Below are 115,343 nucleotides of genomic sequence, written 5' to 3' on the forward strand. Positions count from 1 at the left end.
ATATTACCGTGTAATCGAGTATTGGTTTCATTCCACTATTATAGAAGAAAAGCGTAAAAAAATCGAGTGTATTGTAAAAATATGTTTGCGGGAGGGAATTAATACTTAAATAAGTATCAGCATTGAATGGTGTATCCTGAATATTTTACAAGAAGTTCTGTTTTGTCTGCTACTTGAAGTGTGGTGCAAATTTCTCCAACATTTTTTTTGATTGTTGCAAGTCCGCAACCAAGATTTACTGCTATTGTTGAATATTTGGCTCCTGACATAACGGCATTTAAAATTCTGATTTTACGGACAGAAAAATTATATCTGGATAAGTCCAGAACTTTTTTTGAATCAATGCTTTTGTTTTTATGAATTGAATAAATCAAAAATAGTACCAGAGATACAAAATATAAAAGCAGAAAATCATTCAGGTAGGCATTGAGTTTTATAATATAAGTTCCTTTTGAAAAAGGTATAAGAATAAATGGTATAAGAATAAGTACAATCGATAACAAAAAGAAAGCTTTTCTATTTTCTTTGAAAACAGGGAATCGTTTGTAAAGGAATAGTATTGTTGTGTAAAAGAAAGCTGAACCCAAAAGGTGATTGCCCATATGAATAACACAGGCTCCCCAAATTATATAAATTATTGAATAATTAATTAATCCTCTTTTGATTGTAAAACTGAACATCAGCAGAACAAGTGTGATAAAAGTAACTGACATTCCAAATATAGTTTTAGGGTTAATAGAAAAATTGACTTCTCTGCTGAATGTAATAAAACAAATAAAAATGCAGATAAAAATGGTAAAAGTATTTATAAACGGCCAAAACTCTTTTTCATTAAAATAAACTCTCATCTCTTATGTTTCCCCCAAAATAAGGTTTGAACACTTTATAATAATCTTAACACAATATTTTAAGGATGTAAAGTTTTTTGGAAGACATACGATTTTTTTTTCTGTGAAATATACCTTGATCACCCCTTTTTTAGCCAAAGGTATACGTTCTGGAATTGAATAGTTGTGGTAGAATGGAAATTAAGTTTGGAATAATTGCTAAAAAATCTGTTGATTGTCACCGGATTTTTAGCAGAAGTTTGTGTTGCAAACTGTTCTGGTACAATGTATTTTCAGTTTATCTTAAAATACAGAATCTTTTTGACTGTTTGAACAGTCTTCTAATATCTCAGGAGAGTATGTATGAAGAAGAGTTTATTGTTGTGTACAACTTTAGTTCCTTTAATTTTGTATCTGTTTGCGTCTTGTGATAATTCAAAAAATATTACAGAAGCTGATAGTGTTTTTGAAGAAAATCCCACAACTATTGCATGGAGCCAGGATAAATCTTCAGATAAAATTACAAGTTATCAAACGGATGTTCAGGTTTATAGGATGAACAGCCGTGAAGATACCGGATTAAAATTATCAGATAAATATAAGATGTCTGTAAAAATGATAGATAATGTTCAATATACACGTATCGATATGGTTGCTGATTCTGATGGGGTTTATAGGTCTGTGCTTTCTGATGGAGAAGATTTAATAATATGTAATACGCAAACCAATGATGAGCTTCTGCGTATAAATGTTAGCGACAAAAACAATTCATCATTAAGAATGTTCGGTGGAGATAATCTGGGTTTTGGTAAAATTGATATTGAAAATGTTAAAAGTGAAGCCTATCGCTTGTCTCTGGATTTATCTGAAAATACAGAATCTTCATTACTGACACTTTCTCTTCCGCAGTCAATGCTGGTTCTTGGATATGGAGAAAAATCTATAAAATCAACTATTTCATATGATGTTTCAGAAGAAGTTGTAAAAGAAGTAGAAACTGTAACTGTTATGGATGATGAAACCGTCGTTACAAGTACACTTTGCCCGGTTTATGAAGATTATGAAGGTACGCCTGTAAAGATTGGAACCATATTTACAATTAACACTCAGATGGCAGAAAATGTTGGAGAGATGCCGGATAAGAGTATGGTATATGAATCAATGGATGATATTCCTGAAATTTCTGATGAAGAATTTGAAGCTATGCAGGAAGCCGGAAATATTTATGAAGACAGTTCAATTACTTTTGGTGATCCTGCAAATTTAAGCAATATTGAAACTGTTGTTGAACTGTATACTAATATTGAAATAAATCAGACAGAAGACAGTGTTTTTAAATTATTATTTGATGGGGAGTAGAACATGAAAAAGAAAATAATTGCAGCAATGATGCTTTGTGTAACCGTAATTGCGATATCTGCACAAAAGACAGTGGATGAGGAATATGTTAAGATTGGAAATCTGAATGACAAAGGCTACCGTTTTATGTCTGGCTTTGGCTTTGCGGATACAGAAGTTGATGCACATTCAGATACTTTGGAAGAACGTGTGGATGCCGAAATTGACAGAGTACTAAGCGGTAAGGCCGGAAGTACATCATCAGACTATGCAGTAGTCGGGCACAGCCAGGGCGGCCTTAGAGCAATAGCTTACGCAACCAGATTAAAGCAGCAGCATCCAGAAGAATACAAAAAGCTAAAGGCTGTAATTACAGTATCAGGAATAGACAAAGGTCTGAAAGCGCTTGACGGTTGTTCCGAAGTCAACAGATTTACTCCGTTCAAGGCCAAACTTGAAAATACAATAGTTATTCTGCTAAATGAAACAAAAGGGGTATTGGGAGCAAGCCTTACTATTGATGCATTCGCCGCTATCATTGGAATTACCTTGACACCATATGCATTATCCTGGTTTGGTGTAAATTCGTCCGATGTAGATGATACGCTCACGACTGTTCTCCCGTATTTTAATTCATATATTACGGCCGGTCTGGATAATGCTCCTTATTCAGTGCTGCCGGAAATTTATGACATGATGCCAAGAAGTTCGTTTATAGAAAACAACGTGTCAAAAACAAAAAGTATTGTATATAAAAGGAAGACAGGAGAAAATAAATATCTTACATGGACATACAAGAAGGTTTTTGGAATAAAAATATATTACCTGACTATAGAAACAAAACCCGTTTATACGACTTATACAGCATATTTTGATATGCCCAAATTTGATCCTGATCTTCCAATGGGATATATCGTAGGTACAGACAGCAATACATTGGGAATGCTGGGCAGCGATATGGAAAGTAATGTAAGAAACGGTATAGGCTATGCCGTAAAGGGGTTGGATATAGCCAATGGAATCAATCTTGCAAAATATTACATTACTTTTGGAATACTGGGGTATCATAAAACATTTGCAACATACTGCAGTACAGCAAGTGACTGGTTAAGCAATATAGACGGTAAATTGAACAAACTGAAAGGCTCTGATGAAAATGACGGACTTGTTGCAAAGGAAAGTCAGTTTTATCCAAAAACTTTTTATAACCCTGCAACAAAACAGACATCCGTTGTACACCTTAATGTGCTCAGTGAAAAACCTGAAGGATATACTGCGCTGCCGTATAATCATGCTGATATTAATCCGGGGTCAAATCTTGTTACTCAATCCGAGATAGATAATATGTTGTTAAGAGCGCGGGGATGGAGATACAATAATGAAACACAATAAATTATGCAGTGAGATTATTTTTGTAATTATCTGTTTCATTTTGGTATCCTGCACAGGTTGTATATTTGATGAAAAAAAAAAGAAGTCGTCTGAAGAACCTGTATACGAACCTGATGTAGTCTGGAAACTGGAAACAAATGCTTACGATACTTACCAGCCCACCCAGAACGGACAGTTTTTATATCTTATTGAATGCAACTATACTTCTGTAAACGAAGGTCTGGAACAGGAGTATAAGTTTTCAATGACAAAAGTAGATCTTCTGGATGGTCATATAGTATGGACCAGTCCTGAAATATTTCGTGTTAACAAGTCTCCTGTGGTTGTAATAAATGACAGACTGTATGTGCAGACTTCCGGAGGGTATTTGTATGTCATTGGAGATGACGACGGTAAAATAGATGCAGTTGTTTCTTTTACGAGAATTTATATGGACAGGGGGCCTACAATGATTTCATGCGGCGGAAATCTTTTCTGGTCAAACATAAACGGCGAAGGTGTAATAAATGAAGGCCTTTTGAAGTTTGATGTTTCAAAAATTGATTTTACACTGGGACCGGAACAGGTACAGCATATTGAACCCAGGCTTGTCTGGACAGATGATGTAGCCGATGTAGGAATCCTGATGCGGCCTGTAGCAAAGGATGGGATTGTATATTTCCAGACATACGACTTCTGGCAGGAAAAACACGGGAGCATAATAAAAACCGTTGCAATAGATGCAGACAGCGAAGTTGTAAAATGGCAGACTCCTACAACTACAATGAACGGGGACGGTCATATGCAGATATTTGATGACAGACTGTATTTTTTTGAAAATGTAATAAGCTGCTATGATTTGGAAACGGGAAAGTGTCTTAAAGAAAAATGCCGTGATACAGAAAAATTGGATACAGAAGTTTACATTGGAGCAGATTCCCCTGCTTATTATTCAGACGGAAAGTTTTATTATACAAACAATACCAGCTGGGCAACTTCATCAATAGCAGGAATCCCCCAGAATATGGTAAAAAACATAATCTGTATTGATGCAAAAACTTTTGCCTATGTCTGGGGAGATTTACCCAAAGGATGCGGTTCGCTTAATTCAAAACCAGTGGTTGCAAACGGCAAGACTTTTGTTGCAACATGGGGACGGGGCTTAAGGGTTTATAATTCAGAAACAGGAGAACTTATAGGAGCCGCTGAAAATATAAATACACATCCTTTTGCTGACCCACCACAATACAATGGATGTATTTACTATTTTGATGCTGACCATAAAAATTTAAAAAAAACTTTAATGGCAATAAAACCTTGAGGAAAAAAATGAAAATATTTAAATCTGTACCTATTCTTTTCTTGTCTATTCTGTTTTTTGCAGGATGTGAGTCTTCTATAGAAAATCAGAATTTGCGGGCAAGTGCAGTATCTGTAAACGGTGATGATATAGTATTCAGGGTTTATCCTGAAAATAGTTCCGGAGATATAATGACTGGCTCTCTGGTTACTGTAACAAACAGTGAGAACGAAGTTCTTTTATTGGAATTTGACAATGACAGCCAGTGTTATATTTCATCATTCGATGGACTTGAAAGTGATATCTATAATATAAAAGTTATTTCTGCAGCATACAAGGAAGCAGCCTGTATACAAATTCCTCATTTAAGACTTACAAAAGCTCCAACTATAGTGTCATTTTCTGATTCGATGGGTAATTCAGTTCTTTCCGGGAAAAGTATAAATTCCCAGTCTGCTGTATCCTGTGCGTGGAACTCCCTTGGAAACGGGATAGTATATCAGGTAAATATTAAAACTGTATTAAGTAGGATTTGGACAGGTTCAACAAGTGCTTGTAATATTGAAATACCTAAAGGAACACTAACTGCTGGCAAAACTTACTATCTGTATTTAACTGCTCAGAAAATTTGTGGCGACCCTTACTTTTCTTTGCCATATTATTCTTTCAGTTCAATAACAAGTTCGGCGGTGACTTTTTATGTTGAAGAATGAATCAAAATTTACTTTAACTGTAATATTAATTGCGTCTTTTTTTGAATTAAGTTCTTGTATTCAAAATGAAAATGATAAATGTATAAACTTTGAAATCAAGAGTCCCAAATCAGATTGGACTTATTACTCTACAGAACCAATAATTTTTGCGTCATCTTTAGATAATGATTCTTTAGAATGGGAATCTTCTTTAGATGGAAAGTTGGGCTCAGGACCTCAGATATCTGTTTGTTTATCCAGTGGCGAGCATTTAATTACACTTAGTTTACCGGAACAAGAAATTTCAAAATGCGTAAAAGTAATTGTAATTCAAGGACAGAATGAAAATGTTTTCTATGTTACTTATGTGCCATGTAAAAAGACTATCAAAAAAGAAGCTTGTACAACCGGAATAATTAATACAGGTGAAAAAATCACAGAATTTAATTTTTCTTTTTTGACTGATTCAGTAAATAAATTTTTATCCTGCGAAAGTGAATTTCTTATAGATCCATCAATATGGTGTGATAATATCAATTATGCAAAATTGAAGCCGTATAATGAAATTTCACTGAATCGTTCAATAATAGAACCAATATTGGGCAATAGAAAATTATTTTATATTGCAGATACAACAGGTTCTTCATCGAACGCTTCTTCTATAAATGCAGTTCTTTATTATTCATCTGATAATATCTGTGCATGGGTACCGGAAGATTTAACAGAGGACGAATATTCGTATATTGATATTTGTCTGGAGAATCTTGAAACTATTGCTCTTCCCAGAACAAAAACTTTATGGGGAAGTTGTGCTGATATAAATGGAGATAAAAAAATTGCCATACTTTTTTCTCATACAATAAATGAAGAAGGTATTGCATTGGGGTTTTTTAATTCTGCTGATTTCTTTACAAGAAATGTGGATAAGTCTTCTTCCCATTATAATCCTTTTAGTAATGAGTGTGATATAATTTATGCAGCGATTCCTGAAAGTTTAGACGAGGGTACTTTTTCGGCAAGTGCGATAACTGCAACTTTGATTCATGAAATTACGCATGCGATAAATTTTACAAATAAAACATACAATAAACTGTTGCTTGGAAAATCAGAACTTGTTGAGGAAATTTTTTTGAATGAAGGATTAAGTCATTTAAGCGAAAGTCTTTGCGGTTATGGAGTATCAGGTGGAAATAATAGATTTGTAAACTATTACTTAAATAATATGGCGTATTTCTCCTTTGCCGGGAATGACTATCTTGGCAGAACTGATTCCGCAGGATGCAGGGGAGCAACATGTTTATTTTTATACTGGCTGTTTTTGAAGGCAGGTGGTATGTCATATGATGAAAGTAATCCACTATATTTTATAGATAAAGGAGGAATCTCTTTTTTACAGTCAGTGGTTGCATCTGAAAGTACAGGATGGAATTCCATAGGTGAATATTTTAAAAAAGATACAGACTTTCTCTTTAAGGAATTTTGTGTTGAATTGTTCAATAAAGGAACGGTTGGTGTTTTTAGTGAAAATCTTATGGATCCTGTAACAGGAGAATTTGTTTTTCCGTGTAATGAACCTGAATTGTATTCAAGTACAAAAGAATATTCCATTTTAAGTAAGTCGGCAATTTTTTTTACGGATATTCCTTCTTCTGATATAACGATGAATGCCAATAAATTTACACCATTTTATTTTTTGTATAAGTAAAATATTTTTTAGGTAATTGCAGTATATAAGATTTATTTTGTAAATAAAGTAAGTTTATTTAACTTGAGATGATAGTGTAGAAAATAAAAAAGGTTCGTACATATGCGTGAACGCAATGCAAGTTGTTTGCGAGGAAGAAGGGGCGATTTGTTCAATAACAGAAGAAAGTTTGGTATTGCTACAAAAGTATTCTTCTATTACTGATAAGTATTGAGTTTTATGGATTAATTTTTGGTTAATGGGGTGAAGTAGATGTGTATTTAAGGATGAGTCTTTCTTCATGCTGAAACCTTTTTGACAAAAACAAAAACTGTGGAAAGTTCCTGTAAATAATTGTATAATTGGTATTCTAATCATTTTGATTCTGGATATCGTAGTTTTTGCAAAAACCGGTGATTCAAATGCAAGTTCTTAAAAAAATTCTTCTTATATGTATTGGTTCAATAGTTTCGGCATATGGAATAGATCTGGCAATTCACGCAGGATTTGGCGGTGCAACACTGGCTGTTTTGTGGGAGGGAATCGCCAAAATATTCAATATAAGTTTTGGACAGGCTTCGCTTGCCGTTGCAGGAATAATGATATTGGTTTGTCTTTTTTATGACCGAAAACAAATTAATATCGGAACACTTATATACCAAATTCTTTACGGTGTCTTTGTTGATATTTTTGCTGACTGCCTGTTTTATTCAGAGAACGTATTCATCAATTTTGTAATTATGATTCTGGGAATTTTGATTTTTGCTGCCGGCACTGCGCTGTATTCTTTTGCAGATTTTGGGCGCGGCTCTTATGAAGCATTAACCTTTGCTCTTGTTAAAAAACATGGCTGGAATGTAAAATGGGTAAGAACCGCTCTTGATGCAGGCGTTGTTGTTATTGGTGCTCTGCTTGGAGGAAAGGTTGGCATCTGCACTATTTGTACAATTCTTCTGTCGGGATTTTGCATTCAGTCAATGCTGCAGTTGCTGAAAAAAATAACCCAGAGTGAATAGAAGATTCCGGTTTTGCAGATTCCTTCTATAATTACTATATAAAGAAAAAAAGTGGAGGAGAAAAATGTTTGATTCAATTCACCACATAGCCATTATTGGAAGTGATTACAAAAAATCATATCATTTTTATATTGAACTTCTTGGATTTAATGTCGTAAGGGAAAATTATCGTAAGGAACGGGATGATTACAAAATAGACTTGCAGTGTGGCGACCAGGAAATTGAATTGTTCATTATAAAGAATGCACCAAAAAGATTAAGCCGTCCTGAAGCGTGCGGCCTGCGTCATCTTGCATTCAGAGTTACAAGCGTGGATGAAACAGTTAAAGAACTGAATGCAAAAGGAATTGAAACTGAACCTGTACGATTTGATACATTTACAAATAAAAAAATGACATTCTTTTTTGACCCCGACGGACTTCCGCTTGAGATACATGAATAAAATAAATTTCAAATTAGCAAAAATAGTCGAGAAAAATTCTTTTGAAGAATGTATGATTGAAACATAGTTTTATTTTCTCCTTGGTATGCAGAAAAAAAATGACATTTCAGTTATCGGCTGTAAGTGGGTAATAAAAATCCAAAGATTCAACTCAAGCCCCAGTGGCGAGCGTGATTATATTGAACTGCTTTCGGTAAAGTAATATAATAATCGTATGGCAGAATTAAAACTTTTTCCAATTGGGTTGCAGGATTTTTCTCAGATTAGGCGTAACGGTTATTATTACGTAGACAAGACAGACATTGTTTATAAAATGACACATACAGACCGCGTTTATTTTTTGAGCCGTCCGCGCCGCTTTGGAAAGTCGCTTTTAATTTCAACTTTACGCGATTATTTTTTAGGAAAGAAAGAACTTTTTGAAGGACTTGCAATCGAAAAGCTTGAAAAAGAATGGAAGCAGTATCCTGTTTTTCATTTAAGTTTTGCAGGAACAAAGTTTACAGATTTACAAACTTTTCAAATTTATATGAATTATAAACTTGGTGAATTTGAAGAAAAATATAAGATTACAAATAAAAACGGTTATGAATGGGGAAGCCGTTTTTCAGAACTTCTTAAAGCAGCTTACGAACAAACAGGCACAGAACCTGTAATTCTTGTTGATGAATACGATGCACCGCTTTTAGACACAATGGACAACTCTGAACTTCAGCTTGTTTTAAAACAGGAAGTGCGCAAGCTATTTAGTCCGTTAAAAGATATGGGCGGAATTCTGCGCTTTGTGTTTTTGACAGGAATAAGCAAATTCAGCCAGTTAAGTATCTTCAGTGAATTGAATAATTTAAAAGTTATTACAATGAAAGATGATTATGCAGCTGTTTGCGGAATTACAAAAGAAGAACTTTTTTCTCAAATGCAGCCGGAAATTAAGGCACTGGCAGATAAAAACAATATGACTTACGAAGAGGCTTGTGCTGCTCTTACAAAAAAATATGACGGTTATCATTTTACAGAAAATTCACCTGATATTTATAATCCATTCAGTTTACTCAATGCTCTTTCTGACAGTAAACTTATAAATTATTGGTTTGCAACAGGAACACCGACAATACTTACTCGGTTGATAAAAAAGTATAACATGGACCCTGAAAGTTTTGACAAAGGATTTCCTGCAACACTTGAAATGTTTGATTCCCCAACAGAAACTGCAACTGACCCGATACCTCTTCTTTATCAGAGTGGTTACCTTACAATAAAAAAGGCAGAAAAAGGAAGCCGTTTTATTTTAGGTTTCCCGAATGATGAAGTTCGCGATGGCTTTTGTAAATCACTCCTTCCATATTATGCAACAGAACTTGTAAGCAAAAACGACACTTTTCTGATGAGATTTTCTGACGCATTGGAAGAAGCCCGCCTTGAAGATGCCTTAAAAGAAATGAAAGCATTTTTGTCTTCGATTCCGTATAATGCCGAAAAGCAGAACGAAAATCACTACAAAACTTTGTTCTATTTAATAGCTCGCTTGTGCACTCCTTATGTTGTAAAAACAGAAGAGACAAGTGCTGCCGGCCGCAGTGATATGGTTGTAGAAACAGAAAGCACTGTTTATGTTTTTGAATTCAAACTTGACGGAACAGTAGAAGAAGCACTCGCACAGATTGATTCAAAAGGATATCTGATTCCGTATTCAGTTACAAAAGACAAAAACGGCAACGACAAAAAGCTTGTTAAAATCGGCGTAAGTTTTGACAGTGAAAAGCGCACACTTGGCGAATGGAAAATTGTAGAGTAAAAGAAATTTTACAATCAATAAAAGACCAGAATTAAATATTCAAATTGATAAAAAAAATTGAAACTTAATGGAGGAAAAAGTGGCATTCGATTTTAAGAAAGAATTCAAAGAATTTTATTTACCCAAGAACAAACCAGAAATCGTAAATGTGCCTGAAATGAATTATATTGCTGTCCGCGGAAAAGGAAATCCAAACGAAGAAGGCGGCGCGTATCAAAAAGCAATTGGTGTTTTGTATGCAGTTGCGTATACTTTGAAAATGAGTTACAAAACAGAATATAAAATAGACGGTTTTTTTGAATATGTTGTTCCGCCGCTTGAAGGCTTTTGGTGGCAGGATAATGTTGAAGGCGTAGATTATTCAGATAAAAATTCTTTTTACTGGATTTCTGTTATCCGTTTGCCTGATTTTGTAACAAAAAAAGATTTTGATTGGGCTGTAGAAACTGCAACAAAAAAGAAAAAGATAGATTGTTCATCTGCTGAATTCTTAACTGTCAATGAAGGATTGTGTGTTCAGATAATGCATACTGGCCCTTTTGATGATGAACCGGCAACAGTTGTACTTATGGATTCTTTTATAAAAGAAAACGGATATGAAAAAGATTTTTCCAAAACACGACTTCATCACGAAATTTATATGTCTGACGCAAGAAAAGTTGTTCCTGAAAAATGGAAAACCGTAATCAGACATCCGATTAAGAAAGTGTAATTTTTTTGAGGAAAGTTGTTCCTGAAAATAATTTAAATTATGACCTTGTAGAAGGGTGACTGATATAGCGTTTTGTACATATGCTATATTACTCAGTGTTATTCGACTCGGAACGAACCGAATAAAAATGAAATTTATAGGACGAGAAGAATATCTAGTAGAAAAACAGATAAGCACAGACGAACTTTCTTTTTCATTGATTTATGGTAGGAGAAGAGTCGGTAAAAGTGAACTTATAAAACAGATACTTAGAAATACCGACATAAAGAGTATTTATTTTGAATGTAAGCAAGTATCAGAAGAAAGTAATGTTACAGGACTTGCAAACATTGTTTCGGAGGTTCTTGATTTACCAAAGCTTGGATATACAGATATAGAATCGATTTTGGATTATATCTTCAAACTTGCCGAAAAAGAAAAACTTATTCTTGTATTGGATGAATATCAATACTTAAGAGAGTCTGTAAAGGGAATTGACTGCATTGTGCAGTCAATCGTTGATAAATATAGAGAAAGCTCAAAACTGAAATTTATAATATTAGGATCCTATGTTGAGATAATGAAATCATTGCTGGAACATTCTAATCCGCTTTATGGCAGGGTTGATTTGGCTATAAATCTTAAACAGATGGATTACTATGAAGAGTTATAATCAAAAGTTGTGGATTGCCTGAGAAGGCATAGAAAAAGAGGTCTGTCTAAGGTATAGTTTTCTTTGGAAAAAAAAATAAACACCGAAGGAGACCTCTTATGAAAAGAATACTGGAAATTGAAGAAAATTCCAATAGTCCAACGATTGATTTGCTTGAAAAAGCAATCCGCGCAAGAGCACGTGAAGTAATTGAAAGTCTTTACGAGGATGAAGTTCAGCGTTTTCTTAATAAAACTTCTTCTATCGTAGACAAAACCGGAAACAAACTTGTAGTAAGAAACGGCTTTCACAAAGAACGGACAATTCTTACTACAAACGGTTACGTTACAGTCAGGCTTCCCAGAGTTGATGACCGTGCACTTGAAGAAAAGGATCGCTTTGTAAGCAAAGTCCTTCCTCCGTTTGCAAGAAAAACTCCGACAGTAGAAGCAATACTTTCCGCTGCCTACCTTGCAGGAATTTCTTCAAACAAGTTTTCAGCCATGCTCCATGATGTTCTTGGTAAAGAAGCAAAGGGCCTGAGTCCGTCAGTCATAACAAAGCTTACTGTAAAATGGCAGGCTGAATATGACGAATGGCGCAAACGAGATCTTTCCGGAAAGGAATACGTTTATGTTTGGGCAGACGGAATTTACGTAAAGTCCCGGCTTGACGGTGAAAAGACCTGCCTTCTGGTAATAATTGGCGTAACTGTTGAAGGCAAAAAAGAACTTGTGGCTGTACAGGCCGGAATTCGCGAGTCAACGGAAAGTTGGCGTGGAGTTTTGCTTGATTTGAAATTCCGCGGACTGACAAAAGCACCAAAATTGGCAGTCTGCGACGGAGCGCTTGGGTTTCAAAATGCAGTTGATGAAATCTGGGGCCAGCTAAAAATTCAGAGATGCTGGTTCCACAAGTCCATGAACATTCTGGACAAATTGCCTGACTGTGTGCAGACTCAGGCCACAAAAATGATTCGGGATATGTGGCAGGCAGACAAACGTGCAAACGCCTTGAAAGCCTACGACTTATTTATAGAAACTTTCGGAAAAAAATATCCGAAGGCAACGGAATGTCTTGAAAAAGACAAGGAGGATTTGTTCCGCTTTTATGATTATCCGGCGGAACATTGGGCTCACATTAGAACGTCGAATCCGATTGAATCGACATTTGCAACAGTCAGGTTGCGCCACAAGTCAACAAAAGGAAACGGCTCTTCCGCTGCTTCTGTTGCAATGGCTTTCAAGCTTTGTCTTCAGGCAGAGAAAAACTGGCGACGGCTCAGGGGATTTAAACAACTTGAACTTGTCGCCAAAAATATAATTTTTGTGGACGGTGAACAAATGAAGGCTGCCTGATGAAAAGACACTTTTTTTCAATCCACAACAATTGACAATAACTCACTATGAATCGGCCATGTTTTATCCGGGCTTTTCAGCAGAGGATAAGGTGCGCATATATTCTGTATTTGGAGGAATTCCATACTATAATAGGCTGATTGATGATAAGAAGAGCGTAAAAGATAATATTATAGATCTTATTGCTTCGTCAGGAGCTCGTTTGGAAAATGAGGTGTCTGGATACTTGAATGCGGAAATTTCTAAGATAATAAATGCCAACGAGGTATTTGAAGCACTTGCCAGGGGTTACTCAAGATACAGTGATATTTTATCTCAATCGCATGTATCAAGCGGACCTACTCTTATTGATGTTTTGGATAAGCTCATAAAAATGGAAGTTGTAGAAAAGACAACGCCTATTAACGATTCTAATAATAAGAAAAAGGTCGGATATTATGTATCCGATAATCTTTCATTGTTCTATTACAGATATGTTTTTAAATATTTGTCGCAACTTAAGATTATGGATCCTGAAGTGTTTTATGTAAAATATATAGAAAAAGACTTTGACGAAAAATATGTTCCACATCAGTTTGAGGAGATATGTAAGCAATATCTGATAAGACAAAATAGAGCAGGAAGAATTGAACCAGTAATTGAAAAAATAGGTAAATACTATTATGACAATCCGAAGGAACATACAAATGGAGAGTTTGATATTGTTACTGAGGATGAGAAAGGTTATGTATTCTATGAGGTGAAATTTAGAAAATTACCTGTATCAAAGTCGATGATTGAAGAAGAAATTGCGCAGGTAGATAAGTCCGGCTTGGAATGTTATAAATATGTATTTTTCTCAAAATCAGGCTTTGAAAATGTTGATATTGAGAAACTTGAGAAAATAGAAATCAATGCATTATATGAGTAAAGCAATAAGCATAAAAATTGAATTCATATACGGATATTAATTACGATTTTTACTTAAGAGATAAGTCTATGGAAAACAGAGATGTTTTTATGAGATTGGACGGTTTTGAATTGCTCGTAAACGATATGCCAAAAATGATCCGTTTTTACAGAGATGTGCTTGGTTTTGAAATTAAAGAAAGTGAACAGACTTCAAATGTTTATCTTGTAAAATACGGAACATTGTTTTTGCTTTACGGAAGAAAAGATTTTGAAAAAAGTGAAAGGAGAAAAAACGAAAATGGAATACATTCAAATAACAAAAGAAAATATCGATAAAGAACACATCTGCTGTGCAATGTCAGGAAAGCAATGTTTATGCAAAAAAGAATGGCTAAAAAAACGTTTTGATGAAGGACTTGTTTTTTATCGGAGCAAAGAACGCGGTAAATGTTTTATAGAATATATTCCGGCAGAATTTGCGTGGGTTCCAGTTGAAGCAGTTGATTATTTTTATATAAATTGCCTTTGGGTTTCGGGCTCGATGAAAGGTCACGGATATTCAAATGATTTACTGAATGAATGTATAAAAGATGCAAAGTCTAAAGGAAAGAAAGGTTTGTGCATTTTATCTTCTGACGGCAGAAAAAAGGAATTTTTATCTGACCCGAAATGGCTGTTGCACAAAGGATTTAAAGTTGCAGATAGTTGTGATTGCGGAATAAATTTAATGTACTTGCCATTCAACGAAAATGAAAAAGTTCCAACATTTAAAGAATGTGCAAAAAAACTTCAGACCGGCGAAAAAGGAATTGTAATTTATTATACAGACCAGTGTCCGTTTACATATTATTGGATTCCACGTATTGAAGAAGTCGCAAAAGAAAATGGAATACAGTTAAAAACAATTCATATCACTGACATGAAAACCGCCCAAAATGTGCCCGCACCGGTTACAACATACGCTTTGTTCAAAGACGGAAAATTTATTACGCAAGCGATTCAAAGTGACAAGAAATTTTTGAAGCTGGCAAAATGATTCTTTACTCTTTTCTCAAAACTGATTTATAATTTTAACATGGCTTCAACAAAAGAATATTTGAATTTTATTTTAGACCAGTTTTCTGACCTGGAAGAAATTTCATACCGTGCAATGATGGGAGAATTTATTATTTATTATCGCTCAAAAATTGTCGTCGGAATTTATGATGACAGATTTCTTGTAAAACCTGTAAAATCTGCAATCGATTATATGCCGCAAGCAACTTATGAATTGCCGTACAATGGTGCAAAAGAAATGCTTTTGGTAGAAGAAGTTGAAAACAAAGAATTTTTGACAGGCTTATTAAAAGCCATGTATGATGAATTGCCGATTCAAAAATCAAGGACACAAAAATGAAATTTACAAACTTTTACGGTCTTGCATTTATGCTTGTAATTATGATTCAGTCAATCAATATTTTTCCTTTTGCCTGGGGAATATCAAAAATTATTTTTCCTACTTCCGGAACACGAATTACTCCTGAAAGCAGATTTTTTATACTTTCTACATAAGATGTAATGTTGGCTTGAACTTCTGATCTTTCAAAACATAAATCGGTATTCACCATTTCGCAGTCAACAATCTTAAGATTTTTACAGTAACAAAATGGCTGTGTTCCGCTGATTTTACAATTAATCAGAGTCAAACTATCAGAATACCATGCAAGATATTCGCCGTTTACAGTGCTGTTTCTAACTGTTACATTTTTGCAATGCCAGAATGCATCTTTTGTATCAAATAAGCAATTGTCAAATTCAGCATTAATAATATATTGAAAAGAATATTTTCCCTTAAGAAGAACTTGGAAAACAGCTTTTAATCCGCGGCACAAAAGGTTCAAGAAAAATTACTTTAACCGAAGAAGGAACAGTTGGACAAAGGTTTGATTGACTTTGGTCTTGTTTTTGGAAATGTTGATTTTGAAAAATACAATTCAATAAAAATTCCTGTAAAAGATACATGGGGCGTTTTGATGAGAAAAGATTCTGTGCTTGCCAAAAAAAAATCAGTAACTCCAAAAGATTTATGTGATAAACCGTTGATTATTTCTCATCAGAAAAATCAGGGCGGAGAATTAAGAGCTTGGCTTAAACGGAATTTGGACGAACTTAATATTGCTGCAACTTACAATTTATTGTTTAATGCTTCTCTTTTTGTTGATGAAGGGCTCGGGTATGCAATCGGGCTTGATAAAATAATCAATACAGGCGAGGGTAGCAATTTGTGTTTTAGACCTCTTGAGCCGCCTGTTGAAGCTGAACTTTCTGTCATCTGGAAAAAGTATCAGGTTTTTTCAAAAGCCGCAGAACAGTTTTTAGAAAAGATTAAGGAAAGTTGATAAAGTGTAAAAAGTCAAATAAAAATGTACATTTTATTCTTTTACGCAAAATTTGGAGTAAATGCAAAGTACTAGAAAAAAATCGAAAATATGCTATACTCAATAATAGGGAGACAAATATAGAAATGCCAGAATATGATTTATTCAGAAAAAACTTTTCAAACGAAAAACTTCTAAACTCTCTTAAAGATAGTTTTATCTCTAAAATTTCTGGTGAATATTCAGATCTATCTCCTAATCTCCTTATAAATGATTATGAACACGAAAAAAAAATAGTAACTTCAATCGAAGAAGAACTTTCTACATGCGACGCTTTTGATTTTTCAGTTGCGTTTATAAATCACTCTGGAATTGCATGTATTAAACAAAAACTTGATTATCTATCTGAACATAACATACCAGGTCGTATTCTAACTACGAACTATCTTAATTTTACACAACCTTCTGCACTAAAAGAAATTCTTTCGCTTTTTCCAAATATTGAACTAAAAGTATATGATACTGAAAAAATGAAAAAAGGATTTCATCCTAAAGGTTATATTTTTAAACAATCAAATTATTATTCAATAATAATTGGTAGTGCAAATCTTACTGCATCTGCTTTGAATGCAAACCAAGAATGGAGCATAAAATTTATTTCTGCTCTTGATGGACAAATTGTTTTTTCTGTTCGCGAAGAATTTGAACGCATCTGGAATCAGGCAGAAAAAGTTGATGAACAGTGGATTTCTAATTACGAAAAAAAGTATAAAGAAAATCAAATAAAACTTACACAAATTACAAAAGAAAAAAAATACAGAAAAAGAAAAAACTTTTGATATTGTTCCAAATAAAATGCAACAAGAAGCAATGGCCTCCCTTGCCAGTTTGCGTGATGACGGTAAAAACAAAGCTCTTTTAATTGCCTCAACCGGAACTGGAAAAACATATCTTTCTATTTTTGATGTAAAACAAATGCAACCCAAACGAGTTTTGTACGTTGCCCATCGTGATATGATTTTACATAAGTCTGAAGAATCTTTTAAAAACCTTTTACCCGAAATTAAAACAGGTTTTCTTGGTGGTGGTATAAAAGATTTTGATGCTGATTTTATATTTGCTTCCGTTGCAACTTTACGACAAGATGATATTTTGCAAAAATTTACTAAGAACCATTTTGACTATATCATTATTGACGAAGTTCACCACGCAGGAGCTGATTCTTATCAAAAAATAATTGATTACTTTACGCCTAAATTTTTACTTGGTCTTACTGCAACTCCAGAACGTACAGATGGTTTTGATATTTATTCACTATTTGAAAATACTATAGCTTATGAAATTCGCTTACAAAAGGCACTTGAAGAAGATTTGCTTTGTCCATTCCATTATTACGGACTATCAGATTTAACTGTTAACGGTCAATTAGTTGATGACAAAACTGAATTCAAAAATCTTGTAAGTACTGAAAGAATTCATCATATAGAAAAAGCTTTAAAAACTTACAGATCTTATGAATATGCAGTTAAAGGATTAATTTTTTGCAGTCGTATTGAAGAAGCTTACGAACTGTCAAAACAACTTAATCAAGACGGTTTCTATACTAAAGCATTATGCGGAACTGATGATGATAAAACGCGGGAACGTGTTATTGAAGAACTTGAATCAGACACAAATCCTTTACAATATATAATCAGTGTAGATATTTTTAATGAAGGTGTTGATATTCCATGTGTAAATCAAATTGTAATGCTTCGCCCTACACAGTCTTCAATTATTTTTGTTCAACAACTCGGACGAGGCCTTCGTAAAACAATCGAAAAAAAATATGTATCTGTAATTGATTTTATAGGAAACTACGAAAATAACTTTTTTATTCCTATTGCTTTATTTAGTGATAATTCATATGACAAAGATTCTATTCGCCGCCATATGACAAGTGGAACTGCCAGTCTACCAGGAACTTCATCAATTCAAATAAACGAAATTGCAAAACAGAGAATTTATGAATCTATTTCAAATGCAAAATTCAACCGTGGAAAATTTTTACAAGGTGAATATAAAAAACTAAAAATGAGACTTGCACATTTTCCATCAATGGTAGACTTCGTGGATAATGGTTTTATTGATCCTCTTTTATTTATAGACTATGCAGGTTCTTATTATGAGTTCAAAACAAAATTCGAAAAGAATATTCCAGAACTTGCACCTTGCTACAGAACTTCACTCCAATTTATTTCTCTTGAATTTGCTCATGGCTTTAGACTCCATGAACTTTTAATTTTAAAAACGCTTCTTGATAAAGACTCTGTTAGTATTGACGAATTTAAAATTCAGATTGAAAAATTTGGATTTTCTTTTGATAACGACGATATTGACGGAATGATTCATACTTTATCTCCTGACTATTACGGTCGAGTTATAATCAAAAGTTGTGGATTGCCTGAGAAGGCATAGAAAAAGAGGTCTGTCTAAGGTATAGTTTTCTTTGGAAAAAAAAATAAACACCGAAGGAGACCTCTTATGAAAAGAATACTGGAAATTGAAGAAAATTCCAATAGTCCAACGATTGATTTGCTTGAAAAAGCAATCCGCGCAAGAGCACGTGAAGTAATTGAAAGTCTTTACGAGGATGAAGTTCAGCGTTTTCTTAATAAAACTTCTTCTATCGTAGACAAAACCGGAAACAAACTTGTAGTAAGAAACGGCTTTCACAAAGAACGGACAATTCTTACTACAAACGGTTACGTTACAGTCAGGCTTCCCAGAGTTGATGACCGTGCACTTGAAGAAAAGGATCGCTTTGTAAGCAAAGTCCTTCCTCCGTTTGCAAGAAAAACTCCGACAGTAGAAGCAATACTTTCCGCTGCCTACCTTGCAGGAATTTCTTCAAACAAGTTTTCAGCCATGCTCCATGATGTTCTTGGTAAAGAAGCAAAGGGCCTGAGTCCGTCAGTCATAACAAAGCTTACTGTAAAATGGCAGGCTGAATATGACGAATGGCGCAAACGAGATCTTTCCGGAAAGGAATACGTTTATGTTTGGGCAGACGGAATTTACGTAAAGTCCCGGCTTGACGGTGAAAAGACCTGCCTTCTGGTAATAATTGGCGTAACTGTTGAAGGCAAAAAAGAACTTGTGGCTGTACAGGCCGGAATTCGCGAGTCAACGGAAAGTTGGCGTGGAGTTTTGCTTGATTTGAAATTCCGCGGACTGACAAAAGCACCAAAATTGGCAGTCTGCGACGGAGCGCTTGGGTTTCAAAATGCAGTTGATGAAATCTGGGGCCAGCTAAAAATTCAGAGATGCTGGTTCCACAAGTCCATGAACATTCTGGACAAATTGCCTGACTGTGTACAGACTCAGGCCACAAAAATGATTCGGGATATGTGGCAGGCAGACAAACGTGCAAACGCCTTGAAAGCCTACGACTTATTTATAGAAACTTTCGGAAAAAAATATCCGAAGGCAACGGAATGTCTTGAAAAAGACAAGGAGGATTTGTTCCGCTTTTATGATTATCCGGCGGAACATTGGGCTCACATTAGAACGTCGAATCCGATTGAATCGACATTTGCAACAGTCAGGTTGCGCCACAAGTCAACAAAAGGAAACGGCTCTTCCGCTGCTTCTGTTGCAATGGCTTTCAAGCTTTGTCTTCAGGCAGAGAAAAACTGGCGACGGCTCAGGGGATTTAAACAACTTGAACTTGTCGCCAAAAATATAATTTTTGTGGACGGTGAACAAATGAAGGCTGCCTGATGAAAAGACACTTTTTTTCAATCCACAACAATTGACAATAACTCATTACGGTCAAATAGACAGAAAAAAATACGGAGAACTCACTTATATTGAATATTCACAGGATAAAAAAGCTATTATAAAAACCCATAAGTTTTCTGAACTTTTAAAAAATTGTATTTATAAATCAGAATTATCTGATTGCCTAACTTATGGAATTAAAAGAGCGCAAATAAAAGAATCCGAAAAAGTTGAAAATCATAATCTTGTTTTATACAGAAAATATTCTCGTAAAGATGTTTGTAAAATATTAAACTGGGATAAAGATTATTCTTCCACTATTTATGGATACAAAACAATGGAAAAAACCAACACATTATCTTGCCCCATTTTTGTTACTTATGAAAAACACCTTGAAGAAACAGATTCAACAAATTATAAAGATTACTTTATTGATAACACCCATTTTAATTGGAATAGTCGAAGTCGTCGGACAAGCAAAAGCAAAGAAGTTGCAGCTATTATCGATCAGAAAACAAACAAAATCGAAATTCCTCTTTTTATAAAAAAATCTGATGCAGAAGGTTCGGATTTTTATTATATGGGTAATTGTATACTTAATAACTATAAGAACACTAAGATGAATGACGGTGATGAAATAGTTCCGGTAGTAAATATTATTTTTAAAATGAATACACCTGTTCCAAAAAACTTATATAATTATTTGGTGGCATAACATGAAACAAATACACGTAGTAGCAGCGGTAATTTACCGAACAAATAGTAATGGCAAAAAAGAAGTTTTTGCCACAGCGCGAGGATATGGTGACTATAAAGGCTGGTGGGAATTTCCATGCGGAAAAATCGAACATGATGAATCAGGCCTTGAAATTGAAACAGAAGAAGAAGCTTTAATCCGCGAAATCTATGAGGAATTGGATTCAACAATTAAAATTCAAGAAAAAATACAAACAGTAGAATGGGATTATCCTCAATTTCACTTAATAATGGAATGTTTTGCCTGCACTCTTGTAAAAGGAAAACTGACTTTACTTGAAGCAGAAGATGCAAAATGGCTGAACGCTGATACTTTGCACAATGTAAAATGGCTACCTGCAGACGAATTAATTTTAGATAAAGTAAAAAATAATCTTTAGATAACTAAAATAGAATAGGAAAGTGTAAAAAGTTGCAAAAATCTATTCTAAAGAGGTTTTATAGGTTTATTAAAAGCCATGTATGATGAATTACCGGTTCAAATGGTTCAGGTAAAATCAAGGTTTTTCTTGAACGGCTAAAATAGCGCCTTTCAAGAAAACTACAGTTGCTTCACAACTGTCTTATTAACGTGTACGCTCACGCGCACTAATTGAACTCAATCGCAAGTTGAAACTTGCTCATTCGTTCAATTTTAAGGAACAATTATATAATTCAGACTGCCTCTTGTTTGAGACAGTCTGAAAACTTTTTTACATTTTCTTACACTTTATTCTACTCTACAATTTCTACTGCAATCCGGCTTATTCCGTGGACTGGAGCTTTAAGTTCGGTTGAACCACTTAAGGATGTCTGCACTGCAATGAAATATTTTTTTCCGATTTCGAGTGTACGCGGAAGATAAAACTCAAGGGTGCTGGCTGTGTTTTTAGTAATAAAACTTTTGTCCACGTTTACCCAGGTTGTACGGAAAGAATGTTGTTGCCCCGCTTCGTGAGATTCAGGAAGTAAAAAATGCTATCAAGGCTTATGAACTTTATTCAAAGCTCAACCCTTATTCAGTTGAAGATTTGCTCAAAGCCCACGGAGTTTTAATGGCGGCCTTGACTGATGATGCAGGGCATTTCAGACATGGCGGAGTCGGTGTCTTTAGTAAACAGGGTTGTGTCCACATGGCTCCTCCGGCAGAACGTGTTCCGACTTTGATAGCAGATTTGTTTGAATGGCTTAAGAATGCGCCTGACCATCTTTTGATTAAAAGCTGTGTTTTCCATTACGAGTTTGAATTCATTCATCCCTTTAGTGACGGTAACGGCAGAACAGGCAGGCTCTGGCAGTCTTTGATATTGGGAAAACTGAACCCTTGTTTTGAGCATCTTCCGGTAGAAAATATGGTTTACGAAAATCAGGAAGAATACTACGAGGCAATCAACAAGAGTACAGAAAATGCAGATTGCGGTGTATTCATTGATTTTATGCTTCAGGAAATCCTTTTTGCCCTTAAAAAGCACAGAGGCGACCCAATAAATCATCAAAATGACCCGATAAATGACCTTTTAAATGACCCTATAAATCTTTTGGTTGACCTTATAAAAAAGTCACCGGAAAAGACCTATTCAGAATACGCGATGCAGCTTGGAAAATCAGAAGCTACTGTAAAACGTCTGATTGGAGAACTGAAAAAACAGGGAAAGATTGAACGAATGGGCGCAAAGAAGAACGGTTGGTGGAAGGTAAATGAATAAGGAAGTCCACTATTTTCCCGGGGAAATCTGTTTACAATTTCTTAGAGTCATTTGGATTAAAAACTCCTACGCGGCTTTTGCCAAATCTTCAAATTGCTGCTTAGTATTTTACATAAATTACATTTTTCTAGGGGAAAGTTTTAAAAACAGTCTTTTTTATGATAGCGCTTTTCCGATTGCATAAAGCGGAATATTTTTCATCCATGATTCTTCCCGGTAGTCTGCTGTTGAAGTTCTGATTGCTACTGTTGGTTTAAATTTTTCGCAGTAGTTTTTAAAACTTTTTGCACGGAGATTTTCCTGTGCTTTGACTTCAATTGGAACTGGACCATTTTCGCTGTCAAGAAGAAAATCCAGCTCAAATGTAGAATCGTCGTTTGAATAATAAAAAACTGAATTATTTGAATTTGCTTTTATTTCCTGAAGCACATAGTTTTCTGTAAGAGCACCTTTAAACTCTACAAAGGCTTTGTCGCCGTCAATAATAGTTTGAGAATTTAAATTGCACATTGCAGAAACTAATCCAACATCAAGCAAAAACAATTTGAACGCTTCAATTTCTTCATACGCTTTAAGTGGAACACCAGGTTTTGATACTCTGTTTACTTTGTGAACCAAACCTGCATTACAAAGCCATTGAATGGCAAGTTCAAAATCTTTCATTCGGGAACCTTTTTTTATTTGACCAAAAAAATATTTTTTATTTTCTTTGGAAAGTTGAGCCGGAATAGAATTCCATACCTGTTCAATTCTTGTTTGAAACTCTTCTTTGGAATGTTTCCCAAAATCCATTCGATACTGGTCCAATATAGTATTCTGAAGTTTGCGAACCTGAATATAATCTTTAGTTTCAAAAAACAATGAAACAACTTCAGGCATTCCTCCAACGTAAAAATAATTCTTTAACCAGTGTAGGTATTTGTCTTTAAAATCCACCATATAATTAAACTGTTTTTTTTCAAGAATAGAAGCCAGTGTTTCTTCTCCGGCAGCCAAAAGAAATTCTTCAAAAGAAAGCGGATACAGATTTAGCTCATCAACTTTTCCAACTGGAAACGAAATATTCTGATGAATACTCACTCCTAAAAGAGAACCTGCAGCTATAACATAATATTCAGGAGCATCTTCACAAAAATATTTTAATGATTCAATAGCTTTTGGACATTCCTGAATTTCATCAAGAATAATAAGTGTATCGCCTGGAGTAACAGAAATTTTTGTTTCTGCATTTATATTCAGAAGGATTCGTTCAATATCGTAGTCAGTTTCAAAAACATTTTTCATCCGGTTGTTGTTAAAGAAAGTTACATATGCTGTTTTTTTTAAACTCTTTTTTTCCAAATTCTTTCATAAGCCAAGTTTTACCAACCTGGCGAGCTCCCATAAGCATTAAAGGTTTTCTGTGAGTTTTGTTTTTCCATTCAATCAGATCTGAAATCAGTTTTCTTTGCATACAAATAGATTACATTTTTCTTGAGTTTATTTTGTATTTTTTAACATTTTTCTTAAGTTGAGCAAGCCATATTGCACCAATCAATAAAACATTGGTAATTACTCTTACTTTTTTCCAAATTTATTTTACAATATGGGTATGACATCAATTAAAGAATTTATTAACTTTTACGGCCTTGCATTTATGCTTGTAATAATGATTCCAAATATTATTTTTGCAGTAAAAAATAAAGACGGTTTTGAAAATCTCTGGAAAAATAAATTTGTAGAATTATTTGAACAAATTGGAAGATTCTGCTGTTTTGCTTTTATGGTTGTAATAATTCCGGGAATGGGATTTTGTTTTTACTCAAAACCAGAATTTATTTTGTATTTGATAATTGATACAGTTTTATTAACTGCGTACGTTTTAATCTGGATTCTTTATTTTAAAACGAACAGTGTTTTCAAATCCCTTGCGCTTTCAATAATTCCGTCGGTAATATTTTTGGCAAGCGGAATTTTAACACGCTACATTCCTCTTATTTCGTCTGCCGTAATTTTTGCACCGTGCCATATTCTAATCAGTTATAAAAATGCAGAGAAATTCTTAACATAAGCCGATTTTTCAGCAGTCCCATAAAAAATTCTTTAAATTAACATGATTATCATCTTTAAACCCGACGCCTTCATTTTCAAGAAGAAAACGCTGTTCTTTCCAGCCGGGAACGAGGCGTCCTGAGTGATTTACAACACGGTGACAGGGATAGTTCCCGTAAAATTCAGACATGGAAAGAACTTTTCCCACTAACCGCGAATTTTTATCTCTGCCGATTAGACGAGCAATCTGTCCATAAGTTGCAACTTTTCCTTCAGGGATTTCTTCTACAACAGATAGAATTTCGTAAATCAAGTCTTCGTTAAGAATATGTTTTTTCATGGCGTTGTACTGTGTTTAGGAATATAAAAACTATTTTTGAATGCGCCTTCCAATTTCAGAAGCGATATTTTTTTGTCAATTCCGCCGGCATAACCTGTTAAACTGCCGTTTGTTCCGACTACACGATGGCACGGAATTATAAGCGAAATGGAATTATGTCCGACAGCTCCTCCGACTGCCTGGGACGACATTTTTTTAAGTCCGCGCTCTTTTGCAATTATGTCTGCAATTTGTCCGTAAGTCATTGTTTTTCCATACGGAATTGTGCGAAGAATTTTCCAAACATCTTTTTGGAATTCTGTTCCAATTATATGAAGCGGCGGAATAAAATCAGGTTCTTTTCTGGAAAAATAAATATCAAGCCAGCGTTTTGTTTCCTTTAAAACAGAAATTTCTTTTTCTTCATGATTTGAATCAAGTTTCCATGCAAAATATTTTTGATCTTCAAACCAAAGTCCTGTGATTCCGATTTCATCAGCGGCAAGAAGAATTTTTCCCAAAGGCGATTGATATGTTGTTGTGTACTGCATATTTTATTCCTTAAAAAATTGTTTGAATCGGCCGGGTGCATTCGCTTTTTCTGAATTTCGCGAAGAATTGCAAGGTTTCCAAAACTAAATATTTTTGGTCGTTCTGTTCCATATTGGCTGGTGTGCTTTTTTAGAAATCTACTGACCGAGAATATTATATATAATAGAAGAAAAAAAGATTTTTGTTAATCGGACGGTCTACATATCCTTTTTCCGCTTTTACATCGGCCATAATTTTTGTACCGTACCATATTTTAATCAGTTATAAAAATGCAAAATAAATTAATCAGAAAGCTGCAACATACTCGGAGAAAAATGGAACTGCAGGGAATTAGAAATATTGTTGAATAAGTAAATTTCCCTTAAGGTTAATGGGCCTTGAGGGAAAATTTTCCGTTCAAATTTTTCTTAAATTCCCAGCGCTTTTGCAACATTTTCAAGGGTGCGTGTATCGTGAATGTTCAGCTTTTGGTAAATTGATGTGCGCTGATTGTCTACGGTTGCCTTTGCCAAGATTAGCCGCTGCTTCTTTTGTATTCATTCCGCGTGTAAATAAAGAAAAAACTTCCTGCTCTTTGCGGCTCAAAGTTGAATACAATTCAAAAATATTTTCGTTACACGCCTGCTGGATTTTTAACGGCTCTGAATGCATTGACAGAACAAGTGTTTTAATTTCAGGTTGAATTTTTCGGATTTTATTCAAGATTTCAAGTCCGCTTTCATTTACAGCATCCAGATCTAAAAGAAGCATTTATACCTCCGATATTTTTTTTAGTAAAAGAAGCATTCCATATATTAGAATCTGGAAAATAAGCAGTTATAATATGTGCAAAACCATCATTATAACTTGCAACAACATGAAGAAAATTTTCGTTCTTCACATCGAAGAGTCATATGCTTTGTAATTAATAAATGGTGATTTTTACAAGCATAACGTAAATCTTCTATATTGAATGTTTTTAAATCTTTTAAAAATCCATATTGTCCTACAATAAAAAGTTTTGAAGATTAGTTCAAACTTAATTCATTTATTTATATTTATTTTACGCCCACATCATTTCGCCGTCTTGAAGTGCGACACCATAAAAAAAAGGGAAAATTACCCTAAAAAAAGCTAAGTCAGTTACTCAAAAATCAAAAAAAATTAAAAATGAGTAGCAGAAACGTAGATGTATTACTCAAATTTAAAAATATTGACATTTTGAGTAATAGAAATTCCACTTATTTTATGGAACTTTTACAAAGAAATGACTATTTACAGAAACTTAAAGACACAATTGGAACACCAGATATAAAAGTAATTACTGGAATACGGCGCGCAGGAAAATCAAAGCTGCTCGTACTTTTTGAAGACTATCTTCGCACACAAAATAACACAAACATAATTCATATTGATTTTAACCTTACAGATTTTGAAAACCTTGCAGAATACCATGCTCTGGAACTTTACATTAAAGAACGCAAATCTGACAACAAACAAAATTTTGTTCTTATTGATGAGATTCAAATGTGCAGTGGTTTTGAAAAAGCCGTGAACAGTCTGCATGCAAGCGATTTGTATCAAATTTACATTACAGGAAGTAACGCTTTTTTACTTTCCAGCGACTTGGCAACATTGTTTACCGGACGCACTTTTGAAATACATGTGTTTCCGTTTTCTCTTTCTGAATATATGCAGTTTTTTAAAATGAAAGATTCATATTCAGAATTGGATAGTTATATAAAAGAGGGTGGAATGCCCGGTTCATATTTGTATAAAAGCATAGAAGACAAATACCGTTATATTTCAAAAGATGTTTTTAATGCCCTTGTAGTACGGTATATTTTAGGTAAACGGAAAATTAAAAACACCGTACTTTTAGACAGACTTGTAGATTTTTTGATGGATAATATTTCAAATATCACATCTATAAGAAATATAGCATCGTGCCTTGAAACCACAAAAATGACTGCAAATTCAAAAACAATCGGATCATATATCGATTACTTGTGTGCATCTTTTGCTTTTTATAAAATCCGCCGTTACGACATACGTGGAAAACGCTATCTTTCATCAGAAGACAAATATTACTTGGCAGACCATTCTTTTAAGTATGCACGACTCGGAACAAAAAACATGGATTGGGGGCGGATGCTTGAAAATATTGTAGCAATTGAACTTATGCGGCGCGGTTATGAACTTTATGTTGGTAAACTTTATCAAAAAGAAATTGATTTTGTTGCAATAAAGCAGAATGAAAAATTGTATATTCAGGTAAGCGACTACATTGGTGATGGACAGACTTTTGAACGCGAAATAAATCCGTTGCTTGCAATCAAAGATGCATATCCAAAAATTCTTCTGTCACGCACACGCCAAAGTGAATACTTATATGAAGGAATTCGGGTGATTGATATTTCAACATGGCTGACCTCAATAAATAATTCCCAAGAGCAATTATGACGACTAATAAAACAAACACTTTTGGCACTTTAAAAAAATATTTTTTTACTCCTCTTGTAATTCTTTTGTCCATCGCACTGAATTTTACCGGTTCAAAAACTGCAAGCCATTTTGCGTTTCCGTTGTATATGGATTCTGTTGCGACAATCGGTTGTGCAGATTTATGCAGAGTTTGGCCTTCGCTGATTGTTGCAGTTGTATCAATTTTTTTTGCTGAGTCACTTTTCTACAACTGCACTTCCGTTTATGCTGTGTCATATTACAACATCAGTTTTTGCAAGCCTTATTTTTGACTGGACAAGAAAAAACAATGAAGGTTGTCTTATAATTGAATCATTTTTGTGGGCCGAACTTGTAACTGCATTTTCCAATTCTGCACTCGGCGATACTTTTTCCTTGATTTTATTTTACGGGAACACTTCAATTCCGCAGGTTGATAACGCTGTTCAGGGAATTTTTGTTGCGAAAGAAAGTATTTCTTTTGCAACTTACTGGGGCGGAACTGTTACAAATCTTATTGATAAAATTGTCGGTGCATTTTTGGGTTTTGCAATTTATTTTCTATTAAATAGAAGAAAGTTGCGTTTTGCAGATTTTAGCTTAAATAAAAAAATCATCAACAATGTATTCAATATAAAATAAGTATTTTTACAAGCGTTGCAAAACATGTTCAAATACAATTCAAGTTTTTACTGACAGGTTTGTAATTGTAAATTTATTTTCGGATCTATTACAAATTGAACATTGTATTTAAAATCTGAATTCCGGATTTTGTTTTAAAAACTTTTTCTTTTATAGATAGAATTGTATCTTTTGACATATTATCTTCAAATGCGTTTACTAAAAAATCTGCTTCAACAAGAATTTGATAATCAAGTCCGTCAACAGCATTGTATGTATGATGATGTGCAATTAAAAAACAAACTCTGTCTACAATTGCTTGGGACAGACTGAAGTTTAATAAAATTTTTTTTGCTTCTCCCGGACCAAGTTCTTCCTGATATTTTCCGCTGCAACTTGAATATTTTTTTTCTGCTTCGTGAATTCCAATATCGTGAAGAATCGAAGCAATATCCAAAACAAAAAGTTCTTTCACAGATAATTTTTCCTGCAACCCGATTGTGTGAGCAAAACTGTATACTTTTATAAAATGTTGAATACGTTTTGCATCTCCTGCATCGTACTGAATCATTTGTAATAATATCTGTTGGATTATGTCGTTCATTTTACTTCCTTTTGTTAAAATTATTTTACAGCAAGAGGTTAAAAAAATCTATCATTTAACATGGGATATATACCAATAACTGCTTCCCCTCTGTATTGTAAAAAAGCAACGTTTTGATATAATAAAGTTATGAAAAAGAAATTTAATTTTGTTCCTTTTATTTTACTTGGAATACTGATTTTAAATTTAGTTTTACATTTTATTTTTAAAACTCGCTACAACAGCTTTCGGACAACATTCAATTATATTGTTTATTTTGCTTCAACATTTGTTTCATTTGAATTATTGATTTTTCATCTATGCCCGCCTTTTTGCGCTCTGCTTCTTTTTTTAATAACGCGAAACAGAAATTACAAAAAATCAAAATATTTTTGGGGAACAAAATCTGAACAACGCTTTTACAATTTTATAAAAGTAAAACACTGGAAAAACCATGCTTTAACTTATGACGACAGAATTTTTAGAGGCAAGAATTTTTCAAAAGAAAATTTAATTCTTTCAATGACTCAATCTGAATTAGTTCATGAAATGATTTTTTTATTCAGTTTTCTTCCAATAACCATGTCTAATTCATTTGGTCATTTTGGGCTTTTACTAATTTTATGTTCAATATTCGCACTTTCAAACTTGCCATTTATTTTTATTCAGCGTTACAACAGACCCCGCGTTTTAAAAATGAAAAAAAGCAGAGAATCAATCTGCGCGAGTGCTTCTTCTACAGTTCCGTCGAGCTTGAATTCAAAAACATAAACAGCGCTTTCTGTTTCTACAACCATATCACTTTGGCCCGTCAGCTGAACATTCTTCTGTTTTTTTTGTAAGAGCTGCACAAGCCTCTTCGTAAGTCATATTGTTGTTGTCTGCAAGTGCCTTAATTTCCGGCTGCATTTGAGAAAAAAGTTCTTCTTTTGTAATTTCGCAGACAGCCGCGTACTCATCTTTCATTGTAATAACTTTTAAATTATTCAATTCGCTGAAAATACTTAACTGACTGAACTTGCTGATTCCTGTCAAAAATACAAAACGCAAAATCAAAAAATAATCTTGCCACACAACAATCAAAGCTTTATAATTATTTTACTTATGGGAGGGTAAGATAAAAGCGGCACAAATAGTGCAACTTTTATCTACTCAACGTTTGCGGTACAAACTTTTTATGGAAGAAAAATATGCGAAAACTTTATCTTGATAATATCCGGTGGGCAACTGTTCTTGTTGTCATTGTTTATCATGTATTTTATTTATTCAATGCGTGCGGAGTTTTTGGCGGTGTCGGTTCTTTTGCACCGGTTCAGTATCAGGATGCATTTTTGTATTTTGTTTATCCGTGGTTTATGGTTCTGCTTTTTTTGATTGCAGGAATGTGCGCGCGTTATTCACTTGAAAAGTATTCTGCAAAAGATTTTATCAAAATGAGAACACGTACACTTCTTGTTCCGTCTACAATCGGGCTTTTTGTTTTTTATTGGCTTGTCGGATTTTTGAATATAAAAGCCGGCGGTGGTTTTGAACAGATGAAATCCCTTCCAAAAATTGCACTGTATTTTATTTCTGTTGCAAGCGGAATAGGTCCTTTGTGGTTTGCGCAAATGTTGTGGCTTTTTTCAATAATTCTTCCGGTAATTAAAAAGCTTGATAAAAATGACCTCTTTTATAACTTCTGCAAAAAATCAAATTATGCTGTGATTATTCTTTTGGTTTTGATTTTATGGGGAACAAGTCAGATTCTGAATGCGCCTGTAATTACAGTTTACAGATTCGGAATTTATTTTGCGTCATATTTAATCGGTTATTTTGTTCTTTCGCATGATGAAGTTCAGGATAAAATTCAAAAGATGCATATTCCGTTTTTGGTCCTTGCTGTTGCAACCGGTTGTGTTTATGTCTGGTTTTATTTTGGACAGAATTATACGGACAATTCAGTTTTAAAAAGTTTGTTTACAAATGCTTACTGCTGGGCAATGTGTCTAGCAATTCTTGGATGTGCAAAAACTTGGTTTGACAAACAGGGAAAATTTGCGCAGTATATGACAAAAGCAAATTTTGGTTTTTACGCGCTTCATATTTTTTGCGAAACAGGAATTGCATATTTACTAAAAACTTATTCAGCTTTGCCGCCGGTTGCAATTTACATTTTTACTTTGTTTTCAGGACTTTTTGGAACAGCACTTTTGTATGAAGTTTTAAAAAGAATTCCGTTTGTGCGTTATACTGTTCTTGGAATTAAAATCAAAAAAGACAGAGAATAAGGAACTTAAAGAAATAAATTCTTCTACAAACATAGTTTTTGTTTTGGGGTATTCTGAATATGCAGTCAATGCTTTTTCTTTGAATGCCAGCGGATATATTTTAAAACCTGCCCGGAAAATTGATGTTGAAAATTCACTTGAGAATCTGCGCATACCGGTTAAGTATGATGAAGGAAAACTGCGCGTCCAGTGTTTTGGAAACTTTGATGTATTTGTAGGGAATGAAAAGGTTACCTTCAAGCGGGCGTTGCGTGCAAATTTTAATTTAAATGAATTAAGAGCTTTTTTTCTTTAAAAATGAATTAAGGGAATTTCTGCTGATTCCGAATAATTTTGCAATTTTGTTTGTTGAAAGCCCCATTTCGTAAAGTGTATTTATTCTTTTTTCAAGACCGTCCAGAGAATGAAAATTGTTTTTTCTTCCTTTAGGGCGGCCAAGTTTGATTCCTTCTGCTTTTTTACGCGCCAAAGCTTCACGAGTGCGCTGACTGATTAAATTTCTTTCAATTTCTGCACTTAAACTGAATGCAAAAGCGAGCACTTTGGACTGAATATCATCGCCAAGCCGGTAATTGTCTTTTATAGTCCAGATACGAGCTTCTTTTTCCATAATCAGATTCAAAATCGACATAATCATAAAAAGACTTCTTCCAAGACGAGAAAGTTCTGAACAAATAATCAGATCACCTTTTTTGATATGCAAAAGCAAACTTCCAAGTTCTCGTTTTTCAGGATTCAAAGTTCCGCTTATGGTTTCTTCTATCCACGAGTCAATTTTGATGTTGTTTTTGTTGCAGAATTCATTAATCTCAAAACGCTGGTTTTCGACAGTCTGCTTGTCTGTGCTGACACGAATGTATCCATAAGTCATAAAAATGAAGATAAGAAATTCATTTTGTAAAGTCAAATTTATTCTATTCTACAACGGTCGTAAGTTCGTTATAAAGCTCTTCGGATACTTCATTTTGTAAAGCAAAAATCATTTTGATTGGTTTGTTTCCTTCTGCAGTTTTGGGAAGTGTAAAAACTTTTCCAAGATAAATGAACGGCTGCGTAATTCCTTCGACCTGTTCAAACTTGCGTACAAAAAGATGAACGTATTTCAGGACAACTCAAATAGAGTTGTCCTGAAAACTTCAGTTGTTGCGCAACTGTCTTTATTTACGTGTGCGCTTTCGCGCACTAATTGAACTCAATCGCAAGTTGAAACTTGCTCAATCGTTCAATTTTAAGGAACCGATTATAACAGTCCATTTTTCTTTTTTGTTTTCAGTCCTCTGCCGGAACAAATATCCTTTTGCATGAAAGCCGTCCTCGTCTGTTGGTGGAACAAAAATTTTAAGTTCAATATTTTTGAATGAAGAAAGTTTTTCGAGCACTTTTGGCTGAGTAAAATTCTGGTAACTCGTTGTAAGAATCTGCCCGTGAACGCCTTTGTTACAAAGTTCCTGCAAAGTTTCAAGCAAAACCTGAACACCACCATAAGAAATAAAAGCAACACTCATTTTGAATTCACTGCAGCACAAAAGATTTTCCTGCAAAGAATTGTAAAAATTGTGCGTAACTGAATTTGTAATGAATTAAGTGTCTTCCATGGGCGGCTTATGGTTCCTGTATAAATTTATTTATTTGAATAATTATTTTTTCTAGAAGTAAATTGTATTTTTGAGCAATAGGGGTGTTAGAAAATACATTATTGATATTTTGAATTTTAGAATAAAATTTTTCAAATGTTTTGTTAATTATTCTTCTATTGATTCCACATTTTTCAAAAGTATCTATAAAATGAGATTTTGAAATTTTATCAATCTCGTAATGCCCACCGATTTTCATAGAAAGGTTTCTTGATAAATTTTCGTAAACTACAGTAGAAACAATATCGTACGCCGGTGCAAGTTTTATTCCATTATTCCATAAAAGTGAATAATTTTTTCCATGTGCATCACAGTTTCCTATTAAAAAATTAAAAATGAAATATTCAATTGTTTTTTGTACATCAACAACAGGCTGGCTTGATTTATTTTTTATCAAATTTATTATTTGTGCTATTCCAGGTCCGCCATCATTCTGATATTTGTTTGTACTCATTATTCCAAGAGCCTGACAAAAATCTTCCTGATGAATTCTTTTTATTTTAATTGATTCGTTTTTATTAATAATTTGTCTGTCATATCTTTCGATACAAAATACATCAAAAGAATCTGTATCGTTTTTTAAATTCAGTATATTGCATTTTGGAACATCTCTTAAAAATTCTTTTGCGATGGACATTGAAAAATATTCATTAATTCCAATATCAGTGTAGTCTTTTCTTGAAGGCTTTATTATATGAGTTGAAGGTGCTCCGTTTTTGGGAATATACCAACTTCCGTTGAAATTTGCCAAAGCAATCTTTTGTTGCGCCCCGGCAAGAGACAGTCTGTATTCTTTGTCAGAAAATAAAATAGGAGTTTTTGTGCAGTTCAAAATTTTATCAGCTATTTCTTTGTTTGAAATTAATTGATAATTTTCATCATTAAATTCATATTCGCTTTTAGGAATAATATATTTTTCTTCTGAATTGAATAGAGAAACTGTTCCTGCACATTCTCCTCCCAAAGCTTCTAATAATTTTAATGTACTTGTTTCACTTATATGAAGTTCATTTGCGATTTGCTGTTTTATCTCACCTTCGGGAAGCAGACCAAAAAAATACGGAATGCATTCTTTTTGTGTAAACGTTTTTTTTTCTATTGGCAAGGAAATGCTGAGCGGAATATTATTTTGTTCTTCACAGTATTCTTTTGTATATTCAAATACAACGCCATTATTACTTGTTGAATATAATTCCCCGCATTTTTTGTCGAATAAATAAACATCCAACTTCATTTTCGATTCTCCGCAAACAAGTCAATTCCCATCATTTTTGCAACGTAAAGAGCTTTGTCAAATTGAATTGTTTCTTTGCCATTTTCAAGCTCACTAAAAAATCTTTTTCCAACATTACAAATTTCAGCGGCATCTGCTTGGGTAATATTAAGTTCATGCCGTCTTTGTTTGATAAGGTTTCCAAGTTCAAGAACAGAATTAATTTTCATACATATATTTTAATATTCCCGTTCGGTAAAATCAATGTCAAAACAGATAAAAAAGAAAAATTTTATCCCGTTCGGGAATATTAGATGTTAAACCATGTTGCGTTGTTCTAAATAACGTTCTTTGAAATTGAACGATTGAGCAAGTTTCAACTTGCGATTGAGTTCAATTGGTGCGCTAAAGCGCACATGTAAATAAAGGCAATTGTGTAGCAACTGAAGTTTTCAGGACAACTCTATTTGACTTGTTCTAAATAACGTTCGTTTTTTGGGACAACGAATTAGACAACATTCCCTCATAAAAATGTAATTTTTCTTGAAAAGGTTAAAAAAACACCATTAAAAATTCTTGAAAATGATTAAAATATAGCGTTAAAAATGCTAAAAAAGTTGCAAATTTAGATTATTTCACTGCATATTATTTGATAATATAAAAGCATAAATGTATTTTTTAATAAAACGTTGGCTCTCTAGTTACAAAAACTTCAAAGTATAGTATAATTGCAATTTAGAAACATTATGAAAACGAGCAAGAATATTACAGATAAAGATACAAATGTTGTCCCAAAAAACGAACGTTTTCTCGGACAGAATTTGGGCGTCCGTCGTTCACTACGTGAGCTTCCCGAGTTTTCTAAAGAAAACTCGCAAGATAAGAATTCTTCTAAAAAAAGCGGACGGGCTTTTCGTGGTTCCGTCCGCTGCGCTATCTCCATTCCTTCGCTACGCTCCGGAACAGCTAACGCCGCCACTACAATCCCTAACGCAGGGAAACTTTTTTCCAATAGTAACGCACCTTGTGCAAGCGAGGCTGCGTGATGGAAAGAAAGTTCACTTTTATTGATCTATTTGCAGGTATCGGTGGGTTTCATCTTGCAATGGAAAAACTTGGTGGTAAATGTGTTTTCGCAAGCGAGATAAAAGAAGATTTAAGAAAATTATATAAAATAAATTTCGGTATGGAATGCTATGGAGATATAAATGAGATAGATATCGAAAATGACATACCCCAGAAATTTGATTTGCTTTGTGCAGGTTTTCCATGTCAGCCTTTTTCTAAAGCTGGAAAACAACAGGGATTTAATGATTCCAAAGACAGAGGCAACTTGTTTTGGAAAATTAAAGAAATTTTGATTGCAAAGAAACCAGAGTTTATTCTTCTTGAGAATGTTCCTAATTTGGAATCGCATGATGACGGAAATACATGGCAAGTAATTAAGTCCAATCTTGAAAAACTTTACGAAGTAAAACAGGATATAATTTCACCACATCACTTTGAAATACCACAACACAGAACTCGCTTTTATATTGCAGGAAGATTAAAATCGGCTGGAGGATTAAAAAATTTTTCTTTTCCAAAACATGACGAAAAAAAAGAATGCAACATTAGGACAATAATTGATGAATCTGATTCTGATTATATGACTTTACGAGAACAAACTCGAAAACATTTAAAAGCTTGGCAAAACTTTCTTGATATATTGACTGAAAATCATATTACAATTCCTTCTTTCCCTATATGGGCAATGGAATGGGGAGCTACTTATCGATATGACGGAGTTGCACCATTCTACCAGCAAGAACGTACGCTAAAAGATGTTAATGGTAAATTTGGGAAAAAAGTAACAGGACATAGCAAAGATGACTATTTAAAATGTCTTCCAATTTATGCCCAAACCTCAAAAACAGATGAAAATCATAATTTTCCACAGTGGAAGAAAGATTTTATAAAGTGGAATCGTGAATTTTACGATGCCCATAAAATTATACTTGATAAATGGTTACCTCAAATTCAAAAAGAAGGTTTTGAAAACAGCCATCAAAAATTTGAATGGAATTGTGGGCAAGGTAGGAATGTAAAACCTCTTATTGAAGACAAAATTGTACAATTTAGACCATCTGGTATTCGTGTAAAATTACCAACGTTTTCTCCTGCTCTTGTTTTAACGACAACACAGATACCTATTTTTCCATGGGTTAAAACTCCAGATGGTCAAAAAGGACGATATATGACAAGAAAAGAAGGTGCAAAATTACAGTGCATGGAAAATTTAAAAGAATATCCAGATACAATTGCTCAGGCATTTAGAGCATTTGGTAATGCTGTAAATGTAGAAGTAGTAAAAAGAATCGCAGAGTGTTTATTAAGAATTGGAGATAGTAATAATGAAAGATGAAGAACTTGATATAAGACCAGAAGCAGGAATTCTTGGAGTTTTTTCAAGACTGAGTTATAAAGCATGGTATGCAATTGCAGAGTTCGTTGATAACTCTACACAGTCATTTTTTTCAAATGAAAAACTTTTACACAAAGATCACATTGATAAAGTTTATGTAAAAATTGAATATTTACCGGAAGAAAACGAATTAATAATAACAGATGATGCGTACGGAATGGAATTACAAGACTTCAAAAGAGCTGTAAAATTGGATTCAAAATCTGACCATCCAGATACAAGAAATGAATTTGGAATGGGATTAAAAACCGCTGCATCTTGGTTCGGTGAAGTTTGGTCCGTTGAATCTACACAGTTGAATTCAACAAACAAATATTTTACCGAGGTTAATATCCCGCTTTTACGGGAAAAAAAAGTTAACTCAGTAAAAATAAAAACATCAAAATGTAGCAAAGAAGAACATGGAACAATAGTACATATAAGAAATTTGACAAAACAAATTTCAACTAGAACTCATTCTAAAATATGCAGCCTTCTTGAAAGTATGTATCGCCGCGATCTGGAAAGTCAAAAAGTTATAATAGAATTTGTTTCGGGAAATAATTCAAAAATTCTTCATTTTACTCCCTATGAACCTCTTACATATAAAGGGGAAACGTGGAAAATGAATCTTGATTATTCTTTTGAATTTAAGAAAAAGCAATATAAAATAAAAGGATTTGTTGGGATCTTAAAAGAAAGGGAAAATGGTGGCAAAAGTGGTTTTGTAAATGCTGGTTTTGCTCTGTTTAGAAGAAACCGTGTAATAATTGGCGGTGAAGGACAAAACTATAAACCTACAGAAATATTTGGGGAAGCTCAAAGCACAATTTCTCATAAATTATATGGTGAAATTGACTTAGAAGATTTTCCAGTTAATCAAGCAAAAGATGGTTTTATTTGGGATAATGGACTTGAAGAAGAATTTATAAAATCTTTGGCACCTCGAATAAAGAAAATTCGAGATTTAGCAGCAAAGACTGTAAAGGAAAGAACAAAAGAAGATGTTCTTTCAAAAGATACATCTGAAAAAACATATAATGACACGAAACCGTTTGCTGATAAAATATCTGCTGCAAATATAGGTATAATTCCAGTGGCAAAAAAAACAATAAGTAATCCTGAACAAGAGTTATTTGACGATTATATACAAGAGTCAAACAAAGAAGAAAAATTTTCGGAAGCCATTAGATCTTATTCAATAAAAATGAATCAACTTAAGGAAACTAAGTTTAATGTTTCATGGAAAGAGGCAGATTCAAAAAACTGGATAGATGTGAAAACTGATACAGATGATTTAGTAGAATTTTATATTAATATAAACCATCAATTCTTTAAACCTTTTTCAAATAATTCAGATTTTCAAACTGTACTTGAAAAATTTGTTATTGCGTATATGGCGTCCGAAAAAAAAGCTAAGTTGGCAAGTAAGGATGGGAAAATTCCAGCTAATTCAATCCGTAATTTTTTAAATGATTTCTTAGCCTTAATTGATAACGGGGATTAAAAATGGAGCAATATAAAATCGAAAATATGGATAATAAGTGTATAAATATTGGTGGAAAATATTACAATCGGATTCATGAAAAGCATATTAATAGTTATGGAAATGAAGGCGCAGATAATATTGCCGTCAATGTAAAAAAAATATTCCAGAATATTCAAAATCAAATTTCAGAAAATACAAACCATAATTCACTTCTGGTTGGAAAAGTCCAATCTGGTAAAACTTCAAATTTGGAATTATTCTCTGCTCTCGCTTTTGATAATGGTTATAATTTTCTAGTAATATATGGTGGTTATGATTCAAAACTTTTAGGTCAAACAACAAAACGTTTTAAGAAAACTTTTGATGCTCAAGAGTCTGTTACATATGAAAGTGATAATCCTGCAATATTTTCAACGGAAGAAAAGGATACAATACGAAATCTTTCAGAAGATATAATTAATGAATTTATTGAGATGAAGAAACCTATTATTCTGATTTCCATGAAGCGACCGGCTGCAATGAAAATTGTAAATAGCTTTTTGTCGTCTATAGATACGAAAAAATTAAAGTCTTTTGTAATAGATGATGAGGGAGATCAAGCTAGCTTAAATACTAAAAAGAACAAGAAAGATGATGCTTCTGCCACTTATGCAGAAATCAAAAATATAAAAAGAATTCTTTCAAATCCTTTATATTTATCTGTAACAGCTACTCCCCAAGCAAATATTTTTCTTGATAAGTGGAGTGCGTTACGTCCTTCGTCAGCATGGCTAATTAGTCCAGCAAAAGGATATGATGGTTCTCTGCAATACCATTTAAGTGATAATGAAATAATCGAAATAATAGAAGAGGATGATGAATTTTTTGATAATTCATCTATATCTGATTCATTAAGGAAAGCTATCAATTATTATATTGTTGCATCAGCTATCAAACTTTTCAGAGAAAACGGCTCCAGAACTTATTCTGATATGATAGTTCATACTGCAAAAGAAAAAGTTGAACATAAGAAAACTTATAATCAAATTGATTCCTATATTGAACAAATTAAATTATCTTTCAAAAATAATGATGATGATATGCAAGATTATTTAATCGACTTTAATTTTATTTTTGAAAAGTATTTTAAGGAGAATACTATTTCATTTAATGAAATTAGAGATTCACTTTTCATAATAGTAAAATCTATAAAATTAATCTTGCAAAATTCAGAGGGGAAAGAAACTCAGGCAAATCCACAACTTTTTCCACAAAAAATATATATTGGCGGTGATCTACTTCAGCGTGGGTTAACATTTGATAATCTTATAACAACATACTTTACAAGATGGGCAAAAAACTCCGGTAACATGGATACTACTTTACAAAGAGCAAGATGGTTTGGCTATCGTAGTAAATATTTTGATTTATGTAAAATATTCACAAGTTCCATAATAGCCCAAGAATTTACAAACCTTGCAGAAATAGATGAAGACCTATGGGAACAGTTTGCAGATATTGAAGCAAATAAGATGAAAATTGATGATATAATCATCTCTGGTGATAATACAACATTGAAGCCAACAAGTCCCAATAAAGCTAAGTTTCAAAAAATAAAATTTAAAAAACGATGGGTTATACAACGTTTTATTGTTGAAGACAGAAATATAATTAAACAAAATGTTTCTATCATAAATAATTTAATTGATTCTACAAACTGGACACCTACTACTTTAAGTAGTAGAGAAAATAAGGTAACAGGTTTTTATTCAATATTGAAAGCAGACTCTATGCAAAAAATAATAGCTGCTGTAAAAAGTGTCTTCGAATACGAACCATTTCAAAAAGAAGCTCTGCTTAAATTACTTGAAACTGATGAAGTTGTTTTAATTCAAATGGGAGAAAATCTCAAGGTACCTCGTTTTCGTTCTTTATATAAAAATGAACCTAGAATAAAACCTCTTCAACAGGGTGCTAGCAGTTTAGACAAAGATAAGGCTTCTTTTTTAGGAGATAGATTTGTTCTTATTGATGAAAACAAAATCAATATCCAATTATACAATGTCGCTCCTGGTAATGATAAAAAAAATATAGATAAAACTTTGATTCAATATATGTTTGCTATATATGTACCAAAAGAAAAAGTGTATTTCACGAAAGGAGATGAAGATGATTTCGTTGAATGAGATTACAAAATTAATTGATACTTCTCCTATCGATGATAATCTTTATCTTATTGATAAATGTTCTGATATTGCCGGTTTTTTCGTTTTCAATAAAAGCATAATCTACATGGCAGAAAATTTAGAAAATGCGGATTCAAATAATTTACAAACTGAATATTTGGTTTTACGTTCAAATACAAAGATTACAGCTGTAGCAAATTGTCAGCAATTCAATTCTGGATATTACAACCTTCTTGAATATAAAGTTTCTTATGAGCAGAATCCAGACAACTTTAAGTCTTTTATTAATTTATGTTTTGCTCATATAAAATATATGAAATCACAAAATTTCATTGAGTTTTTTAACTCCATGATAGACTTATTTCAACTTGTTTCAAAAGAAAAAGAAAAAAATATATACGGTCTTTTCGGGGAGCTATCTGTTATAAACTATGTCTATAAAAATCTAAATATTAACTTAGCTTCTTTTTGGCATACAGCAGGTACTTATTCAAAATATGATTTTGTAATGGATAAAATAAATATTGAGGTTAAGACTTCAAACTCTCTCAAAGAAGTTCTATTAAAACATTCTCAGATATTTAATGAAGATAATAATGTTTTAGCAATTGCAATTGTTGAAAACAATAATTCAGGAATTACACTTGAAGAATTAATAGATTTGTTAAGTTCATATGAAGAAATAAAGACAAATTTTAACTTCTTAATGAACTTGGAAATAGAGAAACAAAAGACAAGTTTACTAGATTTTAAAACAAAAAAATTGAAATTAATAGATAACATTTTTTTTGATTGTAAAAACATAAATCCATTTAAAAAATTGCCAAGCAATGTTTCGAATCTAGAATATAGAATAGATTTATTATTAACAGAAAAATTAGATAATGAGGAGATAAAAAAGATTTTAATGAATTAGTTTTGCAGATGTAAAAATAAAAGCATCAAAAACCTTTAATGAAAACAACTTGCTTCTTTTTAAAAATATGCTTGATGTTATAAATTATCTTGATTCTTCAAACGAAAACAAAAACTTTATATACGGAACACAAAACTTTCATCATATTTGGGAAGCTTTAGTCGATTCTGTTTATGGCGAAAAAGACAAAGAAAAATTTTATCCAAAAGTTTACTGGAAATTAAAAAATGGAAAATCTTATTCTCAGGACAAATTCAATTCACTTCGCCCGGACACAATTATGATTACAAATCGTGGAAAACCCGGCCAAAAAATATTTGTAATTGATTCAAAATATTATCGTTACGGGGCAACAAAAAATCCAAATCACTTGCCCGACAGTTCCAGCGTCGTAAAACAAATTGCCTATGCCCAATATATTGAAAATACAAATAATAAAATTCCAGATGACGTTCAAAAAAACTTAAATCCGCAAAAAATATACAACGCCTTCATTATGCCTTCAGATAATCAACTGCCGCAAAATATCGGGTATTCTTCGGCAGATTACGTTTTTCCGCAGACAGATACAGAACCCGTTAGTTCCTATTCCAAAATCCACGGAATTCTTCTCGATATAAAGCAGTTGATGTTCCGGCATATTCCCCGCGACAAAGAGGCAATAATAACTTTGTCTAATCTGATTGAACAGGGTTGTTGATTTTCCATTCACCCCAGCGGAATTTCTTTGCCCTGTTTTTTCCATTCTCTGTATTCTGCTGTTGCTGTAAGAAGAACGTCGCCCGAAGAATTTAGTGCAGTTTCAAAAGAGTCCTGGATTACATTTATAATAAAACCAACAGAAACCATCTGCATTGAAGCTTCATTCGGAATCCCCAGTACAGAACATGCAAGCGGAATTAAAAGAAGGGAGCCGCCCGCAACGCCTGAACTTCCGCATGCACCAAGTGTTCCTACAAGGCTTACAAGCATGGCTACAGGAAACGAAACTTCAATTCCCAAAGTACGCGCGCAGACCAAAGACATAATTGTAATTACAACAGCGGCTCCGTCCATGTTTATTGTAGCGCCCAGCGGAATTGAAACTGAATAAATATTTTTGTCCAGTCCAAGATCTTCACAAAGTTTCATATTGGCGGGAATATTTGCGGCAGAACTCCGTGTAAAAAATGCAGTAACTGCGCTTTCCCTGATGCATCTGAAAACAAGAGGGTATGGATTTTTTCTGAGTGCAAGTGCAACAATAAAAGGGTTAACTACAAGCGCAACAAAAAGCATTGTTCCGACGAGAAGAAGAATGAGTTTTCCGTAGTCGTAAAAAATAGAAAGTCCGTTTTGTGAAACTGCTTCAAAAACAAGTCCCAGTACACCAAAAGGCGCAAACTGAATAATAATTCTTACAATATCATTTACAGCATCTGCAAGTTCACGTATTGAATTTTTAAGTCCGTCGCCTGCACGTTTTTTTAGTGTAAGACCAAGCATGACTGACCAGAAAAGAATTCCGATAAAGTTACCGCCGGCAATTGCTTTGACAGGATTTTCAATTATAGAAAGCAGAAGATTCTTTATCACATCAAAAAGTCCTGAAGGCGAACTCAGTTGTGCAGTAGAAGCAGGAAGCTGTACAGTAAGAGGAAAAATAAAACTTGCGCATACGGCTACTGCAGATCCAAGAAAAGTTGTTCCAAGATAAAGTACAATTACAGTCCTGAATCTTGAACCAATATTTTCATTTGCGTTTATTAAGGAAGCACTTACAAGTATAAGAACAAGAACAGGAGCAATTCCTTTTAATGCGCCTGTAAAAATTGAACCAAGATATGCAACCGGTGTTAACTTCGGACAAAACAGTCCAAGAACAGTACCAATCAAAAGTCCTATAACAATTTTAACAATCAGTGAAGTTTTATTCCAGAATTTAATAAACATGTTCATAAAATTTATTCCCATAAAAATCAATGGAATTATTCTATCAGATAATTTCGTTGAGTGAAAGACACTCGATTCCCATGTTTTTCATGTCAAAAATATTTGCGCGTGCAACATCTTCGCTTTGTGCGCTGCAGCAGTCCGTTACAACAGTAACGTCGTAGTCATAACTCATTGCATCATTTGCCGTAGCTCGAATGCAGTTGGGGTACTGTGTTCCACAAACAAAAATTCTTTTTACATCAAGACGCCTTAAAATCAAATCCAGGTTTGTTTCAAAAAAAGCAGAATTGCGTGTTTTCTTCAATATAATTTCATTTTCCAAAGGCTCAAGTTCTTTGACAATTTGTGCTCCGAAAGAATCAGCAACGCAATATCCGTGTCCTGCGTTTTCAAAAAGCCTGCGTCTGGGTTTGTCTGCATTTATTCCGTCTTTGTCATGCTCGCGTATTACATGAACAATTGTCCAGTTTTCTGCACGTGCGTGTTCCAGCAGTTTTTTAATTACGGAAATTGTAGCGGACGCTCCCTTAACGCAAAGAACTCCCTGTGGCAGAACAAAATCATTCTGCATGTCAATTATAAAAAGTGCCTTGTTCAATTCAAATGCCCCTTGTTGTTTTTTAGCTTTTAGATTGCACAAATTACAATTTTTTTTCAAGCATGGTTCCCTCATTAAGCATCAAATGTGAATTAAATTGTATTTTGGGTGAATTTCATTCTTGCAAAAGAATTCAAAAAGGAATAGTATTTGCGTTCTTGGAGTTTACCTTATGAATAACAAGTATTTCGGAACATCTTCTTTTTACAAACGTGCATTGTCCATTGCGCTTCCTGTAATGGCACAACTTCTTATTCAGAATTTTGTTTCCCTTATCGACAATTTTATGGTAGCCGGTTTGGGTGACATTAAAATGAGCGGTGTAAATGTTTCCGGTCAGATTAATTTTATTTTCATGATTCTTATAAACACAATCTGCATGTCAGGCGGAATTTTTATGAGTCAGTTTAAGGGAGCCGGCGATAAGGAAGGAATGCGCCAGTCCTTTAAATTCAAAATTTTTCTTACGGGAATTTTCGGCATTGCTTACATGTTCGTTTCGTTTATTGCACCTCGCAATCTTTTTAACCTCATGGTTACTGTAAACAAAGATGCGTCTGCGATTGTCGACCAGAGCGTAATTTATTCAAGGGCAGTTGCCGTTTCGTGGATCTTGATGTGCGTGTCTCAAAGCATCGGTTCTTCTTTGCGCGAGATAGAAAAAGTAAAACCGCCGCTTGTAATTTCTATTATTGCGACTGTTGTTAACACTGTATTCAATTATATTCTTATTTACGGAAACTTCGGCGCGCCCAGACTTGAAGTTGCAGGTGCCGCTTATGCTACAGTTATTGCCCGTTCCGTAGAACTTGTTTTGTTTATTGTTTACATCGCAGTTAAAAAGCCGGGTTTTGTTTTTGGAATATTTGATGCATTCAGAATCAACTGGAAACTTTTTGCAACTCTTGTAAGAAAATCGGCAATGATACTTTATTCCGAATTATTCTGGGCAATTTCAGAAACTGTCTCAAATGCACTTTACAATACACGCGGCGGCGCAGAAATTGTTTCGGGAATGGCAGCGGGTTTTGCAATTGCAAATCTTTTCTTTATCTGCTTCAGCGGAATTGTTACATCGTCTTCAGTAATTGTCGGTCAGGAACTTGGTGCCGGCCACATAGAAGAAAGCCGCAAATACAAAAACTGGATCCTTTCGGGCGCAACTGTCTTCGGATGTGCATTTGCTGTATTGGGTTGCTGCACAACGATTCTTATTCCGATTGTGTTCAAAAATCTTACTCCGGCAGCACAGGATACGGCAAAAGAACTTGTGATTGTGGCTGCCGCTTATCTTCCGCTTTGGGCCTTTATAAACGCGCAGTATTCTATTTCGCGTACAGGCGGCGATACGGTAATGGGCGTAATCTGCGACACTGTAGGAAACGCACTATTTCTTGCCGGAATGTTCCTGCTTGCTTTCCTCACAAAACTTGGACCGGTTGCAATGTACGCGATTGTAAAAGTCAGCGATGTTCCGAAATCCGTTATCGCCTGGATCTGGCTTAAAAAAGAAAGATGGCTTGTAAATCTTACAAAGGCCGGCAGCACTGAACAAATACAGTCACAGTCCTAGAATCTGTATTGCAAACTTTCTTCCATTATGATAATTTAAGGCATGAAAGTTGCAATCTTTTTAGGTTCTAAATCAGATTCTGAAACCATGAAAAAGGCCGCCGATGTTCTTGCAGAATTCGGTGTTGACTATAAGGCCTACATTCTTTCCGCCCATCGCGCGGGAGACTTGCTCGTAAAAACAATCGCCAAAGTAGAAGAAGAAGGCTGTGAAGTAATCATAGCCGGTGCGGGGCTCAGTGCAGCTCTTCCCGGAGTGATTGCTTCAAGAACACTTCTTCCTGTAATAGGCGTTCCGCTTGAATGCATTAATCCCGGAAAATCAAACGGTCTTGCAGGAATGGACGCTCTTCTTTCAATAGTGCAGATGCCGCCTCAGATTCCTGTTGCGACAGTTGGAATCGGTAATGCAAAAAATGCCGCTTATCTTGCACTTCAGATACTTGGAATAAAATATCCCGAAATTAAAGAAAAGCTTCTTGCTTTCCGCAAAAAGATGACCGCAGATGCAGAAGCAAACGGCGGCAGCGGTTTTGAATTCTAAAATGAGGAATAATATGCAAAAAGGATATGAACTGGTCGAAGAAGAAGAAGACAAACTTCGTGATGAATGCGGTGTAGTCGGTGTATTTTTAAATCCTGTCCAACCACAGTCACAGGAGGCCGGTTCTTCTGAACACGAATACGAAGCCTATTCTGCAGCAGACTTCAATGCAGCAACACAGGCCTATTACGCACTGTATTCGCTTCAGCACCGCGGTCAGGACAGTGCCGGAATCGCTGTAAGCAACGGAGAGTCCATTCAGATGCACAAGGCAATGGGAACAATCGCCGAAGTCTTTAAGCCCGAACATCTTATGGGACTTGCAGGACATATTGCGTGCGGTCACGTCCGTTATGCAACCGCCGGCAGTGCTTCTTTGGAAAACGCCCAGCCTATTCTTTTACAGTCAAGACTTGGAGGTGTTGCTGTAGCACACAACGGTCAGCTTGTAAATTACGAGCAGCTCCGTGAAATGCTCGAAGAAGCAGGCAGTACTTTTGCTTCTACAAGCGATACCGAAGTAATTGTAAAACTTATCGCAAAGTCATATAAAAAAGGACTTGAGCGCGCCTTAACAGACACAATCCAGATGATAAAAGGATCGTTCGCACTTGTTGTAAGTACAGAAAAATGTCTTATCGGAGCGCGTGACCCCAACGGAATCCGCCCGCTTTGTCTTGGAAAAGTAGAAAACGGATGGATTCTTGCAAGTGAAAGCTGTGCAATAGATGCCGTTAACGGAACTTTCGTGCGCGACATTCAGCCCGGAGAAATCGTAATAATCAACGAAGACGGTGTTCTTTCATTTGAATTTGGCGAGCGTACTGCAAAGCGTACATGCATTTTCGAGTACGTTTACTTTGCCCGCCCTGACAGCATCATAGACGGAATTCCTGTAACAGAAGCCCGCGAAAGAATGGGAGCCTGTCTTGCCCGTGAAAGCGGAGTTCCTGCAGACGTCGTAATCGGTGTTCCTGACAGCGGACTCGGTGCAGCCCAAGGGTATGCGCGTGAAGCCGGAATTCCCTATGCATCAGGTATCGTAAAGAACAAATATATCGGAAGAACATTTATTGCCCCCACCCAGAAAGAAAGGGAAAACATGGTGTTCGTAAAGCTGAATGCAGTCAAGTCTGTTGTAGACGGAAAGCGCGTTGTTGTCATTGATGATTCTATCGTCCGCGGAACAACCAGCCGCCGTCTTGTACAGATTCTTCGCCGCGCCGGTGCAAAGGAAGTTCACTTCAGAATTTCTTCACCGCCGGTAAAATTCCCGTGCTATTTTGGAATAAACACGCCTACAAGAAACGAACTTATTTCAAGCCAGCACAGCGAAGATGAAATATGCAAAGAAATCGGTGCAGATACACTTGCATTTATAAGCGCAGAAGGAATGATGGAAGCGTGCAGGGCATGCAATCCTGAACAGTACGGTTTCTGCAAGGGATGCTTTACCGGTGAATACCCGATGTCTGTTCCCGGAGAACTTAACGGCCGCCGTTTCAGTTAAGACAGTTACAAATAATTGCAATTAGTTCCGTTTGGAAAAATATATTTTAGTGGAGTATAATTTATGGCAGATGTAGTCGATTACAAGAAAGCAGGTGTTGATGTAAAAGAAGGCTATCGCGCAGTGGACAAGTACAGAAAGCAGTCCGAGCGTGCAAGAATTCCCGGCCAGCTTACAGACATCGGAGCTTTTAACGGAATGTTCGCTGTTCCAAAGGGACTCAAGAATCCTGTTATGGTAAGCGGAACCGACGGTGTAGGCACAAAACTCGACATTGCGTTCAAGCTTGGAAAGTATGATACAGTCGGAATTGACTGCGTTGCCATGAGTGTAAACGACATTCTGTGCAGCGGCGTTAAGACAAGTTTCTTCCTCGACTACATTGCCTGCGGAAGTCTTGATTCAAAAATTGCCGGTGAGCTTGTTAAGGGTGTAACAGACGGTTGTGTAGATGCAGGCTGTGCACTTCTTGGCGGTGAAACTGCAGAAATGCCCGACTTCTACGATGAAGGAAAATACGACCTTGCCGGATTCGGAGTAGGAATCGGTGAAAAGAGCGAAATGATTACCGGAGCAAAAATAAAGGAAGGTGATGTTCTTATCGGTCTTTCATCAACAGGCCCCCACTCAAACGGATTTTCACTTATCCGCAAACTTGTTACAGATTTTAACGAACCGTTTGTAGTAAACGGAAAGCCTTCAAAGAAGTCAATCGGCGAAGTTCTTCTTACACCTACACGCATTTATGTACGCCCGGTAATGGACGTTCTAAAGAAATATCGTTCTTCTGTACACGGAATGGTTCACGTAACAGGCGGAGGATTCTATGAAAATATTCCGCGCATGTATCCTCACGCAGCAGAAGGAAAGAAACAGCTTTGTTCCGTAATCAAAAAGGGCTCTTGGGAAGTTCCTGCAATTTTTGACGAACTTGTGCGCCGCGGTGCCGACCCAAAGAAAGTATACAGCACATTCAACATGGGAATCGGCTTTGTACTCGCAGTAAGCAAAAAAGATGCACCTGCAATCCTCAAGATGTTCAACAGCCATGCAAAGAAATTCGCCGTAAAGGGAATTCCTGACATGAAGGCTTACGAAATCGGATACGTCGGACACACAGACAAAGTAATCAAGGGTGAATTCAAAGGAAACAAAGAACTCACCAGGTTTGTAGACTGATATGTCGGTTATGAATATTGCCGTCCTTGTTAGCGGCGGCGGTACGAACCTTCAGGCTCTTATTGACTACGAAAAGTCTGTGTCTGAATGTCCGTACCACATAGCAGTTGTAATTTCAAATACAAAGAGCGCTTATGCCCTTGAGCGTGCTTCCCTTGCCGGAATTCCGTCTTTTGTAAAAAGCCCGTATTCTGTTATGGGAAAGGAAGTCGCAGAAAAAGCAGACCGTGACACAAAAAGAATTGCTGTTTCTGATGCAGTGCTTGAAGTATGCCGTGAGTATAAGGTAAATGCAATTGTTCTGGCCGGTTATCTTTCTGTTTTGGGCGGAACAATCATTGATGAGTATGCCGGCAAAATTGTAAACCTGCACCCGGCTCTTTTGCCAAAATTCGGCGGAGTCGGAATGTGGGGACACAATGTTCACGAAGCAGTTCTTGCAGCGCATGAAAAAGAAAGCGGCTGTACTGTTCACCTGGTGGATTCAGGCTGTGACACGGGAAAAATTCTTGTACAAAAGAAAGTTCCTGTTATGGAAGGAGACACTCCAGACTCGCTTTATTCAAGAATTGCACCACATGAACACGAAGCCATGGTAGAAGGCGTCTGTCTTCTTGCAAAACTTCTTGGCTATTCACGCTGAACATAACTTGCTTTCGGCATAACAGTTATTTCTACGCGGCGGTTCCTTGCCCTTCCTTCAGGAGTCGAGTTGTCGGCAACGGGTTTGGTTCCGCCGTAACCTCTGTAAGTAAATATATCTTTATTGACACCCTGTTCAATCAGAATATCAATTATTGTCTGTGTTCTCTGTATACTGAGCGTTAACTGGCCGTTGGGTTTGTTTACGTCGGCAGTGTGTCCTTCTACCAGTATGCTGAATTCACCAGAGTCTGTAATTTTTTTGAGTGACTGGGCAATCTGGTGAATGCGCGGCTTTTCTTCGGGCAAAAGTTCCGGGGAGTCTGCAATAAAGCGCAGGTTCTGCATGCTTATCTGAATTCCCTTCGGTCCGTCATCAAGAATTACGTCAGGAACTTTGTTTTCATAGAAATATTTTTTGATGTTATTGTACGCAGTGTAGTATCTTCTGTTCTTTTCCGGGGCGCCAACTGCATGTACAAGAACGTCATCATCAAGAATAATTACGACTTTTCCGCTTTTGAGAAGTTCAAGATTCTGCGGCTCTGAAGTTATGGCAAGATAATCCCTCTTTGCAATGACCGGGTCGCATCTGTTTATTCCAAAAACTTGCTGCGCTTTTATCCACAAGGGATCGCTTCCGGCACGCCCTTTGTAGTCCTTAAGAAATTCACTGGCTGAATAAAGAACAATTCCGCTTTGCTTTGCAGTCTGCGGCTCTACCATATTTCTTTCATAAACAATGTCCATGTTTTCGTTAAGAATTTTTGGAAAAAGACAGGGGAACACTTTGCTCTGCATGAATTCTCCGTGAACAGGAAGAGAACCGCGTGCATCTATTACAATACCGGTATATTTTCTTGTTGCAACTTCATCTATTGGAAGAGTCTGCGTATACGGAATTTTATGCTTTACCAGAACTGCGCCCACGTCATTCAGATTGATTGAATGTTTTGTCTTGAGAAGGTTTGTCGCGTCTGCAAAAAAAGCCGGTGTCTGCTTTCCGGTGTCTATCATTCTTGTGACTGTTTCGAGGGTAATTGTATTGTTGAGTACAAGATCGCCCAAAGTATTGCGGTCATCTACATAAAGTGAAAGAAAAGGATCTTTTACGAGGGAAGACAGATTCTGCTTTATTTTGTTTATTGAAGAAGTTTTTCCGCTGGGCATGGGAATTCCGGCTTTTTCTACATCAAATGACACGTCAGAAGAAAATGTGTCTTTTGTCCAGTCTACAGAGCAGCTCGAAAACATAACGGCATCTTCTTCAGAAACCGCGGCACGTTGTTCAATCTGTGCCTGACAGACTGATGAGAAAATGAACAACATAATAGAAAGAAAATGTATTTTTTTCATTGAAAACCCTGAATAAACAGAACAGCCTCGGTATAGTTTTTACAGGCCGCTTTTTCTTATTATCGGAAATTATATTTAATAAACTTGAGCCTTTTAAAATATCTGCTATAATATAGTAAAATCAAAAAAGTAGGTAAACCAACTTTCTTGATTTTACGGCGAGTTCCATGTCGCTATATTATTGCAACTTGGAGCATCGCAGTTTCAGAGTTGGCTCTAGAAATTGCAATTTTTATAGCCTTCCATAACAGTAAGTCGGAGTTTGAAAATAAAATTAAATTCACCTTTCAGGGAGCATTATGAATAATAATTCAGCAGCAAAAATTGCGCCTTCTAAAAAAGTACCGTCAAAAAAGGCAAAGTCCATTGTCAGAGTAATCCGTGTTGGTCTTATTCTTGGAATTACACTTTTTTCGGTAATTCTGTTCGTTTTGGTTTATTTAAGGCTAGAAACCGGCCTTAAGTCTTATTTTTCTGACGAACTTGTAACACAGTCCTATATTGTGTCAGACGAAATGAATACAATGAAGGGCGAACTCGAAAATACTGCAAGTTTTGTTAAGTTTGAATACGAAGCCTCGGGGGCATGGGAATCAGACGATGATGTTTACGCCTCAAAACTCTTTGAAAATGCCGTTTCAGCTTACAATCTTGAATGTATTACCCTTCTGGACAAAAATGGAGCCATAATTTTGTCTGAAGGATCTCATGCCGATTCCGGAAACGATTTGTATGAGTCTGGCGTACATGGAACAGTCTCTTCTGAACTTATTAAACTTGGAACAAATATTTATGCAGTAAGTGCAGTTCCTGTACGCAACCGCGGCGTTATTGTCGGTGCTATTGTAATTAAAAAGGCGGCAGCAGATTACGACATGGTTGAATTTATAAGCGACTGTACAGGAAACGACGTGACTGTTTTTGACGGAGACCGCCGTGCCTATTCTTCAATAGAAGGAATGACAGACACTATTCTTGAAAACAACGCGCCTGTTCTTGCCGCAAAAGAGGGCGATTCAACTTTGATGACCACAAAAATAAACGGCCGCGGTTATCTGGGCTATTATTTTCCTGTAGAAGATTCTGAAGGCAACTTCCTTACAACAATGTTTATGGGAAAGCAGATTGATGTTGTATTTGATGTTTCCATTCACATTTTTGCACCTCTTATTCTTGTTGCATTTATCTGCGCAAGTTTAATGATTTTTGTATTTGTAATGCTTTTGGACAAGGTTGCATTCAATCCTTTGCGCAAAGTAGAGTCTGCAGTAAAAAATCTTTCGTCGGGAGAAGCCGACCTTACCTTTAGACTTCCTGTACGCGGAAACAACGAATTTTCACGCCTTTCTAACTATGTAAACAACTTTATTGAACTTCTGCAGGGAATTGTGCGCGAAATAAAGGCTGCTCAGGAATCCCTTACTGCAATCGGCGAAAACCTCAGTTCAAATTCCCAGGAGTCAGCAAGTGCAACAGCCCAGATTATGGCCAATATTGAAGGCGTAAGAAAGCAGTCAGAAAACCAGTCAAATGCCGTTACAAATACATCTGACGTTATTTCTTCAAGTGCAGTAGGACTCAAGCAACTTGCAGATCTTATAGGCCTTCAGTCCAACGACATCAACGAATCTTCTGCCGCAATCGAAGAAATGCTCGGCAACATTACGTCGGTTTCCAATTCTGTACAGAAAATGACAGACAGCTTCAAGGAACTTTCGTCTACTGTTATGATAGGAAAGACAAAACTGGTAGACGTTGACCACAAGGTTAATGAAATTTCAGAGGAGTCAAAGAGCCTTGTTCAGGCAAACGCCATTATTGCACAGATTGCTTCAGAAACAAACCTTCTTGCCATGAATGCTGCAATTGAAGCGGCCCATGCAGGTAAGGCAGGCGAAGGATTTTCTGTTGTTGCCAATGAAATACGAAAACTTGCAGAAAACTGTTCAAAGCAGTCAAAGAATATCCATGCGGAACTCAGCGGCATAACTTCTTCCATAAAGAACGTTGTTTCGCTTTCAAAGGATTCCCAGTCGGCTTTTGGTGCCATTGTCCAGAGCCTTGACTACACAGACGGCGTAATACGTGAAATAGGAAGTGCAATGGGCGAGCAGGAAAGTGCTTCACGCAATATTTTTGAATCTCTTGCAAAAATGCGTGACCAGGCCAGTGAAGTCGCTTCAAAGTCGGGTGAAATGAACAGCAATATTGTTAATGTTACGAACAATATTGTAAGTGTACAGCAGATTTCCATGACAATTCTAGGAAGTATGGACGAAATGGCAGCCGGAGCACAGCAGATCAGCACTGCAGCACAGAGTGTTTCGGACCTTGCAACAGAAACCCGTTCAAATATCAATTCTATTGAACAGAAGCTGGACCAGTTCAAGGTCTGATTCTTTTCTAAAAAAGTTTTGTGTTCAATATAAAGGCGCTGGCACAATATTCTGTTTTGTCAGCGCCTTTTTAAGTCTTCGGCCGCTTTTTTTGCGCTTCCGTATGGCAGCCTGAGCCTGTATGTTTCTTTGGAAGGTGTGCATTCATGCAAAAGGGCAGGGTTCAGGAAGATAAGTGTTTCCAAATCTATTCCTGTTGCGGCGGCTATTTCTGAAAGGCTTATTTTTCCTGTTATGCGAAGGTAAGAGTATTGTTCAGGGGCTTTTCCCTCTATTATTTTGTCTATCGCGCCAATGTCTATAAGGCCGTAATATTCTGCGTTTTCTATTATGTCTGCTACGGCCAGAAGTTTTGGAACATACATTGCGGTCTGGCTTCTTATGTCACCGTTTTCTGCAAGATTCCAGTAGGTTTTACCCTGATGTTCCTTTATTGTGCGTGATATTGCGCCGGCTCCCATGTTGTATGCCGCAAGTGCAAATGACCAGTCTCCGAACATTTTGTAATTGTCTGCAAGTTTTGAAAGTGCAGCGTCAGTTTCCTTCCACGGGTCAAACCGTTCGTCGTACCAGTAATTTTTCTTCAGATAAGGGCTCATACTGTTTTCCATAAACTGCCACATTCCGGCCGCACCCGATTTTGACACGGCATGTACTTTATAGTCCGACTCTACTATGGGAAGATACTGCAGAATCATGGGAAGTCTGCGCTTTTTTAACTGCGCTCTTATGTAAGGGCGGTACGGTGCAGAATTGTACAACACTTCTCTGAGCCACTTGCGGCCTGCGTCGGTAAGATAGTTATCGCGGTACTTTTTTGTAAGCGGACTGTCTGCGCCGGGAAGTTCCAGTTTTTTTCTGCGCGGTCCTTCTGCAAAAAGCGTGGAAAAGGCAATCAGGCACAGAAAAAAAATGCAGCGCTTTTTGTGCAGCATCAGAGCTTCTCACCAAAGTAGATTCCGGCCCATTCCCATCTTCCGTGAATTTCTGGGTCTGCAGGGAAGTTTACTTTTCTGAAGTAAAGGTACCAGACGTTAACGTAATTGCTCCAGCCTGTTGTCCTTAAGTATGCTTCTGTCGGTGAAGAAGTACTGTCGAGTTCGGCACTGTAGCGTATTCTGTTTCCGCGCATAAAGGAACGCATTGAAAAGTTTTCCTGGGCATTCGTGTCGGTTTCATCCTGCCGCCATGACATGGCAAAAAAGTTTACCTTTGACTTGTAGCGATCCAGTGCCTTGTAATTGTAGTTCGAGATTGCGCGTTTTACTGCTGTAACAAGGGCATCCAGCGACTCAAAGGTCCAGTCTTTTGAAGAATTGTTGAAGTCGATAAGCTGTTTTGCCTTAAGAAATGCGTTCGGAACCCCCGCAATCTGAATCGTGGAAGCGTCGTCCTGGTCAAGGAAAAGCGTGTATGTTCTGATTGCCTGGTTCCATTCACCTTCATTTTCGTATTCGATGGCAAGTCGGTAGTAAAGTTCGGTTATGCTTACGTTATTGGGAAATCGTGAAATAAGCTGGTTAAAGTAAGATATTTTGTTTGCAGAACTTTTGCTTATCTGGATAAGGTGCTGCAGACACAGAAAGTGAATTGACTTACCCTGAATTTTAAGGTCGCTGTAGTTGTTGATTATGCGTTCAAAATAATATTCTGCAATCGGCTCTGCATCATTTTCAAGATATGCATATGCGGTCATCAGAAGCCAGTAGGCATTGTACGGGTCGTCGGGGTGGTCTTCGGCCCATTCAGTCAGAAAAACTATCAGGTTTGTATAGTCTTTTACAGAAAGCATGTTGTTTGCAATTCTGTTTACCACTGCATACCGCGTTTCTTTTGAGAGATCGTTTCTCAGAAGAAGTTCATTGAGTTTTTTCTGTGTGTTTTTGAAATTTTTTATTCCGGTTTCCCTTGCTGAAGGGGCTTTGGGTGAACAGGAGCAGAGCAGCGCGCAGAGAACGGCCGCGGTAACTGCTGTAATTGCTTTTTGGAACATAACTTAATTGTAGCAAACGTTAAAGTTATTGGCAAGAACCCAAAGTTATTGTATTCTTATAGTGGCGCATAGCCTATTTTCTAGTAGTTTCGTAGGGTGAAATATATGACAGACAGTAAAAATTCCGGCGGTAAAAGAAAATTCTTTGTGATTCCCCAGACAAAGGAAACCGTACGTTCCAATATAATTCTTGCAGTAGGTTTTGTTCTGCTTCTTGCGGGAATTGCCCTTTCACTTAAAAAAATATTTGAAGGAAGCAATATTTCAATTATAAGACCCGTTGTTCTTCTTGCTTTCGGTGAAATCTGTTTTTTTATTGCCATTGCCTTTACAAAAAGCAGTCTCTGTGTTTCGCTGGGACTTACGGCTGTTGTTTCTGCAGTGCTTGCTTTTCTTATGGACATCGGTGTAATAAGCCTTAGTATTAAACAGATGTGGCCGTTTTCTCTTCTTGTATTCGGAATTATGCTTATTCCGGCTGATTTTATTAGGTATGGTCGCCTTCGTACGGTATTTTTGTTCCCTGCGTTTATGTTCATTGGTCTTGGGGCAATATTCCTTCTGTTTTCGATGGGAGTTGTTCCGTTTTCATTCAGGCGTTTTATTTCACAGTGCTGGCCGCTTATTCTTGTTTTTCTGGGCATAGGGCTCATACTCATTTTTATTGTCCAGAAAAGACACAACAAGGATTTTCCCTACATGCAGGATGATTCCCAGGGAGAGGCACAAATCTGATGTCAAGAGGGAAAGGCAGAATAACTTTTTCTGCTCTTTTTGCGGTACCTTTGCTATTTTTCTCTTGCGCAAGTACGCCAAAGCCGGACGGAACATCAAAAATTCCGTCTGATGACAGCGTTGTTACCGTAACAATTCCTTCTTCAAGAAAAGAATCACGTGCTTATTTTTCGTCAATAAGCAGCCGCGTAATGGAACTTGTTGAAATTGGTTCCCCCAAGACGCTCAGGCAGGCGGCATCACTTCTTCACAAGAGCGTTCAGGAAGAATACGAAACCAACGAACGCGTTTTGCTGGCAGTTTGCGCCGAAATAATGCACATTGTGTGGCCGTCAGAGCAGGTAACCTGGGATGTTCCGCAGTCAGATACCGTTAATCCCTATATGGGCGCAATTGACAGTGCCCGCCGTGGAATCTATGACTCAAGTACCGGGAATTCAGACTTTCTTACAATACTGCTGCCTTCGCTGGTACTTCTTTCAGGGGTAGACCGCAGTGATTACTACGATGTTTCAGAACAGTCACTCAGTCAGGCTCTTTCCATGCGCCCCGATTCTGTTCTTGCAAATTATCTTTTGGGAAAACTCAAGTCGGCGCGCAAAGACTATGATGCGGCTTTTTCTTACTTTGAACAGTGCCGGAAGTATGCCGCCGAAGTCTTTGAGGTAAAATTTGCCCTTGCAGAAACGCTTTTTCTTCGCGGTGACATGAGCCGCTCCCTTGCCCTTTCAGAAGAACTGCTTTCTTCTTATCCGCAGAATGTACAGCTTTTGGAAATTTGTGCAGAATCTTCTTTTGCATTGGGCAAAATGGAAAAATCAGAGTCCTATGTCGTAAGGGTTTTGTCCCTTGAACCCGAAAACCTGCGCTATGTTCTGTTCAGGGCAAGAATTCTCATGGAAAAGGGTGATTTTATAAGGGCCGCTTCACTTCTGGACGCCTATGCAAGAAACGATGTAAGTTCAAAGAATTATCTTGTTCTTCGCGCAAGGCTTCAGCGTGACTGGAACAAAAACAATACGGCGGCTTCCGAAACAATTGCGTCTGCAATGAACCTTTACCCCGGGGACAGTGAAGTGCTTCTTCTGGCAGCCCAGATTGCGTCTTCTGCAAATACTTCCATAAATGGAATGGATGCCCTTGAAATTGCACAGAAAGTTCTTGAACAGGACCCATCCAGTCTTTCTGCTGCAAAAATTTGCATTTCGGAACTTATAAGAAAAGGTGAGTGGCAGAAGGCATACACAATGAGCCTTGGAATTATGGGCCGCTCTTCTGATTCTGAAATTATCAGCAACCACATAGATATTTGTCTTGCCCTGTCAAAATTTACCGAAGCAACGGAATGTGCCGACAGAATGTACAAAAATGCCCCGCAAAGTGAGGCGGCACAGCAGGCTTACATAAAGGTTCTGGTTGCAACAGGCCAGCGTTCCCTTGCAAAGCAGATGATAGCATCGCTCATGGACGGTTCCGGGGCGCGCATGAAAAGTTTTTTGTACTACCAGAGGAGTTTTTTTGGTGCCACAGAGGATGAAATTCTTGGTGACCTGCGTTCAAGCCTTACTGCAAACCCAAGAAACAGGGACGCTTTGTTCCGGCTGTATAAAATTTACTATGCAAAAAAGGACTGGAGGCGCGCCCAATACTATCTCAAGCAGGTTGTAGCCCTTGATCCTCTCAATACAGAAGTTCTGCGCCTCAATTCAGAATTAAATTCCCTTTTGGGAAAGTAGAATTCAACTTCGACACTTGTCATCTACAAAAATTAGTGTTATTCTAAACGCTACTACTATCTTTAAAAAAGGAAGGAAATCAATATGTCATTTGTTCCATTTTTACTTCAGACAGCTGCTCCTGCAACCGGTGTTGCCGGCGGCGGATTCGGAATGATGCTTCCCCTTATTCTTATTGTGCTTATCATGTACTTTTTCATGATTCGTCCCCAGAACAAGAAGCAGAAGGAAACACAGAAGATGATTGATGCTCTCAAAAAGGGAGATAAGGTTGTTACTATCGGTGGAATCCACGGAGTTATTTCTTCAACAAAAGAACGTACTGTTATTGTAAAGGTACAAAGCGGTGCCGAAGTAGAATTCAACCGTACTGCAATTGCTACAGTTATCGCAGACAAACCTGCAGAACCGGCAAAACCTGCCGAAAAGAAATCACTGTTCGGAAAAAAGGCAAAGAAAGAAGAGCCGGTAGCTGAAGCAGTAACTTCTGAAAATAAACCCGAGGAAACTGCGGAACCGACTGCAGAATCCGGAGAAAAGAAAGATGAGTAAAAAATCCCGTTTTATTTTTATTCTTGCCGTCCTTGCGATGTGCTTTGCGTTCCTGTGGCCTTCACTGAGTTGGTACGTACGCACTCCGAAGGAAGAGCAGGCACTTGCACTTGGTTCACTCGAGAGCATTAAAGACTATTCAAGCGCAAAAGCTGCAAGTGATATGCGCGACCTTGTAAATGCCGTTAAGGCTGATCCTTCAGTACTTGTTTCTGAAGACCAGAACTGGCTTGCAAAACAGGCTGCAAAGAACTTTAAGCTTGCAGAGCAGGAAGTTCCGTCTCCTCTTACACTCAAGGATGCACTTTCTTCTTTTGGCTCACAGCTTGAACTTGTAAACTTTATTGAAGGACGTTACCGCGACAGAATCCTTAAGGTCAAGAATTATTACAAGAATTCCGTTAAGCTCGGACTTGATTTGAGCGGTGGTATGAATGTTATCGTAAAGGCCGACCTTGACGCTGTTGTAGCAAATGCAGGTGATTCAGCTTCTGCAGATGAAGAAAAACTCAGAGCAGAGGCAATGACACAGGCTGTAGATACACTTACAAGTCGCATTGACCGCTTTGGTCTTTCTTCTCCTACAATCCGCCAGCAGGGGGAAGACAGAATTTACATTGAACTTCCTGGTTCTGCAGAAGCAGACCAGATAAATTCTATTATCCAGGGACGTGGAATTCTTAACTTCCGCCTCGCAGATATGGAAGCAACAAGTGCGTTCAACAATTACTATTACAACCACATGGATTCAACATTTGACTCAAGGGGAAATCTTATAGATTCTTCCATTATTCCGGCAGATACCGAAGTAATGGGATTCTATACAACAGATGCCTACGGTCTTGACCAGCGCCAGGGTTTCATTGTTGTAAAGAAAGAAATTGCACTTGACGGAAAACACATCAAATCTGCTGAAGTCGGTTCTGATGAATTCGGAAAGCCGCAGGTTAACTTTACACTTGACTCCGAAGGAGCCGAAATTTTCGGTACATTTACAGGTGCCCATGTGGGTGAAAATCTTTGTATCGTAAGCGACAATAAAATCAAGTCAAACGCAAGAATCAAGACAGCTATTACCGGCGGTCAGGTTGCCATAGACGGATTCGGTCAGCAGGAAGCACAGAATCTGCGCAAGGTTTTGCAGACTGCATGGCTTGATGTTCCTCTTTCTGTAGAGAGCCAGCAAGTTATCGGTGCTTCTCTCGGAGACCAGGCCATTCGTCAGGGACTTCTTGCAATTGCTGTAGGTCTTGCTTCAATAATGATTTTTATGCTCATCTGGTACAAGGGAGCCGGAGTCAACGCATGTGTTGTTCAGATTCTTAACCTTTATATCATGTTCAGTATTTTGAGCGCATTCAACCTTACGATTACACTTCCTACAATCGCCGGTATGATTCTTACAATCGGTATGGCTGTAGATGCAAACGTAATTATCTTTGAGAGAATCAAGGAAGAACGCAGGCTTGGAAAAGACCGTGCTGCTTCTATCTCAATGGGATTTGACAACGCGTTCTGGGCTATTATGGACTCAAACATCACTACGTTCATAGCTGCTATCTTCATGTCTCAGCTTGGCTCGGGAGCAATCCAGGGCTTTGCGGTCAGCCTTGCGATAGGTGTTGTTTCGACAGTATTTACAGCTCTTGTCGTATCACGCCTTATGTTCGACTTCCAGACAGAAGTTATTCATAAGAAAAATATCAGCATCGGCTGGAGGATTAAGTAATGAAAACGGTAAAGAAATTTAACAAGGCTTTTCCGGTCTGCGCGATTCTTAGCTGCGCTGTTATTTTATTTGGTATCATAGGGTTTTTTGTTCGCGGAATTAATTTTGGTATTGATTTCGTTCCAGGTCTTGTAGAAGAAGTGCGCATTGCTCCTGCAGTAATGGAACTTTCTTATAAGGGATCTGCTACTGTTTCTGTAGAAACTACAAACACAGGACTTTCACTTGTTATAAGTGGAACTGGTGCAGAAAATGAAACAAGAACCTTTACTTACGGACAGAATCCTACAATTCAGGATATGGCCAATGCCCTTTCTACTGTAGAGGGGGTCATTGCAAAAGTTGTTGCTTCTGCAAATGCAGATTCTTACGGAATTTATACTGACAGTGCCGTTTCTGCACGTCTTACTTCTGACAGCGTTTACCGCCTTTATGTTCCTGAAGAAAATTCTTCTGTAAACATTGACTCTGTACGCGCCGCCCTTGAAGGAAAGAATGTAGAAGTCAAGGCTCTTGGTGACAAGTCAAACCCCAGTTTCCAGATTCGTGCAGCTATGCCCGAAACAGAAGCTTCTGTAAAGGAACTTCAGGATTCTATAGTTGTTACCCTGCGCGAGAAATTCGGTGCAGATAATGTTGCTACTGTAAAGACAGATTTTGTCGGTTCACAGATGTCAAGTTCACTTGCTGTAAAGTCTATTGTTCTTGCATTTGTTACACTGCTTTTGATCTGGCTTTATGCAACAATCCGCTTCCACTGGGACTTTGCACTTGGTTCAATTATAGCGCTTGTTCATGACTGTCTTATTATGTTTACTTTCATAACTTGGACACAGATTGAATTCTCTACTACAACACTGGCTGCTATTCTTACGATTTTCGGTTATTCAATCAACGCAACTGTTGTTATTCTTGACCGCCTCCGTGAGAATACGAAGACTCTGGATACAAAGAATTTCAGTGATATTCTAAACATATCTATCTCTGAAACAATGACACGTTCTATAATTACAACAGTAACTACTTTGTTTGCTGCAATTGCGCTTCTTGTATTTACAAAAGGTTCAATCAAGACATTTGCCGAAGTTCTTACCGTGGGTCTTGTTTCGGGCTGTTATTCTTCTATCTTTATCAGTTCGGGATTCATTGAATTTGTACGCCGCAACTGGAATGGAGAAAACAAGAAAAAGTCAGAACCAAACAAAAATGTTCTGACAATGACGGACGCTCAGTAAGGGACGTTCATCTGCTATACTGACCGCGCCAATGACTTTATGTTACGGCGCGGTTTTTTTGTTAAGGAAAATGCGCCGGAGATATTCAATGAAAGTAATTCGTGCAAGAATTCTGGGTTACTGTATGGGCGTAAGACGCGCTGTAGAAACTGCGTTCAGGGCTCTTGATGAAAATGCCGGTACAGATAAAAAAGTTTTTACCCTGGGGCCGCTTATTCACAATCCGTCGGTATTGGGTGTTTTGGAAAATCGCGGAATGAGTGTTCTTGACGCGCGCGATTTGTCTGTTGTGGACAAAAACAGTGTGGTTGTTGTTCGCGCGCACGGTACTACTCCTGCAGTTATGAAAGATTTGGAAGACCGGGCACAGATTGTTCTTGATGCAACATGCCCCCGCGTTCATCTGAGCCAGAAAAGAGCTGCAGAATGGGCCGCGCGTGGTTTTACGGTTATTGTGGCCGGTGACAGAAACCACGGCGAAGTTGTGAGTATAAGTGCTTATGCTGACGGAAAGGCGATTGTCATAGAAAACACACGCGAAGCGCTTGCACTTGAGATTCCTCAAAAGTCGGTTCTTATTGCCCAGACTACGTTCAGCCCGGATGAATTTTCTGCAATAGCACAAATTCTAAAGGAAAAAAATGCTGATATTCAGGTTTTTAATTCTATCTGTTCTGCTACAATGGAACGGCAGAATGCACTCAGGGATTTGCAGGGTAAGGCAGACGGAATACTTGTTATTGGCGGAAAAAATTCTGCAAACACGCGCAGGCTTTTTGAAACGGCCGCGTCTATCTGTAAAAATGCAGCCCTTATAGAAAACCAGGATGAGATTCCGCGCGTTTTTTTTGATCTGGAGACTGTTGCAATTACTGCCGGCGCCAGTACACCGGACCAGGTTATTGATGCAGTCGAACAGAAACTTTTGTCTTGACTAGTTGTTTGAATTCTATGTACTATAACAAAATGTTTGAATAATCTTATTCATTATCAGGAGGAATTAATGAAAAGAATTATATTTGCATTTGTTGCCGCGCTTACGGCTTCAAGTCTTTTTGCGTACAACCCGCCGTTTGCCGGTGAAGATTTATACCGCCTGGCAAGTCCTGATCTTATGACAGGGGCAGCTTCGGCTTCGGGCGGACCTTTGTTCAGTGTATCGGCTCTTTCTTCTGCCTATAACCCGGCACTCACCGCATTGAGCCAGCGCATTAATCTTGACCTTAGCGGAACAATGTTTTTTAACACAAATAAAAACGATCTGGAACAGTCCGCGGACTCAAGTGTTGGCGGAGCTTTTCAGATTGGACTGATTGTGCCTTCAAGGTGGGTTGTGTTCAGCGGTGATGTTCACGGAATTTTTTCTGACATCAACGGTCTTAACGTGCGCGATGTTCTTACGCTCAGATTCGGCGTGTCAAAGGAAGTGAATGAAAAACTTTCTGTAGGAATGAACATGTACACGGGCTTTTACACCGGTAAAGGTTCGGACTTTAGCGTAGGTGCAGATTTGGGCGCGCTCTATGTCTTTGATGACATTAAATTCCTTAAGTCACCGCGGCTTGGCGTTGCGTTCCTTAATCTTGGCAAACCTGCAGTCGGATATGATGTTATCGGAATTGACGTTGATGCAGAAAGTTCAGGATTCCCCGGAATTGTAACACCGCGTGTTTCTTTTGCCGCAACCCTTTTTGATGTAAAAAAACTTACGGGCGGCTTTAGTGTAGATTTGAGCGTTCCTACATTCCAGAATGCGGTTTTTGACTTTGGTTTTGGTTTGAGTTATGCAAAAATCGCGGAACTTTCTGTTTCATGGCAGGCAAATGTTCGTGAAATGGCGGCAGGCGGTTCCCGCGGTGTAAGCTGTCCGAGCGTTGGACTTTCGTTCAAGTTTGCAATCAATTCCAGCGGAATTTCCAAAAACAATGACAACTGGGCAAAAAGTGAAATTTCCCCTTCGTTTGCATGGCAGAACCTTTACGGAGGAATTCATGCCGTGAGTGCCGGCGCCAGAATGGATCTTGGAATGGAAGATACCGATGCTCCTGAAATTTATCTTTGGGACGAGGAATAAGGTGAGTTTCGATGAAAAAGTTAAATAATATAGTAAGAAAAGTCCTGATTCTTTCGGGAATGTTTATGGCCGTTCCTGTTTTTGCAGAACGTGCACCGGTTTATATTTCACCCAACAACGACGGAATCCAGGATTCGCTTGAAGTTCCGCTCAGAATAAAAGAAAGGCGTTACGTTAACGAATGGAGTTTTACCATTTCTAACGAAAAGGGCGAAACTGTCCGTACAATAGGTAACAAGGTTAAACTTCCAGAGCGCATTACTTTTAAAACATTCTTTAAGTCGCTCATTACTCCAAAACAGGGCGTTGAGATTCCTTCAAAGATTATCTGGAACGGATTTTTTGATGACGGTTCAATTGCGCCCGACGGAATTTATTACTATCAGTTCAGTGCTACTGATGACAACGGTAACAGCGCAACAACTTCAAAACTGCAGGTTATTGTAGACAATACAGCACCTCTTATTGAACTTGCGCAGATTCCGGCCGGTGACAAAACTTTTGGTGAAGGTGCCAAGTCAAAGCTCAGAATCAAACAGAGCGGTTCCAAGGAAAATCTCTGGTCTGCAAAAATTACTGATGCAGACGGAAAAACCGTTCGTTCGTTCAGTTTTGAAAATTCAGAGCCACTTACAATTGAATGGGATGGAAGCGATAATTCTGGTTCTGTTGTTGCCGACGGAATCTACAATTATGAGATTTCTTCTACCGATGCTGCAGGTAACGTTTCTGACAAGGCTGTCATTACAAACATAATTTATTCTTCAGAAAAGCCGCAGACACAGATTGCAATTGACGGTTCAAGATTTTTTGCACCGGCTGCTTCTGTCGGAACAAAGGTAATGAAGTTCAATGTAGTTATTCCGGCTCCTACTTCAAAAGTAAATGAACTATCTGAATGGAAGGTTGAAATTGTAAGAAAGAATGACGGAAGTGTCGTGCGCACTTATTCCGGAAAGAACGATCCCAAGTCTGTTATTGAATTTGACGGTAACGGGGATGACGGTTCGGCACTGGAAGAAGGTGAATACCGTGCAAAAGTTACCGCACGCTATTCCAACGGTTACGAACCCGAACCTTTGCTTTCACCGGTATTTGTTCTGGACAATACTGTTCCGCGCGCTACAATTGCTCTTCCGCAGAAAAAGGTGTTCAACGGTTCTGACAGCATAAGCTTTTTCCAGCAGAGTATGGTTGAACCTTCATGGACAGGAGACAAACTCTGGAAGGGAAGAATTATTGCTGCCGACAAGTCTGTTGTAAAAGAATTTGATTTTGGTACGGCTCTTCCCGAAAGTGTTGAATGGAACGGAACCGATGCTGCTGGCCAGCTTGTTGCAGACGGTGAATATATTTACGAAGTTGAAGTTTCAGAAAATACAGGAAACAGGGCCATATATTCAGCCGGTGAACCTGTTATTCTTGACACAAGCAAGACTGAACTTGTGCTTTCTGTTACACCGGCAGCTTTCTCTCCGAACGGTGACGGCTCTCAGGATACGCTTACGCTGTTCCCTAAAGCAAAGGCTTCTAGCGGAATTGAGTCTTATACAATTGATATTGCTGATTCAAACGGCACTGTTGTAAAAACATATTCAGGTTCGGGCAACTTGCCGTCTTCTGTTGTCTGGGACGGAATGACCGAAAGCGGTACAAGAAGTTCTGACGGAATTTATTCTGCGCAGATTAAGACTGTTGCAAAAAGCGGAACAGAAGCTTCTGCTTCAAGCCAGACATTTGTTCTGGATACACAGGTTCCTGTTATAGAAATTGCCGCTCCGTACACGGTTTTCTCTCCGGACGGAATAAGCTCAAGACAGACAATTCCTGTTAGTGTTGCAAACTGTTCAGCTGAAGTACGCTGGACTGCAGAAATCAAGTCTTCTGCAAAAAAAGCTGCCGTAAGGACATTCACATGGCAGAACGGAAAAGTAACTGACTTTGCATGGGACGGAACCGACGAAAGCGGAAACAAAGTACCCGACGGCCAGTATGAACTTACAGTCTGGACAAAGGACGCGGCCGGTAACAGAGCATCTGCTTCCATAAAGGGAATACGCGTTGATGCACGTGCTGTAAGCGCCTATGTTACCAACGAGTATGAGGGCTTCTCTCCGAACGGCGACGGTGTTCTTGACACACAGAAGTTCAGCGTAAAGACTTCACTTTCTGAGGGAATCTCGGCATGGACTTTTGACATGGTTTCTTCTGACGGAAAGACTGTAAAGCGCTTCTCTGACAAAGACCAGAAGAATTTGCCGGCTTCTATTGTATGGGCAGGAGACTGCGACGATGGTTCTGTTGCAAACGGAACATTTACAGGAAAACTTCACATTGAATATGAAAAGGGAAATACTGTTGACGCAACGTCTTCGGCATTTATCTGTACTGCAGAAAAGCCGAACCTTACCGTAAAAACAGCCCCACGCTACTTTAGTCCTGACAATGACGGCAACGATGATGATCTGTTTATAAGACTCGGCTGCCAGACACTTGCAAATCTTAAAAACTGGTCGTTTGTAATTAATGACAGAAACGGCAACCAGTTCTGGAAGACAAGCGGAAAGTCTACGATTACAGAGCGCATTATCTGGGATGGACGCGGTAACAACGGCGAACTTGTTCAGTCTGCAGAAGACTACACTTATGTTTTCTCTGCTTCTGATGATCTTGGAATGAAGAATTCGGTAGAAGGAAAAATAAGCATTGATGTTCTTGTTGTACGCGACGGAAACAAACTCAAGATGCAGGTACCTTCAATTATTTTCAGAAGTGACAATGCAGACTTTGGAGTGCAGGTTCTTGGCGCAGACGGAAAGGTTACCAAAGCCGGAATTACACAGGAGCAGGCAGACAATAACGAGCGCGTTCTCAAAAGAATTGCGGATATTCTCAAGAAGTTCGGTGACTACAAAGTTACTGTTGTTGGCCACGCAAACAGCGTTACCGGAACAATGGAAGAAGAGGAAGTGGACAATCCAAACAGATGGGGTCCGGCTCTTAAACCGCTGTCACAGAAACGCGCACAGTACGTTAAGGACCAGCTGGTCAAACTTGGTGTTTCATCTTCAAGACTTTCTGTTGACGGAAAGGGTGGTTCCGAACCGGTTGCAGACCGCAAGGACAAAAACGTCAACTGGAAAAACCGCCGCGTAGAATTTATTCTAGAAAAATAATCTGCGCCCTTGGCAAAGAGAAGGCTGTCCCAAAAAAACGGGCAGCCTTCTTTTTTTATATTCTCTTAATGGAAAAAAAGCAAAAAAAATGGTATACTCTGCTTATGTTTGAAGTCAGAGTAGAAGCCGGTTTTTGTGCGGCTCATTATTTAAAAAATTATCACGGAAAATGCGAAAGCCTTCACGGCCATAATTACAAAGTTTATGCACACGCCAGAGGAAAATCCCTTGACGGCGGCGGAATGCTTCTTGATTTTACGGAATTAAAGAAAGCGCTGCGTGCTGTATGCGGTTCCTTGGACCACACAAATCTGAATGATATAGAAGAATTTGACCAGAACCCCAGTGCCGAACGCATTGCCGTTTACATTTACAGGGCAATTTTGCAGCAAATCCCGTCGCTGGCTTTGGATGCCAAAAGCGATGTTCATCTTTATGCAGTTGATGTTTTTGAAACCGATACAAACAGGGCGCGCTATATTGCCGAATAAAATTAAACGAGGAAAATTATGCAGACACGTAAGACAAAAATTGTATGCTCCATTGGTCCGGCCTGCGACAATGACGAAACCATACGTCAGATGATTCAGGCTGGAATGAATATTGCCCGCTTTAATTTTTCGCACGGAACCTATGACTGGCACAAGCAGGCAATGGAAAGAGTCCGCAGAGTTTCGGCCGAACTTGATATTCCTGTTGCAATCCTTCTTGATACAAAAGGTCCTGAAATCCGCACAGGACTGACAGAAGATAACAAAATAATTTCTGTTTCTGCAGGTGACAAAGTGACTATTACCGCAGATGATTCTCTTTGTACAAATGCGCAAGGCTCAACTCCGTGTCATATTTCTGTTTCGTGGAAAGAAGCACCTCAAAAACTCAAAAGCGGAATGAAGGTTCTTATAGCCGACGGCCTTATTGAACTTGTTGTTGATTGTGTAAAAGACGGCGAAATATTCTGTACGGCTTCAAATGCAGGAACTTTCGGAAGCCGCAAAAACGTAAACCTTATAGGAGTTCATGCCGGTCTTCCCATTATGAGCGAAAAGGACCGCGAAGACCTTAAATTCGGTGCTTCACAGGACATTGACTTTGTTGCCGCAAGTTTTGTGAGTTTCCCCGAAGAAGTTGTTCAGATTAAGGAATATCTGAAGTCGCTTGGAGCAAATGCACGCGTAATTTCCAAAATAGAAAACGAAGAAGGTCTTAACAACATAGAAGCAATTACCCGTGAGTCAGACGGAATTATGGTTGCACGCGGAGATCTGGGGGTTCAGCTTCCTACAGAAAAAATTCCTTTGGCACAGAAAGCAATTATACGCTGCTGCCGTGCCGCCGGTAAGCCTGTAATTACCGCAACACAGATGCTTGACTCCATGATTGTAAACCCTAGGCCAACCCGCGCAGAACTTACTGATGTTGCAAATGCTGTCTTTGACGGAACAGATGCCGTAATGCTTTCTGGAGAAACTGCCGGCGGTAAATATCCTGTTGAGTCTGTAAGAACCATGGCTCTTATTGCACGCACGACAGAAGATTCAGCCGAGTATAAGGAGCACATGCGCTACGTTGACTCTGCTTATGTTCCCGGAGTTGAAGTAGGACACATGGTTGCTCACAGTGCATACAAACTTTCAAAAAACATAAAAGCCCGCGCCATAATAATACCGACGCTTCACGGAAACACAGCCCGCATGATTGGTAGTTTCAGACCAGAGCAGATAGTTATTGCCGTAACGCCTGATAAAAAAGTGCAGCGCCAGCTTATGATACAGTGGGGCGTTACTCCTGTTTTGTGCAGAATTGCGGGCGACTCTGACATGATGATTCAAAATGCGGTAAAACTTGCAATAGACAACGGTCTTGTAAAACTTTCTGACAGGGTTGTAATGTGCGCAGGAATTCCGCTTTCGAGCCCTCTTATGGCAAATACAATACGTGTTCTTGTTGTAGGAAACATTATTGCCCGCGGAACAGTCTTTGGTTATTCAGACAGTGCAAAGCAAAAAGTATGCGGCCGTGTTATTCATGTCCAGAATTTTTTGGAGTTGAAAGAAACTCTCAGACTCAGCCACAAGACTATACTTGTCTGCGACAGAATTACAGAAGAAATGATTCCTGTTTTAAGGATAGTTGACGGTGTTGTGTCCGAAACAGGAAGTGATATTTCTGAAGAAAACCTGCGGTTGGTAAACAAATCGCTTGTTTATATACAGAATGTACCTGACGCCGTTAAGATTCTGGAAGACAATCTTTCAATTTCTATAGACGGCGAACAGGGACTTGTTTACGAAGGTGCTATCGTCTAGTCGGTAAGCCTTACGGGAATTCCGGAATGCGCAAGGGATTTTTTGATTGATCCCACCGTGTAGTCTCCGGAATGTACCATGCTTGCTACAAGAGCTGCATCGGCCTTTCCTTTGGTAAGAACGTCTGTCAGGTGTGCAGGTGTTCCGCCGCCGCCAGATGCTATTACCGGAACTTCAACGGCTTCACTTATCATGCGCGTAAGATTTAGTTCGTAACCGTCGCGGGTTCCGTCTGCGTCTATTGAATTGAGTACAATTTCGCCCGCTCCAAGCGAGACGGCTTTTTGTGCCCATTCGCGTGCGTCAAGTTCTGTTGCAACACGGCCGCCGTTTATGTAAACCCTGTAACCGCTTGGCATGGAAGCATCCCTTGCAGCATCCATTCCAAGAACAATGCACTGGTTTCCAAAAACGCGGGCGCCGCTTTTAATGAGTTCCGGGTTTTTTACAGCCTGCGAGTTGAGTGAAACTTTTTCTGCGCCTGCAAGTATTGTTGAGCGAATGTCGTCAAGTGTTCCTATTCCGCCGCCTACACAAAAAGGAATGAATACCTGTGAAGCGACGCGTGCTATAAGGTCAAGAATGGGGCCTCTTCCGCGTGCACTGGCCATTATGTCGTAAAATACCAGTTCATCCACGCCCTGTCTGTAGTATTCTGCGGCCATTTCTACAGGATCGCCAATGTCTATGTTGTTTTTGAATTTGATTCCCTTTGTTGTTCTTCCGTCTTTTACATCAAGACAGATTATTATTCTTTTTTTAAGCATTATTCGCTCCGGCTGGTTTTTTCTACAAAATTTTTGAGTATCTGAAGTCCTGGTTTTCCTGATTTTTCGGGGTGGAACTGGAATACTGTTATGTTGTCTTTTTCTACAACCGCGGGAACTTTGATTCCGTAGTCTGCATAGCCTTTTATTACAGATTCGTCCTGCGGCTGAATTACGTACGAGTGTACAAAGTAAAAGTCTGTTCCGTCGGGAATTCCTTCAAGAAGTTTTGAGCCTCCGTTGCAGTATTTTACGTCATTCCATCCCATGTGCGGAATTTTTATTCCTTCTTTTTCTGCAAGTTCCGGGGAAATAAGGTTTGAAAAGCGCACGATTTTTCCTTCAAGAAGTCCAAGGCACTGTGTATCACCTTCTTCTGACCAGTCAAAGACAATCTGCGAGCCAAGACAAATTCCTGCCAGTGGTTTTTTTGCTGCAACCCAGTCTTTAAGAAAAGAGTCAAAGCCTGTAAGTTTAAGCTGTTTCATTGCATAGGCCGCGTCTCCAACCCCGGGGAAAATAAGTCTGTCTGCATTTTCAAGGTCACGCGGGTTTCCTGAAAGAATGTACGGAGTTTTGAGGGATTCCAGTGCATGTTCAACACTTTTTATATTGCCTGCATTATAATCTACTATACCTGTCATGCGGGAATTCTACCAACAGGCGCGGACGGTGTCAACATAAGTTAAAAAAAATAATCCGAAAACGCGGGTGTTGTTCCGATATTTACAGTATGGATTTTATGCAACTTTTGAATCTGTGTCTTGAAGTGCTTAAGGACTGGCGCGTAATTTTTATTACGGTACTTATGCTTGTTTTTGTCTGTACGGCAAATTATGTCGTAAGATACAAAAAGCGTCCTCCGAAGCTCAGAAAAGCAAAGAAAAGTACACCGGCACCGGCTGCAGCGGGAACAGATAATTCCGGTGCAAAAGAGCAGAATGCTTCTGACCAGAACAGCGGGCAAAAAACAGACGGCGCTCAGGCTGCAAAAAAATGACGTTTACGAGAGCTTTGAATTCTGCTATAATTTATCAATATGAGTGAAGTTGATTTTCTTAACGACGCGATTGCGGAACGCTTTGGTTTTGTCAGGCGTGCACGCGGTCCTTTTTTATATACGCAGAAAGGTGTGCGCCTTACCGATTTGTACAGGGATGCAGGCCGCGCAGTTTTGGGCTGGGGCGGAACAGGCGCCTTTACCATGTTTAAGAATGTTCTTTCGCGCGGACTTACCGGAAGTTTTCCCACATGTTTTTCGGGAAGGCTTTTGAAAGCTGTAGAAACTTTACTTGATTCAAAAAGAAAAATATTTGTTTTCAATGACAGGCAGAAGGCTTTGTCTGCAGCGGTTGTAATTTCTTCTGAAGAAACTTTTTTTTGGAAGCCGTGGAGCCCCGAAGGCGTTGTGTGGAGTAGTGCTGACTGTGTTATTGTAGAGCCACCTCTTGCCTGGACTCCGGGAATTTTTATTCTGGCAGTTCTGGACAACGAAAAAAACGAAGCGGCACTTGCAGGACTCGCTCTTTCTTCTGTCAGAATTTCTGCTGCTGTCGAAGCTGCCTGTGCACGTTCAATTTATGATATAATTCTTGCTGTCCAGTCAAAAAGTGAAAAGGACTGGTTCATTTACGATACTGTTCTTACAAAATACTGGGAGCGTCGCGGACCTTATCTTTATCCCAAAGTTCCCAAAGAAAAATACCGTGAATTTGCAGAACACTGTCTTGACTGCGCGGTCGTGGTGAGCCCGTTTTATGATGTTCCGGGTATTGTTCCTTTTGGTGCAGATCCCGGGGTGTTTTCGGCATTGAAGAAAAAACCTTTTGTAATGGAAAAAATATGATTACAGCGCAGATTGTGATGTTTGTTCTTAAGCTTCTGCTTGGCGGAGCTGCGGCTTTTCTGGCAATGATACTCTGGAACAAAACCGGTGACGGGGCGTGGATTAGTATTGCGGCCGGCATTATTGTTCAGTTTGCAGGCAGTATTTACAGATTGCTTGTTGATTTCGGAATCCTTGGTTTGCAGAATGCGGTGCTTTTTGGACTTTCTGTTCCGCAAGTGCTTTTTGAGGTTGTTCCGCTGGTTTTCTTTATTACAGGGCTTTTAATTTTGATTAAAAGATAAATTGGGTTTGCAAATTCAGTTTGCAGACTATTTTACCATTAAGGAGATTTTGAAAAATGGGTAAGGTTTCTTCTTTTTCTTTGGGCAGGCTTCTTCTTCACATTGCGGTGGGTGTTATGCTCGCTGTGGGTGGAATCTGGGGACTGCAGGGTGGCGGTGATGCTGCAATCGATGCTATCCGCAATATTTTTAACGGTGATGTCGCCAAAATTCTTGTCATCGTATTTTCAGTAATTGAAATTCTTGCCGGAATCTTCCTTCTTCTGGAACTTTTTATTGGTGACAGATTCGGTACGCTGGATACAATTCTTATGCTTATCGTAATGATAGTGTGGATTGTAGCAATTGTACTGAGCGACTTCCTTGGTTCAAACGGAATCCTGAACGGCGGTGCAAACCACTTCCTCAGGTGGCTGTATTCCTTTGCACAGCATTTGATTATTCTTGGCGCAATGGTTTGCATTAAAAAATAACCGGAACAGCCTTAAATCTGAACGAGACCCCGCCCGCGCAGTGACTGCATGAGTCTTTTTGCGGCGGGGTTTTTTATTGCTTCCTGAAGTTCTTTTACAGATTCATCATTTTTGTTGCGCGGACTAAGGGAACAAAGCAGACCGTTGAGTTTCTGTACTGTTCCGAATCCTTTTAATGCAGTGCATTCAATTCTGAAAGGCTCTCCCATGTAGTACCATTCAAGATATCTGTTGTGGCAGCAGGGCGTTATGGTTCCTCCGAGCCAGAAGTTTTTTTGTGGATTTAGCGGCGCATTGTAGGCTGCATCACGCTTTTGTTCGTAGCGTTCTATTGCTTTTTTTATGTAGTCCAGCGGAACTGTCGGCTTTGGTGTCGCAAAGTCAAACCATTTGTTTACGCGCTTTTCGAGCCCTTCACCGTGCATCCAGCTTTCCAGTGCAAAGTTAAGTGCGCCGCGGAACTTTTCTGAATTTTTTTCTCCCCTGAAGTGAAGGCCGTTTCTGGCGAAGATTCCGGCTGATTTGTCTTCAATTACCTTAAGTTCGGGGTAAAGCCCCTGTTTGTATTCACTGTAAATGCGCGAATGTCTTGTAAGAGTGAATTTATGCCAGAAACACGAATCAAGAAGGCCGGCTTCAAAGAACTGACGCAGAGTTTCCATGGAATCTATTGTATCCTGGTCACTTTCCTGCCAGTAACCGTAAATCATGTAGGCGTGAACAAGAATTCCTGCTTCCTTGAAAGCACAGCATGCACCTACAATTGAGTCAATGTCTGTTCCTTTGTGAATATGATCCAGGCCCTTTCCCGTAGCAATTTCTATGCCGCCCGAAACACCCGTAAGCCCTCCGAATGAAAGAAAGTCTGCTGTGTCGCGGTTGTATACTTTTTCAAAGCGCACGTTTCCCCACCAGGACAGACTGTTCCCTTGAGCCGCGTTAAGATGTGCAAATCTTTTCATAGAAACCGGCGGCATGGCTTCGTCTACAAAATGTATTCCGTAAACGCCGTGCTTTTGGGCCTGTGTATTGAGTGAGTCAAACAGGCGGTCGGTGCAGGTCATTCTGTAGCCCGAAACATAGTCCAGGTTTACGTCGCAGAAAGCACATTTGTGCCAGTAACAGCCGTGAGCCATATATGCCTTGAGCCAGGTTCCGTCTGACCACATTCTTTGCATGGGGTTAACGTCATCTATCATTCTCGGATAATTTGAAGTGTTTATGTCAGAAAAGTCTGGCATAACCGATGCTGTCATTTCATTTTCGTACTGTTCTGCTTTTGTGTCGTGTTCAACCGGGTCAATTACTGACGTCGTGCCGTCTTTTTCTTTTGCAAAAAAACGTATTTTGTAAAGGGGCGTTTTGTCATAATCCCTGCTGCAGAATCCCGCGTCAATAAAAGCCTTGTAGGAACCGTAGCCGCGGTCGTAGCAGATTGCGTCTGTATAGCGTAAAAGAGCTTTTTCGCGGCAGTCACGCAGTTCTGTGTTTACAAAGCCACCGCCAAAAAAAACAAACACTTTGTCACCGAACGTGTCCTTAAAGAAACGTCCTGTATGGAGAGCCGCCGCGAATGTTCCTGCGAAAGGGACGCTTATGCAGACAAGACATTTTTCTTCTGAGTTTCTGATTTTTTCATATACAGAAGACTGCGGCCCGAACTTTTCTTTGAGAAGAGGCGCGTAAAATTCCTTGAGGACCGGTGCATCTGCTCCCTTTTCTATACTGTCAAAGGCGGCTTCACTTATTGTAACGGACTCCCCGTATCTTACGAGAGAAAATCCGCTGTCAAAAACTGCAGTTATATAGTCTGCAAGGTCTGCAAGTTCCATGCTGGCAAGAAAACGCGCATCATCTGTGGAAGGCATTCTGTCCAGTTGTGAAAGGCGGCGCTCGGTTCTCATTCCGCGGGGTACGTGCGGTGAAAAAACAAATTTATGGCACGCTTCCCTCGAAGAGCGCGGTGAACCGTCGGCAAGAACAGAGGTGATTGTGTCAATCCATTCTATCCACGCGTCTTTTTGTGAAATATAGCGCCGCAAGTTTTCTGCCGCAGTCTCATTTCCTTCATCCAGCGCTTTGTCTGCAAGCTGCAGGGCACGGTCAGCGGTAAGTTCAAAGAGCCGCTTGAGTCCTTCAGCACAGAATATTCTGTGAAAGAGTTCAATACTCAAATCGAACCACTTTGATTCAACTGAAAGGGATCTGAAAAAAGAAACAAGATATGCTCCCGAAGGATAGGCTGTGTTAAGCTGAACAAGCGGCGGCTGGATTACAAGGGTTTTCATGCCTAAACTATAATGGCCGCGCCGTTAATTTTCAATACGGATATGATATGGGAATAATGTGAAAAATGTGTTACACTTAAGACAGTTTAAATGTTTATTTAAAAGAGAATAAATCTACGGGGGATTTTTGTATTATGAAAGAAATCAAAACAATCGTGATTGCAGCGGCAGTTTCTGTTATTGCCTCTGCATGTATATTGGCGTTTGGGCTGTCTACAGTGGCAAGACCTGACAGAACCGTTACCGTCCGCGGACTTGCAGAAAAAGAAGTTGATGCCGACATTGCTGTATGGCCGCTTTCTTTTACTCTTGGCGGGAACGATCTTGCTGTTCTGCAGAAAAATGTAATGACGGCTGTAGATTCAGTAAAGGCATATCTTGCGGAATACGGGCTTGACGGTTCTGATTATACTGTCCAGGCACCGAGTATTACAGACAATTCGGTGAATCCATACATAGACAGAAATGCAGACCGTTATACTTATCTTGCAAAGAACGTTATTCTGGTGCGTTCGTCAAAGGTAGACAAGGTTAAGGCCGCCCACGCAGATTCCCTTAAGCTTATGGGAGACGGAATCGCGGTTAGTCAGGATTATGACAGCAAAATTTCCTATGAATTTACGGGGCTCAACGAAATAAAGCCCGCGATGATAGCAGAAGCCACGCAGAATGCACGTCTTGCGGCAGAACAGTTTGCACGTGATTCAGGCAGTAAAGTAGGCAAAATAAAGAGAGCCACACAGGGACTGTTCAGCATAGATAATCTTGCTGTGGGACTTGAAGAAAAAAAGAATGTACGCGTTGTTACGACTGTTGAGTATCTGATAAAGTAGCAGGTCTTTCTCTTGCGGCCGGTGCTTTTCCTAAAGGTTTGCCGGCCGTAGTCTTTAAGTCTGAATTAATATTATTGTAGTAAGTGTCAACAATGCGCTTCATATCGTGAATGTTGATAACCACAATTCTGTCATCAAACATCTGGATTTTATTTTTTGAAATCAGTTTGTTGAGTTCATCCTTGACCTGATTAATAGGACAGGCAGCCCATCCGGCAATATCTGAAGCTGTCATAAAAAACGATCTCTGTGAATTCCTTTCGTCTTTCATTGAGCCAAAGTAAATTTCGTTGTACATAAGAAAAATATCTGCAATGCGCGCGCGTATATCTTTTATAAGAATAATCCTAAAACGGCGTTCCTGGTCGCAGATTCTTTTGCAAAGAAGTTTAAGCAGGTTCATTACAATTTGAGGGTTTGCCAGAACCAGTGCCTTGAAGTTTTCCTTGTTGAATTCAAGACATGAAACGGGGCCTTTTGCAAGACAGGTTGCGCTTCGCTGTGAATTGTCCAGAATGGCCATTTCGCCAAAAAGTTCGCCCTGTTTAAGGATGTCAAGACTTTTGATTTTGTCGCCTATGCATTTTACAATCTGAACCTGACCTGATTTAATGAGATAGAAAGTTTCGCCCGGTTCAAATTCGCTTATTATGACTTCGCCGTTTGCATATTTTTTTGTAAAACGGTCAAAAATGGGAAGGTTAAACTGATTCGGCGTACTCAGTTTCTGTTCGGATTCCTGTTCCGGTTCTTCATTTGGAAGGGCAGGGGTTTCGTTATGCTTTTTTGCTGCTTCCTGGTCAAGTTTTTCGAGTTCATCGTGGTTTGCAACGTACGGAATCTTTGACAAAAGTCTTTTTAAGATGCTTCTGCATGAAATATATTCGCCTTCGTTAAAAAAGGCTTTTGCAACCAGCGTCATTCCTTCGTCGGGGGTTATTTCTTCAGGGGCGTTGTTAAGGAATTCTTCCATCTGGCGGTGAATTGACTTGAGATTTTTGCTGAAAACCCTCAGCATTTTTTCTGTAACGGCCGTTTTTGAGCTGAAAACCTGTTCAAATTCGGTAACTGTAAGCTGAATTACTACAGAATCCATGGCTGCAACTGCTGTTACCGAAGAAGGCATTTTTGAAAGGGCACTCTTAACGCCAAAAAACTCGCCGGAATGAAGGGCTTCTATTTCTTCGGCACCGGTTTCGAGGTTTGTTCCCTTGAGCATTATACCGCCGGACTGGAGAATATAAATGAATTCATCCTTGTCGCCCTTAAAAAAAATAATTGAACCCTTAGAGAACGAAACTGATTTTGGCATTTTAACACCCGTACACTTTTAAAAATTGCAACAGTTTTGTATTATATCATAAAATGAATAAATGTGCTATCATTCCGGCTGATTATGATAGATTTGCACACTCATTCGAGCGCTTCTGACGGTACGTTTTCACCTTCTGAACTGGTAAATTTTGCCGCCTCAAAGAAAATTGAAACGCTTGCACTGACCGACCACGATACGACTGACGGTCTTGTTGAAGCACAGGCAGCCGCTTTTGAAAAAGGAATTAATTTTATTCCGGGTATAGAGTTGAATATTCAGTGGCCTACAGGTGAATTCCATCTTCTGGGACTGGGACTCAAGCGCGTTTCGCCGGAACTTAAGGACATGATTGCTTTTTTGGGAAGGGAGCGTGAGTTCCGCAACAGAAAAATGGCGCAGAAACTTAAGGAAAACGGAATTAACATTTCGTACGAGGAACTTGCAGCGCGTTTTGGAGAAAAGACTCTGGGGCGTCCCCACTTTGCAGAATATATGAAAGAAAAAGGTTTTGTTAAGTGCCGTCAGCAGGCTTTTGACAATTATTTTGCAAAAGGACGGCCGTGTTTTGTTGACCGGGAAGGAGCCGATCTTGAAATGGCTGTAGATGCAATTCTTTCGAGCGGAGGTCTTCCTGTTCAGGCTCATCCTCTTTCGATGTATGTTTCGTGGGGAAGAATGGAAGAAACGCTTCGTTCAGTAAGGGAACTCGGTGTACTGGGAATAGAAGCGTGGCATCCCGGAGCGCGTGTTTCTGAGGCAGAGCGGCTTCGTGACATGGCCGAAAAGCTTGGTTTTTTTGTTACCGGCGGAAGTGATTTTCATGGTGAAAAAGTACGTGCAGACAGACACATCGGCTTTTCTTCGGGCGGCTTAAAGATAAGTGATGACTGCTGGACAAAAAATCTGGAGCCGCGTCTTGTGGAACTGCACGGCGGTAACGACCACAGTTTCTGTAACCAGTAACCGGCCGAAGGGTTTTATAGTATAATTTGTAAAGAAAATATTTGGAGGCATGATTAAAATGTTAAAGAGCAAATTTTATAAAATTATACTTACAGCGGCGGTTCTGGTGTCGCTGGTATTTTTGCCTTCGTGTTCAAAGACGGCTGGTCAGGGTACTGTTAACGGTTCTGCGCGCATGATGTCTGCAAAAAAAATGGCTCCTGCGGCTTTTGCTGCAGATTCAATGGCTGCAACGGAAATGTCTGTCATGGAATCAAATGATGCGGTTTACGAAGAAAGTGCGCCGGATTCAGGGGTTGTCCAGGAGCGCAAGTTAATTTACAGCGGCGACATCAATCTTGAAGTTTCAAGCCTTGCAGAATCAAAGCAGGCAGTCGAAGCCTGGGTAAAAAAATTTGGCGGTTATATTTCAAATTCTTCTGAAAGTTCAACTTCGGTAAGCTTTACGGCAAATATTCCTTCCGCAGAATTCCACAATGCAATGAATGAAGGCGGTCAGATAGGAAAACTCAAGTCAAAGAACATTTACTCAAATGATGTTACCGACAATTATTATGACCTCGAAACAAGACTTTCTACCAGACACATTCTTCTGGAACGCCTTGAAAAATATTTGTCTGAAGCAAAAGACATGAAAGAAATGCTTCAGATAGAAACCAAGATAAATGACATTACTTCGGAACTTGAGCGCATGGAAGGCCAGATGAACAGGCTCAAAAACCAGATAGACTATTCAAGAATAAACGTCTATGCGTCCCTTCCTGTAAACCAGAGTGAAACAGGTTTTATTCTGCCCGACACAAAAACAGGTGCGCGCAAATTTCTTGGTAATGTGGTAAACTTTTTTGCAAACTTTGCATTTGTTGCTTTGTACATCGTTATTTTTGGCGTGCCGGTAATTCTTTTTGCAATGTTAATTTACTGGCTTACATTCGGAAAAATCGGACTTATAAGAAAACTGTTCAGGAGAATCAGGTAAGTTCAACTTAAAACTGATTTTTTTAATTGAACTTATAGTTCCGTTTTTTACACTTTTATTTTTGATACTGGTGCTAGAATAACATAAATATTATGAGCAGTATTTTTGATATTCTGGGGCCGGTTATGGTAGGTCCTTCCAGTTCACATACAGCAGGGGCTGTAAGAATAGGTCTCGTTTCGCGTATACTTTTGGAAGATGAAGTTGTCTTTGCAGACATTCAGCTCCACGGGTCTTTTGCGGCAACTTATCACGGTCACGGAACTGACTGCGCACTTATTGCAGGCCTTCTTGGTATGCAGCCCGATGACATACGCATTCCCGACAGTATGAAAATTGCTGCGGATTCAGGAATAAAATTTTTCTTTTCTACAGTTCAGCTTCAGGACGCGCACCCCAATACGGCAATTCTGAATCTTCAGGGAAAAGGCGGAAGAAAAATTTCTGTACAGGCATCTTCTGTCGGCGGCGGAAGAATAATGATAAACAAGCTTGACGGCATTGAAGTAAATTTTAATGCAGAAATGCCTACTCTTATCGTTCACAATTCGGACGAGCCTGGACACGTAGCCGCGGTAACTTCACTTCTTTTTTACAATAAAATAAATATTGCAGCCATGCAGCTTTACAGAAACGAGCGCGGTGGTTATGCAGTTATGGTAATTGAGTCCGACGAGAGAATACCTGCAGAAATTGTTTCACAGATTGAACACTTTCCCGGAATTATAAAAGTCACATACGTTAATGTTTAAGAAAGTATGCGGTGCAGGAAAGTATGCGCTGCGACTTTTCTTATAAGAGGTAATAATGTTTGAAAGTTTGAATTCAATAGTTGAACAGTGCGAAAATTCCGGCGGAACAAAAGATTTTGCCGATGTTGTTATAGAAAACGAAATGCGCTCTTCGGGAACGGACTGTGAGTGCGTGAAAGAAAAAATGCGTTCTATGTGGAAGGCCATGCTTGAAGCAGCACATTCTTACGAAGACAATCTTCTTTCACGAAGCGGACTTACAGGATGTGACGGCGGAAGATTTAAAAAATATGCTTCTTCACAAAAAACAATCTGCGGTCCTTTTATTCTGAATGTAATTACGAATGCCCTTAAAATGGCTGAATCAAATGCCTGTATGAAAAGAATTGTTGCTTCTCCTACAGCCGGCTCGTGCGGTGTTCTTCCTGCAGTTCTGGTTCCACTTTTTGAAGAAAATAAATTTGAAGAAGACAAGATTGTTAAGTCGCTTTTTGTAAGCGCTGGAATCGGTCAGGTCATTGCAAACCGCGCGTCCATTTCCGGGGCAGAAGGCGGCTGTCAGGCAGAGATTGGATCTGCTTCTGCAATGGCAGCAGGAACACTCGTGTACCTTTACGGCGGAAGTGCCCGGCAGATTGCAAGTGCGGCAGGATTTTCGCTGCAGAATCTTCTTGGTCTTGTATGTGACCCGGTTGCAGGTCTTGTAGAAATTCCGTGCGTAAAGAGAAATGTTGTTGGCGCAGTCAATGCCTGTTCATGCGCAGATATGGCACTTGCAGGCATTGAACCCAGAATTCCGGCTGATGAAGTGATTGATGCAATGCGTGCAGTCGGAATAAAAATGGACAGTTCCCTAAAAGAAACAGGTCTTGGAGGACTTGCTGCATCTCCTTCTGCAAAAAAAGTTGCTGAATCTTTTGCCGTGTCCTGACTTTAGTGGATAAAAACTGTCTGGGACAGAACAGAAATTTCTTTGTCTTCTTTAAGATTTCCGTCCTTTAATTTCTGTGCAATCTGTTCCGGCCGGTATTTTTGTTCCGGGTAAAGAACTACAACTGACTTGTCACCTTCTTTAAGAAAATTCGTTTCACCAAACTGCGTGTATCTGGTTGCTCCTATGGAAAGAAGTATTTTTGAAGGGCGTGTGCTGGAATTAAGGTAGAGGCCGATGTTTTCTGCAGGTCCTTCATCCTGCTGTGTGTTCAGTTTTTTTATGCTCCACGAAATTAATTTTTCATAAATGTAACTGTAGTCGCGTACGGCACTGTCTTCACCGTAAGTAAAAATTTCGCCCTGTCTTACAAGAAAACTTGCAATTCTGTAACGGTCAAGAATTCCGCCACGTGTAAATTTGTCTATCGGAATTAAATTCTGAGAAAGACCCTTGCTTGAGTTTCCCCAGTTTTTTTTGAGGCTTATTTTTTTTGCGCCCTCTTTTCTGATGGAACAGTCGTTTGAGGCACCGAACAGAACGGGCACCAGATCTGTAATTTTATTTTCGCTCCAGGTTACGTCGCAGATTAGCGCACATTCCGGTTCTATCTGAAGTTTTTGTTCTCCCTGCGGAAAAATTATTTTGTCACTGTCGAACGGGAATGTCCCCAGAAACTGCGGAACATTTTCTTTTGCTCCCGGAATATATGTAGGAAAAATTGCTTTGGGCGCATTCTTTTCGTCAGCAATTATTTTTGTAAAATCAGAGGCTTCTCCAGCCTGTTCAAGATGCCCTGTAAAGTTTCCGGCAACTCCGAAGCATGGAATTTCTTTTAAGTTGATGATTGGCTGCATAATGGTTTTAGTGTAGCGCATTTTTGTGAAATCTGCTACCATGAAAATATGATGAATTTTATTCTGGATAATATTTCATGGATTTGGGTTGGTGTTCTTGTTCTGAGTCTTTTAATAGAAGCAGTTACAATGTCGCTTACTACAATATGGAGTGCAATTGCTGCTCTTCCCATGATTTTTATTGCACGCACTCAGCTTCCTTTAAGGTGGCAGGTGCTTTTGTTCGTTGTGATTTGCGCCGCGCTCATTGTTTTTACAAGACCATTTGCAGTAAAAAAACTTAAGATTGGCCGCAATAAAACCAACAGCGGTACTCTTGTAGGGCAGGAAGTTCTTGTTGTCAAACAGATATCTGAATTTGACCGCGGTGAAGTAAAGGCACGCGGCGGGGTTATCTGGACTGCCGCTTCTGCAGACAACAGTGTGCTCGAAGAGGGAAAAAGATGCGTTGTTGACCACATAGAAGGAAACACACTTTTTGTAAAATAAGTTATAGGAGGAGTATAAAAAATCCGTCAAAATGGTGCCGGCTTTTTTAACTCAAAGTTCGCGTTGCAAACTTTTATAGATTGAACTGCGTTTTTCACTTCGTTGCAAAACGCACTAAATAAAAATTTGGATTGTTTCAACAATCCAAATTTTTATTTATAGGAGAAAAAATGATTTACATTTTTATTGTACTGGTTGTGATTGTGGCGGTTCTTGTGGCTGCAAACATCAGAATTATTCCGCAGTCACATGCTGCTGTTATTGAACGGCTTGGTGCTTACTGCAAAACCTGGGAAGTAGGGCTTCATGTAAAGGTTCCGTTTATTGACAGAATTGCAAACAAAATTTCCATGAAAGAAAAAGTTCTGGACTTTCCGCCGCAGCCTGTAATTACAAAAGACAATGTTACAATGATGATAGACACTGTCGTTTATTTTCAGATTACGGACCCAAAACTTTATACTTACGGTGTAGAAAAACCTATTAACGCTCTGGAAAATCTTTCGGCCACAACGCTCAGAAACATAATTGGTGATCTTGAACTTGACCAGACGCTTACCAGCCGCGATGTAATAAATACAAAGATGCGCAGTATTCTTGACGAGGCAACAGACCCGTGGGGAATAAAAGTAAACCGCGTTGAAGTAAAAAATATTATTCCGCCGGAAGCAATAAAAGAAGCTATGGAAAAACAGATGCGTGCTGAACGCGAAAGACGCGAGGCAATTCTTATTGCAGAAGGACAGAAGCAGAGCGCAATTCTTGTAGCAGAAGGAAAAAAACAGTCGCTTATTCTTGAAGCAGAAGCACAGAAAGAAGCTGCTGTTCAGAAAGCGCTAGGCGAAGCACAAGCTATACGCGAAGTCCAGCAGGCAAAAGCACAGGGCATTGCAATGCTCAGGGAGGCAAAAGCCGATGCTGCCGTAATTAAACTGCGCAGCCTTGAAGCTTTGGAAAAGGCAGCCGACGGTCAGTCTACAAAAATAATTATTCCGTCAGACTTGCAGAATCTTTCGGGACTTGTAACAACAGCGGCCGAACTTGCTAAAAAATAAAATTTAAATTAAACCCTGTTCAGGACCGTGCATTTTATAATCGCGGTCCTCTTTTTTTAACAAAAAAAAATCCCAGAACTTCAGAAGAAATTCTGGGAAAGCCATTCAAACTGATAAACTAAGGGTTTGAATTAGAACCAGAAGCGTACACCGCCGACAATCGGGAAGTTAATGAGTGCGAATCCACCAGCGTCTCCAATGCTGAGTGTTGGCTGATATGCAAGCTGAGTATAGAACTCAAGGAAGTTGTCCATAATGAAAAGGTTTGTTCCGACAAGTGCGCGCGGGGCTACGCTGAAGTTAAAATAGTTATCGCCAAGTCCAACTCCGGCAGCAAGACCAACACCGTAGTACCATTTCCAGCTTCCGAAAGAAACAGGCATGATGTCTGGATTCTGAATCCAGTAGTCAGCTGTTGCACCGATTCCAATGTAGTTTGAATAGAAAGAAGCATCTACAGCGAATACGAGAGGTGATTCGTCAAGCTTGAATGTGACAGCTGCTCCACCTGCTCCGCCAACGCTTGCTCCACCCTGAACACCAATTCCCCAAGCAAAAAGCTGTGCTGTTCCTGCTACTACGAGCAATCCTACGAGTGCAAGAAATCTCTTTTTCATAAAAAACCTCCTATGGTTTTGCTACCAAGACATTGTCTTTTTTAATAGTCTTTGGTAATATTTGTTGTAAACATTATATACCGTACATTAATGTACAACTCAAGAGTTTTTTATTAAAATTATGTTATAAGGGGGGGGGTAAAAGTGAAAAAAAATCCGAATTTGTACCAGATTGGCGAAGTAATTAACATTGTCGGAGCCGGAGTCACACGCCGTATTATTCTGAATTACGAGGATCTGGGGCTTCTGGTTCCGGCAGAAAAAGATCCTGACTCGGGTTACAGGTATTATTCCGCAGACAATGTTATTCAGATAAAGTCAATACGCACACTTCAATCATTCGGACTTTCACTTAAGGAATGCAAGGAATATTATTACGACAAAAGCAATATTGAAAAACATCTGCACCGTCTTATGAGTTTGCGTGATACCCTTGACAGAAATATCCAGAACCTTCAGATTCGCGCAGCCAGAGACAGCAATTTGGCTGTTCACACAGTTCTGCTTGCACGCGGTGTATATTTTTGCAGAAGATATAAATGTGCGGATACAAAAGATGCCGCTATAAAATTAAGGGAAACCTACATTGCCGCTTCAAAGTGTACGAACATTTCAAAAGTGAACAAGATGTTTACCGTGCGCCACGGAACAGAAGATAGCTCTAATGATCTTCTTATGTGTATTCCGGTAGAAGATTCTTTTTACGGTCCCGAACGCGTTGAATTTGCCGCAACAAAGGCTCTATGCATTTATTTCCGCGGGCCATACGAACAGCTTGGAACAGCAATAAATGAACTCAAGAGTTATATAGAAAAAAACAACATAAAGGCACAGGATAAATTCCGCTCAATTTATCTTGAAGGTCCGCCGCAGCGTGGTACAAATACTGCCGACTATATTACCCAGGTCGCGGTGCCGATTTTATAATATGCATTTTTGTTCTATAGTAAAGGCATGAATTTAAAATTCGAGTCTGCGACATCTCGGCTGTTACTGTATTTTTTGTTTCTTGCAGCAGGAAAATTCAAAAAAAACTACACGCAATTTCGTTACAGATTACCCGCGCGAAAATGTTATTGCAGGTTGATTTTGTGCCTGACAGCTTGCTGAATAAATTTTTTGGACAGAATCGCTTTTGAATTATTATTAATTCCCAAACTTTGCATCACAAAATTGACAGATTTGGTTTTGCGTGGTATATTAAAAGAAAGGAAATGCCCGAACCTTTGGTCATCTCCACATTGTTAGTAATAAGCCGTCCAATGTGAACGAAAACTAATGGGCGGCTATTTTTTTACTCTTTACTTTTTTAGGTAAGAGAGTACTGCTATAACTGTGGTAATTATCGTGGCAACGCAAGTCACCAGTGAATATGGGAGTTATAGGATGCCATAACTAATCAAACCTTATAGACCAAGAATAAACCGTCAGTTTGACTGGGGATTGTAATTTGATTTAAATAAAATGAGGTTAAAATGCTTCCAATAAGTAACGATGATATTTCAGTTGAACCCTATAAAGATGGAGAAAGAATTAAGTATAGTTTTTACTTCAAAATAGATAGCTCAACTTTTTTAACAAAAGATTTATATGAAAGAGATTTGGATTCTTTACTGGATAATGTGTTGCTAGCTTTAGATTATAAACAAATAATGACAACATTTTCCTGTAGTGTACAAGACGCTAGGAAAATAAAAGAAGAATGGAAAAGAAATAGTTATGAAAATTGTGAAGATTGCAAACTAAAGCTAAAAGAATGCTACAGATGTTGTATAGTTTGCGAGAGTCCACTAGAAAAAAAACTTTTAAGAGAACTTGTGATAAATGGCTTGCAACCTAAACTTCAAATGCGTATAAGTAAGACTAATGAAGTTTCTGATTATACAAAACCAGTCAATAAAGAAACTATTTTGACAATACCAGATTTTTATATTGAAAAGGAAAATAAAAAAGTCTGTATTTATACAGACGGAATGACCTATCATAACAGAAATGATAGGCAGTTTGAAAGGGACAGAAACATTGATAGGGAACTTCAGAATTTTGGATATACTGTTTTGCGATTTGGAACTAACGAAATAAATAATGAAATAGAAAAAGTCCTGGATGTAATAAAAAGAACATTAAGTAATTGATATACTAATAAAAATTAACTTGTTAGTGTGACAGTTTATACTCGGAGAAGGCTCGCTTTTTCAAAAGATATCGAGCTTTTCTCATTGTTCCTTTCAAGAGCTATAAACGATTGCTAAGAAAAGAATCGGCATCGGCGGGTGCCGGTTTGTTTAATAACTCCCATCACCTTTCCACTTCGTAGGTATTTTTTTTCTGACGGTTCTGCTGTTTTTTGTAGACTGCAAGGAATTCGTCGCGGGGAATCTGGTATAAGGATTTTTTTTCGTCCACCAATACAAGACTGTTACCTTCTTTTGAGGCTCTTATTTCGGTTAGGTTTTCGCAGATTGTCAATTTGACAAAGCGATGATTATGCAGATGCTCATTTTCTGCAGAAACTTTGGCCTGCAGTATAAAAGAGAGACTGACTTGAATTCTCGCTGCATATCTATTTCTGCGATTGTACAAAACTGTTGTTTGCGGTAAAATGCAGTTTATGGAAAATTCTAAGAGAACCTGTACTTGCGGTCAGCTTACTGCTGCCGATGCAGGAAAAACAGTTATATTAAACGGATGGGTTCACCGTACCCGCGAGCTTGGCGGACTTACATTTATTCTTCTTCGCGACCGTTACGGAATTACGCAGGTCGTTGTTGGTGACAAAGCCGCCGATGATGTAAAGAAGATTGCAGCCCAGCTTAAGAGCGAGTACTGCATTGCGGTAAAAGGCGTTGTTGCGGCACGTAACGAAAAAGACATCAATAAAGAAATGTCAACCGGAGCAATCGAAGTAGAAGCACAGGAAATTGAAGTCTTTACCACTGCACAGACTCTTCCGTTCCAGATTGATGAAGTCCGCCAGAAGGACGGAACAGTTGTTCTTCCGAATGAAGATCTGCGTCTTAAGTACCGCTATCTTGATTTGCGCCGTGCACCTATGCAGAACCATATTATCCTGCGCTCAAAGGTAACATTTGCTGTACGCGAGTATCTTACAAAGCTTGGCTTCCTTGAAATAGAAACACCGACTTTTATAAAATCAACACCGGAAGGAGCCAGAGACTATCTTGTTCCGAGCCGTGTTCATCCCGGAAAATTCTATTCTCTTCCGCAGAGCCCGCAGCTTTACAAACAGCTTCTTATGGTAAGCGGATTCGACAAGTATTTCCAGATTGCACGCTGCTACCGTGATGAAGATGCACGCGGAGACCGCCAGCCCGAATTTACACAGATAGATATGGAAATGAGCTTTACCGACCGCGATGAAGTTCTTACCGTAACAGAAGGTATGCTTGGACATGTCTTTAAGGAAACACTCGGTTACGAACTGCCTGTTCATTTTGACAGAATTTCCTGGGATGATGCTTTTGATCTTTACGGAAGCGACAAGCCCGATCTGCGTTTTGACATGAAGATGCAGGATGCCGCATTTATGGCAGATCTTGCTGACTTCAATGCATTCAAGGCCGGTGCTGCAAATGCTTCAAAAACAATTGAGCGCCACAAGAGAAGCGGACTCAAAGCTCTTGTCGTAAAAAATGTTGCAGACAAATTCAGCAGAAAGAATATTGAAGCCCTTGAAGCAGTTGCAAAAACTTACAAAGCAAAGGGACTTGCCTGGATGAAGATTGACGCTGCCGGAAAATTCGAAGGCGGAATCAGCAAGTTCTATGCAGGAAAAGAAGATGAAATCTGTTCAAAACTTAATGCGCAGAAAAATGACCTGCTTCTTTTTGTAAGCGATGAAAAATGGCAGGTTGCCTGTGTTGCCCTGGGTGCAGTACGTAAGCAGCTCGGAAAGGATCTTAATCTTTACAATCCGGCCGATGAATTCCACTTTGCATGGATTATTGACTTCCCGTATTTTGCATGGAACGAAGAAGAAAACCACTGGGAAACAGAACACCACATGTTTACACTTCCGCAGAAAAAATACTGGGACACTCTCGAAAGCGATCCCGGCAGTGTAAAGGGAGATTTGTACGACCTCGTAATGAACGGTTACGAAATTGCATCGGGTTCAATGCGTATAAATGATCCGGCTCTTCAGGAAAGAATTTTTGAAATAGTCGGTTACTCACGTGAACGCGCAGACAAAGCATTCGGCTTCCTTGTAAATGCATTCAAGTTCGGAGCACCGCCACACGGAGGAATTGCACCGGGACTCGACCGTCTTGTTATGCTTATGTGCCACGAAGATTCAATTAAGGAAGTAATTGCATTCCCCAAAAATACTCTTGCACAAAGCCCGATGGATGACTGCCCGAGTTATGTTGATGATGCCCAGCTCAAGGATCTTCACATAGTTTGTACAGAAAGAGAAGGTGAGTAAATGTTCCGTGCCCCGAATTTTTGTGCAGGAATAAAACCGGCATTTGTCATTCTTGCCGTAATGCTGGTCTGCTCCTGTTCAAAAAAAACGGGCGCGCGTACAGAACAAATATTGGGAACAGTCTGCACCGTAGATGCTTTTGAAAACGGAACAAAAGATTTGTACGGTGAACTGTTTTCCCGACTTAAAGAAATAGACACGCGCTTTTCTGCAAACAGTGCGTCTTCTGACATAAGCAGAATAAATTCCGCAGCAGGAAAAAAAGCCGTTGCTGTTCATGACGATGTTTATTTTGTAATAGAGTCCGCGGTAAAATATGCTTCACTTTCGGGCGGACTTTTTGACCCTACTATCGGACCGCTTGTCAAACTCTGGGGAATAGGAACCGGGCACGAAAAAGTTCCTTCGCAGAACGAAATAGAAACTGCGGTTGCAAAAGTTGACTACAAAAAAATCAGACTGAATAAGAATGAAAAAAAAGATTCTTCTACTGTAATGCTCGCAGAAGAAGGCATGGCACTTGACCTTGGCGGAATAGCAAAAGGTTATGCCGCTGACGAACTTGCGCGTATTCTTTCTGAACACAATATTCCCGGTGCAATTATAGATCTTGGCGGAAACATTTATGCCTTTGGAAACAAAAGTGATTATTCACCATGGAGAATCGGAATAAAAAATCCCGACCGAACCAGTGATATTCCGGCACTTTTGTATGAAACAAAAACTCCTGCTACAGTTGTTACAAGCGGTGTTTACGAAAGATTTTTTATAAAAAACGATGTACGCTATCATCATATATTGAATCCCAGAACGGGCCGTCCTTCCCAAAGCGGAATTCTTTCTTCAACAATAATTGCATCTTCTTCAATGGCTGCAGATGCGCTCAGTACAATTTCTTTTCTTATGGGACAGAATGAGTTTTTCAGAAGAATGGGTACTTCTTCAGTTGAATTTGAAGGCGTGATTTTTATTCTTCCTGACAACAGGGCTGTTGCTTCACGCTCGCTCAAAAAAAAATTGTCCGCCTACGATTCTGAATTCAGAATTTCGTTTGCGGACAAATAATTTTGAAAAAGATTTTTCTCAGATAAATTTATGAATGTCCTGGTGGGTTATCATTTTTGTTTTTACTGCAACGATGTAACTTCCGAACATTGCTGTGAGTGCGTCAATTCCTGCAGCAAAGGCGCAGATTATCGGGGCAGCATCTTTTAGAAGAAGATAACCTGCTTCAAAGCGTCTTCCGTAAATTATGCACATTGTTGTTATTGCAAAGAATGGTCCGCCGCACGGAATATCACCCAAAGCAAATGAAAGTACAAAAGACATTCCTGCAATCCAGAAAACATCGGTGGCAGAAATTCCAAGACTGGAATACGAGCGCAGAATAAGAACAAAACATACGGCCTGGACTAAAGCCGCTCCGCCTCTTCCGAATATAGAAAAAAGCGGATAGGAAACAGCATTGACTCTTCTGTGAATGCCAAGGCTTTCTTTTCCGTGGCGCAGGTTCAATGCCAGTGTAAGATTTGTGTCTCCGCTGAAGAATGCAACAAGGAACGGGGTAATGCTTGCGTAAAGTACCCTGTACGGATGCAAATCGTGGCATAAAAATCTCAAGACAAGCGGGTAAATTACAAATGCTACAAGAAGAAGGTCTGCGGTAAGCATAAGTATGAGATAATTGTAAACGCCTGATTTCATGACTGTCATAAAATTGAGCGTCCATCTTGTCATTACAGCAATCATTCCTACAGTAAGAATTTCGGTAAAGAAACTCATGACTATGTAACAGGTCTGGCTGAGTGAATCAAACAAAGTTACAGTCGGTTTTGAAGAAGCTTTGTCACTTGCCGCTCCTGCTCCTGCCAATCCTGCAAACACGAAACACGGCAGAAGGTATGCACCGTCAATAAGTGCTTCAAATCCGGAATAGGGGAAAATTTTTGTAAGAAGCGAATGCCAGTTAAAGACAGGAACTTCACTTACTTTTTCTATTGTAATAGGAATTCTTGGAAGCCTTATTATAAGTGCCGAAAGAAGTCCAAGAAGCATCAGTGCAAAGGAAGAGACCAGAATTGTTCCGAAAGTCCAGACTCCGGTTTTGAGCATAAGCTTTTCATCGCGAAGCTTGAAGCATGCTGTTGCAATGGAAAAGAACAAAACGGGAAGAAGAGTGTACCTTCCGAAACGCATTACAAGTTCAACTACAAAATCAAGTAAAGCCTGGGCGCCCGCACTTTCCGGCGGAAGAAAAACAGCAGAGGCCGCGCCGATGACCATAGCTATAAGATATTTTAACCAGATTCTCATTCCGTAATTATATCAGTTAGACGGTTGTTTGCAAAGTGAATTTTATATGCTATAATTTTATATATATGGAAAAGAATATTCTAATTGCCGGCAAGGATATGGTGGACGGAGGCTCTTTTGCAGAAGGTTGTTCTGTAAGTGGCCGTCTTGTTGCAATTTCCGGTGCCGAACCCGATGCAGATGATTCAAGAAGAAGAACAATAGCCGAACGCAGGGCAGAAGTTGCAGCTTATGAAGAAGCCCGCAGTATAGAAGCAAAAGCTGGAATCTGTACCATTGAATGGAACCGCTCATCGCCTCTTTCTGCACGTTCTTTTGTTCTTGAAGCTGAATCAATTTATGGCAGAATAGATGAAGCGGTGCTTTTGTTTGACGAGGAGTGGTTTGCTTCTTCGGCAGAAAAAATGGATGCAGAAGAAATTGCCCGCGTTTCTGATTATATGACTGTAGGATTTCAGTATCTTGCACTTGAACTTATTTCCAAATTTGAACGCGCAAATTCTGCGGAACAGCCGGCAACACTTGTGTTTATGTTAAAGGAAGGCCCCTGTACTCTGGACGTGATGAAAGTTCCAGCTTTAAAAACAGGTGTGAATGCAATTGCTTCTCCTTTAGTTGCAGCAGCGGCAGCTTCGTTTGCATCTTTTGCAGAAAATATTGCAGCCCTTTATGCAGACAGCCGTTTTGTAAATATTCTTCTTGTAAGATCAGACCCGGACTGTGATGTTTCAGGACATGATGACCAGTTAAGCCGCTGGCTGTGTTCGTACATGGATGAACTTTGCGAAAAGAAAAATGTGCGGCATAGTGTTCAATGGATTAAAAGCGGTGCAAAATTTGTGCAGTCTCCGTTCTCTTTGTTCAGGCGGTAAACGTGTATTTTAACTTTGACTTTCTTTTGGAAACAGTAATAAAAATTACAGCCGGAATCGTATGCGGATTTGTTCTTGGAATAGAACGCAAAAGCCATAACCACGTAATCGGAATGCGAACTCTTATTCTTATCTGCGTTTCTTCTACTTTGCTTTCGATACTTTCGAGTTTTGTAACTGACGGTGCAAAAAACGGAACAGGCATTAACGGCGACCCTTCAAGAATTACGGCCGGAGTTATAAGCGGAATCGGTTTTCTTGGCGGCGGCGCAATTATGCGTCAGGGAATGAATATCAAGGGACTTACATCTGCAGCTATTATCTGGACTGCGGCGTCGCTTGGACTTGCAATCGGTGCGGGACTTTATATTCCGACCGGTGTTGTGCTTGCTGCGGTTGTTCTTCTGTTGCTTTTGCTTGAACGGGTAGAAGAGAGGCTGTTCCCTGCAGGTAGAAGCAAAAAACTCCACATTCAGTTCAATAACGAAAGCCTTGATATGAAGGCAATCAAAAAAGTAATTGAAACACACGGTTTCATTGTTACCGATTTGAATATGAGCCGCGATTTTTTTGACAGACGCACCGAATTGTTTTATTCAGTAAAGGCCCCGCGTGAAGAAGATTTTTCGTCACTCGTAGACGACCTTTCCAAACTGGGCAACCTCGACGGATTTTCAATTACAGATTAAAGCATTGGCTCAATCTTTTTAATCAGAATTTAACCCAAATAAAATTTGACAAATACATACAGGGGGATTATCATAGAAAGTACCTTTTATTTTCATAAATAGGTTCTCCTCATTATAACCGGTTGCGTCGTTGGCGAGCCGGTTATTTTTTATAAAAGTTAAATAAAGCCTCTGCCGTGTCAAACCGTTGCTGTTGCGTGCATTTTCTGTTCGGTGTATAATATTCTGCTATGCCAAGAACAGATAATCCTTTAATAGTTCAGTCAAACAGAACACTCCTTTTGGATGTTCACGCGCCTCTTTCAGAAGAGTGCAGAAATGCGCTTATTCCCTTTGCAGAACTTGTTAGTTCACCGGAGCATCTTCATACTTACCAGATTACGCCTCTCTCGCTGTGGAACGCTGCCGGGGCAGGCTTTTCGGGTGAAGATGCGGTTGCTGTTCTTGAAAAATATTCACGCTATGATATTCCGCAGTCAGTCATTATGTGGATTAAGGAATCTGCCGGCCGTTTTGGAAAACTCAGGCTTGTTCCGGCTCCTTCAGAGAAAAATTTTCAGACAGGAGAAGACGAAGAATTTCTGTATCTTGTTTCGGAATCGCCTTATGTTTACAAAGAAATAGAAGCAAACCCTGCGGCAAAAAAAATGCTTGTTCCGTGTGAGTACATTGCGCCTGAAAACGCGCTTAAGAATGTTACGCAGAATGAAATGCGCTATTGCTTTAAGCTTCTTCTTACCGACCGCGGAACAATAAAGCAGAATCTTCTTAAACTTGGCTGGCCTGTAAAAGATGATGTTCCGCTTGTGGACGGTGAACCGCTTGAATTTTCTCTCAGAAAAACAACACTTTCGGGAAAGAAGTTTGAAATCCGCAGATACCAGAGTGAAGCAGCGCAGTCAATTGTAGGTGACCGCGGACCGGGAACTGGTTTTGGAACAATAGTGCTTCCGTGTGGTGCAGGAAAAACTATTGTTGGAATCACAATAATGGATATGCTTCGGACAAATACTCTGATTGTGACAACAAATATTTCTGCCGTGCACCAGTGGATTTCTGAACTTCTTGACAAGACAACACTTACAAAAGAGCAGATTTCGGAATATACCGGTGAGTCAAAAACAATTTGTCCTGTTACGGTTGCCACTTACCAGATTTTAACATGGCGTCCCGAAAAGACCGGACCTTACCCGCATTTTTCGCTTTTCAGAAAAAAAGGCTGGGGACTTGTAATTTATGATGAAGTACACATGCTTCCGGCTCCGGTATTCAGAGTTGCGGCAGAACTTCAAGCTGTACGCCGCGTTGGACTTACTGCAACTCTTGTTCGCGAAGACGGCTGCGAGGGACACGTATTTTCTCTTGTAGGACCAAAGCGTTATGATGTTCCGTGGAAAGAACTTGAGCGCGACAAATGGATTGCCTCTGCAGAATGTGTCGAAGTAAGACTTGATCTGGACTCGTCAAAAGAAATTGAATATGCCGTTGCCGGTTCAAGAATAAAGCACAGAATCGCAAGTGAAAATCCTGTAAAAACAGAAGTCGTGCGCGAACTTGTAACAAAATACAGTGAAGATAAAATTCTTGTCATAGGCCAGTATATTGACCAGCTGCAGAAATTGTCGCAGGAACTTAATGCTCCCATAATTACTGGAAAAACTCCGAATGCCGAACGCGACAGAATTTATTCAGAATTCCGCAACGGAACAATACGTGTTCTTGTTGTAAGCAAGGTTGCAAATTTTGCCATAGATTTGCCTGATGCCAGTATTGCAATCCAGGTAAGCGGAACATTCGGTTCGCGTCAGGAAGAAGCACAGCGTCTTGGAAGAATTCTGCGGCCAAAGGAACGCACGTCGCGTTTTTTTACACTTATTACGCGCAACACTGTCGAAGAAGATTTTGGAAGCAACCGCCAGAAATTTCTTGCAGAACAGGGATACTCTTACAGAATACTGCGTTATATCAATCCTCAGAGTCTTGAAGAACTTGATGAACAATCTCTTGAATACGGAGGCTGCATGTGAATATTTCACCGAAGGTTCAGAAAATAATTGACTGGCGCGAAAGTTTTTCTATTCTTCCCGATGATTATTTTTTTGAAATTGTCAGAATGTATCTTGGCGAAGTAAAGACTCCCTACAACAAGCAGAAGCTCATTGAAGAACTGGGTGCTTTTATACGCAAAGATGAAAACCGTCGGAACATAATTGCGCTTTTGGATAGCAGCGATATAAAACTGCTTTCGGCTGTTTGGCTGCTTCCTTCGTGTGATGAAAAAAAACTGGAATCTTTTCTGGAACCGCAGTTTTCACTTGCGGAAGTTTACGAACGTGTAGCAAATCTTTCGGAACGTCTTGTACTTTACCGTGTTGCAGATAAGAAGAGCGGTAATGTTCAGATAAAAATAAATCCTCTTTTGGAAGATGAATTGTCTTCCATGCTCGGAATGAATGCGCTTGTTTCTTCTTCAGAAAATTTTACTCCTTCGGATTCTGAATCTTTTGCATTAAGCAATGAATTTTTTGCAGTGCTTGTTTCATATCTTGTTACAAACAAAAAATTGTGCCGTTCAGACGGTGCGCTTAAAAAACATCCGGCAGAAGAACTTAAAAATATTTTTGGCTCTGACAGAACGGCGGTGATAGAAACACTTGTCAGGAGCATGACAAATCTTTCTCTTCTGGCAGATTCAGATTCGGGACTGGAAATAAAATGGAATGTTCTGAGTCAGTTTGCTGGACTTTCTTTTCAGAACAGAATTGCGTATCTTTGTGCGGCTGTAACAAGGTTTTCCAGACGCACGCTCATAATGTATGCCCAGCTTTTGACAGATGCCTTGTATTCTGTTCAGAAAAAATATGTTACCCGCGCTGATTTAAAAAAAATTATTTTTGTTCTCAAAGAAAAAACGGGCGGTCATGAACTGTTTGGCGCGGGGCGTGTTTCAGAACTCCTGCGGCGAGCGCAGTCTTTGCAGGACGACACATCTCTTTCTGACAGTGGAATTTCCGATTTGGTTATAGACAATGCCGTGAAATTTGGTGTCCTTGAAGTTGCCGGTAAAAATGAACAGGGTGAGGATCTTTTTAAAGTGTCGGAACAGTTTATAAATCCGCAGCAGTCCGAAGGCGAAAGCGTACAGCCGCTTAGTGTAGATGCTGCATTTTCTGTTTCTGTAATGCCCGGTGCTTCCCTTACGCAACTTCTTGAACTTGTAAAATTTGCCAATGCAGTTCAGTTTGACACGGTGAGTGCATTTACCGTTTCACGTTCTTCTGTCATGCGCGGCTTTGGTCTTGGAATGAATGCAGAAAAAATAATTTCTGTTCTGCAAAAAATGTCTCCTTATCCTGTTCCGCAGAATCTTTGCGTTTCTGTAGAAGAATGGTATTCGTCCTTTAATTCAGCGGGACTTTACAAAGGGTACATTCTGCGCATTCCGCCTGAAAGTGAAAAAGCTGTTCTTAAAAATCCCAATTTTGCGCCTTTTGTAAGGGAAACAATAGCACCCGGAATTATTCTTCTTGATTTTGACTGCGATGAAACAGCATGCAGAATTATTCAGAAAGCAGGACTTGATTTTGTTTCAGGAATAAAATCTGAACCTCAAAAACAAGATCCGGCAGGTTTCAGTGAAATTTATTGCGGTGGTTCGTACACGGATATTTTTTCTGCCCAAAAAGCATCGCAGACTTCTTCTGAAAATTCTGCTGCTTTGGTGATAGAGCAGCTTAAAGAAGTTCTGTCTTCCATGAAAATGAGCGCAGAGCAAAAAGAGTGCCTCCTTGAGCGCATAGAACGCCGGGTTATTGTAAACCCTGTTCAGTTGCGTGCAGAAAGTGTGCGCTTTGAAGTTCTTGAAGCCGGCGGAATGGACTACACAGGTAAAATTCATGTCATTGAAAGTGCTGTTCAGGGAGGCAGTCTTTTGGAAATAGAACTGGAAGATTCTCCTGTTCCGCTTATAGGACGGCCCGTTCATTTAAATAAAATAAGCGGCGGCGCAGAACTTTATCTTGCAACCACCGCTTCTGATGAGCCTCTGGTAATTTCTGTAAGCGCTGCAGTCCGTGTAAAAAAGATTCGCGGTTCAGCTTTTATTGCAAAAGAATGCGGTCGCTCGTAAGGGATTTGTTTTTTATCTGTCTGAACTTTTCTACGATTCCGTCCATGGTAAGTGATTTTTTTTCTTCGCTTCCTATGTCCAGAATTATTTCACCGCCATCCATCATCAAAAGACGTGTTCCGTATTCGAGCGCATGCTGCATGTTGTGGGTTACCATCATGACGGTAAGATTGTATTCTGCTGCAAATTTTTTTGTAAGTTCCATTATAATTGCGGCGTTTGTCGGGTCAAGTGCTGCCGTGTGTTCGTCCAAAAGCAAAAGTGACGGCCGCGACATTACTGCCATAAGTAAAGTCAGAGCCTGACGCTGACCGCCCGAAAACTGTTCCACGTTGTCATTCAGTCTGTTTTCAAGTCCCATGTTTAGAATTGAAAGCTGTTCCTTAAAGTGTTCGCGCATTTTGTTGTTAAGGCTTATGGAAAGTCCTTTGAATCCTTTTTTTGAAGCAATTACCATGTTGTCTTCAAGGGACATTTTTCCGGCTGTTCCCAAAAGCGGATTTTGGAAAATGCGTCCTATGTATTTTGCCCTGCGGTATTCTTTTTCATGCGTGATGTCTTTTTTGCCTGTTTCTGTGTCGAGCGTAATTGTTCCGCAGGTTGGAAAGTACGTTCCCGAAATCAAATTGTAAAGTGTTGACTTTCCGGCGCCGTTTGAACCTATGACCGTAATAAAGTCGCCTTTGTTTATTGTAAGATTTATGTCGTGAAGCGCACGGTTTTCATCGGGTGTTCCTGCGTTAAAAGTTATGCCTATGTTTTTGAGGTCCATCATGTTACTTTTCCTCTGTTGATCTTTTTTTAATCTTAAGTTTCGTTGTGATGAGACACAGAATAATCAATATTCCGGTAACCAGCTTAAGGTCGTTTGGCGTAAGATTAATGTAGTGGCCGTATGTTCTTGCAAGAATCATAAGCGCACGGTAAATGCACGAACCTATCAGAACCCTGAATGTCTGCAGTCCTATTCTGTTTGAACGCAGAACAAATTCACCCAGCATAAGGGAAGCAAGTCCGCTTACAACAGTTCCTGTTCCCATTCCCACATCGGCAAAACCGTTGTACATTGCGGCAAAAGAACCTGCAAGGGCTGCAAGTCCGTTTCCGAAACATATTCCGATTGTGCGCAGAACATCAGGATTTACTCCCTGCGAAATTACCAGCTGCGGATTGGAACCGAGCGCGCCCATTGTAAGTCCCATGTCTGTATGAAAAAAAATGTCCAGAAGAATTTTAAGAGCGGCAACAAACAGAATCAGAAAAACAACAATTCCCCAGTCAGGATTTTCTACTGCCGGGAACAGTTCGTACATGCCGTCAATAATTTTTGAAAAAAGTGTTGGTGTTCTTAAAAAAGAAACATTTGCCCTGTTTGACATAATTCTTAAGTTAACGGAATAAAGCATTGTCATCGTAAGAATTCCGGCCAGAAGATCCGGAATACGCAGCTTTGTGTAAATAAGACTTGTTATAAGTCCTGCCGCAAGTCCTGCCACAAAAGAAATGAGCAGCGCACCAGCAACAGGAATTCCTGCACCCAGACAGGCGGCCAGAACACATGCTCCCATAGGAAAAGAACCGTCGACCGTCATGTCGCAGAAATTCAAAACACGGAACGTCGTAAAGAGTCCCAGCACCATTATTCCGTAGATTAAGCCTTCAATTAAGATTCCTGAAATCATACTATTGATAGTAACACAATAATCTTATTTGTTGAATAGGTTTTCTGGTCAACAGGCCGCATTCCGAAAATCCTGCTGTCGGGAGAAAACCGGTTTATTTACTTTTTTCAGGCTCAACTTTTCCTATTCTTTTGAATCTTATCGTATTGATTATACAGCGCACGGCTTCGTCACAGACAACGGCGGCGAATACACCTGCAATTCCCAGTTTAAGAACAAAGACCAGAAGTGACGCTATTGCAACAACAAAAACTGTTCCGAAAAGCTGGGTGAAAAGCATCCATTTTGTGTCGCCAAAGCCTCGTATTCCCGACCCGACAATTATGTTAAGTGACTTGGGGAACAAATCTATTCCGATTATGGTAATATAGACCAGAGCCATTGAAATTATTGAAGCATCTTTTGTGAACAGACCCATTATCGGCTTGGGGAAAAGAACATAAAGCGCCAGATTTGCAAAAGATACAATTATTGCCCATGCCATTACAGTGTGAACAATTTTGTGAAGCTGAACAAAATCTTTTTTTCCGGTCTCACGTCCTGTTAAAGTTAGCGTTGCATTTCCCAGCGAACCGAATATTGCAACCGGAATAACTTCTATTCCGAATACAATCGTGTAGACACCTGCAGCAACCGGGCTTATGAAATTGAGTATTCTTATCAAAAGAAGATTTCCTATATTCCATGCAAAATCTTCTGCTGCTGACGGGAACCCCATTTTTATTGCGTCAATAAAAGGCCTTAATTTGGCCGAACAAATCTGTGCAATTGACGGTCTGTGTTCGAGCCTTTTTGATTTTACTACGATTAAAATAAGTACTGTTCCGCCGGCAAATTCTGCAATTGTTGTCGCAAGAGCCGCTCCGGCAACACCCATCGCCGGAAAGCCGCAGTTCCCGAAAATAAGCAACCAGTCCAAAACCACGTTGAGCAGTGAACGGATTATTCCTGTAACAACCAGCGGTTTTGTATAGGAACATACCTGAAGCAAAGAATTGATTCCGGCACCTATTCCTGTTACAACAAAGACCGGGGAATAAATTACGGTGTACTGGACAGCATATACCATTACTTCAGGAGAGACGCCCATTGCTGTATAGACAAGTTTTGGACACAATGCCCAGAAAATAAACAATATAATAGAAAGAAAATTGTTGTATTTGAACAGCGACGCCATGAATTCGAGGGCTTTTGTATTGTCTTCCTTTCCGATTGCCTGGCTTGCAAGAATTGTTGTTCCGGTTGTAAGTGCAAAAATGGCAGAAATTGTAGTCCACATAGGTGCAGTTGCGTTTCCTACGGCACTCATGTAAATAACGTCCAGTTTGCCCAGAAAAATTCTGTCTATAAGCATCTGAACCTGTGAAATCAGGGAACTGAGTATTATTGGAAGTGCAATTTTTACGATTGTGAACCTGTAGTTTTCTGTTCCGTCTGAATTAAGTTTTGAAAAGTACATTCTATTTGTATAGCATGAGAATAATTATTGTGCAATATCCAGCAAAAATGCTATACTTTTGATATGACAGAATTATTAGCACCAGCAGGAAACATAGAGGCTCTCGATGCAGCAATAGGCGAGGGAGCAGACGCAGTTTATCTTGGACTCAAGAGTTTTAATGCCCGTTTGCGCTCTTCGAATTTCGCATGGAATCAGTTTGAGGGCGCAGTCCAAAGCGTGCATAAACTCGGAAAAAAAAATTTATGTAACGGTCAATACAGTCAGCGAAGAAAGCGAAACCGAACGTCTTTACCGTTTTCTTTCATATTTGAATAACGTTGGTCCTGACGGAATTATTGTCCAGGATTTTGGTGTCATAAGAATGTGTCAGGAGTTCTTCCCAAAACTTGAACTTCACGCTTCTACACAGATGAATGTAGAAAGTGCGGCCGCAGCGAATCTTCTGTGCCGTCAGGGTGTAAAGCGCGTTGTTGTGGCAAGAGAACTTGGTCTTGATGAAATAAAGTCCATTAAGGCAAATACAAATGCAGAACTCGAAATGTTCGTTCACGGTGCGCTTTGTGTAAGTGAAAGCGGCCTTTGTCTCTTTTCGAGTTACCTTGGCGGAAAGTCTGCAAACCGCGGTATGTGTACTCAGGCATGCCGGCGCTTTTACACAGCAGATAACGGAGGCAGTGAAGAACAGGGATATTACTTTTCTCCATGTGATCTGCAACTTATAGAACATGTACCCGATCTTATGCAGGCCGGTGTAGACAGTTTTAAGATAGAAGGCCGCATGAAAAGTGCCGAATATGTTGGTGCCGTTACTGCCGCCTACCGTTACGTGATGGACCACTGGGAAAATGACCGCAAGGGAGCCATTGCCGAAGGAAAACGCATACTCAGTACAGATTTTGCCCGTTCCAAAACAGATTACTGGTACGGCTTCAAAACTATTCCCGAAGGAATCGCAGATGCCGGAGCCAAAATACTTAATCCAAAGCAGGCCGGAGGAACAGGAATTTATCTTGGACGCATAAGTTCTGTAAGGTCTGCCAATGAGTCTGAACGCTCTGATTTTCTGGCGGCAACAAAGACTTCTGCAGAGTCAGATGCTTCTTCAGAAATACAGATGGCTGTAATTTCGGGTGGCGATTATGAACCCGATCCCGGAGACAGCATAAGGCTTCACAAAAGCGATGATACAGGCCGCGTAAGCCACAAAGTGCGCGTTGTTTCTGTGGATGAAAAAAACATCCGCTGGATAGATGTTCCAAAGGGATTTTCACGCGGTGACAGTGTATATCTTCTTCAGACAAAGGCAATGTCAAAAAGATACAAGCGTGTTCTTCCGCCTGATCTTTCACGCTTTCGCCGCCAGCCCGGTCCCGAAAGACTTCCTGTACTGGACCTTACTCCTTCAGAAAAGAATGAGCTGCGGTGGTTTCCAGAAGGAACATACGTGCAGGTTTCTACAACAGCAGATGCTTATGCTGCCCAGGGATTCAAACCGGTAAGAATCATCATCGAACTCAATTCAGAAACAGAATATGACTTTTTAAACAAGGACAAGAGTGACAAGCCGCTTCTTCCGTACAGCAAAAAAATGGTAATTATTTCGCTTGATCCTTTTATTGCAGAAGGAAGTATTGCACGCCTTTCTGAAACTCTGGACAAACTTGTGCAGAACGGTTACCAGACTTTTGTCGTAAACAATCTGGCTCATATAAATCTTCTTAAAACAAAGAAAGATGTTCATATGATAGCGGGACCTTATCTTTACACCTTTAACAGATGGGCCGTAAGTTTCCTTGAAAACCAGAACATTATGGCTTTGCAGACTCCTGTAGAAAATTCAGAAAAGAATCTTGATGCAACTTTTGAAAATATGTCTGAACGTTCAAGAGTTCTTCTGTCTGTGTTTGCATATCCGGCTCTGTTCAGAATGAGATTTTCTCTTCCTGCAGAATACGAGTTTACATACTTTAACGACAAAGAGAATATGAGTTTTAAAGTCCTGTCAACAAAAGACGGCTCTTATGTCATGCCTGAAGCTCCGTTCAGTATTATAGACAAAATTGACGCGCTCAAGAACAGGGGCTGGAAGCATCTTCTTCTTGATTTTTCAAGAACAAAGGTAGTTAAGGGGGACATCAGAAAACTCATGATGCTTATACAGAGTCATTCAGTAATACCCGGTTCTTCCCGCTTTAACTGGAAGGATGGTTTTTACGATCCCGAAAAGATAGAAGCTTACCAGGCAGCTGGTGCAAAAAATGCCGGAGCAAAAGGTGCCGTAAAAAAACACCGACCAAAATAAGCCGTTCAGCAGCTGACTTTTTCATAGGCGTGGTATTTTCCGGCCTTTAAAAATCCGGTAAGTTTGTACGCAGGTGTTTTGCAAAACATGTGTGCACTTACCGGATTTTTTGTTTAGAATTCTATTTCATCCTCGCTTTCATGCTGGGCAGCTTCTGCGGCTTCGGCAAGCATGGCCAGTTTCTGTTTTTTTGAAGGAGATGCCTTTTCTCTGTCTGCACTTCCGGGGCCACCTGCACTCTCTTCTGAACCGCTGTCATTTTTCTTAAAGAACGGTTTGAATTCTACATGCTCGGCAATAATCGAAATCTTACTGCGCGTCTTTCCTTCTTCGTTTTTCCAGGAGTCCTGCTTTAGTCTTCCTACGACGCGGATTCCCCTTCCTTTGGGGCACCATTTCTCGCAGGCATCTGCCAGCTGACCGAACGTTGAAATGTCAAAGAATGAAACTTCTTCTGCGCTCTGACCGTTCTGCGTTTTGTAGTAACGGTTAACCGCAATTGGGACGGTGCAGACTTTTATTCCGTTTTGGAATTCCTTTTTTTCGGGCTGTCTCACTACATTGCCTTCGATGATAATTTGGTTGAGTGCGTTCATTAATTTCCTCCGCATAGTTTTGTTCAGGTTAAATTTAAAAACCCTTCTGCTATTTATATATGCGCTGATTTTTCATTCAGACAAAAAAAATGCAAAAATTTTAAAAAAAGTTGAAATTCCTGAAAACCACTGTTCCGGATGAAAAACTCCTTTGAAAATTACCGTGTTTTTTACCCCGACATTTGTCTAGACTTTTATTTCTTCCTTGAATATAATGGAAGTATGGCAACAACTGCGAATATTCTTACACTTCTTAAATTTTATGCATCAAAGCAGAAAAGCCCTATTATAGAATACAGGGAATTCGGCGACTATCTTCACCGCTATGCACAGCACCATCTTGACGAAAATTCAGAGCTGGTTTCTTTTTGCGGTGCAAGCTATACGGACGCACTCGATGCCGAAATATCACAGCTTGTTTCTTCACGAAGCGTTGTTGTTGCACCTGTTTCAAACAAAGACTATATTTTTGTAATTTCGGTTTTTGTAGAAAAATTTGCAGAAACCTATAAGCAGATAGAAACGAACATTTCAATTCCTTTCCCGAGCATTACTGATATCCCGAAGAGTGTTCCGCTGGATATTGTAACAAGACAGCCTGCCGCAGATATAATTTACAGGCTTCTGGACAAAGAAGAACTTAACGACAAAACGCTGTATGCAATTGTTTTTTCAAAAAATATTCCGTCGCTTTTGTTCCCGTCTCTTACATGCATGGCAGAACTTGTAAACTGTGCTCTCAGAAAAATCCAGGATCTGCTTCATAAAGAAGAAACTCACGATTATTTTCTTAAAAAACTTTCAATTTCAAATCCGGGTAAGGAACTTTCAATCAAAAACTTTTTTGCCCAGTTTGTGTCAAATCCGCTTGCGGCTCTGGATGTTCTTAAAAATACCGGCGACACTTTCTATTACTGGAGCCAGCTCTGTTATTTCCTTAAGCAGGATTATACAAAGGTAAAGGATTTTACTCCCGAAGATATTACAATTCTTCAGTCTGTTGCCGTAATTGAAGTTGCAACTTCATATTACAAGACAAAAACGTCGGAACGCATACAGAAAGAGACGGCTTTTAAAACACTCGACAATCTTATGCTTAACCCGCCGTATTATTACAGCCTGGCCGATGTCCTTAAGATGAAAGACCAGAACGGTGTTCCGCTTTTGGGCCAGTACAGCGAAAAGGAACTCAAGGAACATCTTTACGCACTTACGCAGGAAACTGTAGGAAACCAGATGCCTGAACTTCTTGTCTTCAAGGTAAATGATGATGAAGGTTTCTATATAAAAAAAGAAAAGGTAATGCCTCTCATAATCAGGCTTGCAAATGATGCACGGCTTGTTGTACGCGAAAGCCTCGTAAAGCTCTGGTACAAGTATCTGCTCGATTACGAAACACTTCCCGAGATGAAGGAAGCTTCTGCCTTTGAGCGCTGTCTTGAACGCGAAGTACGTTCGGCAGATCCCATACTTTATGCTATATTGAATTCAACGTTTCTGCCGGTTGTTGCTTACGAAGACAAAACTCCGGGGCGCATTTCACTTTTCAGAAACGGCAATATTCTTCCTTACAGCGAACTTCTTATGATAAGCCGTCAGGAAATTCTTTCTGATGCAAAAATAAAACTGCCGTTCTGGTATTTCATTCCTGTCCTTTCGTGGATTCTGGGACTTATTTTCAGAAAGCCAAAGAATTCTTCGCAGCGCCAGTCTTCTTCTACTACAGCAACAGAAAAACTTAGGGCTGAACAAAAAGCCGCCGAGGCAGAAAAACTTAGAAAGCGCAATGAAGCAGACTCAATTGACCCCAAACTTTCAAGAAAACAGGAACTCAGAAAGTCAGCTGCCGAGATAGAAAAAAAACTTGTTCCTGAGTCAAGCACTTTGGACCGCGAACTCAAAGGTTACCTTCACGAGTGGAATGACAGGCTTGGCAAGCAGAATTACGATAATCTTACAGAAGATATAAATTCACTCATACGCGATTATTTAAGGAAGGTTCTGCGCTCACTCAAGACGGAATCTTTTTCTGCAGAGCGTGTTTCGAGTCTTGCACAGTCACTTGTAGATTCACCGTCAATGATCAAGATAAAGAATCACCCGGCTTTAAAGCGTTACACAGAACTTTATCTTGTCAAACTCGTAAAGAATATTCCGTAATGTTTAATTGCCGTTAAAAATTTTCTTTTGATTGTAAAAAACTTGATTTTTTGCTAAAATAATCCTGTCGCTTGTCAAGCATGACTATCTTTTTACTGGAGGCGCATATGGACGGTGGAAGTAGTAGTTCCGCTTATCATCAACGCGCGTATGTTTCTTACGCAGTGCGGGCCTCCGGTACAGTAGTTTAGTTTTTTCGGCACTGTTCCCCAGGCATAATTTTTTGGGTTTCCTGATTTACTGGAATCCCTTCAGTTTTTTGATTAAGGAAAAATTATGATCACATTTTGGCAGCAGGAAGAAGGAAAACTTGTCCGTAAGGATGACAACGAACTCGACACTTCAAAAAACACCTGGGTAGATGCACGTTCGGTTACAAGGGATGACATACGCACTCTTGAAGAACTTTACAAAATAGACCCCGAAAACATTCTTGATATTCTTGACCCCGACGAACTTTCCCGAATTGAACACAATGACGAAACGGGCTACACGCTTACGATTATTAGACTGCCGGTTTTTTCTCCTGCCGATGATGTCAGCTATTTTACGGCACCGCTGGGAATTATTACCTTTGACAAGTTTTTCATTACAATCTGTTGGACAGACTGCGAGGTTTTGAAGGATTTTGCCGCAAACCGCATTCGCGAACTTTCACTTAACGATTTTCCGGCTTTTACAATCAGGTTTATGGCGCGCGCAGATATTACATTCCTCAGGTACCTCAAGGAACTTAACCGCCGGTCAACTACGATTCAGAATGAAATGCTGCGTTCGGTACAGAATCATGAGCTTATTCAGCTTTTGAACATACAGAAGTCGCTGGTTTTCTTTACAACGTCCCTTAAAAGCAACCAGATGCTGCTTGAAAAACTTCGCAAGACAAAGATTATCAAACTTGATGAAGAAGACCAGGACTGGATTGATGACGTCGAAATAGATAACCGCCAGGCTCTTGAAATGGCCGACACTTACACAAACATTATGACAGGAATGAACGATGCCTTTGCGTCGGTTTTGTCAAACAACCTGAATATAGTTATGAAAACAATGACGGCCTGGAACCTTGTGCTTATGCTGCCTACTTTTGTTACCAGCTATTTTGGAATAAATGTTCCACTTCCGTGGGCAGAGTCAAAATGGGTTGGTGCTGTTGCCATAGCCGGAATGTGTGTTCTTACGGCAGCTATGGGATATGTTTTCTTTATGAAACGCAATCTTACTCCTTCTGCAGAAACAAGAAAGCACACATCCTTCAAAATAAGGCGTGCAGAACGTAAACAGAGAAGATACCTTAAACGCCAGGAAAAATTAGCGGAGCGTATGAAATGAAAAAAAGTATATTTGCAGGCCTTGCGATGGTTGCAGTAAATGCAGTTTTTGTTGCCGTGGCGTTTGGCCAGAAAAATACGGTTGGCATTCCTTCTGTGGTACAGGATTTCTTTAACGAAGTTGATTTTGTAGACTTTGGAACTTTCGGAACAGATGCTTCAGAACAGAAAAACGGCTTTGTTTCTTACGAGATCGGTTCGGGGTCGCAAACATATACGGCAAAAAGATATGTCTTTCCGTTCAGACTTAATCGTTATGAAACAACTTACCGTCTCTGGTATGAAGTAAGAATATGGGCCCAGCAGAACGGCTACAACTTTGCAAATCCCGGTCAGGAAGGTTCAGACGGAGCCCGCGGAAAAGCCCCTTCACAGGCAGGATGTTATGAACCTGTCACGATGGTTAGCTGGTACGATGTTATTGTCTGGTGCAATGCCTTCAGCGAAAAAAGCGGACTTTCACCGTGCTATACTTATGAAGGTTCTGTTCTTAAAGATTCCGCGGACAGTGCGGCGTGTGATCTTGCAGTTTGTGACTGGGAGGCAGACGGTTACAGACTTCCTTCAGAGGCTGAATGGGAATACGCTGCAAGAAAGACAGTGTCAGGTTTACAGAGCGGAAGCCTTGCCAGCGGACAGGTTGATTATTCCGGTAAAGACGATGCTTCAATTCCTGCAGGTGAAGTTGCCTGGTACTACGAAAACGCTTCTGAAACACGCCGTGTAGGAACAGCTGGTACTCCTTTCAAGGCAAGCGCGCCTCCTTCACCGGCAAGTGGCAACCCAAACGGAGCAGGCATTTTTGACATGAGCGGAAATGTTCTTGAATGGTGCTGGGACTGGCAGGAAGATTACAGTGAATGTCCCGAGAAAAAGCGTTACAACGGTCCCGAATACGGTGCAGAACGTGTAATGCGCGGCGGCAGCTGGAACATGTATACTTTGTTTATTGCCGCCGGCGACAGATATTCTTTTGACCCCAACGAATGTTACAGTTACTTTGGGTTCAGATTCTGCACTTCAAAATAGCAGGTCAACCCCTCTATAGTTTTGGAGGCTGCCTCAAATTACAGTGACTCAAGGGTGGCAGACTTTACACACCAGTTGTCGCCTGATTTTTCTGCTTCGAGCCATGCATATTTTCCTTCAGTAAGGGCGCCGGGATTAATTACCGTAGTGCTGCCGATTATATCAATTCCTGCGCTTTCATGAATGTGGCCGGTAATGACAGCAAGCGGTTTGTACTTTTCTATAAATTCCCTGAGCAGCTGGCTTCCTACATGAATTCCGCCGGGAATAGTGTCACACTTTGTATCTTTCGGCGGATTGTGCATTATTGCAATGAGATTGTTCCATTCCTGATCGCCCTGGTTTGTAATTATTGAAAAGTCAGAAACAAGATCTTCGTCGCTTCTTTCATTCGGTGTAGTTCCCGTAAATTTGCTTCCGCCGCCGCTTCCTGCAAATGCAAGTCCTGCGCTCATTACAAGACCGCCCTGAACCGAAACATCGCGTTTTTCTGTTTCAGAAATAAAGTCCGGATTGTCGCAGTTTCCAAGTACAGAAAAAATCTGTTCATGCTTTGCACACAATTTTTCGAGTGCAGGAAGTCCTGTTTCTTCGTGTTCAAATTTTGCAAAGTCACCGGCAAATAAAACTGCGTCTGCTTTTTTGAACAAATCGTCCATTTTGTCAAGAACTTCGAGGTTTCCGTGTAAGTCAGATATTACTAAAAATTTCATTTTTTTCTCCAATTAATTTTTGTGTTAAATTTTAAAGCGTTCCCAGAACTTCTGAAAGTTTTTTCATCTGTTCGGGTGTGCCGATTGTAATTCTTACAAAGTCTTCAATTCCCTTTGTGGCAAAATGGCGTATCAGAATTCCCGCTTTTTTTACAGTTTCATAAATTTCTTCACCGGAGTGGCCGTCTTTTTTTGCAAACACGAAATTTGTGCGGCTGTCAATTACAAACCATCCGTTTTTTCTTAGAAATGCCGAAAATTTGTCGCGTTCCTGAACGATGGCCGCTGCGTTTTTTGCATAATATGCTGCTGCCTTGCAGGAGGCTGTTCCGGCTGTCTGTGCAAGAAAATCTACAGGAAAATGGTTGAACGAATTCTTTACTGTAAAAATTGATTTTATAAGAGCGGGACTTGAGACAACATAACCGAGTCTCATTCCGGCAAACGAAAGGCTTTTGCTGAACGTGCGCACAATTACAAGATTGTCGAATTCTTTCAAAAGCGGAATGCAACTTTCTTTTCCAAAGTCTGCGTATGCTTCGTCTACAATAAAAATTCTGTCTTTGGGAGCACGTCGTATCATTGCGGCAACATCTTCGCGTTTTATTTCTATTCCGGTCGGGGCGTTGGGATTTGCAAAAATTGTACAGCTGTCTGTTTTGTTTGCTTCAGAAAGCATTTTTTCTGTGTCCAGTGTCCAGTCTTTGCGGAGTTTTATGGGATTCATCGGAATATTGTAGTAACCGCAGTAAACGGGATAAAAACTGTATGTGAATTCAGGCAGAACAAGCGGGCGGTCCGAGTCAAAGAATGTGTAGAAAACAAAACTCAAAACTTCATCGCTACCGTTACCGCAGAAAATCATGTCAGGCGTTACGCTGAATGGAATTTTATTTTCTTCGGAAGGGCTGCATTTGTTTCCCGAAACTTTTGCTGTATTAAGAACGCCGCCTGTTTCGTTAAGCATGTCTGCAATTGCTTTTCTGAGTTCGGTGGAATCGGGGTCGGGATAAAGTCCCAGCTTTTCTATTTTTTCTGTGACTGCAGTTTTTATTGCAGCGGCGACACTTTCATGCGGCGGGAATGGATTTTCATTTGCGTTGAGTTTTATATAGTCCCTGTCCTTGGGTTGTTCACCAGGAACATAAGGATGCAGATTTTCGAGTCTTTTTGCAAACATTATTACCTCTCAAAATTAGAAAGCATGCATTGCTAACTTTTTGATTCAATTCTATTGAATTAAGCATTTTTTTTCAAGAAAATTTACTTTTTTTTGCTTAATCTGAAAAACGCGGCATATATATATTTTAGAAAATCAAAAAAAAGGAAAGTGGAGAAAATGAATTATGTCCCGAAGTTTAGAGGAAGAACTTGTTTTTATGTGCAGTCAGAAAAGAAATGCACAGCCGTCGAACGCACACTTATGGCGTTGCTCTTCTGTGCCGCGTGTATCTTTGTCTGTATCTGGATTCCGTATCATGAGCAGTTGCTTGAAAAAAAAGCTGAACAACAGCTTGTTGAATTCAAAAATGCATTTGTACGGTACAGTGCAGACTGCGGGTCGTTTCCTACGTCACAGCAGGGAATCGAAGCTCTTTTCAGTAAACCCGTTCTGGATCCGGTTCCGCAGAATTGGAAGGGGCCGTACGCGGTAAACTTATCGCGCAATAATCCGTGGGGAAACAGAATTGTCTACAGAACTGTCTCTGAAGGCGCAGAAAAAGAATTTGTGGTCTTAAGTTACAGTGGTGACGGCAGCTGTCTGGAATTGTAGAACCGCAACGTCCGCGCGGGAAGACGCCCCTCGAGACAGATACTCCTTAACGAACGTATTTCATGAACAACTCAAATAGCGTTGTTCATGAAAACTTCAGTTGTTGCACAACTGTCTTATTTACGTGTGCGCTCACGCGCACTAATTGTACTCAATCGCAAGTTGATACTTGCTCAATCGTACAATTATATGGAAAGTTAAAATGCGCGAAGAAGGACGCAGAAATTGGAAATGACTTGATTTTTTGTCGTCGCAAAGCGACAAACGATAGTTTCCCAGCAAAAATCACGTCAAGGCCAATATTGGCCGGTTTACGATTTCGGCGGACGACTGGGAGCATTTTAACCTATGCTGCCACTTATCTAAACAAATTGCGTCTTACCACGCGGACCTTTTTGTAATTACGCTGTCTGTTAACGCAACGTCCGCGTAGGAAGACGCTGCTTTTAAAAAGATAATACTTAAGGAACGTATTTCAGGATAATTCAAATAGAGTTGTCCTGAAATACGTTCCTTACCGCAGTCCCGCTCCGTGATTCAAAGGACCACTGCCTTTGGCACAAAGTTTTCTAAAAGAAGGTTAAGTTCTCTTCACGAAGCTAATTTATATTTGACAAATCTAAAGATTACTAATAGAATATAATAAATTGTTTTATAGGAGATTTGCATGAAAAAGTTAGTCAGCTTTATTCTATTTAGTCTATGTTTTTTTGGTTGTAAAAACTTTGAGAATTTTGAAAATAATGAAATTAATATCACAGAAAATTCTATTGAAAAAGTTTATTACAAAAAAGATTCTACAAATGAATTTAAAGATTTTCTAAAACTTCCAGAAATACAAAAAAACAATTTTCGAAGTATAGAAAATGATAAACATTTAACGAATGAAGATTTGTTTTCTTTAATGTGGCAGGATTTGTCAGAAGAAGAAAAAACACAATTAATTGAAAATTCGGGTGAAGTATTTCTTCAAATTGAGTCAGGATTGGAAGTCCCCATAGAAAACGAAATTTCAAAAAGTGTGTTAAACGGGAATACCAATGAACTTGATTTTTTAGCAGCGAATTTCAGTTTTTCAGAACATTTAAAAGATTGGTTTGGAAATACAACAATTTCAATAAACTTATTACCAGAAGAATATTTTTCCAAAGTTGAAGATTATAAAGCATTGGAAAACATACTGTTGGCAAATGTTATTGAAAATCTCTCATATAATGAAAACTGGAATATAATAAAAAAAATATTGAATGAATTAGGTTCTGATATTTCTGTTTCAATGATTAAGAGAGAATATGAAAAAATCAAAGAACTTGATTTAGAGCAAAATCAATCTAACGCGTCAAGAGCAGCTTTAGTAACAGATTTTTATTTAACTTCATTGGCAAATAATTTCGGAGCTACTTTAAATGACGGAACAGTTTTATTGACAGCAGGAAAGAAAAAAGCATTTATCATTGCAGGAAATTGGACGCATGCAGGAATATTTTCCAGAGATGCTTATTTAAAAAACGGAGGAATAGATTCTGCTCATTGTGTATATACAGCACAGCCTGATGATGCAAAGAATGGTCCCTCAGATGTAATTCCTGACAGACCAGGTTATACATGTCTTGATACAATTTATATGTACACGAAACAAAAAAGAATGGCCGCAATTTTACCCAAAAATTATTCATTAGGAAAAGGTAAAGCAGCTGTAAATTATGCAAAAACTATTTTTTACGATGCGAAAGAAAAATATTGTATACCGGCATGGGAATTATTTTTGCCTGATTTTATGTCTTCTATGGATACCAGTCATAATGAGAAATCCGACTTTCCATATTGTTCAAAGGTTGCTTATACAGCATGGAAAAAAGCCGGAGAAGATATTGATGCAGAGACATTTGCAGGTTGTTTAGTTTCACCTGATGATTTGTATTCCAGTTCATTTGACAGATACAAAACTTTTACAATAGGTTTTCTATTCTGGTCCAAAACATGGAAATATAAAGTTTATTCGGCAACGTCAAATGTAGTAAAAGAGGCATCAAGATGAAAAGTCAAAAGTTCATATTTCTATTTATGGCGATTTTCTCATTTTCAGGTTGCATAATAAATGTAGATAACATACCGGATTCAGAAGTATTTAAAAGTTTTGAGCCGTTGGAATGGTCAGATGATTATGTTTTTTTACCGACGGATTTACCACAGCAGATTCAGGTATGGAATTCAAAAACAAAAAAACTTGTGTATACTTATGAATTGTTAAAAGAAATGAAGGTATATGGAAAAAGTTTTGAAAGAGCATTGTCAATAAACGATATGGTAGTTATTGATAAGGATATCTGGCTTTCAGGAACCGGTGTAAATAATAATTTATTGAAAATTAATGTGCCAACCGGGCAAGTTAAATATATAAATCAGAAAGATTATATATATTCAATGAGTATAAATAAAAGTTGGGAAAATTGCTCAGGTTGTTTATGGGGTATGAATTATTGTCAACCTAACGACGGTTTTTCTATTTGGCAATATGATTTAAATGGAAATTTTTTGAGTGAAAAGAAAATTAAATACAAGGGTTTATGTATTTCACCATTAAAACTTATAAACTATATTGATGATGGGTATTATATTTTAGGAAGTTTTGATTGGGGGATTAATAATTATCGTACAAATAAGGAAGAATATTTTAAAATAATAAAAATCAATGAAAATGTTGTAAATAGTTTTCCATTGAATATTATACTCACTGAAGAAGTATTAAATGACTTAAAATATAATTTTAATGATTTTTCTTGTTCTTTGACACCTTTTAAAACAAGCAATAATGAATATCTTGAATTGGGTCTTATTGGAGATACCAATGAAAATATATATTCAGCACGTTTTTTATTTAAAATAACAAACTGGACATCTTCAAATATTGAAGTCGAATATACAGGAATAAATTATCAGGATGAAGAAAGCCGTGCAATTTGTACAGTTTCAGAAAATGAAGAAAAGCTATTTTTAACAGGAAGAGTTTTGTACGGTAACAATTTTACAGGACTGGAAACCGGAGTTTATTCAAAAGCAACCGGAAAAGAACTGTACAGAATGAGAATGAAAAATTCAAATCAGCTTCATTGTGAAATTAAAGATGACAAAACATGGTTTCCTCAGGATGTAAATTTGCAGGACCAAAATTTAAAGAGGTATTCAATTCCAAAAGGCTGCTATATGCTGGATCATAAAACAGGAAAAACATACTGGTATGATGAAAATGGAAATGGAAAAGAAATTGAATGTATTTCAGGACAACTCAAATAGAGTTGTCCTGAAAACTTCAGTTGTTGCACAACTGCCTTTATTTATTTTAAGGAAAGTTAAAATGCGCGAAGGAGGACGGGGGAGCGCGAAATGATTTGATTTTTAGTTGTCGCGAAGCGACATACAATAGTTTCTACGCAAAAATCACGTCAAGGCCAATATTGGCCGGTTTACGATTTCGGCGGACGACTGGGAGCATTTTAACCTATCGCTGACACTTATCTAAATAAATTGTGTCTTACCACGCGGACCTTTTTGTAAGAGTTATAATCAAAAGTTGTGGATTGCCTGAGAAGGCATAGAAAAAGAGGTCTGTCTAAGGTATAGTTTTCTTTGGAAAAAAAAATAAACACCGAAGGAGACCTCTTATGAAAAGAATACTGGAAATTGAAGAAAATTCCAATAGTCCAACGATTGATTTGCTTGAAAAAGCAATCCGCGCAAGAGCACGTGAAGTAATTGAAAGTCTTTACGGAGTTATAATCAAAAGTTGTGGATTGCCTGAGAAGGCATAGAAAAAGAGGTCTGTCTAAGGTATAGTTTTCTTTGGAAAAAAAAATAAACACCGAAGGAGACCTCTTATGAAAAGAATACTGGAAATTGAAGAAAATTCCAATAGTCCAACGATTGATTTGCTTGAAAAAGCAATCCGCGCAAGAGCACGTGAAGTAATTGAAAGTCTTTACGAGGATGAAGTTCAGCGTTTTCTTAATAAAACTTCTTCTATCGTAGACAAAACCGGAAACAAACTTGTAGTAAGAAACGGCTTTCACAAAGAACGGACAATTCTTACTACAAACGGTTACGTTACAGTCAGGCTTCCCAGAGTTGATGACCGTGCACTTGAAGAAAAGGATCGCTTTGTAAGCAAAGTCCTTCCTCCGTTTGCAAGAAAAACTCCGACAGTAGAAGCAATACTTTCCGCTGCCTACCTTGCAGGAATTTCTTCAAACAAGTTTTCAGCCATGCTCCATGATGTTCTTGGTAAAGAAGCAAAGGGCCTGAGTCCGTCAGTCATAACAAAGCTTACTGTAAAATGGCAGGCTGAATATGACGAATGGCGCAAACGAGATCTTTCCGGAAAGGAATACGTTTATGTTTGGGCAGACGGAATTTACGTAAAGTCCCGGCTTGACGGTGAAAAGACCTGCCTTCTGGTAATAATTGGCGTAACTGTTGAAGGCAAAAAAGAACTTGTGGCTGTACAGGCCGGAATTCGCGAGTCAACGGAAAGTTGGCGTGGAGTTTTGCTTGATTTGAAATTCCGCGGACTGACAAAAGCACCAAAATTGGCAGTCTGCGACGGAGCGCTTGGGTTTCAAAATGCAGTTGATGAAATCTGGGGCCAGCTAAAAATTCAGAGATGCTGGTTCCACAAGTCCATGAACATTCTGGACAAATTGCCTGACTGTGTACAGACTCAGGCCACAAAAATGATTCGGGATATGTGGCAGGCAGACAAACGTGCAAACGCCTTGAAAGCCTACGACTTATTTATAGAAACTTTCGGAAAAAAATATCCGAAGGCAACGGAATGTCTTGAAAAAGACAAGGAGGATTTGTTCCGCTTTTATGATTATCCGGCGGAACATTGGGCTCACATTAGAACGTCGAATCCGATTGAATCGACATTTGCAACAGTCAGGTTGCGCCACAAGTCAACAAAAGGAAACGGCTCTTCCGCTGCTTCTGTTGCAATGGCTTTCAAGCTTTGTCTTCAGGCAGAGAAAAACTGGCGACGGCTCAGGGGATTTAAACAACTTGAACTTGTCGCCAAAAATATAATTTTTGTGGACGGTGAACAAATGAAGGCTGCCTGATGAAAAGACACTTTTTTTCAATCCACAACAATTGACAATAACTCTTTTTGTAATTACGCTGTCTGTTAACGCAACGTCCGCGCGGGAAGATGTTTATTGACTCTTTAGGCATACATTTTTGTTTTTATAAAAGGTTGGTGACTGAATAATAAAACTTGACAATAGAATAAAAGACAGATAAACTTATAATAAATTATTAATATAAGGAGAGAATAACAATGAAATACTTTTTATTACTAATATTGACTACTCTTATCGTTTTATCTGGATGTTCCAAATTAATTAATGAAAATGCAAAAGAGAATTCAGAGGATAGTATCGGTGTAGAGAAACCGATGGAGTATATTAGTAATCATTTCTTAGATCAAGCTATATTACGACTTGGTATAATTGATTCTGGATCCAGAGAAATGGAAACTAATGTACATACAGTGCAAGATAAATACAATCTTTTAGGGATTTGTTCTGCGCGAAATGTTTCAAACACTTTTGATGAATCAGAAGTTGTGTTCCAAGAAGTATATGATGAAATGAAATCAGCTATTGATTCTATTCAGGTTAAGATTGAAACTGAAGATGGAGCTGTTTTAGATTTATCTAATGCTGATTCTGGATATCTAAATGGAATCGATTTTTATAAAAATGACTTCATTTCACTTGTCGATTGTGTAAATACAGAGGACAAATCAAGAGGAGTGTGGAAAGTTGGAGATTGGCGCTGGCCAGCAGGTACTATAAGATATAGATTCAATGAAGGTTTGTCTGATGAAAAAAAGCAGTCAATAAAAAAAGCCATGGCTACATGGGAAGATAGTACTGGTAAATTAGATTTTGAAGAGATAGAAGACACTTGGTACAATGCTCTAGGATGGATTACAGGAACAAATTATCATGTTGTAATTTCGGATAAGTCCTTTGATGATAGAGGAGGTCAATCTACTTTAGGGTACGGGCCTTGGAAATTTATAGACCTTACAAGTTATTCAAATAGAACAATTTTACACGAGTTGGGACACACAATAGGTTTATATCATGAACACCAACGATATGATAGGGACAAATATATTGATGTAAATTGGAATAACATAGTTGAAGACCAATTCTTAAATCCCCGACGAAGCACAAATTTTGGACTGATACCTAGAGACAATGTAATTAAGCTATATTTAGTAGTCAATATTGATTTATGGTTTTACCGGTACCATTGGGAGGGCTGGGTTGAACTTGCCCGTTGGGAAAACAGCAGAGTAACATCTACATATGATTACAATTCTATAATGCATTATTCTTCGTATTTTACAGGTTTGTCTAAAGATAGTTCTACATGGTCACTTCGAAAGAAAACTACTGGCGGTTCACGATATTCATTAGGTGGTTCTAAATTAACAGATTTGGATATACAGGCAGTAAAGCGTATGTATTGAGGAGATAATTTCATGAAATTAAAAATTCCTGTTCTTTTAGCGATAATATTTCAATTAGTTTCATGTACAGTTTACGACAAGAATTATAAAACTTTTATTGAAATACCTGAATTGTATTTGATGAATAAATTAGATAATAAAATTTCAGTTGAGGCATATTACGATGATAATGGAAAAGAAAGCCTTTGGGAAAGCAAAAAAATTGAAATTAACCCGTCAGAAACAAAGCAGATTATGGACTGGGTTTATCCAATAAAACTGATAATTTTTAAAGAAGAAGAAGATAGAGTG

Annotated in this window: 113 protein-coding genes and 1 pseudogene (2 of these 114 cut by a window edge); 80 read left to right on the forward strand and 34 right to left on the reverse strand. The window is 38.9% G+C overall.

Annotated features, from left to right (window positions below; translation table 11 throughout):
• Positions 1 to 31 carry the 5' end (the start) of an RluA family pseudouridine synthase gene (locus IWA51_RS01735; RefSeq protein ID WP_198442905.1) on the reverse strand. 737 nt of this gene lie to the left of the window's left edge, so the window shows 31 of its 768 coding nt (coding positions 1-31); it begins with the start codon at positions 29 to 31; the stop codon falls past the left edge of the window.
• An 85-nt stretch (positions 32 to 116) separates the two neighbouring features.
• On the reverse strand, positions 117 to 848 hold the full coding sequence (locus tag IWA51_RS01740; protein WP_198442906.1) for a helix-turn-helix domain-containing protein: 732 nt from the start codon (positions 846 to 848) through the stop codon (positions 117 to 119).
• A gap of 342 nt (positions 849 to 1,190) precedes the next feature.
• On the opposite strand from IWA51_RS01740, the gene IWA51_RS01745 reads away from it, so the two are divergent.
• The 15 genes from IWA51_RS01745 to IWA51_RS01815 all read left to right on the forward strand — a co-directional run bounded on the left by IWA51_RS01745 (position 1,191) and on the right by IWA51_RS01815 (position 15,453).
• The gene (locus IWA51_RS01745) at positions 1,191 to 2,186 is read left to right on the forward strand and encodes a hypothetical protein (protein ID WP_198442907.1); all 996 of its coding nucleotides are present in this window, start codon (positions 1,191 to 1,193) and stop codon (positions 2,184 to 2,186) included.
• 3 nt (positions 2,187 to 2,189) lie between these two features.
• Positions 2,190 to 3,557, forward strand: a complete 1,368-nt coding sequence (locus IWA51_RS01750) for an alpha/beta hydrolase family protein (RefSeq protein WP_198442908.1) — start codon at positions 2,190 to 2,192, stop codon at positions 3,555 to 3,557.
• Positions 3,544 to 4,857 (forward strand): PQQ-like beta-propeller repeat protein, encoded by a 1,314-nt coding sequence (locus IWA51_RS01755; protein ID WP_198442909.1) that lies wholly within the window; start codon positions 3,544 to 3,546, stop codon positions 4,855 to 4,857. Before IWA51_RS01750 ends, IWA51_RS01755 begins: the two co-directional genes overlap by 14 nt.
• A gap of 8 nt (positions 4,858 to 4,865) precedes the next feature.
• On the forward strand, positions 4,866 to 5,549 hold the full coding sequence (locus IWA51_RS01760; protein WP_177528211.1) for a hypothetical protein: 684 nt from the start codon (positions 4,866 to 4,868) through the stop codon (positions 5,547 to 5,549).
• Positions 5,536 to 7,233: a hypothetical protein gene (locus IWA51_RS01765; RefSeq protein WP_198442910.1), complete on the forward strand. Its 1,698-nt coding sequence runs from the start codon at positions 5,536 to 5,538 to the stop codon at positions 7,231 to 7,233. Before IWA51_RS01760 ends, IWA51_RS01765 begins: the two co-directional genes overlap by 14 nt.
• Before the next feature lie 401 nt (positions 7,234 to 7,634).
• Positions 7,635 to 8,228, forward strand: coding sequence for a YczE/YyaS/YitT family protein (locus IWA51_RS01770; protein ID WP_198442911.1), 594 nt, complete (start codon positions 7,635 to 7,637; stop codon positions 8,226 to 8,228).
• A gap of 64 nt (positions 8,229 to 8,292) precedes the next feature.
• Positions 8,293 to 8,670: an SMU1112c/YaeR family gloxylase I-like metalloprotein gene (gene gloA2, locus IWA51_RS01775; RefSeq protein ID WP_198442912.1), complete on the forward strand. Its 378-nt coding sequence runs from the start codon at positions 8,293 to 8,295 to the stop codon at positions 8,668 to 8,670.
• A gap of 214 nt (positions 8,671 to 8,884) precedes the next feature.
• The gene (locus IWA51_RS01780; protein ID WP_198442913.1) at positions 8,885 to 10,465 is read left to right on the forward strand and encodes an ATP-binding protein; all 1,581 of its coding nucleotides are present in this window, start codon (positions 8,885 to 8,887) and stop codon (positions 10,463 to 10,465) included.
• Between the two features lie 79 nt (positions 10,466 to 10,544).
• Positions 10,545 to 11,177, forward strand: a complete 633-nt coding sequence (locus IWA51_RS01785) for a GyrI-like domain-containing protein (protein ID WP_215905258.1) — start codon at positions 10,545 to 10,547, stop codon at positions 11,175 to 11,177.
• Positions 11,178 to 11,304: 127 nt separating this feature from the next.
• A complete protein-coding gene (locus tag IWA51_RS01790; RefSeq protein ID WP_198442915.1) occupies positions 11,305 to 11,829 on the forward strand; it encodes an AAA family ATPase in 525 nt (174 codons plus the stop codon).
• 98 nt (positions 11,830 to 11,927) lie between these two features.
• Entirely contained in the window at positions 11,928 to 13,166 is a 1,239-nt protein-coding gene (locus IWA51_RS01795; protein WP_198441892.1) for an IS256 family transposase, read from the forward strand.
• 31 nt (positions 13,167 to 13,197) lie between these two features.
• Entirely contained in the window at positions 13,198 to 14,076 is an 879-nt protein-coding gene (locus IWA51_RS01800) for an ATP-binding protein (protein WP_230402684.1), read from the forward strand.
• 68 nt (positions 14,077 to 14,144) lie between these two features.
• The gene (locus IWA51_RS01805; protein WP_230402685.1) at positions 14,145 to 14,393 is read left to right on the forward strand and encodes a VOC family protein; all 249 of its coding nucleotides are present in this window, start codon (positions 14,145 to 14,147) and stop codon (positions 14,391 to 14,393) included.
• The gene (locus IWA51_RS01810) at positions 14,356 to 15,093 is read left to right on the forward strand and encodes an N-acetyltransferase (protein WP_198442916.1); all 738 of its coding nucleotides are present in this window, start codon (positions 14,356 to 14,358) and stop codon (positions 15,091 to 15,093) included. Before IWA51_RS01805 ends, IWA51_RS01810 begins: the two co-directional genes overlap by 38 nt.
• A gap of 39 nt (positions 15,094 to 15,132) precedes the next feature.
• Positions 15,133 to 15,453, forward strand: a complete 321-nt coding sequence (locus tag IWA51_RS01815) for a TfoX/Sxy family protein (RefSeq protein ID WP_198442917.1) — start codon at positions 15,133 to 15,135, stop codon at positions 15,451 to 15,453.
• A gap of 46 nt (positions 15,454 to 15,499) precedes the next feature.
• Here the strand turns inward: IWA51_RS01815 and IWA51_RS01820 are convergent, their stop codons facing one another.
• Positions 15,500 to 15,937 carry a DUF3737 family protein gene (locus IWA51_RS01820; protein ID WP_198442918.1) on the reverse strand — a complete coding sequence of 146 codons (438 nt, stop codon included), beginning with the start codon at positions 15,935 to 15,937 and terminating at the stop codon, positions 15,500 to 15,502.
• Between the two features lie 30 nt (positions 15,938 to 15,967).
• On the opposite strand from IWA51_RS01820, the gene IWA51_RS01825 reads away from it, so the two are divergent.
• From IWA51_RS01825 to IWA51_RS01850, 6 genes are all read left to right on the forward strand, one after another.
• Positions 15,968 to 16,435, forward strand: coding sequence for a LysR family transcriptional regulator substrate-binding protein (locus IWA51_RS01825; RefSeq protein ID WP_198442919.1), 468 nt, complete (start codon positions 15,968 to 15,970; stop codon positions 16,433 to 16,435).
• Between the two features lie 125 nt (positions 16,436 to 16,560).
• The gene (locus IWA51_RS01830; RefSeq protein WP_198442920.1) at positions 16,561 to 17,253 is read left to right on the forward strand and encodes a phospholipase D-like domain-containing protein; all 693 of its coding nucleotides are present in this window, start codon (positions 16,561 to 16,563) and stop codon (positions 17,251 to 17,253) included.
• A 1-nt stretch (position 17,254) separates the two neighbouring features.
• Positions 17,255 to 18,871: a DEAD/DEAH box helicase gene (locus IWA51_RS01835; RefSeq protein WP_329601801.1), complete on the forward strand. Its 1,617-nt coding sequence runs from the start codon at positions 17,255 to 17,257 to the stop codon at positions 18,869 to 18,871.
• 66 nt (positions 18,872 to 18,937) lie between these two features.
• Positions 18,938 to 20,176 carry an IS256 family transposase gene (locus IWA51_RS01840; RefSeq protein ID WP_198441892.1) on the forward strand — a complete coding sequence of 413 codons (1,239 nt, stop codon included), beginning with the start codon at positions 18,938 to 18,940 and terminating at the stop codon, positions 20,174 to 20,176.
• A 31-nt stretch (positions 20,177 to 20,207) separates the two neighbouring features.
• The gene (locus tag IWA51_RS01845) at positions 20,208 to 20,891 is read left to right on the forward strand and encodes a DUF3427 domain-containing protein (protein ID WP_198442922.1); all 684 of its coding nucleotides are present in this window, start codon (positions 20,208 to 20,210) and stop codon (positions 20,889 to 20,891) included.
• 1 nt (position 20,892) lies between these two features.
• Positions 20,893 to 21,312: a (deoxy)nucleoside triphosphate pyrophosphohydrolase gene (locus IWA51_RS01850; protein ID WP_198442923.1), complete on the forward strand. Its 420-nt coding sequence runs from the start codon at positions 20,893 to 20,895 to the stop codon at positions 21,310 to 21,312.
• Between the two features lie 334 nt (positions 21,313 to 21,646).
• Here IWA51_RS01850 and IWA51_RS01855 read toward each other — a convergent pair whose 3' ends face one another.
• On the reverse strand, positions 21,647 to 21,823 hold the full coding sequence (locus IWA51_RS01855) for a DUF4469 domain-containing protein (RefSeq protein ID WP_198442924.1): 177 nt from the start codon (positions 21,821 to 21,823) through the stop codon (positions 21,647 to 21,649).
• 11 nt (positions 21,824 to 21,834) lie between these two features.
• Here IWA51_RS01855 and IWA51_RS01860 point away from each other — a divergent pair, with 11 nt between their 5' ends.
• A complete protein-coding gene (locus tag IWA51_RS01860) occupies positions 21,835 to 22,617 on the forward strand; it encodes a Fic family protein (protein ID WP_198442925.1) in 783 nt (260 codons plus the stop codon).
• Between the two features lie 156 nt (positions 22,618 to 22,773).
• Here the strand turns inward: IWA51_RS01860 and IWA51_RS01865 are convergent, their stop codons facing one another.
• Together IWA51_RS01865 and IWA51_RS12630 are read right to left on the reverse strand one after the other, a co-directional pair.
• On the reverse strand, positions 22,774 to 23,901 hold the full coding sequence (locus IWA51_RS01865; RefSeq protein WP_230402686.1) for an ATP-binding protein: 1,128 nt from the start codon (positions 23,899 to 23,901) through the stop codon (positions 22,774 to 22,776).
• A gap of 10 nt (positions 23,902 to 23,911) precedes the next feature.
• The gene (locus IWA51_RS12630; RefSeq protein WP_230402687.1) at positions 23,912 to 24,070 is read right to left on the reverse strand and encodes an AAA family ATPase; all 159 of its coding nucleotides are present in this window, start codon (positions 24,068 to 24,070) and stop codon (positions 23,912 to 23,914) included.
• Between the two features lie 138 nt (positions 24,071 to 24,208).
• Between IWA51_RS12630 and IWA51_RS01870 the strand changes: the two genes are divergently transcribed.
• The gene (locus tag IWA51_RS01870) at positions 24,209 to 24,667 is read left to right on the forward strand and encodes a hypothetical protein (RefSeq protein WP_198442926.1); all 459 of its coding nucleotides are present in this window, start codon (positions 24,209 to 24,211) and stop codon (positions 24,665 to 24,667) included.
• A gap of 9 nt (positions 24,668 to 24,676) precedes the next feature.
• Here the strand turns inward: IWA51_RS01870 and IWA51_RS01875 are convergent, their stop codons facing one another.
• From IWA51_RS01875 to IWA51_RS01885, 3 genes are all read right to left on the reverse strand, one after another.
• Entirely contained in the window at positions 24,677 to 24,988 is a 312-nt protein-coding gene (locus IWA51_RS01875) for an MGMT family protein (protein ID WP_198442927.1), read from the reverse strand.
• Positions 24,985 to 25,518: a methylated-DNA--[protein]-cysteine S-methyltransferase gene (locus IWA51_RS01880; protein ID WP_198442928.1), complete on the reverse strand. Its 534-nt coding sequence runs from the start codon at positions 25,516 to 25,518 to the stop codon at positions 24,985 to 24,987. The genes IWA51_RS01875 and IWA51_RS01880 overlap by 4 nt, the downstream gene beginning before the upstream one ends.
• A 436-nt stretch (positions 25,519 to 25,954) precedes the next feature.
• Positions 25,955 to 26,269 (reverse strand): response regulator, encoded by a 315-nt coding sequence (locus IWA51_RS01885; RefSeq protein ID WP_198442929.1) that lies wholly within the window; start codon positions 26,267 to 26,269, stop codon positions 25,955 to 25,957.
• Positions 26,270 to 26,746: 477 nt separating this feature from the next.
• Between IWA51_RS01885 and IWA51_RS01890 the strand changes: the two genes are divergently transcribed.
• Together IWA51_RS01890 and IWA51_RS01895 are read left to right on the forward strand one after the other, a co-directional pair.
• Positions 26,747 to 27,961, forward strand: a complete 1,215-nt coding sequence (locus tag IWA51_RS01890; RefSeq protein WP_198442930.1) for an ATP-binding protein — start codon at positions 26,747 to 26,749, stop codon at positions 27,959 to 27,961.
• 246 nt (positions 27,962 to 28,207) lie between these two features.
• Complete coding sequence (locus tag IWA51_RS01895) at positions 28,208 to 28,603, forward strand: hypothetical protein (RefSeq protein WP_215905259.1); 396 nt, start codon at positions 28,208 to 28,210, stop codon at positions 28,601 to 28,603.
• 88 nt (positions 28,604 to 28,691) lie between these two features.
• On the opposite strand, the gene IWA51_RS01900 is transcribed toward IWA51_RS01895, so the two are convergent.
• Positions 28,692 to 29,186 (reverse strand): HD domain-containing protein, encoded by a 495-nt coding sequence (locus IWA51_RS01900; RefSeq protein WP_198442932.1) that lies wholly within the window; start codon positions 29,184 to 29,186, stop codon positions 28,692 to 28,694.
• A gap of 129 nt (positions 29,187 to 29,315) precedes the next feature.
• Here IWA51_RS01900 and IWA51_RS01905 point away from each other — a divergent pair, with 129 nt between their 5' ends.
• Positions 29,316 to 29,936 (forward strand): glycosyl-4,4'-diaponeurosporenoate acyltransferase CrtO family protein, encoded by a 621-nt coding sequence (locus IWA51_RS01905; RefSeq protein WP_198442933.1) that lies wholly within the window; start codon positions 29,316 to 29,318, stop codon positions 29,934 to 29,936.
• Between the two features lie 27 nt (positions 29,937 to 29,963).
• On the opposite strand, the gene IWA51_RS01910 is transcribed toward IWA51_RS01905, so the two are convergent.
• Positions 29,964 to 30,155, reverse strand: coding sequence for a hypothetical protein (locus IWA51_RS01910; protein WP_456243339.1), 192 nt, complete (start codon positions 30,153 to 30,155; stop codon positions 29,964 to 29,966).
• A gap of 200 nt (positions 30,156 to 30,355) precedes the next feature.
• Here IWA51_RS01910 and IWA51_RS01915 point away from each other — a divergent pair, with 200 nt between their 5' ends.
• Together IWA51_RS01915 and IWA51_RS01920 are read left to right on the forward strand one after the other, a co-directional pair.
• On the forward strand, positions 30,356 to 31,435 hold the full coding sequence (locus tag IWA51_RS01915; protein ID WP_198442935.1) for an acyltransferase family protein: 1,080 nt from the start codon (positions 30,356 to 30,358) through the stop codon (positions 31,433 to 31,435).
• The gene (locus IWA51_RS01920; RefSeq protein WP_198442936.1) at positions 31,404 to 31,730 is read left to right on the forward strand and encodes a response regulator; all 327 of its coding nucleotides are present in this window, start codon (positions 31,404 to 31,406) and stop codon (positions 31,728 to 31,730) included. The genes IWA51_RS01915 and IWA51_RS01920 overlap by 32 nt, the downstream gene beginning before the upstream one ends.
• On the opposite strand, the gene IWA51_RS01925 is transcribed toward IWA51_RS01920, so the two are convergent.
• The 5 genes from IWA51_RS01925 to IWA51_RS01945 form a co-directional block, all read right to left on the reverse strand.
• On the reverse strand, positions 31,710 to 32,306 hold the full coding sequence (locus IWA51_RS01925; protein WP_198442937.1) for a master DNA invertase Mpi family serine-type recombinase: 597 nt from the start codon (positions 32,304 to 32,306) through the stop codon (positions 31,710 to 31,712). The two genes, IWA51_RS01920 and IWA51_RS01925, sit on opposite strands and share 21 nt — an antisense overlap.
• A 43-nt stretch (positions 32,307 to 32,349) precedes the next feature.
• Positions 32,350 to 32,541, reverse strand: coding sequence for a DUF3427 domain-containing protein (locus IWA51_RS12885; RefSeq protein WP_198443647.1), 192 nt, complete (start codon positions 32,539 to 32,541; stop codon positions 32,350 to 32,352).
• A gap of 108 nt (positions 32,542 to 32,649) precedes the next feature.
• Entirely contained in the window at positions 32,650 to 32,940 is a 291-nt protein-coding gene (locus tag IWA51_RS01935; protein ID WP_198442938.1) for a phospholipase D-like domain-containing protein, read from the reverse strand.
• 97 nt (positions 32,941 to 33,037) lie between these two features.
• Positions 33,038 to 34,303, reverse strand: coding sequence for a type II toxin-antitoxin system HipA family toxin (locus IWA51_RS01940; RefSeq protein WP_198442939.1), 1,266 nt, complete (start codon positions 34,301 to 34,303; stop codon positions 33,038 to 33,040).
• A complete protein-coding gene (locus tag IWA51_RS01945; RefSeq protein ID WP_198442940.1) occupies positions 34,300 to 34,512 on the reverse strand; it encodes a helix-turn-helix domain-containing protein in 213 nt (70 codons plus the stop codon). The genes IWA51_RS01940 and IWA51_RS01945 overlap by 4 nt, the downstream gene beginning before the upstream one ends.
• Positions 34,513 to 35,028: 516 nt before the next feature.
• Between IWA51_RS01945 and IWA51_RS01950 the strand changes: the two genes are divergently transcribed.
• From IWA51_RS01950 to IWA51_RS01975, 6 genes are read left to right on the forward strand one after another with little or no spacing between them, the layout of a single operon-like run.
• The gene (locus tag IWA51_RS01950) at positions 35,029 to 35,328 is read left to right on the forward strand and encodes a hypothetical protein (protein WP_198442941.1); all 300 of its coding nucleotides are present in this window, start codon (positions 35,029 to 35,031) and stop codon (positions 35,326 to 35,328) included.
• A complete protein-coding gene (locus tag IWA51_RS01955; protein ID WP_198442942.1) occupies positions 35,328 to 36,686 on the forward strand; it encodes a DNA cytosine methyltransferase in 1,359 nt (452 codons plus the stop codon). Before IWA51_RS01950 ends, IWA51_RS01955 begins: the two co-directional genes overlap by 1 nt.
• The gene (locus IWA51_RS01960) at positions 36,676 to 38,232 is read left to right on the forward strand and encodes an ATP-binding protein (RefSeq protein WP_198442943.1); all 1,557 of its coding nucleotides are present in this window, start codon (positions 36,676 to 36,678) and stop codon (positions 38,230 to 38,232) included. Before IWA51_RS01955 ends, IWA51_RS01960 begins: the two co-directional genes overlap by 11 nt.
• 2 nt (positions 38,233 to 38,234) lie before the next feature.
• Positions 38,235 to 40,379, forward strand: a complete 2,145-nt coding sequence (locus IWA51_RS01965; RefSeq protein WP_198442944.1) for a Z1 domain-containing protein — start codon at positions 38,235 to 38,237, stop codon at positions 40,377 to 40,379.
• A complete protein-coding gene (locus IWA51_RS01970) occupies positions 40,363 to 41,295 on the forward strand; it encodes a PD-(D/E)XK motif protein (protein WP_198442945.1) in 933 nt (310 codons plus the stop codon). Before IWA51_RS01965 ends, IWA51_RS01970 begins: the two co-directional genes overlap by 17 nt.
• A 16-nt stretch (positions 41,296 to 41,311) precedes the next feature.
• The gene (locus tag IWA51_RS01975) at positions 41,312 to 41,995 is read left to right on the forward strand and encodes an LlaJI family restriction endonuclease (RefSeq protein ID WP_268969636.1); all 684 of its coding nucleotides are present in this window, start codon (positions 41,312 to 41,314) and stop codon (positions 41,993 to 41,995) included.
• A gap of 8 nt (positions 41,996 to 42,003) precedes the next feature.
• On the opposite strand, the gene sstT is transcribed toward IWA51_RS01975, so the two are convergent.
• Both sstT and IWA51_RS01985 read right to left on the reverse strand, forming a co-directional pair.
• A complete protein-coding gene (gene sstT / locus IWA51_RS01980; protein WP_177527792.1) occupies positions 42,004 to 43,233 on the reverse strand; it encodes a serine/threonine transporter SstT in 1,230 nt (409 codons plus the stop codon).
• 37 nt (positions 43,234 to 43,270) lie between these two features.
• Positions 43,271 to 43,828: a cysteine hydrolase family protein gene (locus tag IWA51_RS01985; protein WP_198442947.1), complete on the reverse strand. Its 558-nt coding sequence runs from the start codon at positions 43,826 to 43,828 to the stop codon at positions 43,271 to 43,273.
• 172 nt (positions 43,829 to 44,000) lie between these two features.
• On the opposite strand from IWA51_RS01985, the gene IWA51_RS01990 reads away from it, so the two are divergent.
• The 5 genes from IWA51_RS01990 to purN all read left to right on the forward strand — a co-directional run bounded on the left by IWA51_RS01990 (position 44,001) and on the right by purN (position 49,276).
• Positions 44,001 to 45,401, forward strand: a complete 1,401-nt coding sequence (locus tag IWA51_RS01990) for an MATE family efflux transporter (RefSeq protein WP_198442948.1) — start codon at positions 44,001 to 44,003, stop codon at positions 45,399 to 45,401.
• Positions 45,402 to 45,443: 42 nt separating this feature from the next.
• Positions 45,444 to 45,944 carry a 5-(carboxyamino)imidazole ribonucleotide mutase gene (gene purE / locus IWA51_RS01995; protein WP_198442949.1) on the forward strand — a complete coding sequence of 167 codons (501 nt, stop codon included), beginning with the start codon at positions 45,444 to 45,446 and terminating at the stop codon, positions 45,942 to 45,944.
• Positions 45,945 to 45,957: 13 nt separating this feature from the next.
• The gene (gene purF / locus IWA51_RS02000) at positions 45,958 to 47,454 is read left to right on the forward strand and encodes an amidophosphoribosyltransferase (RefSeq protein ID WP_230402689.1); all 1,497 of its coding nucleotides are present in this window, start codon (positions 45,958 to 45,960) and stop codon (positions 47,452 to 47,454) included.
• Between the two features lie 63 nt (positions 47,455 to 47,517).
• A complete protein-coding gene (gene purM / locus IWA51_RS02005; RefSeq protein WP_198442950.1) occupies positions 47,518 to 48,633 on the forward strand; it encodes a phosphoribosylformylglycinamidine cyclo-ligase in 1,116 nt (371 codons plus the stop codon).
• Between the two features lie 10 nt (positions 48,634 to 48,643).
• Positions 48,644 to 49,276 (forward strand): phosphoribosylglycinamide formyltransferase, encoded by a 633-nt coding sequence (purN, locus tag IWA51_RS02010; protein WP_198442951.1) that lies wholly within the window; start codon positions 48,644 to 48,646, stop codon positions 49,274 to 49,276.
• On the opposite strand, the gene IWA51_RS02015 is transcribed toward purN, so the two are convergent.
• The gene (locus IWA51_RS02015) at positions 49,264 to 50,631 is read right to left on the reverse strand and encodes an OmpA family protein (protein WP_198442952.1); all 1,368 of its coding nucleotides are present in this window, start codon (positions 50,629 to 50,631) and stop codon (positions 49,264 to 49,266) included. The genes purN and IWA51_RS02015 overlap by 13 nt on opposite strands.
• Before the next feature lie 299 nt (positions 50,632 to 50,930).
• Between IWA51_RS02015 and IWA51_RS02020 the strand changes: the two genes are divergently transcribed.
• On the forward strand, positions 50,931 to 53,027 hold the full coding sequence (locus tag IWA51_RS02020) for a methyl-accepting chemotaxis protein (protein ID WP_198442953.1): 2,097 nt from the start codon (positions 50,931 to 50,933) through the stop codon (positions 53,025 to 53,027).
• A gap of 59 nt (positions 53,028 to 53,086) precedes the next feature.
• Here IWA51_RS02020 and IWA51_RS02025 read toward each other — a convergent pair whose 3' ends face one another.
• The gene (locus tag IWA51_RS02025; protein ID WP_198442954.1) at positions 53,087 to 53,962 is read right to left on the reverse strand and encodes a lytic transglycosylase domain-containing protein; all 876 of its coding nucleotides are present in this window, start codon (positions 53,960 to 53,962) and stop codon (positions 53,087 to 53,089) included.
• Complete coding sequence (locus IWA51_RS02030; protein WP_177527801.1) at positions 53,962 to 55,020, reverse strand: tetratricopeptide repeat protein; 1,059 nt, start codon at positions 55,018 to 55,020, stop codon at positions 53,962 to 53,964. Before IWA51_RS02030 ends, IWA51_RS02025 begins: the two co-directional genes overlap by 1 nt.
• 105 nt (positions 55,021 to 55,125) lie before the next feature.
• On the opposite strand from IWA51_RS02030, the gene IWA51_RS02035 reads away from it, so the two are divergent.
• The 10 genes from IWA51_RS02035 to pyk all read left to right on the forward strand — a co-directional run bounded on the left by IWA51_RS02035 (position 55,126) and on the right by pyk (position 68,566).
• Entirely contained in the window at positions 55,126 to 55,755 is a 630-nt protein-coding gene (locus tag IWA51_RS02035) for a LiaI-LiaF-like domain-containing protein (RefSeq protein WP_177527802.1), read from the forward strand.
• On the forward strand, positions 55,755 to 57,491 hold the full coding sequence (locus IWA51_RS02040; protein ID WP_198442955.1) for a tetratricopeptide repeat protein: 1,737 nt from the start codon (positions 55,755 to 55,757) through the stop codon (positions 57,489 to 57,491). Before IWA51_RS02035 ends, IWA51_RS02040 begins: the two co-directional genes overlap by 1 nt.
• An 84-nt stretch (positions 57,492 to 57,575) precedes the next feature.
• Positions 57,576 to 58,043: a preprotein translocase subunit YajC gene (yajC, locus tag IWA51_RS02045; RefSeq protein WP_198442956.1), complete on the forward strand. Its 468-nt coding sequence runs from the start codon at positions 57,576 to 57,578 to the stop codon at positions 58,041 to 58,043.
• Positions 58,036 to 59,772, forward strand: a complete 1,737-nt coding sequence (secD, locus tag IWA51_RS02050) for a protein translocase subunit SecD (protein ID WP_198442957.1) — start codon at positions 58,036 to 58,038, stop codon at positions 59,770 to 59,772. Before yajC ends, secD begins: the two co-directional genes overlap by 8 nt.
• Positions 59,772 to 61,007, forward strand: a complete 1,236-nt coding sequence (gene secF / locus IWA51_RS02055; RefSeq protein WP_198442958.1) for a protein translocase subunit SecF — start codon at positions 59,772 to 59,774, stop codon at positions 61,005 to 61,007. Before secD ends, secF begins: the two co-directional genes overlap by 1 nt.
• A gap of 88 nt (positions 61,008 to 61,095) precedes the next feature.
• Entirely contained in the window at positions 61,096 to 61,941 is an 846-nt protein-coding gene (gene ispH / locus IWA51_RS02060) for a 4-hydroxy-3-methylbut-2-enyl diphosphate reductase (protein WP_198442959.1), read from the forward strand.
• A 69-nt stretch (positions 61,942 to 62,010) separates the two neighbouring features.
• Entirely contained in the window at positions 62,011 to 63,081 is a 1,071-nt protein-coding gene (locus IWA51_RS02065) for a hypothetical protein (protein ID WP_198442960.1), read from the forward strand.
• Between the two features lie 11 nt (positions 63,082 to 63,092).
• On the forward strand, positions 63,093 to 66,257 hold the full coding sequence (locus IWA51_RS02070; RefSeq protein WP_230402690.1) for a FlgD immunoglobulin-like domain containing protein: 3,165 nt from the start codon (positions 63,093 to 63,095) through the stop codon (positions 66,255 to 66,257).
• Between the two features lie 104 nt (positions 66,258 to 66,361).
• Entirely contained in the window at positions 66,362 to 66,748 is a 387-nt protein-coding gene (queD, locus tag IWA51_RS02075; RefSeq protein ID WP_198442961.1) for a 6-carboxytetrahydropterin synthase QueD, read from the forward strand.
• 18 nt (positions 66,749 to 66,766) lie between these two features.
• On the forward strand, positions 66,767 to 68,566 hold the full coding sequence (gene pyk / locus IWA51_RS02080; protein ID WP_198442962.1) for a pyruvate kinase: 1,800 nt from the start codon (positions 66,767 to 66,769) through the stop codon (positions 68,564 to 68,566).
• Here the strand turns inward: pyk and hisF are convergent.
• Both hisF and hisH read right to left on the reverse strand, forming a co-directional pair.
• Complete coding sequence (gene hisF / locus IWA51_RS02085; RefSeq protein ID WP_177527811.1) at positions 68,563 to 69,333, reverse strand: imidazole glycerol phosphate synthase subunit HisF; 771 nt, start codon at positions 69,331 to 69,333, stop codon at positions 68,563 to 68,565. The two genes, pyk and hisF, sit on opposite strands and share 4 nt — an antisense overlap.
• Positions 69,333 to 69,977 carry an imidazole glycerol phosphate synthase subunit HisH gene (gene hisH, locus IWA51_RS02090; protein WP_198442963.1) on the reverse strand — a complete coding sequence of 215 codons (645 nt, stop codon included), beginning with the start codon at positions 69,975 to 69,977 and terminating at the stop codon, positions 69,333 to 69,335. The genes hisF and hisH overlap by 1 nt, the downstream gene beginning before the upstream one ends.
• Before the next feature lie 89 nt (positions 69,978 to 70,066).
• Between hisH and IWA51_RS02095 the strand changes: the two genes are divergently transcribed.
• The 4 genes from IWA51_RS02095 to IWA51_RS02110 are packed head-to-tail and all read left to right on the forward strand — an operon-like array spanning position 70,067 to position 71,936.
• Complete coding sequence (locus tag IWA51_RS02095; protein ID WP_198442964.1) at positions 70,067 to 70,333, forward strand: hypothetical protein; 267 nt, start codon at positions 70,067 to 70,069, stop codon at positions 70,331 to 70,333.
• 39 nt (positions 70,334 to 70,372) lie between these two features.
• Positions 70,373 to 71,179, forward strand: a complete 807-nt coding sequence (locus tag IWA51_RS02100) for a hypothetical protein (protein ID WP_198442965.1) — start codon at positions 70,373 to 70,375, stop codon at positions 71,177 to 71,179.
• Positions 71,176 to 71,463, forward strand: a complete 288-nt coding sequence (locus tag IWA51_RS02105; RefSeq protein WP_177527815.1) for a hypothetical protein — start codon at positions 71,176 to 71,178, stop codon at positions 71,461 to 71,463. Before IWA51_RS02100 ends, IWA51_RS02105 begins: the two co-directional genes overlap by 4 nt.
• 56 nt (positions 71,464 to 71,519) lie before the next feature.
• On the forward strand, positions 71,520 to 71,936 hold the full coding sequence (locus IWA51_RS02110) for a hypothetical protein (protein ID WP_198442966.1): 417 nt from the start codon (positions 71,520 to 71,522) through the stop codon (positions 71,934 to 71,936).
• Between the two features lie 11 nt (positions 71,937 to 71,947).
• On the opposite strand, the gene IWA51_RS02115 is transcribed toward IWA51_RS02110, so the two are convergent.
• Positions 71,948 to 74,224 carry a radical SAM protein gene (locus tag IWA51_RS02115; protein WP_198442967.1) on the reverse strand — a complete coding sequence of 759 codons (2,277 nt, stop codon included), beginning with the start codon at positions 74,222 to 74,224 and terminating at the stop codon, positions 71,948 to 71,950.
• 134 nt (positions 74,225 to 74,358) lie between these two features.
• Here IWA51_RS02115 and IWA51_RS02120 point away from each other — a divergent pair, with 134 nt between their 5' ends.
• Positions 74,359 to 75,057 (forward strand): SIMPL domain-containing protein, encoded by a 699-nt coding sequence (locus tag IWA51_RS02120; protein WP_177527818.1) that lies wholly within the window; start codon positions 74,359 to 74,361, stop codon positions 75,055 to 75,057.
• Here IWA51_RS02120 and IWA51_RS02125 read toward each other — a convergent pair.
• Complete coding sequence (locus tag IWA51_RS02125) at positions 75,029 to 76,369, reverse strand: Crp/Fnr family transcriptional regulator (RefSeq protein WP_198442968.1); 1,341 nt, start codon at positions 76,367 to 76,369, stop codon at positions 75,029 to 75,031. The genes IWA51_RS02120 and IWA51_RS02125 overlap by 29 nt on opposite strands.
• Before the next feature lie 84 nt (positions 76,370 to 76,453).
• Here IWA51_RS02125 and IWA51_RS02130 point away from each other — a divergent pair, with 84 nt between their 5' ends.
• The 4 genes from IWA51_RS02130 (at position 76,454) to sdaAA (ending at position 79,997) form a co-directional block, all read left to right on the forward strand.
• Complete coding sequence (locus IWA51_RS02130) at positions 76,454 to 77,335, forward strand: PHP domain-containing protein (protein WP_198442969.1); 882 nt, start codon at positions 76,454 to 76,456, stop codon at positions 77,333 to 77,335.
• A gap of 58 nt (positions 77,336 to 77,393) precedes the next feature.
• Entirely contained in the window at positions 77,394 to 78,314 is a 921-nt protein-coding gene (locus IWA51_RS02135; protein WP_230402691.1) for a DUF4349 domain-containing protein, read from the forward strand.
• A gap of 92 nt (positions 78,315 to 78,406) precedes the next feature.
• Positions 78,407 to 79,066: an L-serine ammonia-lyase, iron-sulfur-dependent subunit beta gene (sdaAB, locus tag IWA51_RS02140; RefSeq protein WP_198442970.1), complete on the forward strand. Its 660-nt coding sequence runs from the start codon at positions 78,407 to 78,409 to the stop codon at positions 79,064 to 79,066.
• Between the two features lie 55 nt (positions 79,067 to 79,121).
• Positions 79,122 to 79,997: an L-serine ammonia-lyase, iron-sulfur-dependent, subunit alpha gene (gene sdaAA, locus IWA51_RS02145; protein ID WP_198442971.1), complete on the forward strand. Its 876-nt coding sequence runs from the start codon at positions 79,122 to 79,124 to the stop codon at positions 79,995 to 79,997.
• Positions 79,998 to 79,999: 2 nt separating this feature from the next.
• Here the strand turns inward: sdaAA and IWA51_RS02150 are convergent, their stop codons facing one another.
• Positions 80,000 to 80,896 (reverse strand): DUF5718 family protein, encoded by an 897-nt coding sequence (locus tag IWA51_RS02150; protein ID WP_230402692.1) that lies wholly within the window; start codon positions 80,894 to 80,896, stop codon positions 80,000 to 80,002.
• Between the two features lie 6 nt (positions 80,897 to 80,902).
• On the opposite strand from IWA51_RS02150, the gene IWA51_RS02155 reads away from it, so the two are divergent.
• Positions 80,903 to 81,343, forward strand: a complete 441-nt coding sequence (locus IWA51_RS02155; protein WP_177527824.1) for an NfeD family protein — start codon at positions 80,903 to 80,905, stop codon at positions 81,341 to 81,343.
• A gap of 170 nt (positions 81,344 to 81,513) precedes the next feature.
• Entirely contained in the window at positions 81,514 to 82,398 is an 885-nt protein-coding gene (locus IWA51_RS02160; protein ID WP_198442972.1) for an SPFH domain-containing protein, read from the forward strand.
• Between the two features lie 131 nt (positions 82,399 to 82,529).
• On the opposite strand, the gene IWA51_RS02165 is transcribed toward IWA51_RS02160, so the two are convergent.
• On the reverse strand, positions 82,530 to 83,015 hold the full coding sequence (locus IWA51_RS02165; RefSeq protein ID WP_198442973.1) for a hypothetical protein: 486 nt from the start codon (positions 83,013 to 83,015) through the stop codon (positions 82,530 to 82,532).
• Between the two features lie 144 nt (positions 83,016 to 83,159).
• Between IWA51_RS02165 and IWA51_RS02170 the strand changes: the two genes are divergently transcribed.
• The 4 genes from IWA51_RS02170 (at position 83,160) to IWA51_RS02185 (ending at position 88,527) form a co-directional block, all read left to right on the forward strand.
• A complete protein-coding gene (locus tag IWA51_RS02170; protein ID WP_198442974.1) occupies positions 83,160 to 83,942 on the forward strand; it encodes a MerR family transcriptional regulator in 783 nt (260 codons plus the stop codon).
• A gap of 548 nt (positions 83,943 to 84,490) precedes the next feature.
• Positions 84,491 to 85,150 (forward strand): endonuclease domain-containing protein, encoded by a 660-nt coding sequence (locus IWA51_RS02175; protein WP_198442975.1) that lies wholly within the window; start codon positions 84,491 to 84,493, stop codon positions 85,148 to 85,150.
• Positions 85,151 to 85,626: 476 nt separating this feature from the next.
• On the forward strand, positions 85,627 to 87,462 hold the full coding sequence (gene aspS / locus IWA51_RS02180) for an aspartate--tRNA ligase (RefSeq protein WP_198442976.1): 1,836 nt from the start codon (positions 85,627 to 85,629) through the stop codon (positions 87,460 to 87,462).
• Positions 87,463 to 88,527, forward strand: a complete 1,065-nt coding sequence (locus IWA51_RS02185) for an FAD:protein FMN transferase (RefSeq protein WP_198442977.1) — start codon at positions 87,463 to 87,465, stop codon at positions 88,525 to 88,527.
• Between the two features lie 18 nt (positions 88,528 to 88,545).
• Here the strand turns inward: IWA51_RS02185 and IWA51_RS02190 are convergent, their stop codons facing one another.
• Positions 88,546 to 89,775, reverse strand: a complete 1,230-nt coding sequence (locus tag IWA51_RS02190) for a dicarboxylate/amino acid:cation symporter (protein WP_177527830.1) — start codon at positions 89,773 to 89,775, stop codon at positions 88,546 to 88,548.
• A gap of 65 nt (positions 89,776 to 89,840) precedes the next feature.
• Between IWA51_RS02190 and IWA51_RS02195 the strand changes: the two genes are divergently transcribed.
• The 4 genes from IWA51_RS02195 to IWA51_RS02210 all read left to right on the forward strand — a co-directional run bounded on the left by IWA51_RS02195 (position 89,841) and on the right by IWA51_RS02210 (position 95,465).
• The gene (locus tag IWA51_RS02195) at positions 89,841 to 90,647 is read left to right on the forward strand and encodes a hypothetical protein (protein ID WP_177527831.1); all 807 of its coding nucleotides are present in this window, start codon (positions 89,841 to 89,843) and stop codon (positions 90,645 to 90,647) included.
• Between the two features lie 2 nt (positions 90,648 to 90,649).
• Positions 90,650 to 91,336, forward strand: a complete 687-nt coding sequence (locus tag IWA51_RS02200; RefSeq protein WP_198442978.1) for an MgtC/SapB family protein — start codon at positions 90,650 to 90,652, stop codon at positions 91,334 to 91,336.
• A gap of 230 nt (positions 91,337 to 91,566) precedes the next feature.
• Positions 91,567 to 93,363, forward strand: a complete 1,797-nt coding sequence (locus IWA51_RS02205) for a DNA repair helicase XPB (protein WP_198442979.1) — start codon at positions 91,567 to 91,569, stop codon at positions 93,361 to 93,363.
• Positions 93,360 to 95,465: a helicase-associated domain-containing protein gene (locus tag IWA51_RS02210; protein ID WP_198442980.1), complete on the forward strand. Its 2,106-nt coding sequence runs from the start codon at positions 93,360 to 93,362 to the stop codon at positions 95,463 to 95,465. The genes IWA51_RS02205 and IWA51_RS02210 overlap by 4 nt, the downstream gene beginning before the upstream one ends.
• Here IWA51_RS02210 and IWA51_RS02215 read toward each other — a convergent pair.
• From IWA51_RS02215 to IWA51_RS02225, 3 genes are all read right to left on the reverse strand, one after another.
• Positions 95,437 to 96,240, reverse strand: coding sequence for an ABC transporter ATP-binding protein (locus IWA51_RS02215; RefSeq protein WP_177527835.1), 804 nt, complete (start codon positions 96,238 to 96,240; stop codon positions 95,437 to 95,439). The two genes, IWA51_RS02210 and IWA51_RS02215, sit on opposite strands and share 29 nt — an antisense overlap.
• A 1-nt stretch (position 96,241) precedes the next feature.
• Complete coding sequence (locus IWA51_RS02220) at positions 96,242 to 97,147, reverse strand: ABC transporter permease (RefSeq protein ID WP_198442981.1); 906 nt, start codon at positions 97,145 to 97,147, stop codon at positions 96,242 to 96,244.
• 94 nt (positions 97,148 to 97,241) lie between these two features.
• Positions 97,242 to 98,606 (reverse strand): MATE family efflux transporter, encoded by a 1,365-nt coding sequence (locus tag IWA51_RS02225; protein WP_198442982.1) that lies wholly within the window; start codon positions 98,604 to 98,606, stop codon positions 97,242 to 97,244.
• A 63-nt stretch (positions 98,607 to 98,669) separates the two neighbouring features.
• Here IWA51_RS02225 and IWA51_RS02230 point away from each other — a divergent pair.
• Positions 98,670 to 100,911, forward strand: a pseudogene (locus IWA51_RS02230) (peptidase U32 family protein).
• Positions 100,912 to 101,024: 113 nt separating this feature from the next.
• Here IWA51_RS02230 and IWA51_RS02235 read toward each other — a convergent pair.
• The gene (locus IWA51_RS02235) at positions 101,025 to 101,507 is read right to left on the reverse strand and encodes a single-stranded DNA-binding protein (protein ID WP_177527839.1); all 483 of its coding nucleotides are present in this window, start codon (positions 101,505 to 101,507) and stop codon (positions 101,025 to 101,027) included.
• Positions 101,508 to 101,729: 222 nt separating this feature from the next.
• Here IWA51_RS02235 and IWA51_RS02240 point away from each other — a divergent pair, with 222 nt between their 5' ends.
• The 3 genes from IWA51_RS02240 to IWA51_RS02250 all read left to right on the forward strand — a co-directional run bounded on the left by IWA51_RS02240 (position 101,730) and on the right by IWA51_RS02250 (position 106,027).
• Positions 101,730 to 103,667, forward strand: coding sequence for a hypothetical protein (locus IWA51_RS02240; RefSeq protein ID WP_198442983.1), 1,938 nt, complete (start codon positions 101,730 to 101,732; stop codon positions 103,665 to 103,667).
• 276 nt (positions 103,668 to 103,943) lie between these two features.
• Positions 103,944 to 104,999 (forward strand): magnesium transporter CorA family protein, encoded by a 1,056-nt coding sequence (locus tag IWA51_RS02245; RefSeq protein ID WP_198442984.1) that lies wholly within the window; start codon positions 103,944 to 103,946, stop codon positions 104,997 to 104,999.
• Entirely contained in the window at positions 104,996 to 106,027 is a 1,032-nt protein-coding gene (locus tag IWA51_RS02250; RefSeq protein WP_230402693.1) for a formylglycine-generating enzyme family protein, read from the forward strand. Before IWA51_RS02245 ends, IWA51_RS02250 begins: the two co-directional genes overlap by 4 nt.
• 38 nt (positions 106,028 to 106,065) lie before the next feature.
• On the opposite strand, the gene IWA51_RS02255 is transcribed toward IWA51_RS02250, so the two are convergent.
• Both IWA51_RS02255 and hisC read right to left on the reverse strand, forming a co-directional pair.
• The gene (locus tag IWA51_RS02255; RefSeq protein WP_198442985.1) at positions 106,066 to 106,740 is read right to left on the reverse strand and encodes a metallophosphoesterase; all 675 of its coding nucleotides are present in this window, start codon (positions 106,738 to 106,740) and stop codon (positions 106,066 to 106,068) included.
• 31 nt (positions 106,741 to 106,771) lie between these two features.
• Positions 106,772 to 107,920 carry a histidinol-phosphate transaminase gene (gene hisC / locus IWA51_RS02260; protein WP_198442986.1) on the reverse strand — a complete coding sequence of 383 codons (1,149 nt, stop codon included), beginning with the start codon at positions 107,918 to 107,920 and terminating at the stop codon, positions 106,772 to 106,774.
• 201 nt (positions 107,921 to 108,121) lie between these two features.
• Here hisC and IWA51_RS02265 point away from each other — a divergent pair, with 201 nt between their 5' ends.
• From IWA51_RS02265 to IWA51_RS02295, 7 genes are all read left to right on the forward strand, one after another.
• On the forward strand, positions 108,122 to 108,514 hold the full coding sequence (locus IWA51_RS02265; protein ID WP_198442987.1) for a type II secretion system protein GspG: 393 nt from the start codon (positions 108,122 to 108,124) through the stop codon (positions 108,512 to 108,514).
• A gap of 667 nt (positions 108,515 to 109,181) precedes the next feature.
• Entirely contained in the window at positions 109,182 to 110,552 is a 1,371-nt protein-coding gene (locus IWA51_RS02270; RefSeq protein ID WP_198442988.1) for a hypothetical protein, read from the forward strand.
• On the forward strand, positions 110,549 to 111,808 hold the full coding sequence (locus IWA51_RS02275) for a hypothetical protein (RefSeq protein WP_198442989.1): 1,260 nt from the start codon (positions 110,549 to 110,551) through the stop codon (positions 111,806 to 111,808). The genes IWA51_RS02270 and IWA51_RS02275 overlap by 4 nt, the downstream gene beginning before the upstream one ends.
• Positions 111,809 to 112,176: 368 nt before the next feature.
• Positions 112,177 to 112,323 carry a hypothetical protein gene (locus IWA51_RS02280; protein ID WP_198442990.1) on the forward strand — a complete coding sequence of 49 codons (147 nt, stop codon included), beginning with the start codon at positions 112,177 to 112,179 and terminating at the stop codon, positions 112,321 to 112,323.
• A 66-nt stretch (positions 112,324 to 112,389) separates the two neighbouring features.
• Positions 112,390 to 113,628 carry an IS256 family transposase gene (locus IWA51_RS02285; protein WP_198441892.1) on the forward strand — a complete coding sequence of 413 codons (1,239 nt, stop codon included), beginning with the start codon at positions 112,390 to 112,392 and terminating at the stop codon, positions 113,626 to 113,628.
• A gap of 218 nt (positions 113,629 to 113,846) precedes the next feature.
• Positions 113,847 to 115,052 (forward strand): M12 family metallopeptidase, encoded by a 1,206-nt coding sequence (locus tag IWA51_RS02290; protein ID WP_198442991.1) that lies wholly within the window; start codon positions 113,847 to 113,849, stop codon positions 115,050 to 115,052.
• A gap of 12 nt (positions 115,053 to 115,064) precedes the next feature.
• A protein-coding gene (locus IWA51_RS02295; RefSeq protein WP_198442992.1) for a hypothetical protein crosses the window boundary here: on the forward strand, positions 115,065 to 115,343 show its 5' portion. Its footprint extends 207 nt past the window's final position; only the first 279 of its 486 coding nucleotides appear in the window; its start codon is at positions 115,065 to 115,067; its stop codon lies beyond the right edge, outside the window.

This window comes from Treponema peruense, from assembly GCF_016117655.1.
Classification (GTDB): Bacteria; Spirochaetota; Spirochaetia; order Treponematales; family Treponemataceae; genus Treponema_D; species Treponema_D peruense.

Coding starts and splice junctions, on each gene's coding strand:
- IWA51_RS01740 (WP_198442906.1), bottom strand. CDS start 848: ATGAGAGTTTATTTTAATGAAAAAGAGTTTTGGCCGTTTATAAATACT.
- IWA51_RS01745 (WP_198442907.1), top strand. CDS start 1,191: ATGAAGAAGAGTTTATTGTTGTGTACAACTTTAGTTCCTTTAATTTTG.
- IWA51_RS01750 (WP_198442908.1), top strand. CDS start 2,190: ATGAAAAAGAAAATAATTGCAGCAATGATGCTTTGTGTAACCGTAATT.
- IWA51_RS01755 (WP_198442909.1), top strand. CDS start 3,544: ATGAAACACAATAAATTATGCAGTGAGATTATTTTTGTAATTATCTGT.
- IWA51_RS01760 (WP_177528211.1), top strand. CDS start 4,866: ATGAAAATATTTAAATCTGTACCTATTCTTTTCTTGTCTATTCTGTTT.
- IWA51_RS01765 (WP_198442910.1), top strand. CDS start 5,536: ATGTTGAAGAATGAATCAAAATTTACTTTAACTGTAATATTAATTGCG.
- IWA51_RS01770 (WP_198442911.1), top strand. CDS start 7,635: ATGCAAGTTCTTAAAAAAATTCTTCTTATATGTATTGGTTCAATAGTT.
- gloA2 (WP_198442912.1), top strand. CDS start 8,293: ATGTTTGATTCAATTCACCACATAGCCATTATTGGAAGTGATTACAAA.
- IWA51_RS01780 (WP_198442913.1), top strand. CDS start 8,885: ATGGCAGAATTAAAACTTTTTCCAATTGGGTTGCAGGATTTTTCTCAG.
- IWA51_RS01790 (WP_198442915.1), top strand. CDS start 11,305: ATGAAATTTATAGGACGAGAAGAATATCTAGTAGAAAAACAGATAAGC.
- IWA51_RS01795 (WP_198441892.1), top strand. CDS start 11,928: ATGAAAAGAATACTGGAAATTGAAGAAAATTCCAATAGTCCAACGATT.
- IWA51_RS01805 (WP_230402685.1), top strand. CDS start 14,145: ATGGAAAACAGAGATGTTTTTATGAGATTGGACGGTTTTGAATTGCTC.
- IWA51_RS01810 (WP_198442916.1), top strand. CDS start 14,356: ATGGAATACATTCAAATAACAAAAGAAAATATCGATAAAGAACACATC.
- IWA51_RS01815 (WP_198442917.1), top strand. CDS start 15,133: ATGGCTTCAACAAAAGAATATTTGAATTTTATTTTAGACCAGTTTTCT.
- IWA51_RS01830 (WP_198442920.1), top strand. CDS start 16,561: ATGCCAGAATATGATTTATTCAGAAAAAACTTTTCAAACGAAAAACTT.
- IWA51_RS01840 (WP_198441892.1), top strand. CDS start 18,938: ATGAAAAGAATACTGGAAATTGAAGAAAATTCCAATAGTCCAACGATT.
- IWA51_RS01850 (WP_198442923.1), top strand. CDS start 20,893: ATGAAACAAATACACGTAGTAGCAGCGGTAATTTACCGAACAAATAGT.
- IWA51_RS01865 (WP_230402686.1), bottom strand. CDS start 23,901: ATGAAAAATGTTTTTGAAACTGACTACGATATTGAACGAATCCTTCTG.
- IWA51_RS12630 (WP_230402687.1), bottom strand. CDS start 24,070: ATGCAAAGAAAACTGATTTCAGATCTGATTGAATGGAAAAACAAAACT.
- IWA51_RS01870 (WP_198442926.1), top strand. CDS start 24,209: ATGACATCAATTAAAGAATTTATTAACTTTTACGGCCTTGCATTTATG.
- IWA51_RS01875 (WP_198442927.1), bottom strand. CDS start 24,988: ATGAAAAAACATATTCTTAACGAAGACTTGATTTACGAAATTCTATCT.
- IWA51_RS01880 (WP_198442928.1), bottom strand. CDS start 25,518: ATGCAGTACACAACAACATATCAATCGCCTTTGGGAAAAATTCTTCTT.
- IWA51_RS01885 (WP_198442929.1), bottom strand. CDS start 26,269: ATGCTTCTTTTAGATCTGGATGCTGTAAATGAAAGCGGACTTGAAATC.
- IWA51_RS01890 (WP_198442930.1), top strand. CDS start 26,747: ATGGAACTTTTACAAAGAAATGACTATTTACAGAAACTTAAAGACACA.
- IWA51_RS01895 (WP_215905259.1), top strand. CDS start 28,208: ATGCTGTGTCATATTACAACATCAGTTTTTGCAAGCCTTATTTTTGAC.
- IWA51_RS01900 (WP_198442932.1), bottom strand. CDS start 29,186: ATGAACGACATAATCCAACAGATATTATTACAAATGATTCAGTACGAT.
- IWA51_RS01905 (WP_198442933.1), top strand. CDS start 29,316: ATGAAAAAGAAATTTAATTTTGTTCCTTTTATTTTACTTGGAATACTG.
- IWA51_RS01915 (WP_198442935.1), top strand. CDS start 30,356: ATGCGAAAACTTTATCTTGATAATATCCGGTGGGCAACTGTTCTTGTT.
- IWA51_RS01925 (WP_198442937.1), bottom strand. CDS start 32,306: ATGACTTATGGATACATTCGTGTCAGCACAGACAAGCAGACTGTCGAA.
- IWA51_RS01935 (WP_198442938.1), bottom strand. CDS start 32,940: ATGAGTGTTGCTTTTATTTCTTATGGTGGTGTTCAGGTTTTGCTTGAA.
- IWA51_RS01940 (WP_198442939.1), bottom strand. CDS start 34,303: ATGAAGTTGGATGTTTATTTATTCGACAAAAAATGCGGGGAATTATAT.
- IWA51_RS01945 (WP_198442940.1), bottom strand. CDS start 34,512: ATGAAAATTAATTCTGTTCTTGAACTTGGAAACCTTATCAAACAAAGA.
- IWA51_RS01950 (WP_198442941.1), top strand. CDS start 35,029: ATGAAAACGAGCAAGAATATTACAGATAAAGATACAAATGTTGTCCCA.
- IWA51_RS01955 (WP_198442942.1), top strand. CDS start 35,328: ATGGAAAGAAAGTTCACTTTTATTGATCTATTTGCAGGTATCGGTGGG.
- IWA51_RS01960 (WP_198442943.1), top strand. CDS start 36,676: ATGAAAGATGAAGAACTTGATATAAGACCAGAAGCAGGAATTCTTGGA.
- IWA51_RS01965 (WP_198442944.1), top strand. CDS start 38,235: ATGGAGCAATATAAAATCGAAAATATGGATAATAAGTGTATAAATATT.
- IWA51_RS01970 (WP_198442945.1), top strand. CDS start 40,363: ATGATTTCGTTGAATGAGATTACAAAATTAATTGATACTTCTCCTATC.
- sstT (WP_177527792.1), bottom strand. CDS start 43,233: ATGAACATGTTTATTAAATTCTGGAATAAAACTTCACTGATTGTTAAA.
- IWA51_RS01990 (WP_198442948.1), top strand. CDS start 44,001: ATGAATAACAAGTATTTCGGAACATCTTCTTTTTACAAACGTGCATTG.
- purE (WP_198442949.1), top strand. CDS start 45,444: ATGAAAGTTGCAATCTTTTTAGGTTCTAAATCAGATTCTGAAACCATG.
- purF (WP_230402689.1), top strand. CDS start 45,958: ATGCAAAAAGGATATGAACTGGTCGAAGAAGAAGAAGACAAACTTCGT.
- purM (WP_198442950.1), top strand. CDS start 47,518: ATGGCAGATGTAGTCGATTACAAGAAAGCAGGTGTTGATGTAAAAGAA.
- purN (WP_198442951.1), top strand. CDS start 48,644: ATGAATATTGCCGTCCTTGTTAGCGGCGGCGGTACGAACCTTCAGGCT.
- IWA51_RS02015 (WP_198442952.1), bottom strand. CDS start 50,631: ATGAAAAAAATACATTTTCTTTCTATTATGTTGTTCATTTTCTCATCA.
- IWA51_RS02020 (WP_198442953.1), top strand. CDS start 50,931: ATGAATAATAATTCAGCAGCAAAAATTGCGCCTTCTAAAAAAGTACCG.
- IWA51_RS02025 (WP_198442954.1), bottom strand. CDS start 53,962: ATGCTGCACAAAAAGCGCTGCATTTTTTTTCTGTGCCTGATTGCCTTT.
- IWA51_RS02030 (WP_177527801.1), bottom strand. CDS start 55,020: ATGTTCCAAAAAGCAATTACAGCAGTTACCGCGGCCGTTCTCTGCGCG.
- IWA51_RS02035 (WP_177527802.1), top strand. CDS start 55,126: ATGACAGACAGTAAAAATTCCGGCGGTAAAAGAAAATTCTTTGTGATT.
- IWA51_RS02040 (WP_198442955.1), top strand. CDS start 55,755: ATGTCAAGAGGGAAAGGCAGAATAACTTTTTCTGCTCTTTTTGCGGTA.
- yajC (WP_198442956.1), top strand. CDS start 57,576: ATGTCATTTGTTCCATTTTTACTTCAGACAGCTGCTCCTGCAACCGGT.
- secD (WP_198442957.1), top strand. CDS start 58,036: ATGAGTAAAAAATCCCGTTTTATTTTTATTCTTGCCGTCCTTGCGATG.
- secF (WP_198442958.1), top strand. CDS start 59,772: ATGAAAACGGTAAAGAAATTTAACAAGGCTTTTCCGGTCTGCGCGATT.
- ispH (WP_198442959.1), top strand. CDS start 61,096: ATGAAAGTAATTCGTGCAAGAATTCTGGGTTACTGTATGGGCGTAAGA.
- IWA51_RS02065 (WP_198442960.1), top strand. CDS start 62,011: ATGAAAAGAATTATATTTGCATTTGTTGCCGCGCTTACGGCTTCAAGT.
- IWA51_RS02070 (WP_230402690.1), top strand. CDS start 63,093: ATGAAAAAGTTAAATAATATAGTAAGAAAAGTCCTGATTCTTTCGGGA.
- queD (WP_198442961.1), top strand. CDS start 66,362: ATGTTTGAAGTCAGAGTAGAAGCCGGTTTTTGTGCGGCTCATTATTTA.
- pyk (WP_198442962.1), top strand. CDS start 66,767: ATGCAGACACGTAAGACAAAAATTGTATGCTCCATTGGTCCGGCCTGC.
- hisF (WP_177527811.1), bottom strand. CDS start 69,333: ATGCTTAAAAAAAGAATAATAATCTGTCTTGATGTAAAAGACGGAAGA.
- hisH (WP_198442963.1), bottom strand. CDS start 69,977: ATGACAGGTATAGTAGATTATAATGCAGGCAATATAAAAAGTGTTGAA.
- IWA51_RS02095 (WP_198442964.1), top strand. CDS start 70,067: ATGGATTTTATGCAACTTTTGAATCTGTGTCTTGAAGTGCTTAAGGAC.
- IWA51_RS02100 (WP_198442965.1), top strand. CDS start 70,373: ATGAGTGAAGTTGATTTTCTTAACGACGCGATTGCGGAACGCTTTGGT.
- IWA51_RS02105 (WP_177527815.1), top strand. CDS start 71,176: ATGATTACAGCGCAGATTGTGATGTTTGTTCTTAAGCTTCTGCTTGGC.
- IWA51_RS02110 (WP_198442966.1), top strand. CDS start 71,520: ATGGGTAAGGTTTCTTCTTTTTCTTTGGGCAGGCTTCTTCTTCACATT.
- IWA51_RS02115 (WP_198442967.1), bottom strand. CDS start 74,224: ATGAAAACCCTTGTAATCCAGCCGCCGCTTGTTCAGCTTAACACAGCC.
- IWA51_RS02120 (WP_177527818.1), top strand. CDS start 74,359: ATGAAAGAAATCAAAACAATCGTGATTGCAGCGGCAGTTTCTGTTATT.
- IWA51_RS02125 (WP_198442968.1), bottom strand. CDS start 76,369: ATGCCAAAATCAGTTTCGTTCTCTAAGGGTTCAATTATTTTTTTTAAG.
- IWA51_RS02130 (WP_198442969.1), top strand. CDS start 76,454: ATGATAGATTTGCACACTCATTCGAGCGCTTCTGACGGTACGTTTTCA.
- IWA51_RS02135 (WP_230402691.1), top strand. CDS start 77,394: ATGTTAAAGAGCAAATTTTATAAAATTATACTTACAGCGGCGGTTCTG.
- sdaAB (WP_198442970.1), top strand. CDS start 78,407: ATGAGCAGTATTTTTGATATTCTGGGGCCGGTTATGGTAGGTCCTTCC.
- sdaAA (WP_198442971.1), top strand. CDS start 79,122: ATGTTTGAAAGTTTGAATTCAATAGTTGAACAGTGCGAAAATTCCGGC.
- IWA51_RS02150 (WP_230402692.1), bottom strand. CDS start 80,896: ATGGTAGCAGATTTCACAAAAATGCGCTACACTAAAACCATTATGCAG.
- IWA51_RS02155 (WP_177527824.1), top strand. CDS start 80,903: ATGATGAATTTTATTCTGGATAATATTTCATGGATTTGGGTTGGTGTT.
- IWA51_RS02160 (WP_198442972.1), top strand. CDS start 81,514: ATGATTTACATTTTTATTGTACTGGTTGTGATTGTGGCGGTTCTTGTG.
- IWA51_RS02165 (WP_198442973.1), bottom strand. CDS start 83,015: ATGAAAAAGAGATTTCTTGCACTCGTAGGATTGCTCGTAGTAGCAGGA.
- IWA51_RS02175 (WP_198442975.1), top strand. CDS start 84,491: ATGCTTCCAATAAGTAACGATGATATTTCAGTTGAACCCTATAAAGAT.
- aspS (WP_198442976.1), top strand. CDS start 85,627: ATGGAAAATTCTAAGAGAACCTGTACTTGCGGTCAGCTTACTGCTGCC.
- IWA51_RS02185 (WP_198442977.1), top strand. CDS start 87,463: ATGTTCCGTGCCCCGAATTTTTGTGCAGGAATAAAACCGGCATTTGTC.
- IWA51_RS02190 (WP_177527830.1), bottom strand. CDS start 89,775: ATGAGAATCTGGTTAAAATATCTTATAGCTATGGTCATCGGCGCGGCC.
- IWA51_RS02195 (WP_177527831.1), top strand. CDS start 89,841: ATGGAAAAGAATATTCTAATTGCCGGCAAGGATATGGTGGACGGAGGC.
- IWA51_RS02205 (WP_198442979.1), top strand. CDS start 91,567: ATGCCAAGAACAGATAATCCTTTAATAGTTCAGTCAAACAGAACACTC.
- IWA51_RS02215 (WP_177527835.1), bottom strand. CDS start 96,240: ATGATGGACCTCAAAAACATAGGCATAACTTTTAACGCAGGAACACCC.
- IWA51_RS02220 (WP_198442981.1), bottom strand. CDS start 97,147: ATGATTTCAGGAATCTTAATTGAAGGCTTAATCTACGGAATAATGGTG.
- IWA51_RS02225 (WP_198442982.1), bottom strand. CDS start 98,606: ATGTACTTTTCAAAACTTAATTCAGACGGAACAGAAAACTACAGGTTC.
- IWA51_RS02235 (WP_177527839.1), bottom strand. CDS start 101,507: ATGAACGCACTCAACCAAATTATCATCGAAGGCAATGTAGTGAGACAG.
- IWA51_RS02240 (WP_198442983.1), top strand. CDS start 101,730: ATGGCAACAACTGCGAATATTCTTACACTTCTTAAATTTTATGCATCA.
- IWA51_RS02245 (WP_198442984.1), top strand. CDS start 103,944: ATGATCACATTTTGGCAGCAGGAAGAAGGAAAACTTGTCCGTAAGGAT.
- IWA51_RS02250 (WP_230402693.1), top strand. CDS start 104,996: ATGAAAAAAAGTATATTTGCAGGCCTTGCGATGGTTGCAGTAAATGCA.
- IWA51_RS02255 (WP_198442985.1), bottom strand. CDS start 106,740: ATGAAATTTTTAGTAATATCTGACTTACACGGAAACCTCGAAGTTCTT.
- hisC (WP_198442986.1), bottom strand. CDS start 107,920: ATGTTTGCAAAAAGACTCGAAAATCTGCATCCTTATGTTCCTGGTGAA.
- IWA51_RS02270 (WP_198442988.1), top strand. CDS start 109,182: ATGAAAAAGTTAGTCAGCTTTATTCTATTTAGTCTATGTTTTTTTGGT.
- IWA51_RS02275 (WP_198442989.1), top strand. CDS start 110,549: ATGAAAAGTCAAAAGTTCATATTTCTATTTATGGCGATTTTCTCATTT.
- IWA51_RS02280 (WP_198442990.1), top strand. CDS start 112,177: ATGAAAAGAATACTGGAAATTGAAGAAAATTCCAATAGTCCAACGATT.
- IWA51_RS02285 (WP_198441892.1), top strand. CDS start 112,390: ATGAAAAGAATACTGGAAATTGAAGAAAATTCCAATAGTCCAACGATT.
- IWA51_RS02290 (WP_198442991.1), top strand. CDS start 113,847: ATGAAATACTTTTTATTACTAATATTGACTACTCTTATCGTTTTATCT.